This window comes from Niastella yeongjuensis (genome assembly GCF_900110245.1).
Taxonomy (GTDB): domain Bacteria; phylum Bacteroidota; class Bacteroidia; order Chitinophagales; family Chitinophagaceae; genus Niastella; species Niastella yeongjuensis.
Genome location: NZ_FOCZ01000009.1, coordinates 1 through 115343, shown reverse-complemented (window position 1 = coordinate 115343; position 115343 = coordinate 1). Strand labels below are relative to the sequence as shown.

Annotated in this window: 98 protein-coding genes and 1 pseudogene (1 of these 99 running past the window's edge); 76 read left to right on the top strand and 23 right to left on the bottom strand. The window is 44.1% G+C overall.

The genetic code is table 11. The features are described from left to right. The 3 genes in view from BMX95_RS23095 to BMX95_RS23085 are tightly spaced (at most 25 nt apart) and all read left to right on the top strand, a layout consistent with a single transcriptional unit that may run on beyond the window. A protein-coding gene (locus BMX95_RS23095) for a SusC/RagA family TonB-linked outer membrane protein (RefSeq protein WP_081197855.1) crosses the window boundary here: on the top strand, positions 1–1232 show its 3' end. Its footprint begins 2020 nt before the window's first position; only the last 1232 of its 3252 coding nucleotides appear in the window; its start codon lies off the left edge, out of view; its stop codon occupies positions 1230–1232. A 21-nt stretch (positions 1233–1253) separates the two neighbouring features. Then, positions 1254–2933 carry a SusD/RagB family nutrient-binding outer membrane lipoprotein gene (locus tag BMX95_RS23090; protein WP_081197854.1) on the top strand — a complete coding sequence of 560 codons (1680 nt, stop codon included), beginning with the start codon at positions 1254–1256 and terminating at the stop codon, positions 2931–2933. A 25-nt stretch (positions 2934–2958) separates the two neighbouring features. Then, positions 2959–3465, top strand: coding sequence for a hypothetical protein (locus BMX95_RS23085; RefSeq protein ID WP_133053855.1), 507 nt, complete (start codon positions 2959–2961; stop codon positions 3463–3465). A 156-nt stretch (positions 3466–3621) separates the two neighbouring features. On the opposite strand, the gene BMX95_RS23080 is transcribed toward BMX95_RS23085, so the two are convergent. Continuing rightward, on the bottom strand, positions 3622–4050 hold the full coding sequence (locus BMX95_RS23080) for an ankyrin repeat domain-containing protein (protein WP_165758823.1): 429 nt from the start codon (positions 4048–4050) through the stop codon (positions 3622–3624). 85 nt (positions 4051–4135) lie between these two features. On the opposite strand from BMX95_RS23080, the gene BMX95_RS23075 reads away from it, so the two are divergent. From BMX95_RS23075 to BMX95_RS23060, 4 genes are all read left to right on the top strand, one after another. After that, positions 4136–4693: a hypothetical protein gene (locus BMX95_RS23075; RefSeq protein WP_081197851.1), complete on the top strand. Its 558-nt coding sequence runs from the start codon at positions 4136–4138 to the stop codon at positions 4691–4693. An 11-nt stretch (positions 4694–4704) separates the two neighbouring features. Continuing rightward, positions 4705–5169, top strand: a complete 465-nt coding sequence (locus tag BMX95_RS23070) for a hypothetical protein (RefSeq protein WP_081197850.1) — start codon at positions 4705–4707, stop codon at positions 5167–5169. A gap of 261 nt (positions 5170–5430) precedes the next feature. Further along, positions 5431–6282, top strand: a complete 852-nt coding sequence (gene dinD / locus BMX95_RS23065) for a DNA damage-inducible protein D (protein WP_081197849.1) — start codon at positions 5431–5433, stop codon at positions 6280–6282. A 96-nt stretch (positions 6283–6378) separates the two neighbouring features. Next, positions 6379–7137: a metallophosphoesterase gene (locus tag BMX95_RS23060; RefSeq protein WP_081197848.1), complete on the top strand. Its 759-nt coding sequence runs from the start codon at positions 6379–6381 to the stop codon at positions 7135–7137. 753 nt (positions 7138–7890) lie between these two features. Here the strand turns inward: BMX95_RS23060 and BMX95_RS23055 are convergent. Together BMX95_RS23055 and BMX95_RS23050 are read right to left on the bottom strand one after the other, a co-directional pair. Then, positions 7891–8718, bottom strand: a complete 828-nt coding sequence (locus BMX95_RS23055; RefSeq protein WP_081197847.1) for a hypothetical protein — start codon at positions 8716–8718, stop codon at positions 7891–7893. 93 nt (positions 8719–8811) lie between these two features. Next, positions 8812–9411: a hypothetical protein gene (locus BMX95_RS23050; RefSeq protein WP_133053854.1), complete on the bottom strand. Its 600-nt coding sequence runs from the start codon at positions 9409–9411 to the stop codon at positions 8812–8814. A gap of 409 nt (positions 9412–9820) precedes the next feature. Between BMX95_RS23050 and BMX95_RS23045 the strand changes: the two genes are divergently transcribed. From BMX95_RS23045 to BMX95_RS23025, 5 genes are all read left to right on the top strand, one after another. Then, positions 9821–10042, top strand: coding sequence for a helix-turn-helix transcriptional regulator (locus BMX95_RS23045; protein WP_081197845.1), 222 nt, complete (start codon positions 9821–9823; stop codon positions 10040–10042). 150 nt (positions 10043–10192) lie between these two features. Then, positions 10193–10522 (top strand): nucleotide pyrophosphohydrolase, encoded by a 330-nt coding sequence (locus tag BMX95_RS23040; protein ID WP_081197844.1) that lies wholly within the window; start codon positions 10193–10195, stop codon positions 10520–10522. 2 nt (positions 10523–10524) lie between these two features. Further along, on the top strand, positions 10525–12744 hold the full coding sequence (locus BMX95_RS23035) for a DNA/RNA helicase domain-containing protein (RefSeq protein ID WP_081197843.1): 2220 nt from the start codon (positions 10525–10527) through the stop codon (positions 12742–12744). Positions 12745–13014: 270 nt separating this feature from the next. Further along, positions 13015–13929, top strand: coding sequence for a restriction endonuclease (locus BMX95_RS23030; RefSeq protein ID WP_081197842.1), 915 nt, complete (start codon positions 13015–13017; stop codon positions 13927–13929). A 94-nt stretch (positions 13930–14023) separates the two neighbouring features. Then, a complete protein-coding gene (locus tag BMX95_RS23025) occupies positions 14024–14728 on the top strand; it encodes a YiiX family permuted papain-like enzyme (RefSeq protein WP_207631501.1) in 705 nt (234 codons plus the stop codon). Between the two features lie 54 nt (positions 14729–14782). Here BMX95_RS23025 and BMX95_RS23020 read toward each other — a convergent pair whose 3' ends face one another. The 3 genes from BMX95_RS23020 to BMX95_RS23010 form a co-directional block, all read right to left on the bottom strand. After that, positions 14783–15883 carry a HigA family addiction module antitoxin gene (locus BMX95_RS23020; protein ID WP_090519580.1) on the bottom strand — a complete coding sequence of 367 codons (1101 nt, stop codon included), beginning with the start codon at positions 15881–15883 and terminating at the stop codon, positions 14783–14785. 63 nt (positions 15884–15946) lie between these two features. Further along, the gene (locus BMX95_RS23015) at positions 15947–16267 is read right to left on the bottom strand and encodes a type II toxin-antitoxin system RelE/ParE family toxin (protein ID WP_081202136.1); all 321 of its coding nucleotides are present in this window, start codon (positions 16265–16267) and stop codon (positions 15947–15949) included. 294 nt (positions 16268–16561) lie between these two features. Continuing rightward, positions 16562–18160, bottom strand: a complete 1599-nt coding sequence (locus tag BMX95_RS23010) for a glycoside hydrolase family 28 protein (RefSeq protein ID WP_081202134.1) — start codon at positions 18158–18160, stop codon at positions 16562–16564. Positions 18161–18382: 222 nt separating this feature from the next. On the opposite strand from BMX95_RS23010, the gene BMX95_RS23005 reads away from it, so the two are divergent. The 8 genes from BMX95_RS23005 (at position 18383) to BMX95_RS22970 (ending at position 27368) form a co-directional block, all read left to right on the top strand. Further along, positions 18383–19777: a 3' terminal RNA ribose 2'-O-methyltransferase Hen1 gene (locus BMX95_RS23005; protein WP_081202132.1), complete on the top strand. Its 1395-nt coding sequence runs from the start codon at positions 18383–18385 to the stop codon at positions 19775–19777. 21 nt (positions 19778–19798) lie between these two features. Continuing rightward, entirely contained in the window at positions 19799–22351 is a 2553-nt protein-coding gene (locus BMX95_RS23000) for a polynucleotide kinase-phosphatase (protein ID WP_081202141.1), read from the top strand. Positions 22352–22373: 22 nt separating this feature from the next. After that, the gene (locus tag BMX95_RS22995) at positions 22374–23366 is read left to right on the top strand and encodes an MBL fold metallo-hydrolase (protein ID WP_081202130.1); all 993 of its coding nucleotides are present in this window, start codon (positions 22374–22376) and stop codon (positions 23364–23366) included. Between the two features lie 91 nt (positions 23367–23457). After that, positions 23458–24723, top strand: a complete 1266-nt coding sequence (locus tag BMX95_RS22990; protein WP_081202129.1) for a serine hydrolase domain-containing protein — start codon at positions 23458–23460, stop codon at positions 24721–24723. Positions 24724–24846: 123 nt separating this feature from the next. Next, on the top strand, positions 24847–25347 hold the full coding sequence (locus BMX95_RS22985) for an IPT/TIG domain-containing protein (protein WP_165758996.1): 501 nt from the start codon (positions 24847–24849) through the stop codon (positions 25345–25347). A gap of 9 nt (positions 25348–25356) precedes the next feature. Continuing rightward, positions 25357–26040, top strand: coding sequence for an NHL repeat-containing protein (locus tag BMX95_RS22980; protein WP_090519578.1), 684 nt, complete (start codon positions 25357–25359; stop codon positions 26038–26040). Between the two features lie 128 nt (positions 26041–26168). After that, positions 26169–26423: an IPT/TIG domain-containing protein gene (locus tag BMX95_RS22975; protein WP_133053973.1), complete on the top strand. Its 255-nt coding sequence runs from the start codon at positions 26169–26171 to the stop codon at positions 26421–26423. Positions 26424–26564: 141 nt separating this feature from the next. After that, positions 26565–27368: a hypothetical protein gene (locus BMX95_RS22970; protein ID WP_133053972.1), complete on the top strand. Its 804-nt coding sequence runs from the start codon at positions 26565–26567 to the stop codon at positions 27366–27368. A 64-nt stretch (positions 27369–27432) separates the two neighbouring features. Here the strand turns inward: BMX95_RS22970 and BMX95_RS22965 are convergent, their stop codons facing one another. Together BMX95_RS22965 and BMX95_RS22960 are read right to left on the bottom strand one after the other, a co-directional pair. After that, a complete protein-coding gene (locus BMX95_RS22965; RefSeq protein ID WP_081202121.1) occupies positions 27433–28875 on the bottom strand; it encodes a serine hydrolase domain-containing protein in 1443 nt (480 codons plus the stop codon). Between the two features lie 136 nt (positions 28876–29011). After that, positions 29012–29623 carry a hypothetical protein gene (locus tag BMX95_RS22960; protein ID WP_081202119.1) on the bottom strand — a complete coding sequence of 204 codons (612 nt, stop codon included), beginning with the start codon at positions 29621–29623 and terminating at the stop codon, positions 29012–29014. Between the two features lie 227 nt (positions 29624–29850). Between BMX95_RS22960 and BMX95_RS22955 the strand changes: the two genes are divergently transcribed. The 3 genes from BMX95_RS22955 to BMX95_RS22945 are packed head-to-tail and all read left to right on the top strand — an operon-like array spanning position 29851 to position 32811. Further along, a complete protein-coding gene (locus BMX95_RS22955; protein ID WP_081202117.1) occupies positions 29851–30705 on the top strand; it encodes a methylated-DNA--[protein]-cysteine S-methyltransferase in 855 nt (284 codons plus the stop codon). Positions 30706–30715: 10 nt separating this feature from the next. Further along, positions 30716–31327 carry an alpha-ketoglutarate-dependent dioxygenase AlkB family protein gene (locus BMX95_RS22950; protein ID WP_081202115.1) on the top strand — a complete coding sequence of 204 codons (612 nt, stop codon included), beginning with the start codon at positions 30716–30718 and terminating at the stop codon, positions 31325–31327. 32 nt (positions 31328–31359) lie between these two features. Next, positions 31360–32811: a GDSL-type esterase/lipase family protein gene (locus BMX95_RS22945; protein WP_081202113.1), complete on the top strand. Its 1452-nt coding sequence runs from the start codon at positions 31360–31362 to the stop codon at positions 32809–32811. On the opposite strand, the gene BMX95_RS22940 is transcribed toward BMX95_RS22945, so the two are convergent. Continuing rightward, the gene (locus BMX95_RS22940; RefSeq protein WP_081202111.1) at positions 32808–33788 is read right to left on the bottom strand and encodes a GlxA family transcriptional regulator; all 981 of its coding nucleotides are present in this window, start codon (positions 33786–33788) and stop codon (positions 32808–32810) included. The two genes, BMX95_RS22945 and BMX95_RS22940, sit on opposite strands and share 4 nt — an antisense overlap. Before the next feature lie 340 nt (positions 33789–34128). Between BMX95_RS22940 and BMX95_RS22935 the strand changes: the two genes are divergently transcribed. Then, complete coding sequence (locus tag BMX95_RS22935; RefSeq protein ID WP_081202102.1) at positions 34129–34701, top strand: dihydrofolate reductase family protein; 573 nt, start codon at positions 34129–34131, stop codon at positions 34699–34701. Positions 34702–34762: 61 nt separating this feature from the next. Here BMX95_RS22935 and BMX95_RS22930 read toward each other — a convergent pair whose 3' ends face one another. From BMX95_RS22930 to BMX95_RS22920, 3 genes are all read right to left on the bottom strand, one after another. After that, on the bottom strand, positions 34763–35125 hold the full coding sequence (locus BMX95_RS22930; RefSeq protein WP_081202100.1) for a SnoaL-like domain-containing protein: 363 nt from the start codon (positions 35123–35125) through the stop codon (positions 34763–34765). Between the two features lie 34 nt (positions 35126–35159). Then, positions 35160–36011: a sigma-70 family RNA polymerase sigma factor gene (locus BMX95_RS22925; RefSeq protein WP_242673176.1), complete on the bottom strand. Its 852-nt coding sequence runs from the start codon at positions 36009–36011 to the stop codon at positions 35160–35162. Positions 36012–36211: 200 nt separating this feature from the next. After that, positions 36212–36673, bottom strand: coding sequence for a carboxymuconolactone decarboxylase family protein (locus tag BMX95_RS22920; protein WP_081202096.1), 462 nt, complete (start codon positions 36671–36673; stop codon positions 36212–36214). A 238-nt stretch (positions 36674–36911) separates the two neighbouring features. On the opposite strand from BMX95_RS22920, the gene BMX95_RS22910 reads away from it, so the two are divergent. From BMX95_RS22910 to BMX95_RS22855, 12 genes are all read left to right on the top strand, one after another. Next, a complete protein-coding gene (locus BMX95_RS22910) occupies positions 36912–37262 on the top strand; it encodes an NADH-quinone oxidoreductase subunit A (RefSeq protein WP_081202092.1) in 351 nt (116 codons plus the stop codon). 61 nt (positions 37263–37323) lie between these two features. Continuing rightward, a complete protein-coding gene (locus BMX95_RS22905; protein ID WP_081202090.1) occupies positions 37324–37890 on the top strand; it encodes an NADH-quinone oxidoreductase subunit B in 567 nt (188 codons plus the stop codon). Continuing rightward, on the top strand, positions 37887–38357 hold the full coding sequence (locus BMX95_RS22900) for an NADH-quinone oxidoreductase subunit C (RefSeq protein WP_081202088.1): 471 nt from the start codon (positions 37887–37889) through the stop codon (positions 38355–38357). The genes BMX95_RS22905 and BMX95_RS22900 overlap by 4 nt, the downstream gene beginning before the upstream one ends. Before the next feature lie 2 nt (positions 38358–38359). Beyond that, positions 38360–39532 carry an NADH-quinone oxidoreductase subunit D gene (locus BMX95_RS22895; protein WP_207631640.1) on the top strand — a complete coding sequence of 391 codons (1173 nt, stop codon included), beginning with the start codon at positions 38360–38362 and terminating at the stop codon, positions 39530–39532. Positions 39533–39604: 72 nt separating this feature from the next. Beyond that, complete coding sequence (nuoH, locus tag BMX95_RS22890) at positions 39605–40681, top strand: NADH-quinone oxidoreductase subunit NuoH (protein ID WP_081202086.1); 1077 nt, start codon at positions 39605–39607, stop codon at positions 40679–40681. Next, the gene (locus tag BMX95_RS22885; protein ID WP_081202084.1) at positions 40669–41148 is read left to right on the top strand and encodes a 4Fe-4S binding protein; all 480 of its coding nucleotides are present in this window, start codon (positions 40669–40671) and stop codon (positions 41146–41148) included. Before nuoH ends, BMX95_RS22885 begins: the two co-directional genes overlap by 13 nt. Positions 41149–41154: 6 nt before the next feature. Next, the gene (locus BMX95_RS22880; RefSeq protein ID WP_081202082.1) at positions 41155–41763 is read left to right on the top strand and encodes an NADH-quinone oxidoreductase subunit J family protein; all 609 of its coding nucleotides are present in this window, start codon (positions 41155–41157) and stop codon (positions 41761–41763) included. Then, entirely contained in the window at positions 41760–42074 is a 315-nt protein-coding gene (nuoK, locus tag BMX95_RS22875) for an NADH-quinone oxidoreductase subunit NuoK (protein WP_081202080.1), read from the top strand. Before BMX95_RS22880 ends, nuoK begins: the two co-directional genes overlap by 4 nt. A 3-nt stretch (positions 42075–42077) precedes the next feature. After that, positions 42078–43982 carry an NADH-quinone oxidoreductase subunit L gene (gene nuoL / locus BMX95_RS22870; protein ID WP_081202078.1) on the top strand — a complete coding sequence of 635 codons (1905 nt, stop codon included), beginning with the start codon at positions 42078–42080 and terminating at the stop codon, positions 43980–43982. A gap of 95 nt (positions 43983–44077) precedes the next feature. Then, complete coding sequence (locus BMX95_RS22865; RefSeq protein WP_081202076.1) at positions 44078–45538, top strand: complex I subunit 4 family protein; 1461 nt, start codon at positions 44078–44080, stop codon at positions 45536–45538. Positions 45539–45544: 6 nt separating this feature from the next. Further along, entirely contained in the window at positions 45545–46954 is a 1410-nt protein-coding gene (locus BMX95_RS22860; RefSeq protein WP_081202074.1) for an NADH-quinone oxidoreductase subunit N, read from the top strand. Between the two features lie 9 nt (positions 46955–46963). Continuing rightward, positions 46964–47350 carry a hypothetical protein gene (locus BMX95_RS22855; RefSeq protein WP_081202072.1) on the top strand — a complete coding sequence of 129 codons (387 nt, stop codon included), beginning with the start codon at positions 46964–46966 and terminating at the stop codon, positions 47348–47350. Between the two features lie 46 nt (positions 47351–47396). On the opposite strand, the gene BMX95_RS22850 is transcribed toward BMX95_RS22855, so the two are convergent. The 4 genes from BMX95_RS22850 to BMX95_RS22835 all read right to left on the bottom strand — a co-directional run bounded on the left by BMX95_RS22850 (position 47397) and on the right by BMX95_RS22835 (position 52760). Continuing rightward, positions 47397–48980, bottom strand: coding sequence for a DUF6770 family protein (locus BMX95_RS22850; RefSeq protein ID WP_081202070.1), 1584 nt, complete (start codon positions 48978–48980; stop codon positions 47397–47399). 36 nt (positions 48981–49016) lie between these two features. Next, entirely contained in the window at positions 49017–50468 is a 1452-nt protein-coding gene (locus BMX95_RS22845; RefSeq protein WP_081202068.1) for a M48 family metalloprotease, read from the bottom strand. A 157-nt stretch (positions 50469–50625) separates the two neighbouring features. Then, on the bottom strand, positions 50626–51075 hold the full coding sequence (locus BMX95_RS22840) for a hypothetical protein (protein ID WP_081202066.1): 450 nt from the start codon (positions 51073–51075) through the stop codon (positions 50626–50628). 215 nt (positions 51076–51290) lie between these two features. Then, entirely contained in the window at positions 51291–52760 is a 1470-nt protein-coding gene (locus tag BMX95_RS22835) for an aminotransferase-like domain-containing protein (RefSeq protein WP_081202064.1), read from the bottom strand. Between the two features lie 260 nt (positions 52761–53020). Between BMX95_RS22835 and BMX95_RS22830 the strand changes: the two genes are divergently transcribed. From BMX95_RS22830 to BMX95_RS22820, 3 genes are all read left to right on the top strand, one after another. Further along, complete coding sequence (locus BMX95_RS22830) at positions 53021–54079, top strand: sensor histidine kinase (RefSeq protein WP_081202062.1); 1059 nt, start codon at positions 53021–53023, stop codon at positions 54077–54079. Then, positions 54066–54743: a LytR/AlgR family response regulator transcription factor gene (locus BMX95_RS22825; RefSeq protein WP_081202060.1), complete on the top strand. Its 678-nt coding sequence runs from the start codon at positions 54066–54068 to the stop codon at positions 54741–54743. The genes BMX95_RS22830 and BMX95_RS22825 overlap by 14 nt, the downstream gene beginning before the upstream one ends. Before the next feature lie 199 nt (positions 54744–54942). Further along, positions 54943–55440, top strand: coding sequence for a hypothetical protein (locus BMX95_RS22820; protein ID WP_081202058.1), 498 nt, complete (start codon positions 54943–54945; stop codon positions 55438–55440). A 10-nt stretch (positions 55441–55450) separates the two neighbouring features. Here BMX95_RS22820 and BMX95_RS22815 read toward each other — a convergent pair whose 3' ends face one another. The 4 genes from BMX95_RS22815 to BMX95_RS22800 form a co-directional block, all read right to left on the bottom strand. Continuing rightward, a complete protein-coding gene (locus tag BMX95_RS22815; protein WP_081202056.1) occupies positions 55451–56266 on the bottom strand; it encodes a universal stress protein in 816 nt (271 codons plus the stop codon). Between the two features lie 32 nt (positions 56267–56298). Then, on the bottom strand, positions 56299–56508 hold the full coding sequence (locus tag BMX95_RS22810; RefSeq protein WP_090519577.1) for a hypothetical protein: 210 nt from the start codon (positions 56506–56508) through the stop codon (positions 56299–56301). Between the two features lie 71 nt (positions 56509–56579). Next, positions 56580–57962: a sensor histidine kinase gene (locus tag BMX95_RS22805; RefSeq protein ID WP_081202054.1), complete on the bottom strand. Its 1383-nt coding sequence runs from the start codon at positions 57960–57962 to the stop codon at positions 56580–56582. After that, entirely contained in the window at positions 57962–58657 is a 696-nt protein-coding gene (locus BMX95_RS22800; protein ID WP_081202052.1) for a response regulator transcription factor, read from the bottom strand. Before BMX95_RS22800 ends, BMX95_RS22805 begins: the two co-directional genes overlap by 1 nt. Positions 58658–58851: 194 nt before the next feature. Between BMX95_RS22800 and BMX95_RS22795 the strand changes: the two genes are divergently transcribed. The 6 genes from BMX95_RS22795 (at position 58852) to BMX95_RS22770 (ending at position 66920) form a co-directional block, all read left to right on the top strand. Beyond that, the gene (locus BMX95_RS22795; RefSeq protein ID WP_133053971.1) at positions 58852–60495 is read left to right on the top strand and encodes a tetratricopeptide repeat protein; all 1644 of its coding nucleotides are present in this window, start codon (positions 58852–58854) and stop codon (positions 60493–60495) included. Between the two features lie 1023 nt (positions 60496–61518). Then, positions 61519–61989 (top strand): RidA family protein, encoded by a 471-nt coding sequence (locus tag BMX95_RS22790; RefSeq protein ID WP_081202048.1) that lies wholly within the window; start codon positions 61519–61521, stop codon positions 61987–61989. Positions 61990–62093: 104 nt separating this feature from the next. After that, positions 62094–63311 (top strand): aminotransferase class V-fold PLP-dependent enzyme, encoded by a 1218-nt coding sequence (locus BMX95_RS22785; RefSeq protein WP_081202046.1) that lies wholly within the window; start codon positions 62094–62096, stop codon positions 63309–63311. A gap of 104 nt (positions 63312–63415) precedes the next feature. After that, a complete protein-coding gene (locus BMX95_RS22780) occupies positions 63416–64678 on the top strand; it encodes an amidohydrolase/deacetylase family metallohydrolase (RefSeq protein ID WP_081202044.1) in 1263 nt (420 codons plus the stop codon). Between the two features lie 14 nt (positions 64679–64692). Beyond that, the gene (locus BMX95_RS22775) at positions 64693–65619 is read left to right on the top strand and encodes an RraA family protein (RefSeq protein WP_090519574.1); all 927 of its coding nucleotides are present in this window, start codon (positions 64693–64695) and stop codon (positions 65617–65619) included. 161 nt (positions 65620–65780) lie between these two features. Further along, positions 65781–66920 (top strand): bile acid:sodium symporter family protein, encoded by a 1140-nt coding sequence (locus BMX95_RS22770; protein WP_081202040.1) that lies wholly within the window; start codon positions 65781–65783, stop codon positions 66918–66920. Here BMX95_RS22770 and BMX95_RS22765 read toward each other — a convergent pair. Continuing rightward, positions 66871–67251 (bottom strand): winged helix-turn-helix transcriptional regulator, encoded by a 381-nt coding sequence (locus BMX95_RS22765; protein WP_081202038.1) that lies wholly within the window; start codon positions 67249–67251, stop codon positions 66871–66873. The genes BMX95_RS22770 and BMX95_RS22765 overlap by 50 nt on opposite strands. Positions 67252–67508: 257 nt before the next feature. Here BMX95_RS22765 and BMX95_RS22760 point away from each other — a divergent pair, with 257 nt between their 5' ends. The 13 genes from BMX95_RS22760 (at position 67509) to BMX95_RS22705 (ending at position 84203) form a co-directional block, all read left to right on the top strand. Further along, the gene (locus BMX95_RS22760) at positions 67509–68210 is read left to right on the top strand and encodes a DsbA family oxidoreductase (protein ID WP_081202036.1); all 702 of its coding nucleotides are present in this window, start codon (positions 67509–67511) and stop codon (positions 68208–68210) included. Positions 68211–68354: 144 nt separating this feature from the next. Then, a complete protein-coding gene (locus tag BMX95_RS22755) occupies positions 68355–68927 on the top strand; it encodes a YceI family protein (protein ID WP_081202034.1) in 573 nt (190 codons plus the stop codon). 23 nt (positions 68928–68950) lie between these two features. After that, positions 68951–69484, top strand: coding sequence for a YceI family protein (locus BMX95_RS22750; RefSeq protein WP_081202032.1), 534 nt, complete (start codon positions 68951–68953; stop codon positions 69482–69484). A gap of 15 nt (positions 69485–69499) precedes the next feature. Continuing rightward, positions 69500–69889, top strand: coding sequence for a hypothetical protein (locus BMX95_RS22745; protein ID WP_081202030.1), 390 nt, complete (start codon positions 69500–69502; stop codon positions 69887–69889). 337 nt (positions 69890–70226) lie between these two features. Next, the gene (locus BMX95_RS22740) at positions 70227–71462 is read left to right on the top strand and encodes a Pycsar system effector family protein (protein WP_081202028.1); all 1236 of its coding nucleotides are present in this window, start codon (positions 70227–70229) and stop codon (positions 71460–71462) included. Positions 71463–71475: 13 nt separating this feature from the next. Beyond that, positions 71476–73539: a polyphosphate kinase 1 gene (ppk1, locus tag BMX95_RS22735; RefSeq protein WP_081202026.1), complete on the top strand. Its 2064-nt coding sequence runs from the start codon at positions 71476–71478 to the stop codon at positions 73537–73539. A gap of 7 nt (positions 73540–73546) precedes the next feature. Continuing rightward, entirely contained in the window at positions 73547–74413 is an 867-nt protein-coding gene (locus BMX95_RS22730; protein ID WP_081202024.1) for an SdiA-regulated family protein, read from the top strand. A 14-nt stretch (positions 74414–74427) separates the two neighbouring features. Continuing rightward, complete coding sequence (locus tag BMX95_RS22725; RefSeq protein WP_081202022.1) at positions 74428–76968, top strand: BamA/TamA family outer membrane protein; 2541 nt, start codon at positions 74428–74430, stop codon at positions 76966–76968. A gap of 173 nt (positions 76969–77141) precedes the next feature. Beyond that, positions 77142–79508: a GAF domain-containing protein gene (locus BMX95_RS22720; RefSeq protein ID WP_081202020.1), complete on the top strand. Its 2367-nt coding sequence runs from the start codon at positions 77142–77144 to the stop codon at positions 79506–79508. 62 nt (positions 79509–79570) lie between these two features. After that, on the top strand, positions 79571–80593 hold the full coding sequence (locus BMX95_RS22715) for a lipid A deacylase LpxR family protein (protein ID WP_081202018.1): 1023 nt from the start codon (positions 79571–79573) through the stop codon (positions 80591–80593). 452 nt (positions 80594–81045) lie between these two features. Continuing rightward, positions 81046–82263: an ROK family protein gene (locus tag BMX95_RS22710; RefSeq protein ID WP_081202017.1), complete on the top strand. Its 1218-nt coding sequence runs from the start codon at positions 81046–81048 to the stop codon at positions 82261–82263. 176 nt (positions 82264–82439) lie between these two features. Beyond that, positions 82440–82607, top strand: a complete 168-nt coding sequence (locus BMX95_RS35040; RefSeq protein WP_165758993.1) for a hypothetical protein — start codon at positions 82440–82442, stop codon at positions 82605–82607. A 231-nt stretch (positions 82608–82838) separates the two neighbouring features. Next, positions 82839–84203 (top strand): DNA recombination protein RmuC, encoded by a 1365-nt coding sequence (locus BMX95_RS22705; protein WP_081202015.1) that lies wholly within the window; start codon positions 82839–82841, stop codon positions 84201–84203. A 236-nt stretch (positions 84204–84439) separates the two neighbouring features. Here BMX95_RS22705 and BMX95_RS22700 read toward each other — a convergent pair whose 3' ends face one another. Then, positions 84440–85222 (bottom strand): DeoR/GlpR family DNA-binding transcription regulator, encoded by a 783-nt coding sequence (locus BMX95_RS22700; RefSeq protein ID WP_081202013.1) that lies wholly within the window; start codon positions 85220–85222, stop codon positions 84440–84442. A 436-nt stretch (positions 85223–85658) separates the two neighbouring features. Between BMX95_RS22700 and BMX95_RS22695 the strand changes: the two genes are divergently transcribed. The 10 genes from BMX95_RS22695 to BMX95_RS22650 all read left to right on the top strand — a co-directional run bounded on the left by BMX95_RS22695 (position 85659) and on the right by BMX95_RS22650 (position 100681). After that, positions 85659–88808 (top strand): SusC/RagA family TonB-linked outer membrane protein, encoded by a 3150-nt coding sequence (locus tag BMX95_RS22695; protein ID WP_242673175.1) that lies wholly within the window; start codon positions 85659–85661, stop codon positions 88806–88808. A gap of 20 nt (positions 88809–88828) precedes the next feature. Continuing rightward, positions 88829–90361: a SusD/RagB family nutrient-binding outer membrane lipoprotein gene (locus BMX95_RS22690; protein WP_081202011.1), complete on the top strand. Its 1533-nt coding sequence runs from the start codon at positions 88829–88831 to the stop codon at positions 90359–90361. 317 nt (positions 90362–90678) lie between these two features. Further along, complete coding sequence (locus BMX95_RS22685) at positions 90679–92316, top strand: alpha-L-fucosidase (RefSeq protein WP_081202010.1); 1638 nt, start codon at positions 90679–90681, stop codon at positions 92314–92316. Between the two features lie 3 nt (positions 92317–92319). Continuing rightward, complete coding sequence (locus BMX95_RS22680) at positions 92320–94617, top strand: glycoside hydrolase family 20 protein (protein WP_081202008.1); 2298 nt, start codon at positions 92320–92322, stop codon at positions 94615–94617. A 16-nt stretch (positions 94618–94633) separates the two neighbouring features. Next, a complete protein-coding gene (locus BMX95_RS22675) occupies positions 94634–95950 on the top strand; it encodes a gluconate:H+ symporter (protein ID WP_081202006.1) in 1317 nt (438 codons plus the stop codon). Positions 95951–95973: 23 nt separating this feature from the next. Then, the gene (locus BMX95_RS22670; RefSeq protein WP_081202004.1) at positions 95974–96435 is read left to right on the top strand and encodes a RidA family protein; all 462 of its coding nucleotides are present in this window, start codon (positions 95974–95976) and stop codon (positions 96433–96435) included. Positions 96436–96470: 35 nt separating this feature from the next. Next, positions 96471–97502 carry a sugar kinase gene (locus BMX95_RS22665; protein ID WP_242673174.1) on the top strand — a complete coding sequence of 344 codons (1032 nt, stop codon included), beginning with the start codon at positions 96471–96473 and terminating at the stop codon, positions 97500–97502. 187 nt (positions 97503–97689) lie between these two features. Further along, entirely contained in the window at positions 97690–98763 is a 1074-nt protein-coding gene (locus BMX95_RS22660) for a dipeptidase (RefSeq protein WP_081202002.1), read from the top strand. Positions 98764–99154: 391 nt separating this feature from the next. Continuing rightward, positions 99155–100243 carry a glycosyltransferase gene (locus BMX95_RS22655; RefSeq protein ID WP_081202000.1) on the top strand — a complete coding sequence of 363 codons (1089 nt, stop codon included), beginning with the start codon at positions 99155–99157 and terminating at the stop codon, positions 100241–100243. Positions 100244–100276: 33 nt separating this feature from the next. Continuing rightward, positions 100277–100681 carry a hypothetical protein gene (locus BMX95_RS22650; RefSeq protein ID WP_081201998.1) on the top strand — a complete coding sequence of 135 codons (405 nt, stop codon included), beginning with the start codon at positions 100277–100279 and terminating at the stop codon, positions 100679–100681. Between the two features lie 4 nt (positions 100682–100685). On the opposite strand, the gene BMX95_RS22645 is transcribed toward BMX95_RS22650, so the two are convergent. After that, positions 100686–101222: an RNA polymerase sigma factor gene (locus BMX95_RS22645; RefSeq protein ID WP_177193712.1), complete on the bottom strand. Its 537-nt coding sequence runs from the start codon at positions 101220–101222 to the stop codon at positions 100686–100688. Between the two features lie 175 nt (positions 101223–101397). Between BMX95_RS22645 and BMX95_RS22640 the strand changes: the two genes are divergently transcribed. From BMX95_RS22640 to BMX95_RS22605, 8 genes and pseudogenes are all read left to right on the top strand, one after another. Continuing rightward, positions 101398–102393, top strand: coding sequence for a FecR family protein (locus BMX95_RS22640; protein WP_081201994.1), 996 nt, complete (start codon positions 101398–101400; stop codon positions 102391–102393). 95 nt (positions 102394–102488) lie between these two features. After that, entirely contained in the window at positions 102489–106127 is a 3639-nt protein-coding gene (locus BMX95_RS22635) for a SusC/RagA family TonB-linked outer membrane protein (protein ID WP_244898121.1), read from the top strand. Positions 106128–106167: 40 nt separating this feature from the next. Continuing rightward, a complete protein-coding gene (locus BMX95_RS22630) occupies positions 106168–107748 on the top strand; it encodes a SusD/RagB family nutrient-binding outer membrane lipoprotein (RefSeq protein ID WP_218149831.1) in 1581 nt (526 codons plus the stop codon). A gap of 122 nt (positions 107749–107870) precedes the next feature. Then, positions 107871–109343: an alpha-L-fucosidase gene (locus tag BMX95_RS22625; RefSeq protein WP_081201987.1), complete on the top strand. Its 1473-nt coding sequence runs from the start codon at positions 107871–107873 to the stop codon at positions 109341–109343. Between the two features lie 36 nt (positions 109344–109379). After that, complete coding sequence (locus tag BMX95_RS22620; RefSeq protein WP_081201985.1) at positions 109380–110843, top strand: alpha-L-fucosidase; 1464 nt, start codon at positions 109380–109382, stop codon at positions 110841–110843. Between the two features lie 29 nt (positions 110844–110872). Then, positions 110873–112726: a beta-galactosidase gene (locus tag BMX95_RS22615; protein ID WP_090519571.1), complete on the top strand. Its 1854-nt coding sequence runs from the start codon at positions 110873–110875 to the stop codon at positions 112724–112726. Between the two features lie 117 nt (positions 112727–112843). Next, the gene (locus tag BMX95_RS22610; protein ID WP_081201983.1) at positions 112844–115003 is read left to right on the top strand and encodes a glycoside hydrolase family 3 N-terminal domain-containing protein; all 2160 of its coding nucleotides are present in this window, start codon (positions 112844–112846) and stop codon (positions 115001–115003) included. A 102-nt stretch (positions 115004–115105) separates the two neighbouring features. Continuing rightward, positions 115106–115343 (top strand): annotated as a pseudogene (locus tag BMX95_RS22605) (IS110 family transposase); the annotation flags it as partial.

Here is a 115343-nt window from a genome sequence, read left to right as displayed (position 1 = left end):
CGAAGTGGTTCGATTATGGAAAGGTGCGCGCTGGTTATGCCCGGGTGGGTAATGACGCTGAGCCGCATAAAGGCGAAGCTATTTTCGATTTAAATGCAGCAGGGTTTTTGAATCAGCCATTCGCCACAAGAGGAGGAGACTACTACGATACCACCCTCACACCCGAGTTCACCAGGGAGTTGGAATTAGGGGCTGATCTCCGGTTCTTCAATCAGCGGGTAGGCCTGGAAGTAACCTGGTATGATAAGAAATCGACCGATTTGATTTATGGAATTAGTCTGCCCCGAACAGCCGGTTATAGTAATTTCTATACCAACCTCGGTGAAATTCGAAATACCGGGTGGGAAATAGCGCTGGATGTTAGTCCGGTAGTGACCAGCAAGTTCCGCTGGGATATCCGCGGCATTTATACACAGAACAAAAATACGGTGCTGGCATTGAAAGAAGGGTTAACCCGAAGTTTATTGGTTACAGGTGGGTATAATTATATCGAAGCCGGAAAGCCATATGGCTATCTGCGTGGCTCACACTCGGCCCGTTCAGAGGATGGACAATTGTTGATCAGTGCCACCTCTGGCATGCCTTACCTCGACCCCAACGATGACATGGTAGGAGATCCAAATGCCGATTATAAAATGGGTATTACCAATACGGTTTCTTATAAAGGATTTACATTGAATGTACTGTTTGATATGACGAAGGGTGGTGATTTTTATTCGGAAACCATCAACAGTATGTTGGGAAGAGGCGTAACCAAGGACACCGAGAACAGGGAAAGGAATGCGGTGATCACCGGTATCTATGGAGACCCAACCCCGGTGATAGGATCAGATGGATTGAATCACTATGTTCCGTTGATGGTAAATGGCAAAACAGTACCAAATCAAACCAGGGTTACTACCAATGACCTGTTCTTTACGGCCGGTACAGGTGCCAGCTTCGCTACCAACGGCGCCTTTGAGTATGCGGTATGGGATGGAACCGTGTATCGCTTAAGAGAAATAAGCCTGGGGTATAGCCTCCCGTCAAAATGGGTGAGTGCGCTTAAATTAACCAATATTACTTTATCAGTAAATGGCCGCAACCTTTGGTACCTGGCGCCCAATGTACCTAAATACACGCACTTTGATCCGGATATCAATTCTGTAATAGGGAGTGGATCGCAAGGGGTGGAATCTGGCGGCGCGCCCAGTACAAAAAGATTTGGCGTTAACCTGAACGTAACTTTCTAATCATACCGCAATACATCAATTATGAGAAGAAAATATTTTATATACGCATGTACAGCATTACTGGTTTTGATGATTGTCGGAACCGGCTGTAAGAAATTTCTGGATGTAAATAAGAACATAAACAATCCTACGCCGTCATCGGTGACATTGTCGCTGGTATTGAGTGGGGCAGAGCGCAACATCAGCAATAATATTGCGCTGGGTTCAACCATCGGTAATACCTTGTCATTATATACCCACCAGCTTACGGGTCGTATCGCTGCAGACAGGTATAATGCAGGCTCATCCAACTGGAATGAATTGTATGGGGCCATTTCCAACCTGAATGTGATCATTAAACGGGCGCCGGCAGAAAGCCGTTTTGCATATGCAGGGGTGGCAAAAATACTAAAGGCTTATACGGTAAGCCTGCTGGTAGACATTTGGGGCGATGTGCCTTATTCGGAATACGATAGATTTGATGAAGGCATTTCACAACCTAAATCCGATAAAGGATCAGAGATCTATCCCCAATTATTGACTTTACTCGATGAAGGGATTGCCGATCTCAATAACACGGCCTTCAACCCATCAAAACCAGGTAACGACGATTACATTTATAAAGGGAATACGGCCAGATGGATAAAGGCGGCGAATACCATTAAGTTGAAACTGTATACGCAGGTAAGGTTGGTACAGGATGTTAAAACGCAGGTAGCGGCTTTACTGGCCCAGCCAGGTTCCCTCATTAATAACGAGAGTGAAAGTTTTATGATGCCTTTTGGGGCAATTGTTACTACCGATGACCGGCATCCGGCGTATGGCGACTATTCCGCCGCCCAGCGGGGTGGACAGCTATTCAGCCCCTGGTTGTATGAAATAATGAAGGGAAGAAATCCCGACGTCCTCACGGGGCTCGTAGATCCTAGATTGCCTTATTACATCTATAACCAGAAATCAGCCATAGGCGGAGTAAATGGAACACCGGAAAACTGTACAGAGTACCGCGACGGTGGTTTTATTTCAATCCTTTTTGGTTCCAATGGCCCTTGCCGGGATGGATCAAACAGTCAGACCTATTCGATGCTGGGTATTTATCCGGCAGGCGGACGGTTTAACGACAGTCTCGCCAAAAGCGTAAACTCACTCGGTCAGCAGAATGCAGGAACAGGTGCAAGGCCGCACGAGTTTATTACCTATCCGGACCGTTTATACCTGGAAGCGGAATTGATACAGGCAGGCGTAATAGCGGGTGATGCAAGAGACGTTTTCAGCAAAGCGCTGGATGCCACCTTTGCGCATGTAGACAATGTGGTAGCCAATTATGTAAAACCCGGATCGGCAGGCGAGGCACAAACCGTTCCGGCAATAGCGACATTAGCGGCTACCAAAACTTATAAGGATGGCGTACTTGCAGCCTTTGATGCCGGTAATGATAATAAGAAGATGGAATACATCATGACCGAGAAATGGATCAACCGGATTGAGAACCCTGTAGACAACTACACCGACTACCGGAGAACAAAATTTCCGGTGTTGTTTGCACCGGCGCCCGAAGGGTTAGTATCAAGTGTGACAGGTCCTGATGGAAAGGTGACACCCGTATCGAACGATAGAAAGTATCCCTGGAGTATACCTTTTAGTACCGGGGAGATTGGTTTGAACAAGAACGCACCGCCGCAAAAGGTAGCTGAAAATTATAAAGTATTCTGGCAACCATAATCGATCACTACTAATAAAAATAAACATGAAACACTTAATGATACTAATAGTCATTGTTGCCTTCATCAGCTGTTCAAAAGATGATGGTGCAATTCCCGAAAGAGTGAGCATAGAAGATGTGCCGGCTGTTACCACTAACCTGGAATCGGGAAAAACGGTTGATACGATTAGATTAAGCGGCAGTCCAGGTAACTATGAGGGAAAAGTAAAGGTAGCGTTGTATTTCAATGATGCTACTCCGCCGGCAAAAGTGGATATTGTGGTACGGAAGAATGGAGCTGCCTCCAATGTAAAATTATACAAAGCGGATGTGACCTCATTGCCGGTGAACTTTACCATAAAAGTATCGGACCTGGAAACGCTTTTTGGTGCGGCGATCAAAGCAAGTGATTCCTACGATTTTGCTCCCGATATTTATGTGAAGGATAAGAAGTATGAAGCGTTCCCGGTAACTGGCATTGGTAGTGGATCGGGAGTAACAGGGATGAGTGCAGTGGGGTTTGGTGAGTTTGTACGGTTCTATGTGAAGTGAGTATGCTGACCTGTAAGGTCCGCCATTGGGTCTTAAACAATCGGAGAGTTCATGCGGTCCTGACAGGTCAAATTTATAGAAAGTCTGAACCGGGATGGTAGTATTTTCTGATAGCTTGTAAGTGAGCCCTCGTCGAATGGCGGGGGCTCATTTTATTTAGCCAATGTAGGTAACCAGTTCGTCTATGTTAGGAATGATTGGTCTGAACAGGTCCAGCAATTCACTGAACCCCTCCTTACTAAAGGCAAATTCGTTTATTACGTCGAGTGGTTTTTGTCCTTCTTTATTTGTTTTATTCAGATCAGCGCCACTACGAAGCAGGATGTTGAAAATTTCTTGTTCCTTATCAGAGAATGTTTCCCGGCCGGTATGCGTCATTTCATCGATATAAAAGCCAACAGCCAAATGTAGGGGCGTCATTCCGCCACCGATGTCGATGTTTACATCGGCGCCGGTATCGATGAACGATTGCAGTAGGGCAGGGTCTACCTGGTCTACTGCGTATCGAATGGGGAGCATCGGCGTTTCGTAGTTGCCAAAAAGCTGTGGTTCGTTGATGGTTGCGGGATCGGGGCGATTCGACATATATTTCATTTATGGGAGTGCAAAGATAGTTAGAATACACAATGAACTTTTGTATTATTGCTTCGGAAAATAACTTTAGAGAATAATGGTTCATAAGAATTTAATAAGTCTGGAGAAAGATGAGGAAAGAGAATATTTGGATGAGTTGCTGCGCGAGTTGCAATTCGAAACGTTAAATGACGAATGGGGATATTGGCATTTTTCTTTATTGAACCTGGAGGAGGGCGAAAATCTAACGCTAAGGATTTGTAATACCTTAAGTGATATTCCTGTCTATAAGGACCCATACTGGGTTGATAACAAAACAGGAGTCAGAACATACATCCCATTTGCTGACTTAAAAAATCTTACACTGGAGGCTGTGGCAGATTTGAAAAGCGAATTTATTGAACTGGCCGACCATTGGGCTAATTATCAGGCACCCTCTTTGGGCAAGGATAAGACTTCTGAAAAATTTCACAGTTGGAAATATGAAGTAGCGGATAAAATTGTTGCCTTTTTGCAATCAAAGGAAATTAAACAAGTAGCACAGGTTTGTGGAGTAGATATCTTATATACATCAGGCACAGATGAGATCGGAGAAGATCTTTTGGTGGAAACCCAGTCAGGCGTGTATGTGATTCATTTTGGTTTTAGTGCGTAAAATTATAAAGCATGTTATCCGAAACTATTGTTGAATTATTGGATCCAAACTGGACGGAAATGGTAAGCCAAGGCACAAACGTTAAGTTTATGTTGAATGGGATCATGATTTCAGACAGCAGGGCAAAACTGGAATCGGTGCTGAACGACAAAGAGGTGAACTACAAAATATTTTATCCATTAGTGAATGAGGTAAATAAAAGGACGTATGAATGCGATGGCTATAAGTTCAATTTGGTGGATGATACGGTCGTAGGATTTGCGCTCACCTATACAGAACTTGACAGCGAGTATGTAAAGAAATGTTTAGGTGAAACTGATCAGGAAATAGCAATAACAGGAGAGGTATATAGTATGTATGACTGGCAATTGCTGGGCTACAACTGGAAGTATAACAGGTTGAATCTGGAGATTTCCATCGATAAAGAGAAGTTGATTGCGAATACATTTTATGTAGGGAAGAATGTGAGTAGCTAGGATGATTGATGGACCATTTTCCTGACGTCAGGAAAATGGTTAACACTGTTAAGTTGCCGGTTGGTGCTATGTCCTGTAGCCGATTCATCAGTTATCATGGTACCCCTGGCTTATCGGGAGCCGTCAATTCTGGACCCGTAAATTAAAAGGGACATAAAAAATTATTTGTATCAAAGGCTTTCGAATAGTACTAAAGGTTGTAAAAGTTGTTTATATAGTTTATACGCTATAAACGATTTAATAACCACAAAAGAAAGCCATATGAAACAAGATTTAATTAAGGAGCTATTTGAAAAGTTTGAAGCTGCTTGTTATAACATCGATGATGTAGAATGCTGGAGCGCCCGTGAAATGCAGACATTATTAGGTTATAACAAGTGGGAGAATTTTGAAAAGGTAATAGATAAAGCAAAAGATGCCTGTAGAAATGCAGGAGGGCAGGTTGAAGACCATTTTCCTGACGTCAGGAAAATGGTCCATATCGGTTCTGGAACAGAAAGGGGAGTGGAAGATATTGCATTGACTCGGTATGCTTGCTACCTGGTAGGTCAAAATGGTGATAGCCGGAAGCAGGAAATTGCATTTTCTCAGACCTATTTTGCTGTACAAACCCGTAGAGCTGAATTGGTGGAGCAGCGTTTATTAGAATTCGAACGGGTAAAAGCCAGGGAAAAGCTGAGCCAGACAGAAAAGCAACTGTCAGGAATTTTGTATGAGCGCGGGGTAGATGAGAAAGGTTTTGCGCTTATTCGTTCCAAAGGAGATCAGGCTTTATTTAAACTTTCAACCGTTCAATTAAAAGCAAAAATGGGCGTACCGGATAATCGGCCTGTAGCTGATTTTCTTCCAACCATAAGTATAAAAGCGAAGGATTTGGCGGCTGAAATGACAAGCTTTAATGTACAAACGAAAGATCTGAAAGGACAGGACCCTATTGAAAAAGAACATATAGACAACAATTCTGCTGTACGAACTGTGTTGCTTGAACGAGGGATCAAGCCGGAGGAATTGCCACCGGCAGAAGATGTAAAAAAAGTACAACGTAAGTTGGAAAAGGAAGAGAAAAAGATGCTGAAAGATATTAAGCAGGGAAAAGATGGTAAGAATGAATAGTGTCAGCTATTCGAAATTTTCGAATAACTCAACTATCCGGAAAAACCGGATAGTTGAGTTATCCGGATTTTCCGGAATACTCACCTAAATTTGCCCATGACAATTCAATACTGCTCTGACCTGCACCTTGAATTTCCTGCGAATAAAAAATACATGGAGCGGCACCTGCTGGAACCGGTGGGTGAAGTATTGATCCTGGCAGGTGACATACTGCCATTTGCTTTACACAATACACAATCAATATTTATAGATTTTATTGCTGATCACTTTGAGCAAGTTTACTGGATTCCCGGTAATCATGAATATTATGGTTATGATCTGGCAACAGTAGCTGATCCGTTGTTGGAAAAGCTGCGGAGCAATGTATGGCTGGTGAATAATCAGGTGATTGAATACAGGGATGTGAGTCTTATTTGTAGTACACTGTGGAGTAAGGTCGACGTGTTACATGAGTTGGACATTCAGCGAAACATTTCCGATTTTCGTGCCATAAAATGGAAAGAAGAAAATTTTACAACGCAGCGGTTTAACCAGCTGCATAACCGCTCGGTTGAATTTTTAGAAACAGCATTTAAAGAAAAAGATACCGAAAAAAACATAGTAATAACGCACCATGTACCCACCTTTTATGACTATCCTAAAAAATACCGGAAAAGTCCGCTCAATGGTGCTTTTGTAACGGAATTGCATGCCCTGATCCACGATTCAGGGGCGGATTTTTGGATCTATGGGCATCATCATTTCAACATCCCACCGTTTAAAATTGGCAATACAACCTTGCTTACCAATCAGTTAGGGTATGTGCATCATGGTGAGCATTATAAGTTTAATAAGAAGGCGGTTTTTGAGATCTAGAAACATCGGTTGATGCTATCCTGCGAAATATATCCGCTAAATGTGAAAAATCATCCCAAAAGATCTTGCAGTTACAGATGGTCGATATAGAGTAAAATCTATATCGATATAGAAGCTTCTAAAATCTCCTAAAATCCATCTTCCGGTACTTTCTTTCAAATTGACTTGCTAAAGTTTTCTATAACGCTATAGCTGATAGATGTTGGTTGCCATTGTCTGACATCGCTTCGGGTTTGGGCCGGTTTTGCTTTTGGGGTTGTTCGGAATTTGTTCGGATTCTCTCCGGGAATGTTCGGCTGTTTCCGGGGAAAACCCGAACAAATCCCGAACAAAGTTGAGATCAATCCCGGCTCAAGTCCGGCGCAGAAGCACAATGTAGTCTGACGTAATTGTGTCGGAATGGTAGTGTTATGGTAGCATTAGCGCCTGGGTATCGCCTGCGGACTGCCTGGATACTGTCTGGAATAGTACTGCCTGTAAACAATATTCAGACAATATCCAGACAATAATCAGACAACTACCAGACCACTACCCTACAGTCCGAGCGCCGTTCCGATAGCACCCTGTGCAGGAAGTTCAACGTAGTTCAGTATTCCAAATATCTTGGAACGGTTTACATTTTTAAATTGATTATAGCATTTACTGTATCATTTACAGTTTTACTGTCTTACTATATCACTTAACTGTACCAGCTTTTGTTAAGGTTTCGTTCCGGCGACACAGAATTATGATAGTAGCGCCTTTGTGTATTCCTTAATAATAGGTGTATGTCATATCGTAGTGTGAAGTATAATCCGGCATTTGAGGGTAGCTGGTGGTTGATTGTACTTTCTCCATGCGGTAGTTGTTTACAGTAAATGTCTGGTCTTCTATTTTATCAACATAGTCAGGGTTGGAACCTGTTTTCACTATGCGGGTTACTTTAGCTGGCAATTTATGTAGCTGTTGCAACTGCCACAGTACGGCAATGTTGTAAATGGTATAATTCTCCAGCAGCGCTGGATCGATGTAGTGGGCAGGCAGGAAACTAACCGGTGGTGAATAGGAGTCTATGGTATGGGTAACAACACCATTCCTGGACTGAGTGATCACCTTTTCAAGATCTCCTGCGGCGTTATAATGGTAAGTGCTGGTATTGCGCAGTTCGGTGCCCTGACCGTTGACGATCGAAAACTTTAGGGTTTGTAACTTTTTATCGCTGCTGTACAGGAACTCGAATTGAAATTGGGTATCAGAAGGATCGGCTTTTGGAACGTTCCTCATTTTGACCGGCTTTCCGTTGGTATCATATTCAAATACATTCATGTAGGAAGAGCGGCCGTCGAACAATTCGGTGAGTTGGTTGCCTGACCAGCCAAAGCCAGTAAAGCCGCCGACATTCTGATAGGTATAATCGATCTGTTTTAGGGAACTGTCGGCATTGTATACGAAGTTTCCCGCAAGGCCGTTGTTCCAGGTGATGCTTTTGATGTGGGATTGGGGTATAACTACTTCAGGCTCGTCTATTTTATCATCCTTATCGCAGGCACTTAGTAAAGTGATCAGGCTAAAAAGTAACAGGGGAAATGTGTGTTTGTTCATAATGGCTATTTACTTCTTATGACCACAAAGGTAAAATCATCGTGGCTTAGGTCATGACGTGCTTATAGCAGTTCATCCTGGTATTTCGACATTTCATACGAAGTCATGCTTCTTCGGGCTATACAATCGAATCGTTACAGCTTGCATGTGTTGGTTGCTGTACAATTGATAAGACGCTTCGATCAGGCATAGTACATGGTTGTACGTCATCCAGGCTTGCCAGGGCGTGAAACCGTTTGGGTATGCGCCATTGTAACCGACACCGGCTTCCAGGAAATCAGCTAGTTCGCGACGCACGTAATCGATGGGGCATTGTTGAAAGAAGTCGGTAAACAGGGATGATGGGTTGGCAAACTGCTGGCTCTTTTCCATGATATACAGTTTGGATACATATGTTATCAAGAGCTCATAGAATTCGCACAGAACTTTCCGCCCATTCCCATTCGAATACGGACTTTGTGTATTAATAAGCGCTACCTGCAGCCAGTTGGGTAGTAAGTCTTCGGTGAGGTCGCAAAGGGTAAGCTGGTCGAATACTTCTTTTATTACCTCAATTGGTGCGGAAGTGGTTCTTTCGATCAGTCGGGGTGGTTTGGTGAAGGGGATTTTTAATACTGCGGCTGCAAGTGCGTTTATTGGTTTGACAGGCTTTTGGCTTTCCTGCTTTGTTGATTGTCCGATTCCTTGCCTCATTATCCAGGCGGCTTCTACCAGGGCCACCAGCTTTTCGTAAAGGTATAGGTTGTTGTTACGCTCATGGTCGTCATTTGGATGACTGTTTGAGCTTAATACTGCTTTGGTGACCCATTGCCAGAGTGTTTCGCGGACGTCTTGGAGTGTGTAGGTTTGGAAGAAGTCTTCCAGGACTGAGTGCAGATTTTGGGTTTCGCCTGGTGTTAAACGAAGTGGTTCGCAGCACCAACCGGGATGATTAATGGTTTTCATGGTTGAAAAAGTATTGAATAGGTGAAGTGATATCTAGCTGGAATTGCTTTATAGCGCAAATGTATGTATTAATAATTATAATGTATGCGTTTATAGCGCAAATATTGTTGAAGAAAATACAAGTCGTTAATTTTCAGGTTATAACAATATCACGGTGATGGCTGAAAGAAAAATAAACAGGTTAAAAGTGACTTTGGCTGAAAAGGACAAAACAAACCGGTGGCTAGCCGATCAAATCGGCTATACTGAAGGCATGGTATCAAGATGGGTTTCGAATACGAAGCAACCTCCACTGGAAGTACTTTATGATATTTCGCTGTTGTTAAAGGTAGATATAAGAGACTTAATTGAGTCAAATGCGAGTGTCCTGAAAAAGTAACGTGAATCGTCGTTGTGTAAAAGGAAATGATTCATTTTAAAAAATGTTGGCATATTGTAAAATTGCTGGCAGCTTAGATAAGATTTGAGTTGCATTTTAAGATTCCCAATTTGATAATCAAGCACATTTACATATTTATAAAAGAAAATTATGAGCGACACTGAACTCATAACTGGAGAGCTTAAAAAGTTCCGGGACGATCGTGACTGGGCACAATTCCATAATCCCAAAGATCTCGCATTGGCTATTAATGTGGAAGCTGGCGAACTGTTGGAGCTGTTTTTATGGAAAGACGCTAAGGATGTGAAAATGGAAAAAGTGCAGGAGGAACTGGCTGATGTATTAGCTTATGCTTTTCTGTTGGCGGATAAATACGGACTGAACATTAAGGATATAATGATGGAAAAGATCAGGGTGAACGGTGAAAAGTACCCTGTTGATAAGTCGAAAGGAAATGCAAGGAAGTACAATGAATTATAAATATGGATGTGATTTGCGATATTCAAAAGTATAGTTTTGACAAGCACGTTAATAAGGTCTTCCATAACAATGATTTCGCACAGTCATTGTGGCCGGTTATTTATTTACTTAGGGATAATAAAGAGATGTATATTGGGGAAACAACAGATGTATACACAAGAATGGAAGCGCATCTTAAAAATGAGAAAAAAAGTAAACTAACCACCTTACATCTTATCACCTCCGATAAATTCAATAAATCTGCTACCCTGGATATAGAACATAATCTGATAAAGTATATTGCCGGGGATGGTATTTTTGAATTGTTAAATGCCAATATTGGACTTGCTAATCATAACTATTTCCAAAAAAACGGACTTTATTGGGACATATTTAAGGATATATGGAGTAAACTAAAAAATGAAGGTATCGTTAATAACTCCCTGGAGGATATCTCTAATTCTAATTTATTTAAATACTCGCCTTATAAAAGCCTCAATCCTGATCAAAGTAAAAGTTTGATCAGAATAATGAAAAGTCTTCTTGATGACGGCATTAAAACTACCCTTATTGAGGGTGGAGCTGGTACAGGTAAAACGGTATTGGCGATCTTTCTTTTTAAATTACTTAATACAGATTTTACTGATGTTAATCTGAAAGAGTTTGGAGACGATGAAACCGCGTTTGTTGAAACACTCTATGAATTGAAAAAGCGTTTCCCTCCTAATCTTAAAATGGCACTGGTAGTTCCAATGGCTTCATTCAGAGAAACATTGAAGAAGGTCTTTAGAAACGTTAAAGGATTATCGGCTAAAATGGTTGTTGGTCCAACCGAAATAGCAGATGAAACATATGATGTTATTGTAGTAGAAGAAGCACACAGGCTTCGGAGAAGAGAAAATCTGGGGTCGTATTTTAGAGATTTTGGTAAAATCAGTACCAGGCTTGGTTTTGATGAATCGACAAATACAGAGCTGGACTGGGTTATAAAACAAGGGAAAAAAGTAATATTGTTTTACGACGAATTCCAGTCCATTAAACCCTCTGACCTGGATTCAGCAGACTTTGAAAAACTAAAGAGGCAGAGCTCTACTTGCTTGGAACATTTAAAAAGTCAACTGAGAGTCAAAGGAGGTAAAGACTATGTGGATTACATTCATAAGCTTATGAATTGCTTAATTAATCCGAATGAACAAAAGTTTGAATCAAAGAAATACAGTTTTGTGTTGTTTGATTCATTAAGTGATATGGTTGATGATATAAAGCGAAAAAATGATAAGAAAGGGTTGTCGCGATTAGTAGCAGGCTATTCATGGCCATGGATTTCTAAAAAGAATAATAGTTTGTATGATATAAATGTTGACAATGTTCCTTTAAGATGGAATAGCACTATCAAGGATTGGATCAATTCCTCAAATGCAATTAATGAAGTGGGGTGTATCCATACATCTCAGGGATATGATCTTAACTATGCTGGTATTATATTCGGAAGAGAAATTTCTTATGATGAAGAAAAGAATGAGATAGTGATATTAAAGAATAATTATTATGACAGGAACGCGAAGGCGGGAATTGTTGATCCTAATAAGTTAAAGAAATATATCATTAATATATATACTACCATTTTACAAAGGGGAATCCATGGTACTTCTGTTTATGCCTGTGATCCTGCTTTGAGAAAATATCTTTCCAGGCATATTCATATGGCCAAAGTACCAGATAAAGTACATCTAACTAATTCTGATAGTCATGATGTAGGACAGCAGACTTTGTTGACAAATTCTGTTCCTCTTTTTGATCTAATGGCAGCGGCTGGTGGATTTAGCTCTAATCAAATAGTTACAGAGCCAAAAGAATGGATTAAGTTGCCTGACGACATTCGTGCAACCAAAAATATGTTTGCCTGTAAAGTTGTTGGTGAATCAATGAATAAAAAGATTCCGAGCGGTTCAACTTGCCTATTTAGAATAGATGAGGGAGGTACAAGACAAGGCAAGATTGTTCTTGTTCAACACACCAGTATACAAGATAAGGACTTCGGAAATGGCTTTACAGTAAAGGAGTATAGAAGTAAGAAATATATTGATGGAGAAGGTTGGCATCATGCCTCTATTACATTGAACCCATTGTCTTACAACAGTTCGTATCAACCAATTATTATAGAACCTGATGAATTGAATGAATTGAAAGTGATTGGGGTTTTTGAAAGGGTGTTGTATACCAGCGACTCAGAAAATTTGTGAAATAATCAAGCTACTAGCTTTTAGCGAACGGGTTAATAACAGTTGGATGCTATCTTTCTTTTTAAATAAGGCAAAGGTCGCTATCAATGGCATACTTACACGAACCGCCATAATTAAAGAACCCCGGTTGCTAACCTTATTACGGAACCTCGGCGGTTTTTTATGTATTTGAGAATTTTTGTCCAAGGAAATATGTCTAATAAATTAAGTTTAGTATAAAAAATTAGCAAGTCTATTAGTTGAAGTATTTATATAAATCCTGATATAATTATGATCCCTGACTTCCAAACCATAATGCTGCCTCTATTGAAATTTTTAGGAACTGGCCCACAATACCCTATGACAGAAGTTCTTCAAAATTTAAGTAAACATTTTGGATTATCAGAAGACGATTTGAGGGTAAGAGTGCCAAGTGGTCAACAACCCTTATTTAAAAATAGAGTTACCTGGGCAATAAGTTATTTAAAAACTGCTGGATTTATTAATTATCCGCAACGCGGTGTTTATAAGTTAACTGAAAAGGGAAAAGAGTTATTGCAAGAAAAAGTCGATAGCATAAGCATAAGTTATTTAAAGAAACTGAATGATATTAAAAAGTGGCAAAACACTAATGCTGAAGAGAATCCAGACACTTTAATCTCCTATCCAGCTAATGAAGAAGTGACTCCAGATGAATTGCTAGGGAATACTATAAAAACGTTGCATGAGAAATTAGCATTGGATCTGTTGAGTATATTAAAAGGAAAAACTGCTGCAGAATTTGAACGGTTTGTATTGATGCTATTAAATCAAATGGGTTATGGTACCTTAGAAGAGCGGTCATATGAAGTGGTGGGCAAATCCGGAGACAATGGTATTGATGGTATTATTTACCAGGATCAATTTGGACTTGACCGTGTATATGTGCAAGCCAAAAAATGGGCTGATAGTAAAGTGCAATCTAAAGATATAAGGGACTTTATAGGTGCCCTTAGTTTAAAGGGAACTAATAAGGGAGTATTCATAACTACATCTGAATTTACTCCAGATGCGTACAAGACTGCGCAGTTGAATCCTCAAAACAGGATAATCTTAATAAATGGGGTTCTTTTATCAGATTATGCAATTAAACACAATGTTGGTGTACAGATTAAAGCCCAATATGAAGTTAAGACCCTTGATAACGACTTCTTTGAGGATTTATAGAGACAAAAACATGCTAACAATATCAGCGCCTTCATCAATTACAGCTTTTCATAGCCTAATTATTACAGTATATAACCCCTAAGGAATTTCTAAAATGCAGGAAATAAGTAATCAAAAACGTCTAAAGGGTGTGATCATTGTTGGCATTATAAGCCTTTTAATGGTAAGTGCACTTTATTCGCTACAAAAGTCAGAAGAACCTGCACGCAAAACTATTAATACAAATAATAAAATAACGCTACTTGATGAAGGGAAATTTAAAAATGGTGATATCATCTTTCAAACATCCCTTTCTCAACAAAGTAAAGCAATTCAGCTGGCAACAAAATCAAAGTATTCTCATTGTGGTCTTATCTTTAAAAATGGGCAAAATTATTACGTCTTTGAAGCGGTACAGCCTGTTAAAATTACCCCTCTTGACAAATGGATTGCACGGGGGCAAGATGGTAAATATGTAGTGAAAAGACTTATAAATGCTGATCAAATTTTGACAGACACTGTTATTGAAAATATGAAACAAGTATGCAATCGGTTAAAAGGCAAAAATTATGACCTGACTTTTGAATGGTCAGATGAAAGAATTTATTGTTCAGAGTTGATTTGGAAAGTATATAAACGAGGTGCACATATTGACATTGGTAAGCTTGAAAAATTAAGCAATTTTGATTTAGATAATAAGGTTGTTAAAGGTACCATGAATAAACGTTACGGAGATAATATACCAATGAACGAAACGGTTATCTCCCCGGTAGCGATTTTCAAAAGCGATCTTCTAACCACTGTAATATCAAACTATTAGTCGGAAAACTTCAATTTTTTCGATAAGTAATTTAAAATAGAACTTAAGAATGTATCAATAAATAGTATGATCTATTTGAGCTTTTATTCTGTTGTTTAATTCAAAACTTAAACGACTTTTTATAATAGCTGGATGAATTTTCTCCTTTTTAGCTAGATAAATGATAGATTCTTCTTTGTTTTTTATGGGTGATTTGATAAACTCCTTCCAGTTTTCCGGATTAATAAGATGATCATTAGCAAAAGAATCTGCTTCATTCTCTTCTTTGTTTTGATCACTGCTTATATTATCAGATTCTAAATCTACAAATTCAGTGCTTTTGTTGTTTTGAACATGCAGATAGACATGGCCTAATTCATGAAACAGTGTATAGGCAAAATAATCAATTCTGTTATGTGATAAAGTTAATCCGATTACAGGGTTGCTTTTATTCCAATATGTATACCCATCTATTGGACATTTTTCTGGATTTTCAAGTATGATTAACTTAATACCAAACTCAGATAAAATATTTTTGGTTTTACTTACTGTGTTTTTATTTTTCCAAAATACATCTTTTAGCTTTGTAACTAAGGTGTTGACATTTTGCTTATTGAACTTTTCAACTTTTAATTTTGATGCTTCGTAGTTAACTAATTTTGTCCACGCAATCAGATTAGTACTGTCAATTGAAACAGTAGAAGATTTTCTCAATTTATAAAAAGATGCTTCCTTATCTAAATCCAATAATTGGTCAATATTATTTAAGTTGTAAATAGTCTTTATTGTATCAATATCATGGATTGGATTGCCCTTCAGGTATCCCTTTTTCTTTAAATATTTTTCAGGTATACGTTGTTGTATTTGTAGCCATTGTTCAATAGCCATTAACCTTTTTTGTACTTTTTCATTTATTCTTGCGAGGTCAAGCTCATAATTGTTTTGAAGGTTTATCCATATACTAACATCCATATTGAGAGCTTTACCAAATAGTAAAGCCATTTCTGCATTTATCCCTCTTTTTCCGTTAATGATTTCATTTAATTGAGTAGCTTGAACGCCAATTAATTCGGAAAATTCTTTTTGCTTTATTCCACGTGAGTCCAATTCATCCTTTAAAAGCTCACCTGGATGAATGGCAATTGAAGGCGTGAGATTACTGAGTTTGATAGACATATACTTTTTGCGCCCTTAAAAACTGGTTGCGCGCCCAGGAACAATGATATAGGTATATAGGTTTTATTTATAATGATTTGAAATCTCTTTAATTGCTATTAGTAACACATCAAAAGGCTCTTTATCAGAAACTATTTCTTTGAAAATTAACCTGTATTTTGAGTTAATCCTTACCGAACTATAACCAGCCCAATCACCAACCAATTTTTCGTAGTTAAGGCTATTTATCTGGTATAGTTGCTCTATTTTATTTGCACTTCGTAACCAATTAACAGCTTTTATAAATTGTTTTACCAGCTGTGGATTGGATCGAAACAATTTGTTTTTAACCTTTTTTCCTTCATAAAGATCTGCAAGCTCTTGGTCGTTAAATGTAATTTCCATGGCCGTAAATAATAAACGAATATATCCTGAAAATAGTTCACAAAATAGTGAATTAATATCACTTCAAAAATGACTTGTTTATGTGATTGTAAATCAATGATTAATTTAAAGAAGAAATTGAAGATATTGATTTGCATCAATCCGTTACAAGTAACAATTTTCATTTGGAAACCTAAGTTGTTCAAAAATTTAAAATGTTCATGATTCATGAACATCACAAAAAAATGAACAAAGGGGCCCAAAAGCAAAAACCCGCCAGTCTTCACCAGCGGGTTCCAAATATTTTTTAACCAACTACTTCCCTGCCACAACCGCACTCTTCTCCGCCCCATATCCAAACTGCACACTCCCTTCAGCAACTATATCCACCTTAATCTCTTTCGACCTATCCCCATTCACACTGTAAAACTGCGTCGGCGTATTCAGTGAACGCACCTTCACAAACGACAACCCCTGACTATTCTCAATATTTATCAACGGCGAAGTCTCTGTACACTGCAAAGCCACATTAGAAAGCGAAACGTTACTGGCCTCAATGAGATCAGCACCACGGCGCGATTTAATCACCACATCACTAAGACTAATATCCTTAATGCTCATCTCAGGCAATCCACGAATGATCATCGCGCGCGAAGCGCCATCACAGACGATGTTAGAAATATAGAATTTCCTAAACTGCGGAGTGCCCTCATTCACCGGAGGAATCTCCACTTTACCAGCCGCCAGGCTAACAGGTTTGCCGAAGTAGTACATATCGAAGGAGATGGCATCATTCACGATATTGCGCATGTTGATATTCTTGATGTAGATGTTTTCGACAATGCCACCACGACCGCGTTGGGTTTTGAAGCGGAGGCCTACATCGGTACCGATGAAGGAACAATCAGTAACAAAGATATCATGAGCGCCACCGCTCATCTCACTGCCGATGGTGAAACCGCCATGAGCTTTATAAACGATGTTATGGTGAACGTAGATGAACTGGGATGCCTTACCCACCTTACGGCCTTCCTCATCTTTGCCCGACTTGATACAGATGCCGTCATCGCCACAGTCAAGGGTGCTGTTTTTTACTTCTACATATGAGCAGGATTCTATATCCATTCCATCGCCATTCTGAGCACTGGGCTGGTTGCGGACGCGTACCCCATCGAAGGTCACGTGCTCGCAGTATAAAGTGTGTAAGTTCCAGCAAGGGGAATTTTGGAAAGTGGCGTTCTGTAATAATACTTTCTTACAATTCCGGAGCACCACCATATTAGGACGCAGGTAATCTTTTATCGCTGTATAGTCGGTTTTGGGACCTTTTTCATACTCGGCTTTCATATAAGATTCGGAAGGGTACCAGCTGCGTCCGTCAGGCGTTACAACGCCGCCTGAGGCTACGAACTTCTTCCATTCGCCTTCGGTCACTTTATCCCGCTTCACCATCCGCCAAACATCACCATTGCCATCAATAACCCCATCGCCGGTAATGGCTACATTTTCCAGGTCAGTACCGGAAATGGGCGCTTGGTTGCGCACCGTTTTCTTGCCTTCAAAATGACTTTCTATCAACGGGTATTGCGACTTATCGCCTGTAAACTGCAGTACGGCCGACCGGCTTACATACAAATTCACGTTGCTTTTTAGTACAACAGGCCCGGTGAGCCAGATACCCTGAGGTATCATCACCACGCCACCGCCTTGCTTGCTACAGGCTTCAATGGCTTTGTTGATGGACTCCGTGTTCAGGGTCATTCCGTCGGGTATGGCGCCAAATTTCGTGATGTTAAGGGTGTCCTTTTTGAAAATTGGCAGGGTTACTTTGGGCAGGTTCTTCCAGGAATACGTTTGTGCCTGGGTCATAAGAGTCATGCTGGTGGCAATCGCTAGTAATGTTATCCGGTTCATTGTTTGTTTTTATGTCTGGTTGTCGAAAAGACGCGCTGCTCCGGGGTTCCGTTGCACACGGCCCGCTAATATATTGTCATTTGTACATTAATATTAGACTAAAGAAAGGGAAGCTCCAAATTCACAATTACCCTACTTCCTGCTGCTGCCCGCTTCCATCCATAAATACCCCCTCAATGGACCGCTTATGTTTATTTATTAAATTGCTGGTGAATTGATCGTATGCTTTTGACCATTACATCTACCCATCAACCGGCTTCAGACCTGAGCTTTCTGCTGCACAAGCACCCTGATAAAGTGCATGAAGTTGAAATTTCAACAGGGAAGGCCCACGTATTTTATCCCGAAGTATCTGAAACCAGGTGCACCGTTTGTTTATTGCTCGATATCGACCCCGTTGGCCTCGTGCGCCGCAACAGCGGCCCGCGTGGTAATGACTTTGCCCTGGAGCAATATGTAAACGACCGCCCCTACGTGGCCAGCTCGTTTATGAGCGCCGCCATTGTAAAGGCTTTCTCCACCGCCATGAATGGACGTTGCAAGGATAAACCCGAACTGGTAACAGTTCCTATGCCTTTAGAGGTTGAACTGTCCGCCCTCCCGGTACGCGGCGGTGAAGCCGTCGTGAAAGAATTGTTTGAACCGCTTGGCTATACCATCCACCTGCAACGGCATCCCATAGATCCCAAATTTCCCGAATGGGGCGAAAGCCGGTATTTTACCGTCCGCTTATCCAACACCCTAACGGTTCAACAGTTATTGTCGCACCTGTATATCCTGATCCCGGTTTGCGATAACGACAAACACTACTGGATCGGCCAGCAGGAAATGGAAAAACTGCTGGAAAAAGGGATGGACTGGCTGCCCACCCACCCCGCCCGCGAATTCATTACCCTGCGGTATTTAAAACATCAACGCAGCCTCGCAAACCAGGCCATGGAAATATTGTTAAAAGACGAAGTAAGCGAGGATGATGAAGAAGAGACAGTAGAACCGGAACAGAAACTGCGAATACATGATGTGCGGTTGCAGGCCGTACGGGATGAATTGGTAAACGCCCACGCAAAAACAGTGGTTGACCTGGGCTGTGGGGAAGGCAAGCTGCTACGATTATTGTTGGCTGAAAAACAGTTTGAACGCATCTTGGGGATGGACGTAAGCTATCGCTCCCTCGAAATTGCACAAGACAAATTAAAGCTCGATAAACTATCGCCCAAACAACGGGAGCGGATTGAGCTGATACAAGGTTCCCTCACTTACCGCGATAAACGCATCGAAGGTTTTGATGCGGCGGCCCTGGTAGAAGTGATCGAACACCTGGATGAACCACGACTGGCCGCCTTGGAAAAGATCCTTTTCAAGTATGCCAAACTGGTGGACGTGATTATCACTACACCCAATGCCGAATACAACCAGCGCTTTGAAAATTTTGAACCGGGACAAATGCGTCACAACGATCACCGCTTTGAATGGTCGAGGGCCGAATTTCAACAATGGGGCAACCGCATTGCCGAACAATACAACTACAATGTGGTTTATAAACCAGTAGGGGAGGAAGACCCCGAAGTAGGCGCCCTCACGCAAATGGCGGTTTTTAAAACAAGGAATTCATTATAGGAAGTCAGCGATTTGGATCATATGGCAAATAACAACAACATACATATACCGGAATTATCATTGGTGGTGTTGATGGGTGCATCCAGCTCAGGCAAATCAACCTTTGCGCGGAAACATTTCAAACCAACGGAGATCATTTCTTCCGATCAATGCCGCGCCCTGGTTAGTGATAATGAGAACAGCCAGGAAGCATCTACCGACGCTTTTGACGTGGCTCGCTTTATTGCCGGCAAACGCCTGAAAGCCGGTTTATTAACGGTAATAGATGCCACCAACGTACAGGAGAGCGCCCGTAAAGACTGGATCCGGCTGGCCCGCGAATACCACGTACTGCCGGTAGCTATTGTGATCAACATGCCCGAGAAGTTGTGCGTACAACGTCACGAAACCCGCCCCGACCGGGATTTTGGTAAACACGTGATCCCACAACAGATCAGTCAGCTGAGAAGAAGTGTACGACACCTGAAACTGGAAGGGTTCCGGAATATTATTGAATTACGTACACCCGAAGAGGTAGATGCTATTGAAGCGATCATTCGTGATCCACTCTACAACAACAAAAAAGAGGAGCACGGTCCGTTTGATATTATTGGCGATGTTCATGGCTGTTATGATGAACTGGTTGAACTGATCCTGGAACTGGGCTATCAACATACAGAAGGAATATACAGTCACCCCGCCGGTCGTAAACTGGTTTTTGTGGGCGACCTGGTTGACCGCGGTCCAAAAACACCTGAGGTGTTAGACCTGGTAATGACCAACGTAAAAGCCGGTACCGCTTTTTGCGTTCCCGGTAACCACGACGCCAAATTAGTCAAGTGGCTGAAAGGAAAAGACGTAACCATTGCGCATGGCTTGCAGGAATCTATTGATCAGTTAAATAAAAAAACACCTGCCTTTAGAGAGGACGTAAAACAATTTCTGGATGGACTAATAAGTCATTATGTCTTTGATGGCGGCAACCTGGTAGTGGCACATGCCGGCTTACGGGAAGAAATGCATGGCAGGGGTAGCGGCGCCGTGAGGGATTTTTGTATGTATGGCGAAACCACCGGTGAAATTGACGAGTTTGGTTTACCCGTTCGCTATAACTGGGCGGCTGAATACAAGGGAAAGGCTATGGTGGTGTATGGCCATACCCCCGTACCCGAACCGCAATGGCTGAACAGAACGATCGATATAGATACCGGTTGCGTATTTGGCGGCAAGCTGACTGCCCTGCGTTATCCGGAGAAAGAACTCATGAGCGTACCATCTCAACGCGAATACGCCGTATCAAAGCGTCCCCTGCATAAAAAAGAAGGCCAGTTGTCGCTGCAACAACAACACGACGATGTGCTGGACATTGCCGATGTAACAGGCAAGCATATTGTTGAAACATCCTATGGCCATAAAATAACCATCAAAGAAGAGAACGCCATCACCGCCCTGGAGGTAATGAGCCGTTTTGCCATCAACCCCAAATGGTTGATCTACCTGCCACCAACGATGAGCCCTTCTGAAACAAGCAAACTCGATGATTACCTGGAATACCCAACAGAAGCGTTTGAATATTACCGAAGTGTGGGCGTAGAGAAAGTAGTATGTGAAGAAAAACACATGGGCTCGCGGGCAGTGGTAATAGTAGGCCGCGATGAAAATGCCATCAAGCAAACATTTGGAATAGAAAATGAAGGCATTGGCACCGTATACACCCGCACGGGCCGGCATTATTTTACCGACAAAAAAACAGAACAGGATTTTCTGTTGGAAGTAAATGATGCCCTGGAGAAATCCGGGTTCTATGACCGGTTCCAAACCAGTTGGGTTTGCCTCGATACGGAGTTGATGCCCTGGAGTGCCAAGGCACAAAGCCTGCTGGAAACCCAATACGGCTCCGTAGGCGCTGCTGCCAAACAAAGTTTACACAGCGCCGTAGCTGCCTTGCAACAAGCCACCACGCGCAATGAAGCCGTGTTCTCGCTGTTGCAGCAATACAAATTGAAACAACAGCAAACCACGCAGTTCATTGAAGCTTATTGCCGGTACTGCTGGCCAGTTCATCGCCTCACCGACTATAAGCTGGCGCCATTTCATATTCTGGCCACCGAAGGAAAAACCTGGGTGGACCAGTCGCACGAATGGCATATGGAAAACATCCAGCTGATCTGTGAAGAAGCCCCCGCCGTATTGCTTTCTACCCCATATAAGATCGTTGACCTGAACAACGAAGCCAGTATACAGGATGCCACCAACTGGTGGTTGTCGCTAACGGCAAAAGGCGGCGAAGGCATGGTAGTGAAACCTTTCGATTATATTCATACCAACAAAAAAGGACTGGTTCAACCCGCCATCAAGATCCGGGGACAGGAATACCTGCGCATTATCTATGGACCGGAATATACCACCCCTGAGAATTTGAACCGGTTAAAATCGAGAGGCCTGAGCACCAAACGCTCCCTGGCCTTACGCGAGTTTGCCCTGGGCGTGGAAGGATTGGAAAGATTTATAAAAAAAGAACCTTTGCGCCGCGTACATGAATGCGTTTTTGGCGTATTGGCATTGGAAAGTGAACCGGTTGATCCAAGGTTGTAGTTCAATTACCTAACTTAGTAACATGAAATTTTTACACCCCGCTATAAAGGAAGGCAAAAAATTTTTGAACCCGGTACCTACAAACATCGAGACCGATACCAGTATTTGGGCCGTGTTATGGAAGTACATGACCAATAAGGCGGAAACCACCCCGAAAAAAAGGTTAGGTCCTTTTGCTACGGATGTATCGAAATTTCAGCAGGCGCCGGCATCGGGGTTGCGCATAACCTGGGTAGGTCATTCGAGTTTATTGATTGAAATAGATGGCCTGCGCCTGTTAACCGATCCGGTTTGGAGCGCCCGGGCTTCGTTCTCGCAATCAATTGGGCCGAAAAGGTTTTTCCCAGCGCCCTTATCGCTGCAAAACCTGCCACCACTCGATGCCATTATCATCTCGCACGATCATTACGATCACCTCGATAAACACGTGATCCCGTTCTTCGCCAATTCCAACGTACCATTCTATTGTTCTGTAGGAGTGGGCCAGTATTTACAGGAATGGGGCATACAACAGGAAAGGATAAAAGAAATGACCTGGATGGATTCCTTCCAGATCACCCCTGGCTGTAAGCTCACAGCATTACCAGCACGCCATTTCTCCGGTCGAAAACTGACCAACCGGTTTGAAACGCTGTGGTCGTCGTTTGCGATAAAAACAGCTAACCATAACATTTACTATGGCGCCGACTCAGGCTGGTATGATGGCTTTTTTGAGATCGGGGACGCATACGGTCCATTCGATTTAACCATGCTGGAAATTGGCGCTTACAATACAAGCTGGGCCGATATACACATGGGACCTGATCATGCCACCAACGCCCACCTGGCTTTAAAAGGAAAACTGATGATGCCCATCCACTGGGGCACTTTTAACCTGGCTCTGCACCCCTGGTACGAACCCATCGAACGTATTTTGGCGCTGGCTAAAGAAAAGCAGGTTCAATTGTTTCTGCCCAAACCCGGGGAGCCAACCGAAGTTACCGGAGCTGCCTATAATTCCCATTGGTGGGTGTAAAAAGCAGTTTGTCTAAAAGGATCGAATGGTTTCCTGAAATAGTTTTAAATTCAGGGAACACTTTCGCAATGAAAGATTAAAAAAAATTGCAATGAAAAAAACGATCCTTGCCATCCTGCCTGTCCTGCTTATTGCAAGCGCTTTTCAATTATCAACTACCCATAAAAACAAACCGGCGTTTATTGTTACGCCTGATGTAAAGAACCGCATTGACGCTACCTTAAAAAGATTTACCGATTCCGGCAAAACAGCCGGCGTTTCTGCCCTCATTTTTGAAAAGGGAAAAGAAGTGTATTTCAATGCCTTTGGGTATGCAGACCGGGAAGCCAACAAACCTATGGACCGCAATACCCTGGTGCGCATTTTCTCTATGACCAAACCGGTAACGGGTGTGGCGCTAATGACGTTATACGACAAAGGCGCATTTCAGTTAGATGATCCGCTTTCGAAGTATTGTCCCGAGTTTACGGACATGAAAGTATACAAGGGTGTTGACGCCAGTGGCAACCTAATTCTGGAGCCTGCCAAACGACCTATAACCATTCGCGATATCACCCGCCACACAGCAGGGTTCGCCGGTACAGACATTCCCGCCCTCGCCGACCTGGTGAAAAAAGCCAATTATATGGCCCCGACCAATACGTTGAGTGAAATGGCTAAAAAGCTGGCCAGTCTGCCCCTGCAGTTTCATCCCGGCGACCAATGGGCATATGGTCCTTCCGTTGATGTACAGGCTTACCTGGTTGAAAAGCTATCAGGCAAACCATTCGATCAATACGTGAAGGAAACCATTTTAGATCCGCTGAAAATGACCAACACGCGTTATGTAATACCCGAGAATGATCGCGGCCGGTTTGCCGCTTTATATAACAGGAGCGACGCGGGCGTGTTAACACGCGTGCCTGATGAACAGGCCAATTCTTTCAATACAAAAGACTGGGCGCTGAAGCCTGGTGGTTTTGGCCTTACTGCTACCCTCGATGATTATATGAAGTTTGCCCAAATGCTGGTGAATAAAGGGCAACTGGGTAAAGTGCGCATACTGAAAACCGAAACAGTGAAGTTAATGTCGACCAATCATTTAAGTGATACCATTACGCAGCGCCTGTGGCTGCCCAGCAAGGGACGCGTTGGTTTTGGAATTGATTTCGCCGTGCGCACCCAGCCACCTGCCAACAAAGAAGAGAACAATGGGGTAGTAGGAGAGTTCTTCTGGGATGGCGCAGCCAGCACTGTTTTCTGGGTTGATCCAACTAACAATCTCACCGCTGTTTTATTTACGCAGCTGGTTCCCTTTGATAAAGTGAAGTTGCATAAGAGTTTCCGGGATGCAGTATACGGTGAGTTCCAACCATAGTTTCTGGGAAAAACATCATGAATAAATGAGAGAAACCTCATGTAGGCAATTTTTAGGGATGATGGCCGTTTAACCCCGGTTAACAAACCCTAATTAAACTACATACTTTTCACGATGTACCTTATGAAGTATAAGCCATTTGCTTTTATATTAGGCGGCCTCTTAGTGTTCTCCGCCTGTAGTAAAGATTCAGATTCGGATTCAAATTCAAACACAGGGCCTGCCCCGGTTGTAGACCCGATTGGTATTGGCGCTGCCAAGCCAAATGATACCCTGACGCTGAAAGGTCAAAACTTTAGCACGGGGGCCAACGGAAATGTCGTAAAGGTCAATGATGTGGCAGTCACTATTATTAGTGCCACCGCAACAGAAATTAAGATAGTGATACCCGCCACGGTTGCTCCGGGAATGTATACTATCACCATAACCGCTAATGGTAAAACCACTGAAATAGGTCAGATCGCCATCAACCCTTTAACCTATTATATGATTAAGGGGGTATTTACCAACGGTTCTGAATACCAACTGATAACTATCAATACACAAACCGGCGCTGAGTCGCTGGTGGCAAGCCTTGGTAAAGACAGGCTCAATAGTGTGATCTACTATCCGCTTGATAATTAAATTTTGGGTGTGAGCGATTCGGGCAGCGTACTAACCAGGATAAATGTAACTACCAAACAGGTAACTTCCTTCCGTCTTCCATCGAGCGAGACTAAGGGCACCTCGCAACTGGTAGTTGATAAAAGCAACAACGTGTATGGAATTACCTACGATTGGACCAGCGCCATGCAAACGCAAACCCTTGTAAAAATACAACCCAGTACCGGTGTTGTTACTCCTATTAAATCATTTGTAGAGGATGATGATTGGGTTGAACCAGTTTATTTGCCTGCTACCAATGAAATAGTTGGCTTAATGAATGATGGAAGAAGATTGTTTAAAGTAAACCTTACTACAAAAGATACGATTGGAATAAACTTACCCGGATCAGCCAGTGCCGAATACCGCGAGCTGATAGTTGATAATAATTCAAACTTATTCGCTTATAAAGCCCGTCTGAAAGGTGATGTTTCAGATGTTGCAAAATTGGTAGCGGTCAATGCTGCCACCGGCCAGGAAACAATACTGAAAGACTTACCCGTTGATGGTAAATTTCAGGACAATATTATAATTGTTCCGCAGTTAGGCGGTTTCGTTGGTTCCTGGAACCAAAGTGCTTTATACAAGATCGATGTGAATTCACCATTTGATCTCACTTCGCGTTCGCTTGGTACCGGAAACGGCAATACGTATAATTATTTTACTACGAATTAATTTATAGCAACAGAAAAGGTCCCCGTCAGCTCAGCCTGGGGACCTTTTTCTATTTAAGGAGTAATGCAATTTTTGGTAGGGATATCCGTTAGTTTCCGGTTAGCCAACCTTTAAATTTTATATTTTTTATGACGTACCTCTTAAAGAACAGGTCCCTAGCCGTTATGTTAGGCGGGCTGTTAGTTTTTTCCGCCTGTAAAAAAGATTCGGATTCAGATGCTGCCCCTGCACCAGTTGTTGACCCTGTAACTGTTACTGATGCAAAGCCTGCCGACACATTGACCCTGAAAGGCCAAAACTTCAGTGCTACTATAACCGGAAATACTGTAAAGGTCGGCGATGTGGAAGCTACTGTTGTAAGCGCCACCGCAACTGAAATTTAAATAGTAATACCTGATATACCTACAGCAGGTACCTATGTTATTACGGTAACGGTAAATGGTAAAACCACTGAAGTAGGTTCTATTGTAATTACGCCTTTAGTTTTTTATGTGGTTAAGGAAGATTGGACAAACGGTCCAAATGTGGATTACAAGATAATGACCATGAATCCCAAGGATGGCAGTGAATCGCTGGTGGCAAGTGTTGGCAAGTCCAGGATCACTAGTGTGGTATACGTTCCTGCCTCAAATGAAGTAATGGGAGTAGCCGACAATGAAAAACTGGTGAGGGTAAACGTAGCCACCAAACAAGTTACTACTGTTACGATTGCGCTTCCGCCGGTTCGGGATGTCCTTATTAGCGATCTGGTGGTTGACAAGAATAACAACCTGTACGGAATTAGAGACGATTGGAGCGGCCCGCAGCAAATACTAACACTGGTGAAGATAGATCCGGCAACAGGAAATAATACTGACGTTAAAGCATTTGTGTCAGCTGAAACCTGGTATGAACCGGTATATATTCCTGCCACTAATGAAATAGTTGGTATAACTAACAGTGGAAAAAAATTGCTAAGATTGAACCTCACTACAAAAGACACTGTTGGTGTTGACTTGCCCGGATCAACTGAGATCCCATGCCGGGAGCTGATTGTCGACAATAAGTCGAATTTATTTGCTTATAAAAATAATTTTTTTAGCATTAACAATGGCGATGTAACTGAATTAGTGAAGGTGAATGCAGTCACCGGCCAGGAAACCTTACTCAAAGTCCTGCCTGCTGGCGGTGAACAGGACGTCAACCTTTTATTTGTTCCGCAATGGAACGAGTTCATAGGCATCTGGGATCAAAGTAGTATAAACCGGATCAACGCAACCACATTCAACATCACACCTGTTACGATTAAGGCCGGCCCCTATAACTATATTGATATCATTTCTAACTAACATTAACTGAAAAGGTCCCCCTGGCTCAGCAAAGGGGGACCTTTCTTATTTATAAACTTTCTAATCATTTCTTCAACTGTTCCAGCATCCACTGGGCATGCGCATTCTTCGGATCCAGTTGTACTGCCTTTTCATAATTCTCGATCGCTTCTTTCTTCTTACCGGTCCGTTTATAGGCATCGGCCAAACTTTCAAAAGCTGTTGATGAGTTGGGATATTCCTGGGTATTCAATTCGAAAATTTTAATAGCTGCAGGCATCTTTTTCATTGACCGCAGGTCATTGCCTACATAGTTCAACTGGCTTTCATCAAATACCAGCCCCGGGCTTCTATTCGCCTTCATACCCTTATATTCATCGATGGCTTTATCTACGTTTTTGTTTTTTACTGTTTCCAAAACAAAATCATGCAATGCCCAGATATAACGATAGGGTTTTACAGGAACAGCAGGCATTAAAATATGATACGCCAGATCATTGATCTGGTTCATGGAATTGGCCAGGATCACCACGCCTGTTTTTTTAGTTCTATTCAACAGGATGATTGATTTGTAACCACCGGTAGTGCCATCTTTCCATAAGTATTCATCACCATCATTGGCTTTTTCCAGCGTCCAGCCCAGGGTTACCTGGCCTTCATTTCTTCCCTTTGAAATGTGGGGAACATGAGACAACTGCATGGCAGCGTACAGGTCAGTTTTCACCAGTCCCAGGTTAGCGGCGGCGAACGTCAGCAGGTCGTTGATATCTGACCGGATGGCGCCTGTACCCGCAATGGCCGGCATGTCCCAGTTCTTTACCGGTGCGCCATACTCGGAGTGGCCGCCTGCCAGTTTTTTTAATTGGTCGGGGTTTAAAGTAATGGTGGTGTTGGTCATGCCCAGGGGGGCGCAGATCCTTTCTTTTACCAGCGTTTCAAAAGGTTTGCCTGCAATCAGGGACAGGATATTGCCCAATAAGCCATAACCGGGGTTGGAGTATTGAAACCAGGTACCGGGCGCATAATCGAAATTGGAGCGGCTTACGTAATTGTATAACTGCTCGGTAGTATAATCGGCAAATGGGTTGTCCGGGTCTTTGGGGTCCCAGTTATCCGGCATGCGAGGCCAGCCCACCGAGTGGGAGGCTAAATGTTGCAGGGTGATTGGTTTTCCTTTTATCACCGGAACAGTTACGCTGGCGGGAAGGTATTTTGAAATGGGTTCATCGAGGTTCACCTGTTTCTTTACCGCCATATCGGCCAGTAAGAGCGAGGTAAACACCTTGGTAACAGAACCGATCTCATACATAGTATTGCCATCGGGTTTGCTTTCTTTTTTATCGTCGAAATTACCTGCCCCCACAATCTGGCGGTTGCCGGTAGCATCGATGGTTCCTACCACAATACTGGGGCACCTTTTAAGTTGAACTTCCTTGTTGATAATGGTGTAAATGTCGTCGGCAGCCAGCTGGCCAAAACCGATGCTGCAGCAAAGGATGAGTAAGAGACCGGTAAGTGTAACTTTCATGGTTTTAAACAGGATTAAAAAAGTTGTAATGGATAAACGACGACAATATACAAAAGATGTTGTTTTTCCCTAAAAAAAGGCCCCCTCCCAATGCATCGGGAGGGGGCATATTAAAATAAGATTAGAAGTACTGGTTTTATCGCCCGTTGGCCTTTAGCACCACCACGTCTTTCTGCACCTTGTCGTCGTAGGTTTTTTTGATGATGTAGTGCCAGTTGCGTTCTGCTACATCTACAAAGAAGATCTCGCCTTTTTGATGGGCCGCTACGGCGTCCTGTACTTCTTTCGGGAACATCAGTTCGCCAAAGAACCAGTCGGTATCACCCTTAGTGGTATTGCCATCCATCGTGTACTGGTCACTCAGATCGTCCCACTTGGCGCCGCCATTGGCCTTGGTTACGATCAGTTTTTTCATACTGTCTATTTGGGAAGGCGACAGGGAGCTGCCATCCAGGAAAATATAACTGGCGCGGTAAGCGATGGATTCTTTTGCTTCCACCACTTTGTAGGTAACATACCCTACGGAAAAGATATCGCCCTGTTTTTGACGTAATAACCGTTTGTCAATAAGCGATGTGTCCTTACCATAAGTGAGGCGTAAAATGGCCGGTTTAATATCCGGGTTGGCATCTACGAACTGTTGCGCCTGTTGTGCATTTCCGATCTTTTGAAACTTATCTACCAATGTTGGTTGTGCAATAGCGGCTGCTGTAAAGAGCACTAATAAAACCGACAAGCTGAATTTCATATATTATTGTTTTCTGTTGTTTTAATCACGTTCCGGGTAGCTAATAAACAAAAGCAAGGACAAGAAGTTTTGGAAGTTACTATTTTTTGCCTGATCCGGATACGGCGTTTTTAGAAATAAATTGATAATTATTTGCAAAAACTCAGCCATTTTTGTGGTTAACTGAGCAAGAAACGGGTTTTACAGCCGGCTGCGGTTACGGAGTTTTGCTGTATTAAATCGAGGTTATGGAAAAGCAACAGGAAATAAATTATAACCGGATAGCCGAAGCCATCGACTTTTACCGGCATCATTTCAAGGACCAGCCGTCGCTGGATGTGGTGGCCGAACATGTACACGTAAGCCCCTTCCATTTTCAACGGATGTTTAAAGACTGGGCCGGCGTTACCCCCAAACAATTCCTGCAATACCTGACCCTGGAACATGCCAAACAGGTATTGAAAAAGGGGACTGAAGTTACCTTGCTGGATGCGGCTTTTGAATCGGGTCTTTCCGGCACCAGCCGCCTGCACGATCTTTTTATAAAAGTAGAAGGCATGACCCCGGGCGAATACAAGAACGGGGGCGAACAACTGGCCATCAATTACAGCTTTGCCGAAAGCCCATTTGGTACCATCATAATCGCATCTACCCACAAGGGTATTTGCCATATGGCGTTTGTAGATGAGGCTGAAGAAACGGCTTTGCAGGAATTGAAGGACCAGTTCCCCAATGCAAAATACCGCCAGCTTTCGGATGTAATCCAGCAAAACGCCTTGTTCATTTTCACCCAGGACTGGAACAAACTGCATGAAATAAAACTGCATTTAAAAGGCACGCCCTTCCAGATAAAAGTATGGGAAGCCCTGCTGCGGATCCCTATGGGCGAGCTGATAACCTATTCCGGTATTGCGGGGAAACTCAACAGTCCGCAAGCCTCCCGGGCCGTAGGTTCGGCCGTAGGCAGTAACCCGGTTGCTTTTTTAATTCCCTGTCACCGGGTAATAAAAGCAAACGGCGAATTTGGCCAATACCATTGGGGACCTACCCGCAAAAACGCGATGATCGGTTGGGAGGCATCAAAACTTTCTTCAGCAATTTAAATGCAGCAGTATGGATCTGTTCAATCAGTATATAGACGAAACAATAAACTATTTACCACAGGATGGCACCGTTAACTATTATGGTAAACTATTAACCATTAAACAGGCCAACCATTATCTTGACAAGCTGTTAACCACCATTCACTGGAAAAACGACGAAGCCGTTATTTTTGGCCGGCACATCATCACCAAAAGAAAAGTGGCCTGGTACGGTAACGACAATTACGACTATACCTACTCCAACATTACCAGGCAGGCGTTAAAATGGACAAAGGAATTGCTTGCATTAAAACAGCTGGTAGAAGAAAAGACCGGCAATTCATTTAACTCCTGTTTACTGAACCTGTACCATAACGGGGAGGAAGGCATGGCCTGGCACAGCGATGATGAAAAAACACTGGGCGAGAACTCCGCCATTGCCTCTTTTAGTTTTGGGGCGGAACGCAAATTCTCGTTCAAGCATAAACAAACAAAAGAAACCATTTCCATGATGCTGGAACATGGCAGCCTGCTGGTGATGAAAGATACCACCCAAACGCATTGGCTGCATTGCCTGCCCAAATCAAAACGCATTACTACGCCCAGGGTAAACCTAACTTTCAGGACTATGATGCAGCCGTGAATTAAAAATGCCTTATTTTAGTGGGCATACATATGAAAAAGATAGCGCCCAACCATTTCCTGATCGTTGTTTTACTGTTAGTACATTCAGCCGTTATTGCCCAGAAAACCATTCGAATTGCCTGTGTAGGCAATAGTATTACGGCAGGGGCCAGGCTGGCGCACCCGGAGAAAGAAGCCTATCCCGCGCAGTTACAGCAAATGCTGGGTGGTGGATATGAAGTGATGAACTTTGGCAACAGTGGTAAAACCGTGATCAGGAATTGCGATCGCGCTTATATGTCCACACCAACTTATCAGCAGGCGTTGAAAAGCAACCCGGATATTGTTTTTATAAAACTGGGCACCAACGACAGCCGCCTGCCGTACCGCTTACAGATAGACAGTTTTGTTGCCGATTATAAAACACTGGTGCACTCCTTTCAAGATCTGTCTACACACCCACGCATTATTTTGTTATTACCGGTTACCTCTTATAAGGCAGATACCTCCCTGCAAACGGAGCAGGCTATTGCCAGATTAATTCTGCCCCGCGTCAGACAGGTGGCCTTTGAGGAAAAGCTGGAGCTGGTGGATCTGCACAGCATCACCCAGGATATGCCGGCTACCTTTCCCGATAGTTTGCATCCATCGGCCCAGGGTGCTACCATCCTGGCCAAACGTTTATACGAGGTGTTGGTTAATAAAACAGACAATTCGTTCGACATCTTCAAAAAAATAAAGGAGCCAATCACAGTTTCTTCTTACTATGGATATGAATGCGCCGATTTTACTTTCAATGGCAGAAAAGCAAAAATTGTAAAACCCCGTCGGGCTGCTGAGGGCAAACCCTGGATTTGGAATGCCCGTTTTTGGAATGTAGAACCACAAACTGAAATTGCCTTGCTGGATCGTGGTTTTCATGTAGTGTATTGCGATGTGGCTGAGTTGTTCGGAAATAAGGAAGCGATCACCACCTGGAATAAATTCTACGACATGCTGGAAAAAGCCGGTTTATCCAAAACAACCTGTTTGGAAGGCTTTAGCCGCGGCGGGATCTACGCCTACAACTGGGCAACACAAAATCCCCGTAAAATAGCCTGCGTGTATGTAGATGCTCCGGTGCTGGATGTAAAAAGCTGGCCTGGTGGTAAGTTAAGCGCTAAAGGCAGCGCACCTGAATGGGAGGCCTTTAAAAAAGATTACGGTTATACCAACGATGAACAGGCGCTTACCTTCAAGGGCAATCCCATTGACAAAGTACCGCAAATTGTACAGGGCGGTTATCCGATGTTGCATGTGGTAGGCGATGCGGATAGCCTGGTGCCGGTAAGTGAAAACACGGCCATCTTTGAAAAACAGGTATTGGCCATGAATGGCAACATCACAGTGATCCATAAACCCGGTGTGGGTCATCACCCGCATAGCCTGGCGAATCCAACCCCCATTGTCGATTTTATTTTGAAGGCTACACATAAGCAGGTGGTGTTTCCGGAAGTGCATTAAACCTCCACAGCTTCCTTATTGTATTTATTGCGGTATTCGATAGGCGATAAACCTGTGATCTTTTTGAATACAGTCCGGAAAGCTTTGACGTCGGAATAACCAACATCGTACATTACTTCGTTCACATTTTTGCGGCTGTTCTCCAGTTGTTTTTTAGCCGCTTCAATTTTTACCCGTTGTATGTATTCGATGGGGGTATTGTTGGTTGCTTTTTTAAACCGGCGAATGAAATGCCGTTTGCCGATGGCGTATTTAATGGCCAGTTCTTCTACCGAAATACGTTCGGCAACATTGCTTTCTATAAACTCCTGGGCTTGTTTTATGGGCTCGTCCTCATGTTTTTTCTGACCATTGAACATGATGAACGGTGATTGCGTTTTGCGGTCTATTTCCAGTGCATATACTTTGGCGGCCATGATGGCCATTTCACGACCGGCATGTTTTTCTATCAGGTGCAACAGCAGGTTCCAGTAGCTGGAGGCGCCGCCGCTTGAATAGATGCCCTGTTGTTCTGTTACAATGCGGCCATCAACCAGCGTTACTTCGGGGAACATTTCCCGGAATTCATTGGCGGTAAGCCAGTGGCTGCTGCATTCTTTTCCATTCAACAGTCCGGTAGAGGCCAGCAAAAATGCGCCGATGCACAAACTGGCCACTTCAGCACCCTGGTGGTATTGGTCAACGATCCAGGGCAGGAACGCTTCATTTTTTTTAATAGCTCCTTTCAGATCGCCTCCTATGGCGGGCACCAGGATCAGATCTGTTTTTTTAACGTCGCTGATCAATGCATCGGCATGAACCGTAAAGGTGCCATTGTGCAATTGCACTTCTTTGGTTAGTCCTACCAGCTGCACTTTAAAAGCCGGTTGCTTGCCCACTGAGGCCAAAAATTCGTTCACCCCGGTAAAAATAATCCGCGGGTCAACTATACTTGCCATTACCGAATCGTGCGGAATGAGAATGCTAACGTGTTTCATGTTATAGCAATAATTCGTTATGTAATTAGCTGTAAGATATAAGGGTAAGCATTAAGCAAATACAGCTCTGCGCGGCCTTCAGGCCTCCCCCGGCCCCTCCGGTGGAGGGGAGAAATACAGCCCCCCGCTTTTATTCAACCTGTTAACTTGTCAACTGGTTAACATTTCAACCCTATCTCTGCCTTCTGCTTCGCCCGCCGGAGCCTTGGCGTAGGAGGGCCCTCGATAAAGGTACTAAACAATAAAGTCGCGAACAACCCGTGAGGAAGTCATTTTCACACGCCATCAAATGCGGCAACCGTTGGTACTTTTGTAGTAACAATACCATAATCAGTGCGATATGCGAAAAGTAATTGTATCTATAAATGTGACGCTGGACGGCTTTATGGCCGGCCCTGATTGCGGGTTGGACTGGCATTTCAAAAGCTGGAACGAGGAAATGGCGCGGGCAACGGCCGAGCAACTGAGCAAGGCAGATACTATTTTATTGGGCGGCATAACTTACAGAGGCATGGCGCAATACTGGAATTCGAACCCTGTGAACCTGATACGTCCGCGTGAAGACCTCGACTTTGCCTCTATGTTGAACAGTTACCCCAAAGTGGTTTTCTCGAAAAGCATGACCACCGTCAGTTGGAACAATGCCCGGTTGGCTAAAAGGGAAATTGAAGAGGAGGTAATGGAATTAAAACGCCGCGATGGAAAAGATATGATCGTGTATGGAAGCGGGAAAATAGTAACCACCTTAACCAAACTTGGACTGGTTGATGAATTCCGCATGTGGGTGCATCCGGTGGTGATTGGATGTGGTAAACCGGTGTTTAAAGAGCTGGCCGATATGCTTGACCTGCATTTAATAAAAACAGAAATATTCAGTTCAGGTGTGGTGATCCTAAGCTATACGATTAAATAAAAAAACTGCCAGGTGAACCACCCTTTAAGGACGGCCCATCTGGCAGGTTCGTTGTACTTTTCTACATAAAGAACTGCTCTACTTCGATCTTACCATCCTTATTAACCGTGTAGGTGCAAAGCTCCGTCATGTCCCAGTGCTGTTTGTCCTTCATCGTAACATCCATGTGCATGGTGCAGGCAAATGAATTGGTGGCAACCATGGGTTCGCTCACTTCCATTTTGTTCACGGACTGAACCATGCTCTCCCATTTTTTTCCTTTCTCAATAATAGCATCGAGACCCTTTGTTTCCTTTTCGAAAGCAGCTGATGCTTGCGGTTCAATGCTTGTACAATCTTTTGCAAATAATTCTTTTTGCGCTGTTTCAAACTGACCCTGACGGCACAGTTCTACCAGGCGATTGGCAATCTGATTCGTAGTCATGGCGATTTAATTTACTATGAAGCTACTTAAAAAATCATTCCACCCCACGGCCAATTGCGGGCAATTTCGCGGGATCGAGCACATTACCGATCTGGAAAATTTTATTGGTTTCCGGTTCAATCCCAAACACCTGGCATGATTTCAAAACATCTCCCTGATAAAAAAGCAAAGCGGGCTGGTGATTGAATTCACCTGCTTCAATGGTCCAGTCTGCACCGTATTTATGAAATACAAATACAAGCAGATCGGCCACTTCCTGGTTGCCGGTGCAATGTTTTGCAAACACTTTAACTACAGTACCACCATCAGCGTAGTAGGCTATATCTTCTGTTAGTATATTTTCCAATGCTTTTACATCCCTGCTTCTGATGGCCTGCATGTACTTCTCTAATACGGCCGGCGTTACGCCTTCATTTTTCTGCACAGTAACCGGTGCATGTACCTGATCTATCTTTTGTTTGGCACGACTGAGCAGTTTCCGGGAATGTTCAACCGAAATAGAAAGTGTTTTCGATATTTCTTCATGCGAATAGGCAAAGGCTTCTTTTAAAATAAAAACAGCCCGTTCCCTGGCGTTTAACTTTTCCAGTAGTATCAGCAGCGAATACGAAACAATTTCATTCAGGTTGATGTTTGTGTCAGCTCCCTCTGTGTCTACCGGTTCAGGCAGCCAGGCATCGCCCAGTTGCAGTTTCTTTCGCTGGTTTTTGATATTGATCGATTGGTTAATAACGCTGCGGATGAGGTAATTTTTCGGATCTGCTATTTCTTCTTTGTCCGCAGCCAAAAACTTATACAATACATCCTGAATGGCGTCCTTTGCGTCTTCTGCTGTTCCTAGTATATTATACGCATAAGGGAACAGCATGTGCTGATAATCTTGCAAGAGTAATTTTTTAAGGGCTGACCTGTAAGGTCCGCCTTCGTGTCTTAAAATGTCGGGCTGTTTATGCGGTCCTGACAGGTCAGACTTATTTTACATTGACCTGTCAGAGCCTGCCCCGCCATGCGGGGTTCGATTAAACTTTTTATAATTCAAGACCCCGATGACGAACCTTACAGGTCAGCCCCTGATGTGTTATTAGATTAATTAAACATTCCTGGTTTATAACCACCGGGGATAGTTCTGAAGGCAACATTGATCCGGTTCCAGCTATTGATTGAGATAACTGCCATGGTAAGATCGGCAATTTGTGCCTTGTCAAAATGCTTGCTCAGTTCATTGAATACTTCATCACTAACATCTGTTTGAGGTATTTTAGTAACTTCTTCTGTATAAGCGAGCGCAGCTCTTTCTGCAGCAGTATAATAAGGAGTTTCTCTCCACGCAGACAATGAATACAGGCGTTGTTCTGTTTCACCTAACGCGATTGCGTCTTTCCAGTGCATATCCAGGCAATAAGCGCAGCCATTGATTTGTGAAGCCCGGGTTTTGATCAGCTCCATTAACTTATGGTCGAGTCCTGATTGTTTGAGGTACATCCCAATTTTGAATAAGCCATCCATTAAACCTTTGTTTCCGTCTGTAAATGCAATTCTTTGTTCCATTTTTATATTATTTACTGTTTAAAATTCGTGGTTCGGTAATAAAACAAAGTAGCGTACCGAAACGTGACAGGTTTGGCGGGATTTTTTTTAAATTATTGTGGGTAATTGAAAGTGAATGGCTTAAGGGGGCCGTTAAATCAGTTCCAAAATGTTGGAATTAAAATAAAAATGCTAAATTTAGAATCAGCAGCCGATTTGCATCACCTGTTTCGACGTATCGGGATTTCAAATTCGCCATATGGGACCTATCGCGCTCCTTATATTAACTATAGCTGCCATTCTGTTTTCTGCCGGCGGCATACTCGTATCAAAATTTTTGGTAAGGGGATCTGTGAATGCACAAAAGGGCCAACCCTATGAATGTGGCATACCTGCTGAAGGCTCACCCTGGAATCAGTTTAATGTTGGTTATTATTTGTTCGCCCTGTTGTTCCTGATCTTTGATGTAGAACTGATCTTCGTTTATCCCTGGGCCGTTGTTGTAAAAAAAGTTGGATGGATGGCGCTTGTTGAGATCGCCATTTTCTTTTTCATATTATTTACCGGGTTTTTGTACGCACACAAGAAAGGCGCATTAAAATGGATGTAGGCCCCCTCTAACTCCTCCGCCGGCTGGCGGAGAGGACAAGTAAGGCAAGAAAGCTATCAGTATGGAAACTAACTTAAACAAAGTAATAGAAACCGCATCCCAGGGAAATTCACCGTTTCCCGGACAGACGCATGACCTGCCCGGAGGCGGCATCCTGATCAGTTCGTTTAATGACATCATAAACTGGGCGCGTTCCAATTCTTTATGGCCGCTCACTTTTGCCACCAGTTGTTGTGGTATTGAAATGATGTCGGTGGCTTCTTCGAAATACGATTTTTCCCGCTTTGGTTTTGAAGTGGCGCGGGCTACACCCCGCCAGGCCGATGTGATCATCATCGCCGGTACCATCGTTAACAAAATGGCGCCTGTACTTAAACGCCTGTACGATCAAATGGCCGATCCCAAATATGTAATTGCCATGGGCGCCTGCGCTATCAGCGGCGGCCCGTTCTTCTATAATACCTATTCTGTAGTAAAAGGTGCCGATCACGTGATACCGGTTGATGTATACATTCCCGGTTGTCCGCCCCGGCCCGAAGCTTTGTTGCATGCATTGATCACCCTGCAACAAAAAATAAAAAGCGGATTAACACGCGAACAGATCAGGGCAGAAAAACCACAGTCATGACCAACGGGGAAATAAAACAACATATTGTAACCGTTCGACCAAATGGGGTGTTTGATGAAACCGGTGAATGGTTACAGGTACAGGTTGATATAAGTGAGTGGAAAACCTTTGCTCAATGGTTGCGCAATGATGCGCTGCAAATGGATTTTTTGTTTTGCCTTACCGGCATCGACTGGTCGGCAACAGCAACAGGTAAAACTTTACTCACCATGGTGTATCATTTCACATCTACCGTTTTCAGACACACACTCGTGGTAAAAGTAAAATTAGACCGGAACAATCCCGAAATAGAAACGGTGTCGGATATCTGGCGCACCGCAGAATTTCATGAACGCGAAGTGTTTGATCTGTTTGGGGTGAAATTTCTGCATCACCCCGATCTGCGCCGGTTGGTTCTGACCGATGATTTTGAAGGCTACCCTTTGCGGAAAGATTTTGAAGATCCTATAAATATGATCAAATTATAATCTTGTATAGAGAAACTAAGATATTAAATGTTGATAGCAAAGTTTCCCCCATTGGGGGAGATTTAGAGGGGGCTGTGGGGGCTGATGAGGGCGAACTGGTAATCAATGTGGGGCCACAGCATCCGGCAACGCATGGGGTGTTGCATTTGGTGATCACGTTACAGGGTGAAACCATTCAGAAAGTAGAGCCGCATTTAGGGTACATCCATCGCAGTATTGAGAAGATGTGTGAAAGCCTCAGCTACCGGCAATTTATATATGTAACCAGCCGCATGGATTATTTATCAGCGCATATTAACAACCATGGCTGTGCACTGTGTGTAGAGAAAGGATTGCAACTGGAAATACCACCCCGGGCCCAGGTGATCAGGGTATTGATGGATGAACTGACCCGCATTGCTTCGCATGAATTATGGTGGGGCGCTATGGCCATGGACCTCGGCGCATTCACGCCGTTTTTTTATGCCTTTCGCGAACGTGAAACCATCAATGATATAATGGAAGAAACATGCGGGGCCCGCCTCACCATGAATTATATGGTACCCGGTGGCGTGATGTATGATATCCATCCCAATTTTCAAAAACGGGTAAAAGACTTTATCCAGCTTTTCAACAACAAGATCGATGAGTATGATGACCTGGTAACCAATAATATTATTTTTCAGAACCGGACGAAAGGCGTGGGTATTTTGTCGGCAGCAGATGCCATTTCGTATGGATGTACAGGTCCGGTGGCACGGGGTAGTGGAGTGACGTGTGATATAAGGAAATTGTATCCGTATGAAGTATATGATAAAGTGGCCTTTGATGAGATCATTGAAACCGCAGGCGATAGTTATGCGCGTTACCTGGTGCGGATAAAAGAATTGAGGCAATCGGTGCGCATCATTGAGCAACTGATCGATAATATTCCCGATGGTGATTTTCAGGCAAAAACAAAAGCCGTGTTGAAATTACCCAGGGGTGAGTTTTATTCAAGGATAGAAACGGCCCGTGGGGAGTTTGGGGTATATATAGTGAGTGAAGGTGGCACTACACCCTATCGCATAAAGTTCAGGTCACCGGGTTTTTCGAATTTGTCGGCCCTGGATCACATGAGCCGGGGGAGTAAGATTGGTGACTTAATGGCTATTATGGGGACGTTAGATTTAGTGATCCCTGATATTGACAGGTGATGCCGGAAGTAAGAAGTAGGATGTAAGAAGTAAGAAATATGGCTTACATCAGTTTCTTAATAATCTATAAGTATGTTCAGTTTAGAAAATATAACTGATTCAAGTCAAAAATGGTTGTACGCTACGTTCAATTCCACCATCGCATTGGTACTCCAATGTGTTATAGTTATGTTGCTGGTGATCAGTTTGTTTGCTGTGCTGGGATTGGTGTTGGTGTTAATGGAACGGAAAGTAGCGGCCCGTATGCAAATACGTTTGGGGCCAAACCGCGTGGGACCTAAGGGCATGTTACAAACTGCTGCCGATACGTTGAAGCTGATGATGAAGGAGGGATTAACGCCCGATGGGGCTGATAAGTTCCTGTTTAACCTGGCACCCTTTGTGGTGATGATCGCTGGCATGCTTATTATGGCACCCATTGCATTTGCCAAAGGATTTCAGATCTGGGATATAAATATAGGTGTGCTGTATGTGTCAGCTGTTTCTTCTGTTTCGGTTATTGGAATTTTAATGGCCGGATGGGCCAGCAATAATAAATATTCGCTGCTGGGCGCTATGCGCAGCGGTGCCCAGATAGTCAGTTATGAATTGTCAGCAGGTTTCTCTATCGTTTCTATAGTGGTGCTGGCCGGTAGCTTACAAATGTCGGATATAATTGCCTCGCAACAAACAGGGTGGTGGTTATTTCGCGGGCATATTCCCGCCATCATCGCCTTTGTGATCTTCATCATTGCAGTAACGGCAGAAACCAACCGCGCACCGTTTGACCTGGCTGAAGCAGAATCGGAGTTGACGGCCGGTTTTCATACGGAATACTCCGGAATGAAGTTCGCGCTGTTCTTTCTGGCTGAATACATCAACATCTTTATTGTTTGTGCTATTGGTGCCACCTTGTTCCTGGGTGGCTGGATGCCTTTACACGTTGGGCATTGGAAGGGGTTTAATCATGTTATGGACTATATCCCCTCCTCGTTGTGGTTCCTGGGAAAAACATTTTTCCTGATCTTTTTGATCATGTGGTTCCGGTGGACGTTTCCCCGCCTGCGGGTTGATCAATTGCTGAGCCTGGAATGGAAATACCTGTTGCCGATTAGTATGTTCAACCTGTTATTAATAACATTAATTGCAATAATGGGATGGCATTTTTAAAACAATACATATCAGAAATATATCAGGCAGTGTCGTCGCTGCTGAAAGGGATGAAAACAACGGGCAGCTATTTTGTGCGGCCAAAAGAGATCATTACCCAGCAGTATCCCGATAACCGGGCAGATATGAAAATCCCCGAACGTTTCAGAGGGGAAGTGGTGATGACGCACGATGAGAACAACGAACACGCATGCACAGGCTGCACGGCTTGTGAACTGGCTTGTCCGAACGCTACCATCAAGATCGTTACCAAATTCGATACCACACCTGAAGGTAAAAAGAAAAAAGCACTGGACACTTTTGTGTATCACCTGGAGCTGTGCACTATGTGTAATTTATGTGTGGAGGCTTGTCCAACCAGCGCTATAAAAATGGCGCAGACGTTTGAACACAGTGTGTATGACCGCAGCCAGTTGTTGAAAAAATTAAATAAACCGGGATCAAAATTGCGGGCAGGCGTAGAATAACATTATATGAATGCATCACAGATCATATTCTATTTGATCTCAGCCTTTGTGCTGGGGACAGCAGTATTGGCGGTAACCACCCGGAAGATCTTCCGTTCTGCCATCTGGTTGCTGTTTAGCCTGGTGGGCGTGGCCGGTCTGTATTTCTGGATGCAGGTGGAATTTGTAGCGGCTGTGCAGATCATTGTATATGTAGGCGGAGTAGTGGTGCTGATCATCTTTTCTATTTTTCTTACCCATCATTCCGGTAGTGAGCTGCCAAAAACGCCGTTGAAGCAAACCATTTTCTCCATGCTGGCGGTATTATTGGGTTTTGCTTTCTCTTATAACCTTATTGCGAAGCATGGATTTCCAACAACGTCCGATAAACCGTTTGTGGTGCCGGTGTCTGCCATTGGCGAACAAATGCTCGATACCAAACAACATGGGTTTGTATTGCCGTTTGAAGTAGTGAGTATGTTGTTGCTGGCAGCCATGATCGGTTGTATTGTAATTGCCATGCGATCGATGCCCAAAGGAAAGACGATACAAAAACAGGCTTCACCAATTAATGGTAACGGAAAGACGCAAGACCTGCCTGTACCAACAAAAACCATGGAGGAAGAGACAACATGAACAGCATTCCTTTAACACATATCCTGTTTGTGAGCACGGCCTTGTTTTTTATTGGCATGTATGGCTTGTTTACCAGGCGCAACCTGATCACGATGCTTATGTCCATAGAGTTGATCCTGAATAGCGTGAACATCAATTTTGTAGCCTTTAATAAATACATGTACCCCGATAAACTCAATGGTGTCTTCTTTTCCCTGTTTATTATAACCGTTGCCGCTGCCGAAGCCGCGGTGGCTATTGCGATCATTATTAATTTATATAGGAGTCACCGGTCCATAGATGTAGAGGATACTACCGAAATGAAATACTAAAATATGGAGTACGCATCATACATAGCGTTGATCCCATTGCTGCCACTGGCAGGATTTGTAGTACTGGGTTTATTTGGACAAAAGCACTTTAGCAGGACGGCGGGTATAGTGGGAACACTCATTTTACTGGTGGCTACGGTACTGGCTTGTTATACGGCCTATCAATACTTCTTTGTAACAGGGAAAGTGAATGGTGTTTATCAAACTATCGAGCCGATAAAACTTACCTGGTTACCCTTTTCACCGGGTATGTCAATCGATATGGGCATACTGCTCGATCCTGCTTCGGTGATGATGCTGGTGGTGGTGACATTTATTTCCCTGATGGTGCATGTGTTTAGTTTGGGCTATATGAAAGGGGAGGAGCGGTTTGCAGTTTATTATGCCTTTCTAAGTTTGTTTACTTTTTCCATGCTGGGTTTGGTGTTATCTACTAATATATTCCAGCTCTATATTTTCTGGGAACTGGTGGGCGTATCGTCTTTCCTGTTGATCGGTTTTTATTATGACAGACCGGCCGCAGTAGCCGCAGCCAAAAAAGCATTTATTGTTACGCGTTTTGCCGATCTGGGTTTTTTGATTGGCATACTGATCCTCGCTTTCTATAGTGGTACGCTTGATTTTGGAGCATTGATCCAACGGTTGACAGCTACGCATTCGACGCAATTGGCGCAAATTACCGGCACTACATTCCTGGGAGTATCTCTGTTAAGCTGGGCCTTGGCACTGGTGTTTATTGGCGGGGCCGGTAAATCGGCCATGTTTCCGCTGCACATCTGGTTGCCCGATGCCATGGAAGGGCCTACCCCCGTATCGGCATTGATCCACGCGGCCACCATGGTGGTAGCGGGCGTATACCTGGTAGCCCGGTTATACCCGGTGTATTTGATTGATGGAACGATATTACAATTGATAACCTGGATAGGAGCACTCTCTGCTTTGCTGGCTGGGCTCATTGCCTGCACACAAACGGATATAAAAAGAGTACTCGCATATTCAACCATTTCACAGATCGGGTATATGTTATTTGCCCTGGGGTTAACCGGGTACACGGCATCTCTTTTTCATTTGTTTACGCATGCCTTCTTCAAATCCTTGTTATTCCTCGGGGTGGGATCCGTGATCCATTTTGTTCATACCAATGAAATGGGCAATATGGGTGGGTTGCGAAAGGAAATGCCTTTGACACATGGTACATTTCTGATTGCCTGTTTTGCCATAGCCGGTGTACCGCCATTTGCCGGGTTCTATAGTAAAGAAGAAATATTGATGACTGCCTGGGAGCATAATAAATTGATTTATTACGGGGCGCTGGTCACTTCGGGTATCACTGCCTTTTATATGTTCCGGTTGTACTTCCGTATTTTCTGGAATAAAACAAGGGTGCCCGATCATCATCACCATAGTGAAGGTACCTGGAATATGAAGTTACCTCTGGTCTTATTGGCCCTGGCGGCAGTTGGCGTTGGTTTTATTCCTTTCGCCCGGTATGTAGCAATTGATGGAGAAAAGGAAATTTCCATTCCGTTGAGTTTTTCCCTGGCTCCGGTGCTCCTGGCCCTTGCCGGCATTGCCGGGGCGTATGGACTTTATTATAAAGAGAACGAACGGCCACAAAAGCTGGAGAGAGCTTTGGGCGGGCTCTATAAAACCGTAAAGCAGAAATTCTATTTTGATGAGCTCTACCTGTTCGTCACTAAAAAGATCATTTTTAATGGCATTGCCAAACCAGCTGCCTGGATAGATAAACATGTTGTGGATGGTACTATGAACGGATTGGGTTGGATAACCACCCGCTTTTCAATTAGTATAAGAACGTTGCAATCGGGCAGAATCCAAGGTTACCTGATATACTTTTTGGGAGGAATAGTAGCATTGGCTGCAATGTGTATTTATTTGTGGAAGTAAGAGGTCCCGGTTACCAGTTCCCGGTTGCCGGAAATCCTGGAACCCTGGAACCTGGTAACAGCAAATTAAGAAACGTAAAACGCTAAGTATTACAAATGCCACTTTCAATACTAATTATATTGCCACTTCTTACTGCCATTGCGTTATTGCTTTGTAATGGATTAAAGCCGGTACGGCTGGTAGCGTTGAGCGGGTCGGTGATACAATTGATTGTTGCAGCTGGCGTGTTATTTGCCTACTGGCAGCAACGGGCTGCGGGTAATACTGCTGCTATGTTATTGGAAGAAGATCATGTTTGGTTTACGCCGCTGAATATTCATTACCATATTGGTGTGGATGGCATCTCCATCGCCATGATATTATTGACCGCATTTGTAACCGTAGCGGGCATATTGGTTTCCTGGTCAATGGAAAAGCTAAATAAGGAATTTTTCTTTCTGCTGGTGCTGTTAAGCCTGGGCGCTTATGGGTTTTTCATTTCACTCGATCTGTTTACGTTGTTCTTTTTCCTGGAGGTGGCCGTTATACCCAAGTTCCTGTTGATAGGCATTTGGGGCAGTGGTAGAAAAGAGTACAGTGCCATGAAACTGGCCCTGATGTTAATGGGGGGCAGCGCCCTTGTTTTTGTTGGACTGGCAGGTATTTATTTTAATACCCAAACGGCAGGCGGCACCCATACGTTTGACCTGTTACAAATTGCTCAATTGCCTATTCCCGGGGAAGTACAGAAGATCTTCTTTCCTTTTGCATTTATTGGCTTTGGCATTTTCACGGCTTTGTTTCCCTTTCATACCTGGGTGCCCGATGGGCACTCATCAGCCCCTACGGCTGCCTCCATGTTCCTGGCTGGTATTTCCATGAAACTCGGCGGTTATGGTTGTTTGCGGATAGCTTTATTGATGCCTGATGCTGCTCAATATTATTCATGGATCATTATACTGTTGGCAACCATTGCCATCATCTATGGTGCTTTCGCTACCATGATGCAAACCGATCTGAAATACATCAATGCCTATTCTTCCGTTAGTCATTGTGGGTTTGTGTTGCTGGGTATAGGTATGTTCACCAAAACAGCCATCATGGGCGCGGTGATGCAAATGGTGTCGCATGGATTAATGACGGCCCTTTTCTTTGCCGCTATTGGCATGTTGTACAACAGAACCCATACGCGACAGGTAGCGCAACTGGGCGGGTTATTAAAAGTGATGCCCTTTATTGCTACGGTTTTTGTTATTGCCGGTTTGTGTTCATTAGGCCTGCCAGGGCTGAGTGGATTTGCAGCTGAAGTAACCGTTTTTATGGGCGCCTGGGAAAAGGCTGATACGCTATATAGAGTAGCTACCATTCTGGCTTGTGTTTCTATTGTGGTAACTGCTGTATACATTTTAAGAGCCATGGGCAAAGTGATTATGGGGCCTTTGCAGGTAGAAGGCGGGACCGCCATTGCCTTAACCGATGCAGGCTGGAATGAAAAAGTAGCTGCAGGCCTGTTGATCATAGGCATTGTGGCTATTGGTATGGCGCCTTTTTGGTTAACTGCATTGATCAATCAATAAATAATTATGTCAACCGACTTCTTTATACTTATGAAACAGGAATTGATCATTACAGTGATCATCTTTATCCTGTTATTGCTGAAGATTGGGACCGATCTGAGCAACGAAACTTTCATGAATTTAACAAACGGGTTGCTGTTGTTGAACCTGGTGGCCGGGTTTGTGGGCAATCGCTCAGGCATGTTGTTCGATGACATGTTTTTTACAAATCCATTGATCGTACTGGAGAAAAATATCCTGAGCCTTGGTACTTTGATCGTTTCATTGCAATCGGCCGACTGGTTAAAAAAGCATGAGCATGTACCCGAGTTTTATGTGTTATTGTTGTGCACCCTGCTGGGCATGTTCTTTATGATATCGGCCGGTAATCTTTTACTGTTTTATGTGGGGTTGGAATTGTCTGGCATTCCCGTGGCAGCCCTGGCAAACTTTGATCTGGCAAAGAAGAAATCGTCAGAAGCTGCCATGAAGTTTATCATTTCATCGGCATTCGCATCGGGGTTATTATTGTTTGGGATCTCGCTGGTATATGGCGCCACTGGAACCTTAACGTTTAGTGAATTGGCTACCCATATAAACGCAGCACCCTTATTGATCTTTGCCTTTGTATTATTACTGGCCGGCTTTGGCTTTAAGATCTCTGTGGTACCCTTTCATTTGTGGACGGCCGATGTATACGAAGGCGCTCCGGTAGCTGTTACCTCCTGGTTGTCGGTTATTTCAAAGGGATCGGTCTTGTTTGTATTTGTTTCCGTTTTATATACCGTGTTCAAACCGCTGGCTTCCACCTGGTATAATATGTTGTTTGTATTATCGGTGCTCACCATTTTAACCGGCAACCTGTTTGCGATGCGGCAGAACAATTTGAAACGATTTTTAGCTTTTTCTTCCATTGCCCAGATCGGTTTTATTCTGGTAGGGATAACCGGCAGTTCGCAGCTGGCCTCTGCTTCGGTAGTGTATTTTGTGCTGGTGTATGTTTTCAGTAACCTGGCCGCTTTTGGGGTGGTGGCCCTGGTAAGCGCGGTAACGGGCCGCGAGCAGGTGAGTGATTACAAAGGATTCTATAAAACCAATCCGGTGTTATCGTGGGTGCTTACTATTGCTTTGTTTTCTTTGGCAGGTGTACCCCCAACTGCAGGTTTCTTTGGGAAGTTCTTTCTGTTGTTATCGGGCGCTGAGAAAGGTAATTACCTGTTGATCACCATTGCGGCATTGAACATGATCCTTTCGTTTTATTATTATCTGCGCATTGTGAAAGCGATCTTTATGGATACCAACGAACAACCCATAGAGCGCTTACACATACCAGTCTATCCGAGGCTGGCCATGATCATTTGTGTAACAGGTATCATTGTAACCGGTTTGGCAGGTTATGTATATGATTATATTCATTCATTAAGTATTGGATTGTAAACTTCGGGTATGGCTATTAATAAAAATCATGAGTTTGAAGACCTGAATGGCGTTAAATGCGCCATAGTGGAGAAGAACGCTTCCCAGCAACGGGTTGATTTTTTAAGACCATTACTGGAATTTAATAAATATACGGTGATAGTAGTGGCCTCGCCGCCACCAAAAGCTGCAGTACCGGCAGCAACTGCTGCTGTTACTACGGAAGCGGCTGATGAACTTCCTCCTCCGCCACCTGCTTCTTTTACTATTGGAGTAACGGATGTTACTTTCAACCCTACCAATGCCATCTTTGGCCGGTTATTGAAAACACCAGGCGGGCAGGTTGTAACGCTGGCTTACTGGCAACAAAAGGAATCAGTAAGCAGAGATGCTATACCTTACTTTGCTAAAAAATAAAAATCCCTCCCGACTGGCCGGAAGGGACTTTCTTAATCAATATCTATTAATATATAGCTTCAACAGAATAGGTCGTCCAGCCGTAGCCCGATCTGGAAACCAGCATATGACCATCTTTGGCAGGATGAACATCAGTATAGACCGCAGAATAAAGATCGCCATTGCTATGTGCGTATTTACGGACTAATTTGTTTTGAGTAGCATTGTATATAAAGATTTCATCGTAATCATCTACTACTATATAATTTGTTTTGCTATCGAAGTCGGTTGAGAAAAATATTCGCTTCCTGTCTACAATGTTATATGGGCTGTCACCTTTTAATTTTGGACCTTTGTTGCTTTCCAGAAAATCGATTGATAGACCTGATTTGGCATTTTGTTTTAATACAACAGTTTCATTTACTCTTGCTGTAACGTATCCATTGGCGGCTATAAGTAAGGGGATAAAAATTGTTGGGGCGAGTATTACTGTACTTATAGTTGAACCTGTTTTTAACTTTCTGGTAAATGTTGAACCTGTAAAGACAGTATTGCCTTCGAAATCTTTATAAGCATTTGTCAAAATGAGAAAACTTTTCTTTTCGGGAATACGGCTTTTCCGCGTAATAAATGACTGCGAGCCATCGCCCCAATATGAAAAAGATGCCTGTATATCAGTTTTAGCCGGACCATTTATGTTAACAGTAAAAACACCGCAATAAGGCCCTCGTGCCAGTTCTTTAGGGGTAGTAATACTATTGCCCTTCCGGGAATCGATGATATACCCGGCCAGGTAGGGCTTGCCGGTAACCGGGTCATTATCCATTGCAAGAACTTTTAGTGATTTGCCCTCTTTATCTTTTAATACATATTTGGGAAAACTGGAGGAATCGGCTGCCCCGTATCCAAGTAATTCGTACCCCCCTTCCTTATAGCTCACTTTCTTTTTCAACAATAAAAAAGCATTCTTTTGTGAGGTATAGAGGGAAAATGACTCCACATCTTGTTCTTTTACTGGTTTTTGCCATAATACAGAGCCCCTCGTATTCAGCGTTACCAGGTTGTTTTTTTTATCGTCGCCATAAAAGCAGGCGAAGCCCATACCAGAAACATTTTTGATCTGTACAGGAAATTTCCATTTAGCGGTGCCAATTGCTTTTGCATAGCTTGTTTGTGAATTGCAGGTGTGTTCTAACTCTAATGGAAAATTCTTTGTATTGATGGTTTTTCCACTGAGATTTAAGAACTGTAACTGAACTGCCGTTTTAGCACCTGGTATTGCCGCTTTACATTCTTTTGTACTTTTAAACTCGATACCAATAAAATTTGATTTCATATAGCCAACACAAAGAATACTATCATTAAATGAAACCTCTTTTAAATAGAGCTTTTGGTCTTTGAAATGAATAACGCCCATTTCATCCATGTTCTCATCCATGATGGCCAGCTTGTAATTGAATGAATCGGCGCTAATTTTCTCCAATTGGGTAAATACTACAAAACCCATTATTGATCCATCCTGCCTGATCTCTTCCACGTCGGAGGAAATATCTTTGGCTATTTCTTTTAAGGCTTTTGTTTGTGCTTTAGTTTGCGCCTGAACGGTGTATATGCTAAATAAGGAAAGAAATATTATAAGTGATTGTTTCATGTGTGTAATGGATTTAAAAAGGGTAGATGATTAGGGTTATTTGTTGAAGCTGTTCGCATATTCACAATACAGGCTGGTTGAGTTTTGCTTAGTAAACTCTGCAGCTGTTTTCTTGGTTGGGGCAGAATTATAGGGATCCAATGCGAGGGCATAACTCACCTTTTTAAATCCGTTTTCCGCGGGTGACATACTTTTCCAGAAAGAAGCCTCCTGCAATACTTTGCAATATTTGTCCAGTTGTTCACGCGGCATTTGTTCCAACATGGTTTGCATGGCAAAATAATCGCGGGAAATATATTCTTTTTGTTTCACGCCAATGGCTTTAAAGCGATGGAACATATTATCGAAGAAGCAGATCCTGTTAATTACATTTGTAACCATAAAGTCGTACCATTCGTCGGTATTTCCTTTGTCCTTTTCCAAAAATATGCGGTACAAACAGGCAGTCTGGTTCCAGGCGCCATTGTTATACATATTCCAGATGATCATCTTGGTGGCATTATTATGGATCTGGGGTGGAATTGCAGTAAGGGTTGCTTTATCTGACTGGCTACGGGTTTTATTATACCTTTCAATACATTCAGGATGGGTTTTTAACGAATCTTCATTGCTTGTAGAATCGCTAAAATCATAGGTCTTTGTTGATAATCCCTTTGAGCGGTTCTTTGTCCAGCTGTCTTCGAAAGGAAGGTTATAGGCGGTAAAATAATTTTTAACCGGCTGCTTTAAAGGTGTGTGATAGATGTTATCAGAACTGTCTAACCGAAGAAAAAAATCGGCATTAAAAGCAATATTACTTTTCTTCAAAAGCAGAATGGCCATTGAATCGGCATCACTTTCATGATAGCGCTGGTGTTTGCTTCTGTTGAACGAATAATTTTCCAGTACTTTTCTGATCCGCGACAATCGCTCATATTTTGAATCGAGCGCCGTTGTCAGGGATTCTTTGTATTCTTTCGAGGTCAGCCATTCTGCCCGTTGCTTCATGGCATTGTCTGGATGGTTAAGGATGTTGTGCGATAATTCATGCGCAATGGCCAGCGCCAGCTCTTCCCGCGATTGGGAGAAGGCTACCAGCCCCAGGTTGACTGCTATAATGTTATTGCCTATGGCATATGCATTCACCGACGGGCTTCTGTCGATAAACAACAATGGTTTAACCGGGATCATTGCTTTGTTAGCCTGTACTATTTGTGTAATAATACCTTCCACATAGCTGTGTACTTCTTTATCGTGCAGGAAATCATCGTCTTTGATGGCATCTGTGATAAATTTGGTCCTGTCGTTCCAGATCTCACCGTATTTTTTCTGGGTTTCCTTTTCCTTATACAGGCTGGGGCAGGCCCATGCTTTTGTCAGGGAGTCTTTCTGTTTTTGATAATACAAATGGGAAAGGTCCTGGAAGCGATACAATGACTGGGTTTGGGAAATTGCCGGCAATGAAATAGCGGCAAGTAAAGCAGTTATTAAGGGTTTTAAGCGGGGCATGGTGCGTTTTTACGATTCTTGTGTTGCGAGAAATTACTGGTTAAACGAAAAATATATTATGATTATTACTAACGATTAAGCAAAAAGGCAGAGAAGCCTGAAAGTTTCCTTTCAAACCCTTCTGCCTTTCTCAGTTAAAAACTGATTTCCTGGCTTCTTATTGCACTTTTTTATATTTTTCTTCGGTGGTCAGGTTCCCGTCATTGTCAGATTTAACGGTTATCCAGCTTTTTGCATCTTCCAGCTTGATAAAATATTCAAGTCTGGAACCGCCAGTTTCCGTCATAATGGAAACTTCTATCACGCCAAAGATGTTTTTGTTAGGGTAAGCTTCTTTTACTTTAGAACGGATCACAAAAGGCAAATTCTGCTCAAAGTAGTACCGGGTGAATTCGGTTACTTTACCATCCTTCAGGTATACAACGCGCGAACGGATACCATCGGTTACAAAGTTAACCACCCAGGCTTTGGGCATTTCATACCAATGAACATGTTCTGCTTTTGGAAAACTGGCAGAGAACACCTTAACAAGATCCTCTTCAGGATCACGGGCAAATAAACTAAAACTGAGAAGCAGGGTTGAGAAAATGATGATGAACTTTTTCATGGCTTATACTTTTTAAAACTTAATGAATCGGTCGTAAAGGTAAAAGGTATTCGGACTATTCAGGTGTCCGGTTTTTATATTGCAGGTAGTCCGGTTTAATGGGGCAACAACAAATTATTTTTGTGTTATCCCACTAGATAAACTTGAATACAAAGTTGATACAAACGCTCAACAGGAAATTGTATAAATCGGCACAAAACGAAGGATGGTAAATATTATTTTGAGTGGATGGTTTTAACCAACAGATCAACGGCCTGTTCGGCTTCTTCTTCATTCATCCAGCCAAAACCCATACGGGTTGCGTTCATTGATATAGAAGAAGTATTATGAATTAAACCATTCGAAAGAATGAGTCCTTGCGGTCTTAATTTTTCGCTGAGGGGAGGTAGTGGTACGGATTTATGGAATTTTGCCCAGATGGCCAGTCCGCCATCAGGTATTTTAAAATCAACAACGTCTGACAATGAATTCTTCAGCAAGCCACATAACAGGTCCCGGCGTTTATGATAGGCCAGCACCGCTTTTTTCATGTGGCGTTTAATATGGCCTTCTTCAAACATTTCAATCAATGCTAACTCCATAATAGGGTCGCCCTGGCAATCTACCAGCTGCCGTACGCGCGCCAGTTCTGTAATGAGGTTTTGAGGCGCTACTATGTAACCGGTACGAATCGCGGGCGCCACGGTTTTACTAAGCGTACCTATGTACACAACCATTCCTTTGGTGTCTGCACTAACCAACGGTAGTAAGGGGCTGCTTAAATAATGGAAGTCATAGTCGTAATCATCTTCAATGATAATAAAGCCATATTTCTCGGCCAGTGACAATAACTTAATCCGGCGTGCAGCCGACAAGGTTACGGTAGTTGGATAGTGGTGATGCGAGGTAATGAACAGGGCCTTTATCTTTTTACGACGGCAGATTTTTTCTATAGCGTCTACATCGATGCCATATTCGTCTACTTTCACCCGCGCCAGTTTCATGCCGGCCATCAGAAAGGTATGATCGGCATAATAATAGTTGGTATCGCCAACAACGATGGTGTCTCCTTTTGAAAATAAAACGAGCGAGAGCAGGTACAGCGCCATCTGGCTGCCCCTTGTTACCAGGATGTTCTCAAATGTTGTTTGCAAACCCCGGCTTGAATTGAGGTAATCAGACAGCACCATTCTGAATTTTTCTACACCTGCTGTTTCCACGTACGACATGAACTTTAAATAAGTGTGTCTCGATAAAACACTTTTATAAGCCCGGCCCAGTTCGTCTGAAGGAATTAGCCGCATGTCGGGGCCATCATGAAAACCATTGATGTGCCGCAGCGGCGGTACCGGGGTGCGAACAGCATAGTTTACTTTTACGTTGTAACCTGTGGCTGTAGGAAATGAATTGCGTTTTTGATTGTTTGTCAACCGCCGGGCGTTTGTTTCCGGCAGTTCCTTGCTGGTGAATGTTCCTTTTGACGGATGCATTTCAATCCAGCCTTGTGCATCCAGCTCTTCGTATGCCCTTACGATCGTTTTGCGATGTACTTCCAGGATCTCTGCCATCTGGCGGGTACCGGGTAATTTTATCCCGGGGCCAACACGGCCTTTTCTCATTTCCTGTATAACGGAATTGGCTATTTGCAGGTATACTGGTGTATCAGTTTCTTTTTGAAACTGTATGATCGTTTTCCATGGAAGCATAGTGGACTACCTGGTAGGTTTATTTCGAGGGCTAAGATAGTCCATTTTGTTATAGTTGGAAAGCCTGCAGGAAATCCCATGGCATGGTTTTTAGATCAGTGTTTATAAATTTTTACTATGCGAGACTGGCTCAGGGGATTGATCGCAGGATATGCCGCCTGGAAATGGGGTGGGGGATGCCTGGGAACCATCGTTGTTTTTCTGCTGGTTTATTGGTTGTTGCAGGGTTGTTGAGAAAGTTTGCCGACATTTAAGGTACTATGAAGCGACTGCTTTTACATAGTGCCTTCTGGCTGGTATACCTGTTACAGGATACCGTGCTGGAAATTGTTTGGGTAGGGCCCGCCTTACAGAACATTCCGGAAAACGTGCAATTCTGGATGGCATTTAAAGCCGCCATTGCTGCCTGGATACCCAAATTGATACTTACCTATTTTATTCTATATGTTGCCATCCCTGAAATTGTAAAAGGGACCAGAAAGCTGCTCTGGACCGTTTTGCAGGTAGTTGCTGCTATTATAACTACCATTGTATTATACCGCATCATTTTCGTATACTGTATTAACCCGGTTATTTATTCGGGCATGTTGAAAGACAGGCCCCTGTTTCACCTGCTAAGTATCTTGCTGGCGGTTATGGATATTGGGTTTGTGTCTGGCATTGCTATTACCTTAAAATTATTACGTATTCAACTGGCTGCCCGGGAACGGGAGAAAAATCTCATCAGGGAAAAGCTGGAAGCGGAATTGAAGTTCCTGCGTCATCAAACCAATCCGCATTTTTTATTCAATACGTTAAATAATATTTATGCGCTGGCCCGCAAACGCTCTGAACACACGGCGGAAGTAGTAATGCGGTTATCGAAATTGCTGCGTTTTATTTTGTATGAATCAAAAAGTGAACTCATTACGGTTGCCGATGAGCTTAAAATACTGGACGACTACATAGCACTGGAAAAAATGCGGTACGAACGGCTTACCATTCACTTTCAGCGGGATATCGATGACAGTGCCCAACAAATAGCACCGTTGCTGCTGTTGCCTTTTGTTGAAAATGCCTTCAAACATGGGGCCAGTGAAAGCAGGTTCGATTCATTTATCCGCATCCACGTACATTTACAACAGGGACAGCTTACCTTTAAGATAGAGAACACAAAAGAAAATCATACATCAGAGGAGATACGGGATAATATCGGGTTGCGCAATGTTCGCCGGCAACTGGAACTGATGTACCGGGATCACGATCTGCAATTGCAGAACGAACCACAAATATTCTCAGTAAAGTTGTATATAAATTTAACCAGCTATGCACAGGTATAACTGCATCATTGTTGAGGATGAACCCCTGGCGGCGGAAGTGATCATAGATTATATTGAACAGGTGCCTTTTCTGCAATGTAAAGGCATCTGCACCGATGCGTTGTATGCGATGGACCTGTTGCAAAAGGAAACCATTGACCTGATATTCCTCGATATTCACCTGCCTAAATTAAAAGGACTTGATTTTATAAAAGCGCTCAGGCAGCCGCCGCAGATCATCATCACTTCTGCCTACCCCGAATATGCATTGCAGGGATATGAATTGAATGTGGTGGATTACCTGTTAAAACCGATCGAGTTCAGCCGGTTTTTGATGGCCGTTAATAAACTGAAAGAACGGGGGAGTATGGATTCAGATAAAACGGCCCTGTTTTTTAACGTAAGCAAAAAGCGGGTAAAGGTCTATATCGATGAAATCCTTTTTATTGAAAGTTTGAAGGAATACATTCGCATTACTACAAAAGATAAATCCATTCTCACCAAATTCCAGCTGGGCCAAATAGAAGAAATGCTGGCAAAAAACGGTTTTCTCCGGATACATCGTTCTTTTCTGGTGGCAAAAAACAAGATCGATGCATTTTCTGCTACCGATGTGGAAATTAACGGAGAGCAGATACCGATAGGCAGGAGCTATAAGGATGCCGTGATTGCTTTGTTGGGATGAAAAGGAAGGGCAGAAGGCAGAGGGCAGAAAGAATACACTTCAGCGTAGAACCCGGAACTTGAAACTTTGAACTTGAAACTTTGAACTTAAAACTTTAAACTTAAAACTGTTTTCCATAGGTCGCAAGTTGTAGTTGGTTGAATAATCAACTGGACAAGGCAGTATATTCTTACATTCAACCCAAACCAACAACTGTCACATGACTGGTATTCAAACCGTTTCAAATCAACAACCGCATACGTCCAATTCTTTAGGAAAAACAATTGCCTGGATAGGGTTACTGGCAGGCAGTCTGGATATCTTATCTGCTTTTGTGCAGGCTTATCTGGTACGGGGAACCAGTCCGGTGATCGTGTTGCAATATATTGCAAGCGGTGCAGTAGGTAAGGCAGCCTTTACAGGCGGCTGGGTGATGGCGTTATTGGGTCTGTTGTTCCATTTTATTATAGCTTATAGTTTTACCACCTTATTTTTTATAATATATCCGAATATAAAGATCTTCTCCAAAAATATAGCGCTTACAGCCATTATTTATGGTATATTCATTTATATCACTATGAATATGGTAGTGTTGCGTTTTACAAAGATCCCACCTGGTACCTTTCATTTAGATAAAGCACTGATAGCAACCGCCATCCTGATCGTGGCCATCGGGCTGCCGGTTTCCTGGTTCGCCCGGAAATTTTACCGGGAGTGATGGTAAAATGCTAGTTATCGGGCGTTCTGAAAACGCACAGTACTGGTATGCGGGCATGGTTAATGATCCGTTGGGAGAAAGGGCCTATAAAAAACTGTTTGGTGGCCACATCTACCGTGGAGGAAACAACAATAAGGTCTGCTTTGGATTTATCAGCTTTGTCAAGCACTTCTTCCCCAATATTTCTTCCGTGATTGTAGCTTACTTCATACTGAAGAGAATGGTTCCAGGATTTTTTCAGTTCATTGCCTATTTCTGCCACCTGTTTTACATCCTGTTCTTTTCTGTCCGTTGAAATGCCAAACAGCTCGAAGTTGCTGTGTGGGTATATTTTTAAAACCAGGTCGTTGATGAACTGGTATTTTTTTAAAGCGCCGAGGGCAGGCCGTAAAGGAAACAGCACGGTGTTGAAGTCGTGCCAGCGTTTACCTTCCGGTACTATCAGCACCGGGCAGCTGGCATTTTTAATGGTATAATAAGAATTGGACCCAATAAAAAAGTCGCGGTGACCCGAGGCGCCGTAAGCGCCCATAACAATGAGATCTGGTTTTATTTCGAACGCCAATCGTACAATGGTAGGGGCAATAAACCCTTCTTTAAACAACACCGTGGTAGGAATGCCGTGACGTTGTTTGATGTTATCTGCAATGGCATGGCCGATCTGACTGGCATTTTTAATGGTATAGGTATCCTCAGGAAGATATCCTGCCTCGTCAATATGTAATAAAATTAAAGACGCATTATTTCTTTTTGCAATAACAATGGCTGTTTCCAGTGCATTGAACGATGCCTCGCTATAGTCTGTAGGAATAAGAATATTTGTCATTATTGAGGCAGTGTTGTAAAAACAATGAACAATTATTTTTTTCGGGGTATGGCGGCCGTTTTTGTGGTATCGATCAAGCGGGACAGTTCAATAACCACTCCTCTTAATGAATCGTTTTGCAATATCAGTTCCCTGTTCTCCCATTTATAATCAATGGTTTGTTTGAAAAGGAAACTGCTTGCAACTACCAGGATCATAATAAACGCGAGCAGAAATCTGTATACTGATCGTTTTATTTTCATTGCGCCAACTCTTTCGCAGGCAATTTATTACCTGGTAATAAAGGTGCAATTAATTATAAGTTAGAAGTTTATTAGAATTTGGCGGTGGGGACTGTGATCTCAAATTCAGTGCCCTGGCCGGGGGTGGAAGCAACCGTGATATTGCCCTTATGCAGTTTTATAATGCGGTAGGCGAGTGACAGGCCGAGGCCGAATCCGCTTTGGTGAGCGGTATTATTTACACGGTAAAATGGCTGGAAAATGTATTTCAGTTCCGGTTCGGGAATGCCTGTCCCTTTATCCGTAATGGAAATGGTAATGGTTTCCTCTTCTGCCTGCAGCTTTATTATGGCTTTATGGTCATCCGAGTATTTACAGGCATTGGCAACTATGTTTTTGATGGCTGTAGACAACAACTCGGCATTACCAAAGACAATTAATTTCTGTTCTTCAGCCGGCATATCGTTAAACGATAGGATAACCAGGTAGTCAGGATTGCTTTTCTTCATCTCTGCCGGCAATCCCATTAATATTTCATCCATGCGTACGGGCAGGATGTTCAATCCGCCCGCGTCGCCCGAAGCTTGCGCAAACTCAAGCAGGGTTTGGGTGAGTTTGCTCAGGTGACGTACGTCCTGGTAAACCGATTCCATTACTACCCGGTATTGTTGCGCCTCGCGGTTCTTCTGCAGGGATACTTCCAGCTGGCTGCTGATAGCCGTTAAGGGGGTAGACAATTCATGCGAGGCATTGGAAACAAAACGGCGCTGGGTCTCGAAGCTGTCCTGCAACCGGTTCAGCAGCTGGTTAAGGGTTTCCGACAAATAGTGCCATTCATCTCTTACCGTAGAATTGGTGCTGATGCGGCGCGCAAAATTCCGGGCAGAAATTTCATTGATGTCATCGGCTATTTGCTTAATGGGCTGTAATAACCGGTCGGAAAAGAAATACCCGCCAACAAACGCGATGATGATCCCCGCCAGAAAGCTGAACCATAAAATATTCGATAAGGTCCTGATATTGGCTTTTCCATCCTTATCATACGCAGCTGTGATCACCACAATGCGTGTAGTGGCATTGGTATAGTGATAGGCTACCACTTCCTTGTTGCCGATTTTGAAAAAGATGGTGCCTTTTACCCGGGCATCGTCCAGAATGGACGTATCTATTGCCAGGGTATCGGTAGGAGCATCGCTGTAGCTGTATATTTTATTGTTGCGGTAATCGTATGCCTGAAAAGTTTGGTCTTTTAGATTGTTGGAAGTGGAAGAATCAATTTTGCGTATAAGGTTCCGGTCAAACACCTGCGGCTGTTTCAATAACCGGGCAATGGTGATAGCGCGGTTGGTTAACCGCGTTTTAATATTATTGGTGCGTGCAGTATATGAAAAATAGTAAGCAGTTGCGCATACTGTGGCCAGGATCACAAATACAATAAGACAGAATAACAGTGTTATGCGCAGTTTAACGGGCATCAGCGTTCGTTTTCCTTTAAGATATACCCCATGCCAACGTGTGTTTGTATCAGTTTACGTTCGTACGGCTTATCTATTTTATTGCGAAGATAACTTATGTAAACATCAATGATATTGGTATTGGTGTCAAAATCAATATCCCATACATTTACAGCAATGGACGCTCTCGATACAACTTTGTTCTTGTTCCGCAACAGGTATTCCAGTAATTGAAATTCTTTGGCGGTAAGGTTAATGATGTCGTTGCCCCGGCGCACTTCCTTGCTGTCGAGGTTCATACTAAGATCAGCTGCTTTTAATAAATTACCCACCGGCACATTCTGGTTCATGGTACGCTTCAACAATACCCTGATCTTTACCAGCAGTTCCTTGAATTCAAAGGGTTTCACAATGTAATCATCGGTGCCGGCATCATAACCCTCCATCTTATCGTTCAGGGTGCTTAGAGAGGTAAGCATTATGATGGGGATATGCGTGTTGCGGGACCTTATGATCTTGGCCAGTTCGTACCCATTTATGCCCGGCAAATTGATATCCAGGATCACCAGGTTAAAATCATGCATAAAGAATAACCGTTCCCCTATTTTACCGTCATAAGCTACTTCTACATGGTACCCATTTTCTGAAAGGCCCACATTTAGTGTGTCGGCAATCTTTTGTTCGTCTTCAACGACCAGTATTTTCGTTTCTTCCATAACCTATTATAGCTGTGTGCAACGGCACCCAACGTGCAATCTAAGTTACAAATTCAAAAATTATCAATTATTACCGCAGAAAATTGGCAGGAAGGCCGGGTTCTAATCCACTTCTAATTTGGCATTAAGGATAACCTAATTTACCTGAAATAAGTTTGGCAAATAAGTTCAAAAAAGGTCTTAAAGAAATGCTGATGAAAAAAGGATTAATACTGTTACTGGGTGTTATAACCTCACTCGTTGCCGTATCGCAAAACATTCAGGATGCCAAAAAGTACATTTATTATGAACGGAATAAAAGTGCTGAAGATCTGCTGCAACAGATTGTAAAAGCCGAACCCGCCAATGCGGAGGTCTGGTACTTGTTGTCAAAGGCTTATTTAAGTTCAGACAATCCTGCACCGCTCCGGAATATACTTTCCCAGGCTCCTGCTTCACTGAAGAGCGAGCCTTATTTTCAGGTTGCTTATGGCAGTTACCTGTTGAATAATGGGAATAAAGACAGCGCCAAATACTATTTTGACCAGGCACTGGATAAAACCCGGGAAAAAAACGCTGATATTTTATCAGCCATCGCCAATGCTCATATAACTGCCAAAACCGGCGACGCCGGTTATGCTGTGGAGCTTCTCAACAAAGCCGTAAACCGGGAAAAGAAAGATCCGGCCCTTTTTACTATGTTAGGCGATGCCCAGCGCAAACTGGGCAATGGCTCCGATGCGTATAAAACTTACTCTTTAGCGCTTGATAAAGATGGCAGGTATGCAGCAGCCCTGTATCGCATGGGAAAAATATTTGTTTCGCAGAAGAACCCCGAAATGTACCTGAAATATTTTAACCAGGCGCTGGAAGCTGATAGCAGTTATGCACCTGCCGTGTACGAACTGTATTACCACTATTATTTCACCGAGCCGCAAAAGGCAATGGATTATTTTAAACAGTATGTTGCCAAAAGCGATCCCAGTAAAACGAATGACGTCTTGTATACCGACTTGTTGTACCTGAATAAACAATACCAGGACGCCATCGGCAATGCGCAGCAACTGCTTGGACGAAACAACAATGCCGATTCAATGCCCCGCCTGTATAAATTAATGGCCTATAGCTACCTGGGTTTGAAAGATTCTGCCAATGCCATGACCAGCATGAACCGGTATTTTTCAAAAGAAGCAGATACCAATAAGGTGGCAAAAGATTATGAAGTAATGGCGGATCTGTATGCCGGCGTTGAGGGGAAACAGGATTCTGCAATTGCCTATTATCTGAAAACAGTAGAAATGGCAAAAGAGCAGCCCGACAAATTCCATTTTTACAGAAAGCTGTCAGATCTATATAAAGACCAGAAAGATTATTTGAACCAGGCAAAATGGCTGGGCATGTTTTATAAAGACAATCCAAAAGCAAGCAATATCGATCTGTTCAATTGGGGTATTGCCAATTTCAAAGCAGAGGCTTATGATCAGGCCGATACGGTGTTTGGGACTTATATTCAAAAGTATCCCGATCAGGCATTTGGTTATTATTGGCGGGCACGCGTAAATTCATTGAGTGATTCAACCATGGAAAAGGGAGCCGCTATTCCCTGGTATAACCAGTTGATCTCCATGATTGAAACAGACACTACCAATAAAACGAACAAAAAATGGCTGGTAGAAGCTTATGGTTATCTCGCTGCCTATCAAACCAATCAGGTAAAAGATTATAAAGCGGCGACTGAAAATTTGAAAAAGATCTTGGCCATAGAACCGGGAAATAAGGATGCACAACAGTACATCATTGTTCTCGGGAAAAAGATATCTGCTGATAATAACAACAGCACAACAGGAACTACCAAATAAGTTGGGAATGATTGGGTAACTCCTGTTGCAAACGCTCTTTTTCTACAGGTCATAGGTGAGTTGTTTGCCAGTTGGCAGATGGCTCACCATTTTTATTTTAAGAATACACTTGTAGTGTAATTGTTGCTTTACATACAATTTGATTTAGATTATTTTTTCAAGGGCAATTTAAAATAGAACGTTTGCTCAATCGTCATTTGCTATAAGAATTATAGTGCGTATGTAAAATCCTTAATAAAAACACTTAATTTTTTTCGAGTATTAACGTAACAATAATTTTTTGTTTCAATAATTATTTTAAATTTGACTACTCAATTACATTAACCCCTCGTTCCTGTTCCATTTTAAACCTGCTTTTCCTTCAACCAGAGATACATACGTACAGATTCCCCCCCGATCCATACAACATTTATTAGATAATAATTAGCCCCGCCCTAATTCGTATAACCTGGATAGTTAGCTGCAAATGAACTTGTGGCCTTCACCTTATCTGCCCATACATCATCAGATTTAACCAATTTGTAAACGGTGGTCCACGCTAATGAACGTGAGTACCTGAAAATATTATTTTATATAAGGCATAGAACCTATGAGAACGCCAAAAATATAATAGTAGTAGCATTGTGCATCCCGTATTGGTTAAGGTCAGCTTTATAATCTGTAAGACCCTTATCTATAGTCATAACAATTGAAATGACTAAGAAGATAAACCACAGCTGAACTTATTATATGAAAAACCAAACCCCGGCGGTTCCGTCGGGGTTTTATTTTTCCCACAGATCCTGGAAGTTGAATTAGTTAAAAAATGTATGTGATTTAGGGACTGGCGTTGCAAAATTTGCGTGATTTTTAAATTCGACCAGGCTAAAAAATGCTAAAATGTAGCCAATATGGACTTGTATTGTGCTTTTATTGCAAATAATTTGCATTATTTTTTGCAGATTTGGTAGATAGGGCTAAATTAGTGGAAGTAATTCTAAGTAAGTCTTTCACCATCATTAACGCTTAAAAAGAGAATTGCACATGATAACTGAACGCAGAAATGCATTGAAAAAATTGTTTGCCTCCGTTGCCGGAACTATAGGATTGGGATTATTTGCAAAAGCCGAAACTACCTCCGGCAAATCCAATGAAAAAGAAGTGTTTAATGTTGTAACAGACGACCAGGATGTGCCGCTTTTCGCAAGCGCCACCAAATACAATGGATTGGTATACATCGCAGGCATAGGCGCGCATTTTGCGGGCGATGTCAAGGCCCATGCCGATCACGTGTTGAAAGAAATGGAGAAACAATTACAGGCAGCCGGTTCCTCCATGGAAAAGGTATTGAAAGTGAATGTGTATCTGGATGATATCAAGGATTGGAAGGACATGAATGAAGTGTATAAGGGCCGCTTTGGTAAAAAGCCACCGGTTCGTACTACCGTGGCCGTTGCCAAAGGCGGTGTGCCTGGTGATTCTTTAGTTGAAATGGATTGCATCGCCTATGTTTAGTTGGTGGCTTATTAACAGGCATACTGACCCAATCGAACAGATTCCATCATCATTGCTCCGTCCGGTCCCCACCAGCGGGCGGGCAGTAACCACAAATCATCTGTATGCAACGGAGAGAATTGATCAAATTGTTTTCACTGATCCCCTATGCAGGCAGCGTTTCCCTTATTCCCTGGGGAACAGCCGCCGCCGCACCCGCGAATGCTGAAAAACGAAATCTATTTAAAGAACTGGGTATTCGCACCTTTATAAATGCTGCGGGCACCTTTACTGCCATGACCGGTTCGCTAATGCATGATTATGTACTGGAAGCCTACCAAACCGGCGCTACTGAATTTTGCATGCTCGATGAGCTGCAGGATAAAGTAGGAGAGAAGATTGCCGCATTGGTGCACTCCGAAGCGGCAGTGGTTACCTCCGGCGCCTTTTCTGGCATGACCCTGGGCCTGGCTGGTATTTTAACCGGAATGGACCAGCATAAAGTAGAACAACTGCCACACCTGGATGGAACAGGTATGAAGTCGGAAGTGATCATTCAAAAAGCACATGAAATAGTATATAACCATGCTTTGAAGAATACAGGCTGTAAAATAATTTATGTGGAAACTGCTGCAGAAGTGGAACAGGCCATCAACGAGAAAACAGCCTTGTTACACTTTTTAAATATAGAAGCCGATAAAGGCAAAATAAAACATGAGGAATGGGTAGCCATCGGCAAAAAACACAATATTCCCACCTCTATTGATATCGCTGCTGATGTGCCACCGGTCTCAAACCTGTGGAAGTTCAACGATATGGGATTTAGTTTCGTGGTGATCTCTGGTGGTAAAGCAATACGCGGTCCGCAAAGTGCCGGATTATTGATGGGAAAGAAAGAGATCATTGCAGCGGCCCGATTGCACATGCCGCCCCGCGGTTTTAATATTGGCCGTGGTTTTAAGGTAAATAAAGAAGAAGTGTTAGGCATGTATGTAGCCCTTGACAGATACATTAAAGAAGATCACAATAAAGAATGGAAAGCGTGGGAAGCAGCCACTGCGGTAATTGACAATGCTGCCAAATCTGTTAGCGGCGTAACTACCAGTATCACCGTGCCGGCATTAGGTAATGTAACGCCCACTTTACAGATAGCATGGGACGCGGGAAAAGTGAAGTTGTCAGGTAAAGACCTGCAGGAAAAATTACGCAGTGGCGCTCCTTCTATTGAGATCGGTGGAGTAAAAGATAACGGCATCACGGTTACTGTTTGGATGTTGAAACCTGGCCAGGAGAAAATTGTGGCTGGCAGGATCAAAGAAGAATTGATAAAGGCAGTTGGTTAAATTAGTTATAGGAAAGGCGATGATTTGACAACCCGGCCAACCCCTGTTGGATACGCCCGCAGGGGCGCTGGGACATTATTAACTGCTTATCAAACTCCAAACCAATGGGCAAACCGAGTATTTTACTTGCTCTCTTAACGATTGTATGGCATATCTCCACAGCACAGAACTATGCTATAGTTATAAAAGGCGGACATGTAATCGATGCAAAGAATAATATAAATGAAGTGATGGATGTTGCCGTGAATGACGGCAAAATAGTTCGGGTGGCAAAAAATATTGATGAGTCAAAAGCAACGCAGGTTGTTAATGCAAAAGGGCTATATGTAACTCCCGGCCTTATCGATGCGCATGTACATGTTTTTTATGGAACCGATTCCGAACGTGCTTACAGCAATGGCCCCCTGGCCGTAATCCCCGATGCTTTTACTTTCAGAAATGGCGTAACTACTGTGGTAGACGCCGGCAGCTCAGGCTGGCGAAACTTTCCCCTCTTTAAAAAACAGGTGATCGACTTATCCCAAACCCGGGTGCTCGCCTTTTTAAATATCGTAGGCGAAGGCATGCGGGGTGGAGTATACGAACAGGATACCCAGGACATGGATGGTAAGCTCACAGGTATGACGGTCAAACGATTTCATGATTATATCGTTGGCATTAAAGTAGCGCATTATGTAGGTAGTGAGTGGACGGCTGTTGATGAAGCAGTGAAAGCGGGCACCATGGCCGGTACGCCGGTAATGATCGATTTTGGCGGCAGCAATCCGCCGTTATCTATCGAGGACTTGTTTATGAAACATTTGCGGCCCGGCGATATTTTCACCCATTGCTTTGGCCAGTTGCGTGATCGTGAGCCAGTGGTAGATGTGAATACGCAAAAAGTGAAACCCTTTGTACTGGAAGCAAGAAAAAAAGGAATTGTATTTGATGTGGGGTATGGTTCCATCAGCTTTGCCTTCTCACAGGCTATACCTGCTATAAAAAACGGGTTCTACCCCAACTCCATCAGCACCGATATTCATACCAATAGCATGAACGCTGCCATGAAAGACCTGTTGAATGTAATGTCGAAACTCATGAGTGTGGGTATGAGCCTGCAAAGTGTAATACAGGCTGTTACCTGGAACCCGGCACAGGAAATAAAACATGAAGAACTGGGGCATTTGTCTGAAGGCGCCGTTGCTGATATAGCTATCCTGGGTATGCGCGCCGGTAAATTCGGGTATTTCGATTATACAGGATATAAAGTGGAAGGAACGCAAAAGCTGGAGTGCGAAATGACTATCAGGGGCGGAAAAATTGTATATGACCTCGATGGACTTGCAGCGCCCATTACAACTATAAAACCGGGCGGCGGCAGCCATTAAAATAGTAACTGATCATGAAACGGATTTTTATTATAACGATTGTTTGGCTGGCAGGTATGGTTACAAAAAGTGTGAAGGCACAAACGATTCCACGCGATGAACTCATTTTTCTAACGGCTGAATGGAAAGGCGAGCGGTTTTCCGATGGCCGGCCAAAGATCCCGGATGACCTTATTCGCCGCGCCCGTAATATTGCCATCGAAGATGCCTGGACGATCCTGAACAACGAAGGTTATACCTGTCAGTATGAAGGCAACTGGAAAACGGTGCACACTGATACGCCGGTAGTAGGCCGGGCTTTAACGGCTTGTTTTATGCCCAGTCGTCCGGATGTGGAGAAGAATATAAAAGAAAGGGGAAAGAAGGATGGCCGCGTGGGGAATACCAACAGCTGGCCCATTGATATGCTAACAAAAGGTGATGTGTATGTCGCTGATGGCTTTGGGAAAATTTCTGGTGGAACATTAATTGGGAGTAACCTGGGTAATGCCATTTACAGCAAATCGGGTAATGGTGTTGTTTTTGACGCCGCCGCCCGCGACCTGGAAGGCCTGTCGGAAATAAAAGGTTTCAATGCGTATGTACGTGACTGGGACCCGTCTTACCTGAAAGAAGAAGTACTGATGGGGTTGAATTCGCCCATTCGAATTGGGCATGCCATGGTAATGCCGGGCGATCTGGTGATTGCCAAAAAGGGCGGGGTGTTGTTTATTCCGGCCCACCTGGCCGAAACGGTGATCGTGACCGCGGAGTTTATTACGCTGAAAGACAAATTTGGCATCAGTATGCTAAAAGCTGGTAAATACACGCCCGGGCAAATTGATAACCAGTGGACAGATAAAATAAAACAGGATTTTCTGGACTGGTTACAAAAGAACCCCGGCGAGATCCCCATGACCCGCACCCAGCTGGATGAATATATGAAGAAACGAACGTGGTAAGCGTAATGGGCTAATGAGCCAACAGGCTGATGTGCTAACATCGGGCCTGGCTTATTGCTTAAAGCTAACAGCTTACAGCTGTTCATGCAACCTCTGGCTTTTAAAAAACATCTTTCACCATTGAAAATTGACTTTTGACCATCCACATTTCACGACGAACCATGACAAAGATTGCCCTGCCAATCGCTGCTATATGTTTAATAGCCTTTATTGTTTTCAGTGTAATTGATAGCACCGCATTTGCAGGCCCCTGGCTGATCGCCTTTTTTCTAAGTTTATCCATCGGTTTCAGGGCATATGCCGCATTGAAAGGATTTTCTTTTACCCTGTTGATCTTTGCCGCAGTTACAACCGCTTTATATTATCCACAATACTTCTCCACCTGGCATGGAATAAAACTGGCGTCGTTTTTTACGCCTTTGTTACAGATCATCATGTTTGGAATGGGCACCGAAATGGGGCTTAAAGACTTTGCCGGTGTAATAAAAATGCCCAAAGCTGTGCTGATTGGTTTATGCGGACACTTCACTTTTATGCCGCTGGCCGGTTATACGCTGGCCCGCCTGTTTAACTTTCCCCCCGAAATTGCAGCCGGGGTTGTATTGATTGGCAGTATGCCTTGTGGTATGGCCTCCAATGTAATGTCGTACCTGGCCAATGCTAATTTAGCATTGTCGGTAACCCTAACGGCCATTGCTACTCTGCTGTCCCCCTTTTTAACACCCATGTGGATGAAAATACTGGGCGGGCAATTTATTAAGGTAGACGCATTGGCCATGATGTGGGAGATCGTCAAGATTGTGGTAATACCCATTGGAGCTGGTTTGCTGTTCAACAGGTTCTTTAAAGGAAAGGTCGGCTGGCTCGATAAGATCATGCCACTGATCTCGATGTTTGGCATCGCATTCATAATTGTGATCATTGTGGCGGCTGGTCGTAATAATTTGATCCTGATCGGTCCGGCATTGATTATATGTGCCCTTATTCACAATACCACCGGCTATCTGTTTGGTTTCTGGATAGGAAAACTATTTGGCCTGCCTGAACGCGATGCACGTACGATCGCTATTGAAGTAGGGATGCAAAACGGTGGACTGGCATCGGGTTTGGCAAAAGCAATGGGCAAGGCTGCTACATTAGGATTGGCGCCTGCAGTCTTTGGGCCGTTGATGAATGTAACAGGGTCTATACTGGCATCTTACTGGCACAGAAATCCACCGGTTGATAAAGAGGTTGACAGGGTTGATGAGGTTAACCGAATCCAACCCTATGAGCATACTTCTCCCTATTCTTCAAAATAGCTTCCATATGTTGCTCTGCCCACAACGCCAATTGCTCAATATGCGGCAATAAACTTCTGCCCAGATCAGTCAATTCATACTCTACCCTTGGCGGGATCTCAGGATATAAGGTCCGGGAGATCAGTCCGTCGGCTTCCAGCGACCGCAAGGTCACCGTCAGCATCTTTTGGGAAATATCGCCTATCTGCTGGTTCAACTCATTAAACCGCTGCTTTCCAACATGCCCTAAGGTGGAAATGATCAGGATGCTCCACTTGTCGCCGAAGCGGTCCAGGATCTGGCGGATCGAACAATTTAAATGTTCTGATTTTTTTTCATTACAATTTTTCATGTCTAAACATTGATAATCAGTGTCACTTCCCTTCGTGTTAGTTACTTACATACAGGTAACTATTTTGTTGGTATTAACTTACTTATTAACTTTGACTCTCCAAAAGAGAGTAAGGCTCCTTTAGGATGCAAGTTAAAATAAAAAACTAAGTATCACAAGTTCTGGTAAAGTTGACCCAACCAAATTTTTTATAAGTAGCTAATGATAAGCTGCTTATGTTGACGTACAGAACGAAGGGTGCTTAAAAGGAATAAATTATGAAAGTAGAAATCTGGTCAGATGTGATGTGCCCGTTTTGCTATATCGGCAAACGGCGTTTTGAAAATGCGCTGCAGGAACTGCCTTTTAAAGACGAAATAGAAGTTGAATGGAAAAGTTTTCAGCTCAACCCCGACCTGGAATACCAGCCTGGTCGTAAAATAGACGAATACCTGGCTGAACGCAAAGGTTTTTCAATAGAAAAGGCCAAAGAGTTGAATAATTACGTAACCGAGATGGCCGCCCAGGAAGGGTTGACATATGATTTTGAAAAAGCCGTGGTGGCCAATTCATTCGATGCGCACCGTTTTGCGCACCTGGCGAAAAAACAGGGTAAAGGCGATGCGGCGGAAGAAAGCCTGTTCAAGGCCTATTTTACAGAAGGAAAGAATATTTCAGACTACGACACGTTGGTGCAATTGGGAACAGCTATCGGTTTAGACAGTACAGCTGTAAAACAGGCGCTGGAAAACGAAGACTATACCAAAGAAGTGTATAAGGACATTGCCGAAGCCGATGCAATAGGTGTACGTGGTGTGCCGTTTTTTGTGATAGATCGCAAATATGCCGTATCAGGCGCCCAGGCGAAAGACGTATTCACACAAGCGCTGGAGCGTTCTTATTCGGAATGGAAAAAAGATAATACAAAATTCACTACCATAGATGGAGAAGTTTGTTCTCCGGATGGAGATTGCAAATAAGATTAATATATTTGCGCCCCCCTAAACGCTTACTGAAGCGATTGCCCCTCACATTTAGCCATATGTAATTTTTCCAAACGGAAAATTTGGAAAGGTTATAGGCATGCTATTATCAATACATTAAATACTCAAACAAATAGAAACATGAAAAAAGCAACTATCATCGCAGCGTTATTGATTTCATCTGCAGCAACAACGTTTGCACAAACCTGGTCTGTAGACAAAGCACACTCAAGAATTGGTTTTAACTTCACTCACCTGCAAGTAGCGGAACTGGGTGGAACTTTCAACAGCATCGATGGCAAGATCACTTCAGCAAAGCCTGATTTTTCTGATGGAGCGGTTGAATTTTCTGCTGATATCAACAGCATCAATACCGATAACGAGCAACGTGACAAACACCTGCAAACTGCTGATTTCTTCGATGCTGAAAAATTCCCTAAGCTGACTTTCAAAAGCACTTCATGGAAAAAAGTGGCCGACAAGAAATACAAAGTAACTGGTGACCTCACCCTGCATGGTGTTACAAAACCAGTTGTACTGGATGTTGTACTGGGCGGAACCGGTGTTCACCCACAAACTAAAAAACCAATCGCTGGTTTCAAGATCACTGGTACAATCAAACGTACAGATTTCGGCATTGCTCCAGCTTTACCTTCTGTAATGGTAAGCGACAATGTTAATCTGTCTGCAAACGCTGAATTCGCACAAGACTAATTAGTTTCAATAAGATTTAGAATATGAAGAAGCTGATCTTTTCTATGGCAACACTGCTGGTTATTACAGCAGTGTTCGCCTTCAGTGTAGCTCAAAAATGGGCTATTGCTGATAAATACAGTATCAAATTTTCGAGCAGCGAAGTAGCCGGGATCTTTAAAACTTTTTCCGGAAACATAGATTTTGATGAGCAAAATCCAGCCAGCTCAAAATTTGATGTAACCATTGATGTAAACTCTATTAATACAGGTAACGGCTTACAAAACAAACACGCCAAAGGCGAAGAATGGTTTGATGCCGCCAAGTACCCTGCTATTAAATACACTTCTAAAAAGATTGTAAAGGCAGGTACAGGTTACCAGGTAACAGGCGACCTGTCCATAAAGGGCGTATCTAAAGAGTACACCATCCCCTTTACCTTTAAAAAAGCCGGTGCCGGCGCCACCTTCAATGGCAGTTTTACTGTTAACCGTTCAGATTTCAAAATCGGTAAACCCGGTGGTGAAGTAGGCGAACAGATAAAAATTGACGTAGCTGTTCCGGTTACAAAGGGCTAATAAACCACAAATAGTATGTTTAAAAGATTATTATTACTGGGGTTAATTTCGGGGGTGTTGGCCGCTGTGGCATCGTTGATCTATCAAAAAGTATATTTTACTACAAATGAGATCGATTTTACCGGGACTATAAAACCCGTTACCGTTTTTCTTATTTGTATACTGGGCGGCTTACTGGCATCTACCGGTTATGGAATACTAACCAAATGGCTGCCCCGTTATGGCGAGATCATATTCAATCTCGTTTTAACGATCGTAAGCTTTGTGACAATTCTTGGTCCCATTGCCTATAAATTTCCACTGGAATTTGAAAGTCCCGAATTTTTCCCGGGGTTGGCCATCCCCATGCACTTCTTTCCCGCATTGGGCTGGTACACGTTGAAACCCCTGTTTATAAAGAAATAAGCGCAACGCTTAAACGGGCTGTTGATGTAAGCCTGCAAAGGCGAGGGCCGGAAGTTTTTTTGGACGAATATAGATTCAGCATGGAGCTAAAAAAACGGATGATAGTTGTATGCTTCCGGCCATTTTTTCTCCCCCATGGGATATTAATATAGATTAATACTGCTCAGGCGTCCCGATTCCATCGGGGCGCTTTTTTTGTGTTGAACCGCTTCCGGTGCGTACTTAATGATAAATGCCCCTACCTTTGGCTATACAGACATAATTCTCAATAGCTGTACAAATAGCTTTGGCTGATTATATTTGTTAAATACTTGTAGACAGTAAAAGAATCTCTCATATGAATTACTACACGTTACTGGATGAAATAAAACAATACGTAACCGCCTTCTTTCAGACCCATGCAAATGATAAATTAATTTATCATAACCTGGGGCATACCGAAAATGTAGTGAATGCAGCTATTGAGATTGCCAATCACTACCGGTTGAGCGACCTGGATTATTTTGTTGTGGTAACGGCTGCCTGGTTTCATGACATCGGTTACTATACCGATCCCACGCGGCATGAGGAAAAAGGTGCAGAAGAAGCGGCGGCTTTTTTGAAAAGACAGGGCATTGATGAAACCACTATTCAAACCGTAGCCAATTGTATACGGGCTACCAAATTGCCCCAAAACCCTACAACCCTGCTGGAAAAAATAGTGGCCGATGCCGACCTGTTTCATTTGGGCACCTCCCGGTTTACGGACACTAATAAGGCCATGCGAAAAGAGTTCATCGAATTACATAATATCGACATCAGTAAGGAAGAATGGCGTATAAAAACCATTCGCCTGCTTGAGTCTCATCACTATCATACCGACTACGCCCAGTTGCTGCTGAACGATGCCAAGGCGAAACACCTGGAAAAGCTGAAAGAAAAGCTGGTAGAAAAGAATCCGGAATTAAAGAATCAGGTGGCGCCCATTCAGACGCCGGGCATAAAACCAAAATTAAAGCCCCTGATCTCCGACGATGATGGTATCAGTAAGGCAAAACAAAAAAACCGGCCCGAGCGGGGGATCGAGACCATGTTCCGCATCACTTCCGGTAACCACCAGCGGCTCAGTGATATGGCCGACAGCAAGGCGCATATTATGATCTCGGTGAATTCAATTATCATTTCGGTACTGCTTAGTGTATTGTTGAAGAACCTGGAACAATTTCCCCAATACACGGTACCGGCCATGTTGCTATTAGCCGTTAGCCTGGTTACCATTGTATTTGCCATCCTGGCTACCCGGCCCAATATTCCCAAGGGTACTTTCACGCAAACAGACATCAATGAAAAACAGGTGAACCTGTTGTTTTTCGGGAATTTCTTTAAAATGAGCATGGAAGACTATACCTCGGGTATGTTACAGATGATGGATGACCGCGACTTTTTATACCGCAGTCTTATCAAAGACGTGTATTCACAAGGTGTGGTACTGGGTACCAAATACCAGCGCTTACGCATTTCCTATAATGTGTTCATGTACGGATTAATTGTTTCAGTGATCGCTTTTTCCATTGCCGCCATACTAACTACTTGAAACCGGTAATAGCATGCAATCTGAATTTTTCGATAGAGACCTTAGCTGGCTCGCATTTAATGGAAGAGTTCTGGAAGAAGCAGGAAGTGAAAACGTTCCCTTGCTGGAACGCATCAAATTCCTATCTATCTATTCCTCTAACCTCGACGAATTTTACCGGGTACGCATGCCCGCTGTATTGGCCCTGGAAAAATTACAGGCAAAAGGGGATGAAGAAATAACCGAACACGTTAAAACGGATGTACTGCTGCAGATCATAGAGATCATTAACCAGCAGCAGGAGCGGTTCGGAGCTATTTTCACCACGGAGATTTTACCCCTGCTGAAAGAGAAGGGCATTCATTTATTATACAATGAGCCCATTCCGGCCAGTATAAAAGAGGAAGTATCGGATTATTTCTATACACAGGTAATGGCCTTTTTGCAACCAGTGTACCTGTCTGTCTCGGGCGTTAAGTTCTTTCCCGAAAATAACAAACTCTACCTGCTGGTTGTGATAGAAGGTGAGCGGGGATTTGATGAGCTGGTGATCATCAATATTCCATCCGATAACCTGCCGCGGTTCTACCCGGTAAAAAGAGGAGATGAACAATACGTTGTTATTCTGGATGATATTATAAAAGATAATCTTTCAGCCATTTTCAAACATACCGTTATAAAAGGGTGTTATAGTTTCAAAATTACCCGCGATGCCGAACTGGAAGTGGAAGATGATTATACAGGCGATATTGCCCGTAAAATTGAAGAACAGTTAACCAAACGGGATTTTGGATTAGCTACCCGTTTGCTGCATGAGCCCGGCATTCAACACGAACACCTGCGATTACTAACGTTGGCCCTGAAGCTGCAACATGCCATGATGGTACAGGGCGGCCATTATCACAATCTGAAAGACCTCGGTTCTTTCCCCGCGAAAGAAGCAGCCATGAGTTATGAGCGCTGGCCTGCTATTGCCGTAAAGGTAAGCGAGGGCTTCGTGTCTTTATTTGAAGAAGTAGAAAACAAAGATATTATACTGCATCCGCCATTCCAGTCGTACGACATGGTATTGCGTTTTTTTAATGAGGCGGCTGTTGACCCGGCCGTTACGGAAATATACGTGACCCTGTATCGTATTGCCAGCGATTCGCGTATTGGCAATGCGCTGGTAAGTGCGGCGAAGAATGGCAAAAAGGTATCGGTACTGGTAGAGTTAAAAGCCCGGTTCGATGAAGCCAATAACATTCGCTGGGCCAAAAGAATGAAGGCAGCCGGAGTAAAGATCATTTACAGCGCCGCCTCATTGAAAGTACATGCCAAGATAGCATTGGTAAAACGCAAAAAGGAAAACCGCATTTCGTATGTGGGCCTGCTGGCAACAGGCAACATGAATGAAAGTACTGCACGCTTTTATACCGATCATATCCTGTTTACCGCGCATCCGGAGATCCTGCGTGAAATGGAATTGTTGTTCATCTTCCTGGGGCACCGGAAAAAAGCCGGTAATCCCGGTCTTGTTACATTCAACCAGATCCTGGTAGCGCAGTTCAACCTGCAGCAACGTTTTCTGCAATTAATTGACCGGGAAATTGAAAATGCCCGCGCGGGAAAGGACGCAGCCCTCACCATCAAGATGAACAACCTGGAAGAAAAGGTTTTGATTAAAAAGTTGTATGAAGCCTCACAGGCCGGGGTGAAGATCCGGATGATCGTGCGGAGCATTTGTTGTTTAAAACCCGGGGTGCCCGGTTTAAGCGAAAATATTACGGTAACCCGGATTGTTGACAGGTACCTGGAGCATGGTAGGATCTTTGTGTTTCACAATAACGGCGAACCCGAACTATACATGGGGTCGGCCGACTGGATGAACCGGAATATCTACCGCCGAATAGAAGTTTGTTTTCCGGTGTACGATGAAGACATTAAAAAGCAGGTGTTGAAAATCCTTCAGCTGCAATTGCAGGACAATGGGCAGGCTGTTCAAATTGATCAGCAGCTCAACAATATCCCGTTACCAAAAGAAGGCACCCTGCTGTACTCGCAACAGGCTATTTATAATTATCTGTCAGGCCTTGCTTCGCCGAACAGGCTTAAATAAATTGATTATGCAAATAAAAAAGATAATACCGGTTGTGTTAATGGTGGTAAGCAGTATTGTATTATCAACCGCCTGCTCGCAAAAGCGGAAATTTGATGGGCCTAAAGGGTATAACATCAATACGCCGCAGAAGATCGTTATGCCTACCAGTTTGCAGGAGATCTCCGGCATTGCCTTTTATAAAGCCACCCCTGATACGGTTTATGCCGAGCAGGATGAAGATGGCAAGGTGTTTTTTCTGAAGCCGGGTGATCACCATGCAACGGCCTTTAAATTCGGTAAACATGGCGATTATGAAGATATTGCCATCAGCAACAATTTTGTTATCATGTTGCGCAGCAATGGCACCCTGTTCACATTCCCATTTGCTGACCTTCGTCAGGAAGAATCGCAGCATGTGGTGGAATGGAAAGACCTGTTGCCAAAAGGAGAATATGAAGGCATGTATGCCGATGAGGTCAGCGGGTTGATCTATATTATTTGCAAGAACTGTCCGGATGAAAATGACAGGAGAATTGCAAAAGGATATATATTGCAGCTTAATAATCAGGGACAGCTCAGTCAACATGGTGACTTTGCAGTAAATGTGAAGGATATTGACAAGATCATTGGTGAGAGAAAATTCGAATTTCGTCCATCCGCCCTTGGGCAAAACCCCCGTACTAAAGAGTGGTACATCATTTCATCAATAGGCAAATTATTGGTGATTACCGATAGCAACTGGAAAGTGACAGCGGTATATAAATTAAATCCAGCCCTGTACATTCAACCGGAAGGAATAGCTTTTGATAAAAACAGCAATCTGTATATATCCAATGAAGGCGGAGATCTGCATTCTGGAAATATTTTAAAAACTGTTTGGACTGGAAAATAAACCTGGGTTAGCCTATGTTAAAGAGAAATTTACATTTCGTATTACTTATTGTATTAACTGCGCAGCTTGCAAAAGCACAATCAGACAGCACTATTGTAAAAGCACATCCTTCCTACGATAGTGTTACCAGAATGCATCGGCGGTTATTTGGAGAGAATTTCCGTAAGGAATGGGCAACGCCGGTAAAGATGCCGGTGATCAGGCTGTCGGAAAAAGAGCTGATTCCCATACAACGGGGTGGCGGGCACCAAACCCATAGCTTGCGGTTGAAGGATGCCAGTGGAAAAGAGTGGGTACTGCGCAGTATTGAAAAATACCCGGAGATCTTATTGCCTGTAGCGTTCCGCGAAACCTTCGCCGCCGACTGGGTGCGTGACGCCATGAGCGCCCAGCATCCATATGCTCCGTTAATAGTGCCTGAGTTATCAAAGGCTGAACATATTCCGCATACCAATCCCATTATAGGTTTTGTAGCGCCCGATAAGAACCTGGGCGAATACGAAAAGGAGTTTGCCAACACCATGTGTATGCTGGAAGAAAGAGAGCCGTATGGCAACTCAGACAATACACTCAAAATGCTGGAACGCGTAACCGAGGACAACGATAACATTGTCGATACCGCTGAACTCTTCAAGGCCCGGATGCTGGATTTGTTCCTGGGTGATTGGGACCGGCACGAAGACCAGTGGCGGTGGCTGGATGAACAAAAAGGAAGCGGGCGAAAATACCTGGCCATTCCCCGCGACCGCGACCAGGCCCTTTACCGCAATGAAGGCTTTTTTCCCAAACTGGCATCCCGCAATTGGCTGGCTCCCTTCCTGCGCGGTTTCAAAGGCGATATCAAACGCGGCAATTTCTTTTTCTTCAATGGCCGCAAACTCAACTCCCGTTTTTTAATACAGTTGAACCATGATCAATGGATGAAGCTCACCAATGAATTTGTAGCCCAGCTTACAGACGATGTGCTGGAAAAAGCATTGAGCCATTTACCACAGGAGATGTATGTAATACGGCATGATGATTTGTTGAAAAAGATGAAAGAACGCCGGGGCAACATGACGAAGGCCATGGAAGATTACTATTATTTTTTAAGCCGCATTGTCGATATCCAGGTGTCAGATAAAAATGAACTGGTTGAAGTAACCAATGGTCCTGACAATGGAATGCTGGTCGAAATTCATAAGCTGTCGAAAAAAGGTAAAGTAGAAGATCAACTGTTTTCACGAAATTTTGTTAAATCAGAAACAAAAGAGCTACGGTTTTTTATTGGTAAAGGGAACGATAGTGTATTGGTGAACAACACCAATAAGAAAATAAAACTGCGTATCGTGGGCAGTGAGGGTGATAAAGCATATCATGTGGAACAATCAGGAAAGAATATATGTGTATATGCAAGAGAAACAGGCGCTGAGTTCACTGGTAAAACAGGATATATTAAAAAGCATTTGTCCAACGACACGGCTAACACTTCATTTATCCCTACCAATCCCTATACGATTATAAAACCCTTAATAGCGGTAGGATACAACCTGGATGACGGATTCTTGTTGGGCGCAGGGGTAAAAGGATTTTTCCCCGGGTTTAAAAAATTACCATTTGGAAGTATTCAAACACTTACGGTTGCCCATTCATTTTCAACAAAGGCCTATCGCATCCGGTACAGGGGCGAATGGTTGAAGGCTATTGGAAGAAAAGCAGATATTACCATGCAGGCTAATATCTTCTCACCTAACAATACCACCAACTTTTTTGGGCGGGGAAATGAAACAGAGTTTATAAAAGAAGGCGATTTTAAAAGGTATTACCGTACCCGGTACAACCTGTATCAATTAAATCCATCCGTGCGCTGGCATGTAAACAGGTTTACAACCCTTAGTGTGGGGCCGTCTGTTCAGTTCTATCATTCTGACAGTGCTGATAACGACAAGCGGTTTATCAACAACGTATCGCAGATCAATTCATATGACAGCAATACGGTGCACCAGGATAAATCCCATGCCGGCCTGGTCCTGAGCTGGGTGCGCGAAAAACGCGACAACCTGATACTAACCACCAATGGGCATTATATAAGCGTGGTGGCAGAAGGGTATGGCGGGTTGAATAACGTTTCGAAGTCATATGTGATGATAACCCCCGAGATCGGGTTCTTTAAAAATCTAAGCAAAAGATCAACGATAGTAATAGCCGAACGGCTAGGTGGTGCTGTTACTTTCGGTAAGTCAACTTTTTATCAATCAGCATTTTTAGGCGGACATGAAAACCTGCTGGGTTTCCGCCAGTATCGTTTTGCTGGTGAACAAATGCTGTACAACAATCTTGAGTTTCGTATAAAGCTGGCAAACTTTGCCAGTTACATTTTACCCGGGCAGTTTGGCATGACGGGCTTCTACGATGTAGGCCGGGTTTGGGTAAAAAATGAATCGTCAAACGTATGGCATCAGGGAGTAGGCGGCGGATTTTACTTTGCGCCTGCGCAAATGGCAGTTTTTCAGGTGCTGGCTGGTTATTCAAACGAAGGCTGGTATCCCTATATAAGAATGGGTTTCAGGTTCTAAAAACGTTATTAGCCTGATATTTTGCCGGATTTACCGATTAAAGAAGTGACAAACGGACTGATTTTCAGTTATGGCATTCTATTGGAATAAGGTACAGGCTGGGCCTGCCTCATTCGCCGCCTGAAATGACTGCTAAAAAAGAGATATGCCTGTAGCAATAAATGGCTTTGTGTATGCAAACTTTGACGATCAATATTAACGAGAAATTTACGCTGACTAATCTAGACACGGCTTTTTCCTTACGTCCATTCATCAACTTTTTAAAAAAGAGCCTCAAACACGACTCCTCTTTAAAAGATAAACTCACCGCGTTCCTGCTGGAAAAGCTGGAACAGTTTCCTGAACTGGAAGGCGATGTGGCGATAGATAACCTGGATAAATACAAGGATGTGCTGGAACTGATCTTTGTAAGCATGTCGAATGTTACCGAAGATGAAACCCGATTGCCCTGGGCGCTGGGTATGCCGTTGCGGCCGCACTTTGTTTACGGAACCAGTGCGTTTTACAAGCTGATGGTTGATACCAGGAACAGCAAACTTAAAAAGGCGGTTACAGAGGGTGGCGAACAAATGATGCACCAGCGCAACCTTCGGATAGCATATACCTTCATTTTGGAACGCATTTACAATTTCTCGCCCTTTCATAAAAACGAAATGATCCACTCGTTTGTGGATGAAGAAACCGGGTTGCTGCGACATTTAAAAATAAACATCGATACCCGGTTTATAGACGTTATCCCTATTGGCGAAGTGCCCGATCTGAATGCTATTACAGCAGTAGGTCATATCGATGAAGACAATGGGTTTGAAAAGCTGGAAAAGGTATTGCCGTTGAGCCTGTTTAAATTCAGGGGCATGTCGGTAGTGACAATAAGCGATGAAACAGCCAAGATTGCGGTAGAAACCATCAAGAATACGATTGTTGACCTTCACCGGCAGGAAGAAGATGCCTGTCACTACAACATAACAAAGTCATTGAAAACCCTGGTGCAAAACGATGCCATCGATTTCAATGTAACTCCGCTGTTCCGCATAAATGATAAACTGGTGCTGCCACACATGCATGAGTTGAGAAGTGTGATGATGGGTGACAATGCGGAGTGTGAAGATGGAGCGGCCCGCAGCGCTTACCAGGCATTTGCAGAGCAATATATCCGAAATCCACGTCCGTTAATTTATAAAACCATTTCTACTAAAGAAGCAAAACTCTACCCATTTTTATCAACCTGTACAAGAACCGGTATCCAGTCGTTCATTGTATTACCACTTTACTATAATAACAACCTGGCCGGTATGCTGGAGATCTATACCAAAAAGCCAGGTCTCCTCGATGAAAAAATACTAGCTCTACTGGAGCCTGCCTATCCAGTATTGGCGCAGCTGGTACAGCTTTCCATCGACGATTTCGATACGGCTATCGATGGCGTGATAAGAGAGAAATTCACCTCCTTACAACCTGCGGTGCAATGGAAATTCAATGAAGCAGCCTGGAATTACCTGCAGGAAGTAGAATATAATGGCAAAGGCAAAATAGAAACGGTTGGTTTTGACGGTGTGTATCCGTTGTATGGCGCCGTTGACATTCGCAACTCAACCATAGAACGCAACCGGGCGCAGTTGAGCGATCTGCAACACCAGTTCGCTATTCTGCTCGAAACCCTGCAGGAGGTTAAAAAACATTATACCCTGGCATTGACCGATGAGATGATCTATAAATGCCGGAAATGGAAAAATACCCTGGATGATTCATTGACGCCCCACAGCGAAGTGAAGTTGACGGATTTCCTGGAGAAAGAAGCAGTTTCGTTCCTGAAACATTTCAAACTCACCCATCCCGGATCTGCCAGCATCGTTGAAAAGTACTTTGCAGCCATTGAAGAAATGACCGGCAGCGCCTGGACGAACAGACGCCAGCTGGAAGAGTCGATGCAATCGGTGAACAGCGCCGTAAATAATTACCTCGACCTGATGAAGGATGAATTGCAGCAATCATATCCCTGTTATTTTGAACGCTTCAGGACCGATGGGGTAGAATATGATATTTACATTGGGCAATCCATAGCGCCACAGAAACCATTCGATATACTGTATTTAAAGAATCTGCGGCTGTGGCAGATCTCGTCAATGGCGGCCATTGCAAAGATCACGCATGAAATGCTGCCTAAGTTGTCGAAACCCTTACAAACCACCCAGCTTATTTTCATCCATAGCAATACCATCGATATCAGTTTCCGCAACGATGAACGGCGGTTCGATGCCGAGGGCGGCTACAACATTCGCTACCAGGTTATCAAGAAGCGGATCGACAAAGTGCATGTGGCCGATACCAATGAGCGGTTGACCCAGCCCGGGAAGATTGCCCTGGTATATTTTAACCGTCGCGATGCCGATGAATATATTCAACACATTCAATACTTGCAGGAGCAGGGCATTTTGTTGAACGACCTCGAATTCCTTGACCTGGAAGAATTGCAGGGAGTAGCCGGATTAAAAGCATTGCGCGTAGGTATTAACCTGGAATACGATCTGGAAACTGCTTAATGACCGCTCTTTCCAACAAGCTTAATATGAATTGCCGCAAAAACACAGTAAATTAGATCACTATGGAGCGCGGGCAATTCATTATCCTGTTATGTTTGGGAATTTACATAACAGGAACAGCTTATGGACAACAGCAGGATACATATCGCCACCTGTTCAGGGCGTATGAGGACAATGATCTGTTTAACGTGGTTGGAGGAATAAGTGACCGGGGGTATACCAACGGTACCAGGGCCGACTACTTCTATCTAAATAATAAACCAGCCCGCTTTTTCCTGCACCGTATTATGCCAAAAGCCGGCGACAGCAGTATAAACACCTATGGCTTCAGCATCATGCAGGTGATGATCACTCCTAAAAATATTCTCCGAAGAATTCCTGAAAAAAACGACTTCCCTTATTCCGGCGCTTTGTTTGCAACCCACTCGTTACACGCCACCAATGCCCAAAAGAAATACAGCTGGCAAAGCGAATTAATGCTGGGAGTACTGGGGCCGCCATCGCTGGCGCAGCAAACACAGGTAGCCATGCATCACCTGGTTGGCTATTTCAAACCCAATGGCTGGGATTATCAGTTAAAAACCGATCTCTTACTGAACGTGAGCGTGGCCGCAGAAAAGCAACTGGCCCACATTAATAAAGCATTGGACCTGATTGGTGGGGCGCAGGCATTTACCGGCACTGCACTCAATGGATTGTCTGCCTGGAGCACGCTGCGCTTTGGAAAAATGGAACCTTATTTCAATGGTTTTTTATCGCGGTATTCAACGCCGGCCCAAAGCCATAACCGGCAACAACTCTATTTTCTCATTCGCCCTGCTGTTGAATATACGCTTAGCAATGCCTTTATTGGCGGCGGCATTTTCAACCGCCGTAACCGCGTAATACCGGGCCCCGATCCCAATAGCGATGAACCCGACAAGGGTGATATGGTACGGGAGCGGGTAGTAGCACGCTGCGATTATGGCGTGGTAGCCTCTTCAGGCCGCATTGGCCTTTCCTACACACTTACTTCTATGACGCCCATGGTAAAGGGCGCTGGTTCCCAGGAAACCAGTAATATCTCCTTCTATCTCGCCTGGTAATTCAATAAAAGACAAATTTTTAAAAAGGCTCTCCCGATACATCCGGAGAGCTTTTTTGTGTCTTTTGTTACCCTGATTGGATTAAATGGATGGAACTATTCTTCATTATATATTCATTGTAACAACATTATTTCTCCATTCATTCTCCATTGCCTAATGGAAGATGAATGGAGGATGAATGGAAGATCAATGGAGGATGAATGGAAGATCAATGAAAAATCAAGCTTTTAGAAGAGAACCTAACGAGGTTCCAACCAGGCAGGTTAACGTGGGGAGGTCCGTAAATTCTGATCTGAGGTTGTCCTGTACCAGGATCAATTGCCAAAAATTATTATTTGATATTCAATAAGGTAAGCAGCATTCAATAAAATATTTAATAACTTTTATAAAATAATTAAAAAGATATTTTAACTTAATATTACATTTGGTAAAAGAACCTGTTATAGCTGCGCATGGAAAGAAACTTATTGTATAAAAGAAGGATCGTTAAGCATCTATACTTTAGCAATATGCTTTCGTGTGCCGATTTGAGTGACAAGATCCACAAAAGTATTCCGCTTACCACAAAAATGCTGGGTAAGCTGATGGAAGAAGGGATGGTGACGGAAACAGGATATGCCGCATCAACCGGCGGACGCCGGCCCGTGATGTATTCCTTAAAAGAGCATGTAATGTATGTAGTGTCGGTAGCCATGGACCAGCTGGTTACACAAATAGCTATCCTCGACATGCAGAACAGGAATGTAAGCAGTGTTGAACTGTTTGAATTGCCTCTGACGAAAAACCCGGATGCACCGACTGCACTGGCAGACAAGATCAATGAGGTCATTAGCCGGTCGGGCATTCCGAAAAGTAAGATCGCTGGAATAGGCATTGGAATGCCTGGCTTTGTTAATTCAGTAAAAGGGATCAACTACACCTTCCTGGAAACAGAAGGCGTCACCATCAGCCAGTACATTTCAGCCAAAGTAAAACTACCTGTATTCATCGATAACGACTCGCGGCTCATTGCATTGGCAGAATTGAAATTTGGAGCGGCCCGGCAGCGAAAGAATGCATTGGTAATAAATGTAGGCTGGGGTGTGGGGTTAGGAATGATCCTGGAAGGTGAGCTATTCAGAGGGCATGATGGCTTTGCCGGTGAATTTAGCCACATCCCGCTTTTTTTGAACAACAAATTATGCAGCTGCGGTAAAAGCGGTTGCCTGGAAACGGAAACCTCCCTGTTAGTAGTGATCGAAAAGGCGGGTAATGGCTTGAAAAGTGGAAAGCTGTCGATGTTAAAGGAAGAAGACCTATCGGCAGACGACCCTGAGAAAGCCTTTTTAAATATAGTGACTGCCGCAAGCCGGGGCGACAAGTTTGCGGTAGAGATTTTGTCTGAAGCCGGTTACAACATTGGTCGCGGCGTTGCCATCCTGATCCATTTATTAAACCCCGAAGTAGTGATCCTGAGCGGACGTGGGTCAATGGCAGGCAAGATCTGGCAGGCGCCTATACAACAGGCATTGAATGAGCATTGTATTCCCGTGTTATCAGAGCATACAGAAATAGAAGTGTCCGCATTAGGATACAATGCAGAACTCACAGGTGCAGCCGCCCTCGTTATGGACAACTATGAACGAGACGAAGTAAGAAACCTCACCCATGAAATAAACCGGATGTATTGATCTTATCCGGATCCTTTTTTAATCTTATCCCAATCCCCCTTTACAGTATAGCCACGTACACGGTATAGCCAACCGAATAAGACTGTTAAAAAGCCGAAGGGTTTTGCTTTTGCAAAATTCCGGGTTACGCTACCATAAAGTCTGAACTCTTTTATTGACAATCAAACCAAACTGCTATGACGAATGCAACACTTCGACTATTGCTGATCGTACTGTCATGTACCTGGGCCATTGCCGGTACTGCACAGGAGAAAAAAACGATCACGGGCGTAGTTAAGGATAGTGCCGGAAACGCGCTGCCTGGTGTATCCATTAATGAAAAAGTACTTCAATTGCTACTGTAACCGACATGAACGGTTCGTTTCGCATCCCGGTCTCTACAACAAAACCGGTACTTGTATTTTCCTCCATTGGGTTTAACAAAAAAGAAGTGGTGGTGGGCGACCACGAAAGTTTTTTGGGACGTTAAATAAGTTTATATTAAGTGTTGAGAGTTCCGCCCCGATATTCCTATCGGGGCTTTTTTATTTGTATTAAGTTTCAATTGCTTAAATTGACCCATCAATACCATTAACATGGAGATTATTATTGTTACGCTGCTGATTGTGCTTTTGCTGGTGGCCATTGTTACCATGATATTTGCCTGGCGGGCCACGGCTGCCAAAAACAATACCGGCTGGATGGCTGTGAAATATAAAATGGAAAACCTGTTTACCGACATTGCACGTATTGAAACAACTGTTAAACAGGAGATGGTGACCAACCGCCAGGAAACCGGTGATAATACCCAACGCATACGGACAGAGTTAGCTGCCTCCTTAAAAAACTTTGGGGAGTTGATCAACCAGACAATGGCCAGCGCCACTACGGTTCAAAAAGATAATTTCTTTGCACTGTTAAGTAAACAGAGCGAACAGAATAATGCCACCACTGCCCGGTTAGATCAAATGCGCGAAACGCTGGAAAAGAAAATGGCAGAACTGCAAACCGGTAATGAACGCAAGCTGGATGAAATGCGGGCCACGGTTGATGAAAAATTGCAAAAGACACTGGAAGCCCGCCTTGGTGAATCGTTTAAACTGGTAAGTGACAGGCTGGAAGCGGTGCATAAAGGATTAGGTGATATGCAGCAACTGGCAACTGGTGTGGGTGATCTGAAACGCGTGCTTACCAACGTGAAGGCAAGAGGTGTGCTGGGCGAATACCAGTTGGAAAGCATCCTGGAACAAATACTTACCATTGATCAATATGGGCGTAACGTAAAAACAAAAGAAGGTTCCAATGCCCTGGTGGAGTTTGCGGTAAAATTACCCGGGCGTGGCGATAAAGATAAACCAACGTGGCTGCCGGTAGATTCAAAATTCCCGAAAGAGGATTTTGAGGCATTGCTCGATGCCTATGATAAAGCATTGCCCGAGCTGGTGGAAGAATACCGCAAGAGTTTTGTAAAAGGCATCAGGAAATGTGCGCTGGATATCAGCAGCAAGTATGTTGATCCGCCAAATACAACAGACTTTGCCATTCTATTTTTACCATTTGAAAGTTTGTATGCTGAAGTGTTGCGTACGCCCGGATTGTTTGAAAGCATTCAGCGTGAATATAAGATCATTATAACCGGCCCTACCACCTTATCGGCGTTGCTCAATAGTTTGCAAATGGGTTTCAGAACGCTGGCAATCGAAAAGCGGTCGGGCGAAGTATGGCAATTGCTGGGCGCTGTAAAAACCGAGTTTGGCAATTTTGGCGGTATACTTGAAAAAACACAAAAGAAATTGCAGGAAGCCAGTAATGTAATAGAGCAGGCGGGTGTAAGATCGCGGGCTATTGAAAAGAAATTGCGGGCGGTGCAGGAACTGCCAAAAGAGGATGCTGTTGCATTGATAGGAAAATCAAATCCGTTAAATATAGAAGAGGAGCATGACCGGGGCAGTGAGGAGTAGTCAAAATGTAAAGCCGGATATTGCAATTCTCCGGCTTTACGATTTAGAAAATCTTAACAACTGTTGCTCCTCGAGACATGTAGGGTTACTACACTAGATTATTAACAGCTCGCAATATACGCTAAAATGGCAGTCGCCTACTACTTACCGATAATGGGGTAGAAAAAATAATTTTCTACGCTTACATTTACTAAAGTAAGCATCGTTGTTTTAAGACAGATTGTTTCGTAAAACTCCTATAAGAGGGTGAGATTTTTGGCTTTGTATGCCTGCAGGTCAGGGCTGTCAGGTGGCAGTTCTGTAATTAAATAATCGATCTCGTTTACATCGGCAATTTTCATTTGCATTACCGAGTTCATTTTTTCAGAAATGGTCAACACGGCAACTTTATCAGCGGCATTGATCATGGCTTTTTTAACCTGGATGGTTTCCCAGTCAGAATCGGTGAGGCCGCTGTTGGTATCAATGGCATTTATGCCCAGTACGCACAAATCGGCTTTAATATTACTGAGGTATTGAAAAACTTCGCCGCTTACGGTCATTTGGCTGTAAGTAGAAATTTGTCCGCCGATCATGATGGTTTTGATCATTGGTTTATCGAGCAGTTCAACCGCCGTGAGCACATTCACTGTAATGAAGGTGGCACGTAAAGTTGGCGGGATCTTTTTTATAAATTCTCTGATGGTGGTGCCGCCGCCGATCAGCACAATCATATCTTCTTTTAATAACTGCAGGGTTTTATCGGCAATGATCCCCTTATTTTGTTGCGAATAGGTTTGCGATTCATGGCCAATGTGGTAGGCCGAAGACATTACCCCGCCTTTTATTCTTATCACCTGGCCTTCTTCGGCCAGTTCATTTACATCACGCCGGATGGTGTCTTCCGAAACGTCTATCAGTTTTACCAGATCGGTAAACATTAAACGGGTATGGATATTCACCTGTTTGGTGATCAGTTTCTTTCTTTCCTTTTTTTGCAAGGCAACCGGCGCCGGCGTATTTGAGTTATTGTTTGCCATAATCTATTAACACATTAATGAGATTGGGTACGTCTTCAATTGACAAAATTCAAACTTTTAGCACGAAATAAGTAAGCTTATTCAAGGGTTGCAACATTTTATTTTTCGAAAACGATTACATCCTTCAAAAATCGATATACCCGCTATTTCTGCAATCTTTGCAATAATATTAATAGTGCAAATATTTTGCAAAGATAATCAGGTGCATTTGTACTGTCAAATATTTTCTTTGAACTTTCTATTTTAGGCTGATTTACAACTGATTGAGTAATTTTGTGCAGTTTTGGTTGCCAAGCCATTACAAAATACCGCTATTTAAGTATTTGCAGAATTAATTCTATTGATTGCAAATAATTTGCAGTTTGTATTCTTTTTGTTATTAAATTGTAACAGAATTCGCAACGTAACCAAACATTTCTACTCAATCAAAAAGCTTATGAAACGAGTCCAAACAATTGCTTCGGGCAGCCTGCTGCTGTGTTTCCATCTGCTGATTTCGCTTACAGGTATGTCGCAAACTGCCCTTTTACGAGGAGTAGTTAAAAGTGAAGCTGACCAAACAGGCATCCCTAATGCCACCGTAACCCTCACTTCGGGTAGAAGTGCTACCTCCACTACCACAGATATTAAGGGAAATTTCACTATGACCATTCCCGCCAGCCTTCAGTCTTCCACATTTCAATTAACTGTTACCTCGGTAGGCTATGAAAAAAAGCTGATCACCATTGAACCGGGGCAGGCTACCGTAACCGTTTCTTTAAAAACGGGTAGTGGCGATATGCTCGATAATGTGGTGGTAACCGCATTAGGTGTGAAAAAAGATCGTAAAGCCGTTGCCTATGCTGTTTCGGAAGTAAAAGGAAGCGAATTCACCCAGGCCCGTGAAAATAACATTGCGAATGCCCTGTCTGGTAAAATTGCCGGTGTAAATGCGGCCGGTTTGTCGACCGGACCAGGCGGTTCAAGCCGCGTTACCATCCGTGGTAATGGTTCTATGATCGGCGACAACCAGCCCTTGTATGTGATCAATGGAATGCCGCTCGATAATACCGTACCCGGTGGCGCTCCCACACCAAGCGGCATCACCAGCAACGTGGATAAGGGCGATGGCATCGCCGGCATCAACCCCGACGATATTGAATCCATCACTGTGTTGAAGGGCGGTACCGCTGCAGCCCTGTACGGCTCACGTGCCAGTAACGGTGTAATTCTTATCACTACAAAAAAAGGCCGCGCACAACGCGGTATCGGGGTTGACTACAATTCCACCTTTACCATGGACAACGTAGCCGTTATTCCCGATTTTCAATATGAATATGGCCAGGGGCTCGATGGGGTTATGCCTACCACTTTATTAGATGCGCAGGCTTCGGGAAGAAAATCATGGGGTGCCCCCATCGACGGTTCTACCAGTTATGTGGGCGTAGATGGACAAACCCATCCCTATGTTGCCCAGAAAAAGAACCTGCAGAACTTTTATCAAACCGGTACCACATTCACCAACAGCCTGGCCTTTTCCGGTGGTGGCGATAATTTCAACTACCGCTTCTCAGCCGCTGATCTCAACAGCAAAGGCATTCTGCCTGGTACCACGTATAAACGAAAAACCTTCAACGTAGCCCTGAATGGAAAAATAGGTTCTAAAATAAATATTGAAGCACTGGCCCAATACAACCTGGAACAGGGACATAACCGTACCGGTGCGGGCGATGCATTGGGTAACCCCAACTGGACGCCACTTGAAATTGCCAATACGGCCGATGTGCGTTGGATAAATCCTGGTTATGACTCGGCAGGTAATGAAACCATCTGGAACGATGCAGCCATTGCCTCAAACGGTTACTTTGTGATCAACAAATGGAAAGAAGACGATGTAAAGAACCGCTTTATTGGTCAGGCGTCTATTTCTTATGAGGTCATTAAAAACCTGATAGTAAAAGGTACTGTAAGCCGTGATTTTTATAATTACAATTATACAAACATACTGCCGTCCGGTGCATTGTATACGCCACTGGGCGAATATGTGGGATTGAAATCAGACCTGTCTGAAACAAACAGTATGTTGAATGTTAATTACCGCACCCGGTTTGCCCAAAACTTTGGGTTAAGCGCTATGGTAGGGGCCAACTCCCGCAAATTTGAGAACAAGGAGCAGAACATTACCGGCAAAAATTACATCATTCCATATTTCTATAGTGTCTCTAACCTGGGTTCTTCCGCTGTTACCCCGGTTACACAGCGTTCTACCACCAATTCGGTTTTTGTTTCTGCCGACTTTGATTATAAGAACCTGTTCTTCCTGACCTTTACCGCACGTGAAGACTGGTTCTCTACCTTAAGTCCAATGAACAACCATATCTTTTACCCAAGTGTAGGTAGCAGTTTGATCCTGTCAGATGCATTTGAAATGCCAACCTGGATCACCCTGGCCAAATTACGTGGCAGCTGGGCGCAAGTGGGTGGTGGCGCTCCTGATCCGTATGCCATCAATCTTACATACAGCAACGTACCCAGTGCCGGCCAGCCGTTGTTGAACGTAACACAGGATGTAAACAAACAGAACTATATCTCCAATCCAAACCTGAAACCTTATACCTCTACCACCTACGAAGGCGGTTTTGAATTACAAACATTCAACAACCGGTTAGGGCTCGACTTTACTTATTACAATCGTCAAACTACCAACGACATTGTAAAAACAACGATCTCCGGTACTTCTGGTTATAATTCCGTGATCATGAACGTAGGGGAGTTAAGGAACAGGGGCGTTGAAATATTGCTGACCGGCCGGCCCATTAGCCGCGCCAATCTGGCCTGGAATGTAAGCTACAATTTTGCATATAACGAAAGCAAGGTAGTGGAACTGGCACCCGGGTTAACCTCTGTTCAAATAGCCAATTCCGTTGGTAACTGGGCCTTTTTACAACACATCAAAGGTCAGCCGTATGGAACCATTGTTGGTACTACCATGAAAAGAGATGCGCAGGGCAATGTGATCTTCAACAGGGGCAATCACCTGCCGGTAATGAGCGACCTGATGCCGTTGGGCAACAGCGTAGCACCTTATACCATGGGTATTACCAATGAGTTCAAGTATCATAACTGGGGATTGAATGTTTTGATCGATGGAAAATTCGGCAACAAGATCTTCTCCGTTTTCGAAGTGTATGCAACCCGTATGGGTAAGTTAAAGAGCACCCTGCCTGGTCGTGATAAAGGCCTGGAGTTAAAAGGTGTTGACCAAAACGGAGCACCGTACGATACCACCATTACCCAGGCTGGCGGTGTATTGCGCAACTATTACGATAACTATAAAGTGTATTCAGACCTGTTTTTGCACGATGGCAGTTTTATCAAATTGCGTCAGGTAATTCTCTCTTATAACATCCCGGTAAAGAAAATAAAACTGGCGAAGATCCAGGCGGCCAGCATCTCCTTTGTGGCCCGCAACCTGTTCATCCTGTACAGGGATACCAAAAACTTCGATCCTGAACAAAGCTTTACCAACAGCAATGCGCAGGGTTTTGAATCAATCGGGTTGCCGCGTACCAGATCGTATGGCCTGAACCTGAACATTAAATTATAATTACCAAACAGACTAGCAATATGAAAAATATAATAAAATATGCAGGTGGTTTACTGGGGTTGGTGGGTATGGTGTCACTGCAATCGTGCGACAAGAATTTCGAGAGCACAAATACCAATCCGGAAGCTACAGCTAAAGTGTATCCTCAATATGTGTTTACAAAAGCCGAGTACGACGGTACTACCAATATGCTGAACTTTTTGTTGGGTACCATGCAGTATACCACCAGTTATAATGATGTGGCAGGCTTTGGTTCAAAGTATAATGCAGCTCAGATCTCACAAACGTACCAGGCGTTTAACGACGGGTATCCCAAAGAGATCAATGAGCTGAGTATTGTGATCAAGTCAGTAAAAAATGAGTCGCCGCTGGTCAACCTGTATGCAGAAGCAAGGATCTGGCGGGTATATTGTTTCAGCCGGCTTACCGATCTGTATGGCGATCTTCCTTACTTTAAGGCAGGATTGGGTTTTGATTCTTTGCTTTTCAAACCGGCGTATGATCCGCAAAGTGCTATTTATGCGGATATGTTGGCAGAATTGGAGGCCGCGGCAAAAAGCCTCGATGCGTCTAATAAAGTAACGTTTGGAGCATCGGACCTGATCTATAATGGTGATACGGATAAATGGAAGAAATTCGCGTATTCCCTGATGTTGCGCCTGGGTATGCGCATGACAAAAGTAGATGCGAACGCAGCCAAAACCTGGGTTACCAAAGCTATTGCCGGTGGTGTGATCACAGCTGATGTGGATATTGCCAAAATGAGTTACCTGGCTTCCGGTCAGGATATCAATAAAAACCCATTGGCGTTGAACCTGTGGAACAGCGATTACATTGCCCAGGATGGCAGCAAGAATACAGAGGGTGGCAAATACCAGGATGTATTCATTTCTTATATGAAAAATACCAACGATCCGCGGTTGCCGGTGATGTCGGTAGTATGGAATAACGGTGTGCCCGATAACACGCCTACTTTGCAAAAAGGTATGCCGGCTACATTGGCCAATGCCAAGCCTGCCAATTTTGTTACCTATTCAGAGCCCAATCCTAAAACATTGTTGTTGATGAATTCCCCGCGCCTGGTGTTTACAGCGGCTGAATCCTATTTTCTTTTAACGGAAGCTGCTCTGAGAGGTTGGTATACAGGCCCCACAGCCAGTTCCCTGTATCAAAAGGGAATTGAGGCGGCTATGCGGCAATGGGCGCTTATTGGTGGCACGGCAGGTACTATTGACGCGGCTGCCATCAACACCTATGTAACGGCCAATCCGCTCAATCTCGGCGGTTCTTTCGACGATCAAATGAAACAGATCTATACGCAATTCTGGGTAAGCATTTTTCCTGATGCCCAGGAAGTGTTTGCCAGCTTTCGCCGTACGGGTTACCCCGCTTTAATACCCAATAACTATGCGGGCAATGCAACAGGCGGTAAATTCTTTAGAAGAATGTTGTATCCAACCACAGAGCAAACCCTTAATGCCGACTCCTATGCAGACGCGATAGCGCGGCAGGGAGCGAATGATCTATTAACTCATATTTGGTGGGATAAGTAGGAGGAAATAGTTAACCAGTTGACCAGTTGACCAGTTGACGGGTTAACAAGTTGGGTTGATAGAGTTGATGAAATTGATAATACAAGTAGGTTTTAAGTGTAACAAGGAGGGCAGAAGGCAGAGGGCAGAGGGCAGAAAAATATGGAGGATATAAGATCGTAAAGTCTTTGCAAAGTGCGCGAAGCCACTCACCACTGACCACTCACCACTCACGATATTAAAGAGTTCTCGTACACATTACAAGTAGGTTTTAAGTGTAACAAGGAGGGCATTTCTATGCCCTCTTTTACTGAGTATTCAAAAAAGAAAGGAATTGCATGAAAAGATTGATCGTTGTTTTAGTTTGTATAGTACAGGGTTTAATGGCATGGGCACAACATGATGTGGTGAAAGATGGCGAAGCCAGTGAGTATAACCTTAATAAACCGGAACGGGAAGAATGGCTGCGCCAGGCACCGGGTGGGCTGTTTATTCATTTTAGTGTAGATGCGCAGCTGGGTATTGTGATCAGTCATTCTCTGGTAGGCGCCTCTGATGATTATGTAAACCGGTATTTTAACGAGCTGCCAAAAACATTTAATCCGTCGAAGTTTAATCCGGAAGAAATAGCTACGCTGGCCAAACTGGCTGGCATGAAATACATTATGTTTACCACCAAACACCATTCGGGGTTTTGTATGTGGGATACGAAGACAACCGGGTTCAATATCATGAATACGCCGTACCATAAGGACCTGTTGAAAGAATTTGTTGACGCTACCCGCAAGGCAGGGCTGCAGGTTGGTTTTTATTTTTCACCGGAGGATTTTAATTTTCTGCATACGCATAATATGCTCATCAGTCGTGATAACGTAGTAATGAGCGAGGCAGTAAAAAAGGAGTTTGATGAATTCACCCGGGCGCAATGTGAAGAACTGATGACCAATTATGGAAAGATCGATTTGTTGTTTATCGATGGCGAACCGAAAGAAGTGGTGAAAGCTACCTGTTGGAAATTACAACCAGATATTCTGATAACAAGAGGGGCATTAAAAACAACCGAACAGATGTTACCCGGTGTAACCATTCAAAAACCCTGGTTGTCGTGCATTACTATTGGTACTGCCTGGCAGTTTCAACCTACCAATGAAAGATACAAATCCGGCACTACGCTGATTGAATTACTGATTGAAGCAAGAAGTAAAGGCGGCTCGTTGTTATTGAATACCGGTCCTAAACCCAATGGAGAACTGGCCGGGGAGCAGGAAGACAGGTTGCGGGAGCTGGCAGCCTGGTATTTTATAAACTGGGAGGCTGTTGACAATGTATATCCCTGGGTTATCAGCCGGGAAAAGAACATCTGGTTCACAACAACAGCCAACAAACAAACGCTGTATGCCCTGGTTACCGGTTTACCGGGCTGGGTAGAAGGGGAGCAAAAAAGTTTTACGCTCCATTCGGTAAAAGCAACAGCAAATACGACAATCAGTGTGTTGGGACAAAACGGTATCATTCAGGAATACAAGCCAGGAAAAAAGGTGGCTCCGTCTTTTCGGCAAACAGATACGGGGCTGGTAGTATCGGCTTTTCGTACCCAGCGTATTTACGACGATCATAAATGGCCCAACCCGGTAGTTATTAAAATTGAAAATATACAGCCAGCCATTGAATCCGTACAGGTGGTAACGTTAGACGCCCGTTCATCCGCATCAGCCATGGTATTGTCGGGTAAAGTACTAAACTTTAAACCTGCCACACCCATGAAGGCGTTGTTCTATTATCGGCCCTATCATGGACAGATCGAAGACCTGTATACCGGCCCGTGGATAAAATCGGCCACCGTGCCCATCGATAAAAATGGCAGTTTTTCCGGCACGGTCAGTGGCTTGAAGAAGGGACAACAGTATGAGTATAAAGCGGTGGCGGAATACAGCGGTATTGAATTGGAAGGCGATAAAAAATTGTGGCATCCCTAAACTATGAATTGTATACGTACATACCTGCTGACGATCCTGTTAATGATTGCCATGCCCTTGTCGATGCTGGCACAGGCAGGCAGCCAGTCATTACCCGCCCTGATCCCTTTACCAGTAACAATAACCCCATCAACAGAAGTATTCATCATAAATGCCACCACAAAAGTTGTGGTAGCAGATGGAGCATTGAACAAAATTGCCAGTTTGTTAAACGGCTATGTACTGGCCTATGGCGGCAAACTTTTGACGAAAGTTACTGCGGTCCCTGGCAGTAACTTTATTTCACTGGCTATCGATTCCACCGCCATACCCCATAAAGAAGGGTACCTGCTTCGTATCGATAAAAAAGCCATCCGTTGTATTGGCCATGATGCCAGTGGGGTGTTGTACGGATTGCAAACCTTGCGACAGTTATGGCAAGCCGGAAAAGGCAGTCTACAGGTTCCGGGTTATACCATTAACGACTATCCGCGTTTTGCGTATAGGGGAATGGCGCTGGATGTAAGCAGGCATCTGTTCCCGGTTTCGTTTGTAAAGAAGTACATCGATCTGTTAGCTCTATACAAGTTCAATACCTTTCACTGGCACCTGACCGATGACCAGGGCTGGCGGATTGAAATAAAGAAATATCCCCGATTGCAATCGGTGGCTGCCTGGCGTAAGGAAACCCTTATCGGTCATAAAAAAGAATGGCCCCATCGTTTCGATGGAAAGCGTTATGGCGGGTTCTATACACAGCAGCAGATAAAAGAAGTGGTGCAATATGCGGCTGACAGAAAAATAACCATCATCCCTGAAATTGAAATGCCCGGCCATGCCTCCGCCGCATTGGCAGCATACCCGGCATTGGGCTGCACGGGCGGACCGTATGCAACAGCTACGTACTGGGGCGTATTTGATGATGTGTATTGCGCAGGCAACGATAGTACGTTTGTGTTTTTACAAAATGTGCTGGATGAAGTAATGGCACTGTTCCCATCCCCCTATTTACATATTGGCGGTGATGAATGCCCCAAAACAAGATGGAAAGTTTGTGCAAAATGCCAGCAGCGGGAACAAGCATTGCACTTAACCGATGAACATGCGCTGCAGAGCTATTTCATTCAGCGGATGGAGCAATACGTTAACAGCAAAGGCCGGCAGATCATTGGCTGGGATGAAATACTGGAAGGCGGTTTAGCGCCCAATGCCACGGTAATGAGCTGGCGGGGCGAAGCCGGCGGCAAGACTGCTGTTGCACAACATCACCCCGTAATTATGACGCCGGAAACGAATTGTTATTTTGATTATTACCAATCGTTATATAATGAAGAACCACTGGCTGCAGGCGGTTTTACGCCTTTGCAAAAAGTGTATGGTTATGAACCGTTGTCTGAAAGTACAGATGAAGCATCCACAAAATATTTAACAGGTGTGGAAGGGCAGGCGTGGAGCGAGTATTATACAAGTGAGGCGCTGGCTGCCTATATGATCTTCCCGCGTGCATTGGCCCTGGCTGAACTGGCCTGGACGCCGAAACCACAACGCAATTATGATAGTTTCCTGAAGCGGTTACGTGGAGAAGGGGCGTTGCTAACACATGAAAAAATTAATTATGACGCACATTTTGATGACATCAGTTTTACGGCGGTACCCCTGCAAAACAATGTTTTGCAGATAAATTTGCAAACTGCTGCGCCTGGCAGCGAGATCAGGTTTACAAGGGATAATACCGTGCCTACTATACAAAGTGCATTATATACCAGCGCAATAGAAATTACAAACACTTGTACAGTAAAGGCATTGCTCTTTAACAGGCAACAGCAGCCTACAGGCCGGTTGTTCCAGCAATCGTTTCGGGTACATAAAGCAGTAGGCGCTGCCGTACATTTGCAAAACAAGCCCATCGACCGGTTCAACCCCGGTAATACAACCCTCGTAAATGGCTTGTTTGGCGGCAATCGATATAACGACAATCAATGGCTGGGTTTTAGTGGCAATGATCTGCAGGCAGTGATCGATTTGGGTAGGGCTCAAACAGTACAACGACTGGCGCTGGAAGTATTGAATTATCACTGGCAACGAATGTGGGCGCCGGTTACGCTGCAGTTGCTGGCATCTATAGACGGGACCCATTACAAGGAATTGTACCGGCAGGATTCATTTCCTGTCAATGGCATCAACAAGCTGGAGGTTCCGGTAACTCCGGTTCGGGCGCAATACATAAAAGTGATCGGCACCAACAAAGGCGAGATCCCTGCGGGTGAATACGGCGCAGGCGGCAATGCCCTGTTGCTGATCGATGAAATTGTGGTTGAATAATAAATAATAGAAAGAAATGTCCATACTAATCGTATTGCTTTGCATTGTTATACTGATCCTGCTGATAACGTGGGGAAAGCTGAATGCTTTTCTGGCATTTTTGATCATCTCCATTCTGGCGGGTTTGTTATTGAAACTGCCTGCTGAAAAAATTATGTCGGCAGTGCAGCAGGGCATCGGCGATACATTGGGTTCACTGGTAAGTATCATTTGTTTGGGCGCTATGTTAGGAAAACTGGTAGCAGAAAGCGGTGCCGCCCAAAAAATTGCTACTGTATTGATGGATGCATTTGGCGCCCGCTATCTGCAATGGGCATTGATGATCACCGGTTTTATCATTGGCATCCCCTTGTTTTATGGAGTGGGATTTGTGTTGATGGTGCCGTTGATCTTTTCTGTTGTATACCAGTATAAATTACCCGCGGTATATATTGGCCTGCCTATGTTGGCGGCCTTATCGGTAACGCATGGTTTTCTACCCCCGCATCCTTCACCCACTGCACTGGTAACGCAATTCGGGGCCAGTATGGGCATTACGTTGTTGTATGGATTGTTGATTGCCATTCCTGCCATTATCATTGCCGGTCCCTTGTTTTCAAGAATGGTGAAGCACGTAAAATCAGCGCCGTTGGAATTGTTTAAACCACAGGCCACCGATAAAACCCAGTTGCCGGGAACTGCCAATAGCTTTATAACTTCCTTGTTGCCGGTGTTCCTGCTAACCGCTACTACTGTGTTGAGTTATTTCTCCCGTAATAATCCTTCCATAAAAGGCGTGGTAACCCTGATCAGCGAACCCGGATTGATCATGCTGATTTCAGTATTAGTGGCTGCCTTCACGTTGGGTATCAGTGGTGGCCGGTCAATGAAATCGGTGATGGCGGTCTATGGTGATGCGGTTAAGGATGTGGGTATGATTTTGTTGATCATTGCCGGATCAGGTGCCTTGAAACAGGTGTTAACAGATAGCGGGGTGAGCAAACAAATAGCCTCGGCATTGGAAACCTGGCCCGTACACCCATTGGTACTGGCCTGGTGTATGGCGGGCATTATTCGCATTTGCGTGGGCTCAGCAACCGTAGCAGGATTAACCACGGCCGGTATTATTGCGCCGCTGTTGGCCAATTCATCGGTGAATGCCAACCTGATGGTATTATCGGTAGGAGCCGGCAGTTTACTGTTTTCGCATGTAAACGATGCCGGGTTCTGGCTTTTTAAAGAATATTTCAACCTGAGCATAAAAGACACCTTAAAGACCTGGTCGGTCATGGAAACAATTGTGGCTGTAACCGGACTGGTTGGTGTAATGATCCTGAATTCCATTGTAGCATAATATAAATATCAAACACTGAACACATGAACGCAGAAGAAAGATTCTTAAACCTGGGATTGAAATTACCTCCTGCTCCCACACCATTGGGAGTATACAAACCTTATCTTATCGATGGTAAATATCTGTATTTATCTGGCCATGGGCCTGTGCGGGAAGATAAGACCCTCATTATTGGTAGAATAGGAAGCGAGCTGAATATTGAAGAGGGTAAGCTCGCAGCCCGGCAGGTTGGCCTTACTATGTTGTCAACGATCTGTACGCATATTGGCAGTCTCGATAAAATAAAACGGGTGATCAAAGTACTGGGAATGGTGAATTGTACCACTGATTTTGAACGGCATCCCTATGTCATCAATGGATGCAGTGAATTGTTTGCCTCGGTTTGGGGCGAAGAAAACGGCATCGGCGTTCGCAGCGCCGTAGGCTTCGGTTCCTTACCGGATAATATTCCGGTGGAGATAGAAGCGATATTTGAATTGTTTTGAGTGTGAGTTTTTCGTTATACTTGTTGAAATGATGAATGATGATGACACCCAGTCCTGTTCAGTTAACCGCATTTGGTGAATTTATGATGCGGTTGCACAGCGCCGGATCGCAACGTTTTTTACAGACCCAGGAGTACAAAGCATACTATGCAGGAGCGGAAGCCAATGCCTGTGTGTTGTTGTCGCGCCTGGGTGTTACTACCAGGTATGTTACCCGTGTTCCGCAAAATGATTTGGCATTGGCTGGCCTTCAGCAATTGCAAAGTCATGGCGTAGCTACCGACCATGTTGTATATGGTGGTGACAAGCTGGGCCTTTATTTTACGGAGCCGGGCAATCATATCCGCCCCACGCGGGTAATCTATGACCGGGCTGGTTCGTCCTATGCCGCGCTGCAACCGGGAATGATCGATTGGAAAAAATCGCTTCACGATTCGAAATATTTTCATTGGTCGGGCGTAGCACCTGCCGTGTCACAAAGTGCAGCCGATGTGTGTGCCGAAGCGTTGGCTGTAGCCAAACAGCATGGTGTCATCATCTCAGCCGATTTCAATTACCGCAGTACATTATGGAAATATGGAAAGAAGGCTGCCGACATTATGCCGGCATTATTGCAACCCAGTGAAGTAGTAGTGGCCGATCTGGATTCCGCTGCTGTGTATTATGGCATCGATACCGATGCACATGCTTCATTGGAAGACCGGTTCAAACAATGCAGCGAAGCCTTACAAAAACAATTGCCGGATATGAAAACGCTGGGTATGAGTTTTCGTAAAACGGATGGGCCGGTGCATATTTATTCCAGTGCGCTGATGCACAACAGGCAGTATTATTTTTCTACTGCTTACCGGTTGCCATTTATCACTGATCAAATTGGTACAGGCGACGCTTTCACCGCCGGTATATTATATGGATTGATGAATGGGTTGGAACCGCAGGACATAATTGAATTTGCCACCGCCTGTGGTGCATTGAAACAAAGCATTCATGGCGACTGGGCGATCATTTCTAAACCAGAGGTTGAGCAATTTATACAGACCGGATCATCAGGAAGAATTATTCGATAATAGAAAAGAAGTCTCCGGTTACCGGTCACCGGTTTCCGGGCCTCCATTCCGAAACTCGCTATATTGCCACAGCATTCTTCAGGTTTGCCGCGAACCCGGTAACCGGCAACCGGAAACTGGCCACCTGTTCCTTTAAAACTTGTAACTGGCACTGATATTTCGAAAGCCAAACTAAAGTACTAAGAACATGTTTACAATAGACGCGCACCTTGACTTAAGTATGAATGCCATGGAATGGAACCGCGATCTGCGGCAACCGGTTATGGACATTCGCAAACGGGAAACCGGATTAACTGATAAACCTGACAGAGCGAAAGGCACCGTAGCCTTACCTGAATTACGCCAGGGAAATATTGGACTGGTAGTAGCCACACAAATTGCCCGTTATATAGAGCCAGGCAGCTGGTTGCCCGGTTGGCATTCACCAGAACAAGCCTGGGCGCAAACCCAGGGACAACTGGCCTGGTACAAAGCCATGGAAGCCGCGGGAGAAATGGTGATGATAAAAAATAAAACCGATCTCGAAAATCATTTGGCGCTGTGGTTAAATGGCCAGCCCAACGATAATAAACCAATCGGCTATATCCTGAGCCTGGAAGGGGCCGATTCCCTGGTTACAATAAAACACCTTGAGAAAGCACAGGCCTATGGACTACGGGCGGTTGGTCCGGCCCACTACGGCCCCGGCCGCTATGCCAATGGTACTGATGCAACCGGTGGATTAAATGCCATGGGCAAAGAACTGGTAAAAGAAATGGACCGGTTAAACATGATCCTCGACGCCACCCATTTGTGCGATGATGCCTTTTGGGATGCGCTGGGTATTTTTAAGGGGCCTGTATGGGCCAGCCATAACAATTGCCGGGCGCTGGTTGATCACAACCGCCAGTTCAGCGATGACATGATCAGGGCGTTGATAGAAAGAGGCGCCGTAATTGGCGGGGCGCTCGATGCCTGGATGATGGTGCCCAACTGGGTGCGGCAGCAATCAACCCCCGAAGGCATGCACTGCAACCTCGAAAAAATGCTCGATCACCTGGACCATATCTGCCAACTGGCTGGTAATGCACGCCATGTGGGGCTTGGTACCGACCTCGATGGCGCTTTTGGCAAAGAACAATCGCCTTACGACCTGGAAACCATTGCCGATTTGCAAAAGATCCCCGCTTTATTAACCAAACGTGGTTATGCACCTGCAGATATTGAAGCCGTTATGCATGGTAACTGGTTACGTTTTCTGCGGAAGGCATGGGACAATTAACGGCCAAAAACCGGTTATCAGACCCGGCATTGGGAAACAATCCTAAAATCGGGCAATCTGTATAAAATACTAACTGCTTATGTATAAGGGGCTTATTTAAAGATCTGCTCCCATCTCCGCTTTTAAGGGAAGTTTTATGAACAATAGGCATAAAAATGGCTTATAGCAGCATGGCTGTCATTGCTGCGGTCCTTGCATACAACATCAATACCCCTTCCGTCCAACCTTTCGCCTTTGGTCTGTAGTAGATATAATGTCACTCAATACATCAGGAATTGTAAAAATATTTAACAACCCAACGGTTGTGTATTAAGCAACCGTACAATAAATGACTTATAACAACCATGGGCAATTTTACTATATAGAAATTTATTGATATATAGCATTAGTTATGAAGATCGTACATGTAGTAGAACCTTTTGCTTCTGGTATAGCGACATTTGTTCAGTCGATTGTACAAAACCTGCGCGATGACTATCATATAATCATCCATGGTGAACGGGAATATGTGATGCGTTCAAACGAGATCATCAAATATTTTCCCGAAGAAAATGTGCAATTTATCAGGTGGCGATCGGCACAAAGAAGTATAAGTGTGGTAAAAGATACCGTGGCATTGGTAGAATTGTGCAAATTATTGCAGCGCCTGAAAGCACAGAAGATGGTGGATGCAGTACACCTGCATTCCTCTAAAAGCGGTTTTTTGGGCCGGCTGGCGTGCAGGCTTATGAACATTCCCAATGTGATCTATACGCCCAATGGGGCGCCATTCCTGTTGAGCAATATGAACACAGTTAACTTATTGTATAAACTCTTTGAAAAACTGGGTTCCGCATTTGGGGGAAAGGTCGTTTGTAGTTCCCGGTCGGAACAGGCGGCTTATCGGAAACTGGGCATCAATGCATTGAATATCAATAATGGAATTGCTGTCGACACCAGCCATTACACCCCGGGTAAAGTACCGGCAGCATCTGGCAAATTCCGTATTGTCACCAGTGCGCGCATTGTTCAACAAAAGAACCCTGCCTTGTTTAATACCATTGCCACCCATTTTAAGGATTTTGAGCAGTTTGAATTTATCTGGGTAGGTGATGGGGAAGACCGCGCCGTACTTACCGCGCCCAATATTACCATAACAGGCTGGTTGCCCCAGTCCCAGGCAATGGAGCTGATCAACAATTCACACTTATATTTATCCACTTCCCAATACGAAGGACTGTCTTTTTCCGTTCTCGAAGCATTGTCATTGCGTAAAACGGTGTTGTTAAAGAATTGCATTGGCAACCGGGATATTGTAAAAAAGGGATTGAACGGGGACCTGTTTTCCAACGCGCAGGAAGCCATAGTGAAGATCTTTCAGTATTACAACAACCCGGCTATGTTACGGATCATGGGCGAGTATTCCGGCTGGCTTTGCCATAATGAGTTTAATGTGGATACCACTTGTTTGGGGTACCGGAATTTGTATCAGCGTGTTTAATTAATAACGTATAATAAGCATAAATAAAAAAACATGGATATTTCTGTAAACGGATTGATGGAAAGGAGCGAGGGGGCAAAGAACGGCACTAACGGGCATGCAGTAAGCGATCCGGCATCTAAACAGATCAATGAGAAACTGGAGCAGATCACCAAATACCTGCTACAGGAAAATGAAAATAAACAACAGGTAATAAAAGAACAGCGGCTTGAAATAGAAAAACTGAATAACGAGATCAACGAGAAGGCTGCCATAGTGGCCGAACTGAAAGAACAGTTGAGCCAAAGCGCACAGCATACAGAAGGCCATCGCCAGCTGATCAATAAATTATTGAACGATATTGAACATTTTCAAAGTGATATTGAGTGGTATAAACGCACCTATGAGCGCAGGAGCATTTGGGGGGTGTTGAAAGATAAATTAACCAAAAGGAATTAATTGATCAAAAGAACAGGAAGGCAGAAAGCGTGGTCAGCAGTTTTTTTAATGATTTAATAGATTGGTACAACAGGTTACGGGCAGCCTGATAATTGATGTTCATGATCTCACTCACTTCTTCATAATTCAGTTCCTGGTAAAACTTCAGGTAAATGATCTCCTTCTGGCGGTTCGAAAGCTGACCAAGCGCCTGCAGCACCCGGGCGGTTTTTTCCGCATCCTGTTCGCGCCCAACGAGAAGGGTCTCATGGCTTAATTCAAACAACACATCACTGTGGTTTTCGTTAAAAGGATCGGCCATTTTTCGTTGATGAGCGCGGTACAATTTGTATTTAAGCGATTTGAATAAGTAAGCTTTTACCGATTGTACCTGGGTTTGACTTTTATGCTGCCACAATTCTGTGAATAACTCCTGGATGCAATCTTCCAGTATGTCGCGATTGCCGTTGAATTTATTGCCATATTGAACCAGCGGTTCATAATAACGTCGGAACAACAAAGCAAATGAATGGTGATCACCCTGTTGATAGGCCTCCCACAATGATATATCAGGCTGGTTGGAAATCAATTTGTTATGCTATCGATAGGTTTTTGAATTTGAAACGGAAACAAATGTGAATTTAGGATTTGTTTTATATGAAAATGGCAAAAAAGATTAAAAATATGGTTACAAAAAGTGATTTTGCCATACTATTTTTAGAAGCGAAACCTACTATATGGATGCACCAATCAATTCTATTGAAGACCTTATAAGTGAAGAAAGCTTTTTGGCGTGGTATTACAAAACCGATCCGCAAGCGGTGGAGCGTTGGAACAATCGCATTGCTAACGACCCTATACAAAAAAAATTGGTTGATGAGGCGGTTCTGTTACTGCAACAAATTACCATAAAAGAAGAACGCGTTGATGCACAACGGTTGCAAATTGCTGAAGAAAGATTAACAAAAGCGACAAATCCTGCTGATTACAATCAGGCCGCAACACCTGTTGTTACCATGCGTTCGCGCCGTACAAAATGGTGGGCCGCAGCTGCAATTATTTTCTTAACTTCAATAGGAGTTTGGCAATACATCCGCACTACTGGTAAACTTGTTATGCAAACCGCCTTCGGGGAAACCCGGCAGGAAGTTTTACCCGATGGATCCCAGGTTATGTTAAACGCCAATACTTCCCTCAACTACCGCAAATGGAAAGAAGGGGCAGATAGAGAAGTCTGGGTAAACGGTGAAGCCTTTTTCCATGTTAAAAAAACAGCTCAGAAAACAAAATTTATTGTGCATACCGGCCACTTTGATGTGGTTGTTACCGGAACCCAGTTCAATGTTATAAACCGTAATTCCAGGAACAATGTATTGTTAACGGAAGGAAGTGTAACCATACAGGGTGAAGGACAGGAAGTTCACCTGCAACCAGGTGAATTTGTTGAGTTTAATAATACTGGAATTCAGAAAAAAGACGTTAACAATGCACCGGTGCTGGCCTGGACCGAACACAAATTTATTTTTGAGAAAACTCCTATGAAAGAGGTCGCTGATCTGGTAGCGGATTTGTATGGGATAAAAGTTACGCTGGCTAATGAGGCCGCGGCAACAGACTCCCTTTCTGGCATTATACCCAACGACAACCTCGATGAGTTTGTACAACTATTGACGTTGTTTAAGTATGATGTAGAAAAATCGGACAAAGAAATTCTGATTAGGAAAAGACAATAGAACCAAGACCAGGCAGGTTTATTTTTTAAGATCTGCGTATGAGGAAAAGAGGCTCTGAAAGAATCTTTCGGGGGTGTTTTTTCGCGGTTTCAATATTGCTTGCCAGCGGTGTTCTTGCGAAGCCTCCCCGACAGACTTTACATGCAGGCGTATTAACCCTGGCAACAGATACTACTATTGCCCGCGAACCCCTTTTTGCCATACTGAAACAATTGAATCAATCAAAAGGGATCTACTTCCTCTTTTCCGAAAAATCATTTGGCGATGTACTTGTAAAACCGGTTTTCAATAAAGACCGGCCGGTTGAAGAAATACTGGAAGACCTGCTGCTGTTTACCGGTTTAAATTATAAAAAGGTAAACGATAAAACCTTTGTCATTATCGCCGCTCCGGAAAATACACCCGTTCATCAATCAAAAACAACCACTACTGAAGATAAACCTCTCACAGAAAAGAAAACGCAAATAGTTAGAGGCCGGGTTACCAATGAAGAAGGAAAGCCATTGGCCAATGTAAGTGTAGGGGTAAAAGGCACTACGCTCGGCACTACTACCAATGGGAAAGGCGAGTTTAGTATAGAAGGGAACAAGGGAGCCGTAGTAGAGCTATCCAGTGTGGGGTATGAAAAGAAAGAGATCCGTCTTAATAATTCCGGCACTATCATCTATCTCAATGCGCAATTGTCAGTTTTGGAAAATATGATGAACGAAGTGGTGGTAACGGCCCTTGGGGTAAATAAATATTCGCGGTCGTTGGGATATTCGATAAGCACAGTAACAGCCGAGAATCTTTCTGCAGCGGGTAATACCAATTTCGCTTCTGCATTGTATGGCCGTTCACCCGGCGTGATGATCAAAACGGCGCCCGGGGGTGCCACCAGTGCCGTTCAGGTGCAGATCCGTGGCGTGAACTCCTTAAATTTCAATGCGCAGCCACTGTATGTGGTTGATGGCATAATCATTCGAAACACCAATGAAAAAGGCATTACCGGCATCAACAATGGCGGTTATTGGACCGACCCGCGTATTCGCGGCAATGGCATCCTCGATATCAACATTGCCGATATAGATAACCTTTCCATTTTAAAAGGGGCCAGTGCAACCGCCTTATATGGGTCCGAAGCCGCTGCGGGTGTGGTAGTGATCACTACCAAAAAAGGAACACCCAGGAAACGGCTAGGGGTTGCTGTCAACTATACCAACACGTTGGAACAGGCGGCCTTTCTGCCAAAATACCAGTATGAATATGGTCCTGGTTCCGACAGGGCCACCAACCTCTCTGAAGGCGCCACAGAAGATGGCTGGGTTCCCGTTGATACCGATGGCGATGGCATAAACGATAACAAACGGCCCAACTTTACAGCCTATGCGCAATTCGGCCCCAGGTTCGATGGAAGCCTGGTGCCCTGGTGGGATGGGGAAATGCGCCCCTATGTAGCGCATGAAAAGAATTATAAACAATTGTATCGCCTGGGCTTTAATTCCATTTTGAATACTTCGATCACCAACGCGAATGATAAATTTTCTTACCGTTTATCATACACCCGCAATGATTATAAGGGCATACAACAGGGGGGCGATCTGCAACGCAATACCGTTCACCTGAACAGTAATTACAAGATCAGCGATAAACTGAATATTGATGTAATTGCCAACTATTTAAACAGCAAGGTGCATAACCGCCCTTACCAGTTAACAAGGATCATTGCGGCTTATGCCGGTTTTTTCAGCCGTGCAGAAGATATGTCGATTGTATTTGACAAGTACAAAACCAGTGAAGGTTACAAGTGGGTGCCCTGGAATCAGTCGCAACGAAATCCCGTGGAAGCACTGCGCTATAATGTAAAGAGCGAAATGCTTGATTTTTTATGGATGCAATTAAAGAACAGTGAAGATGAGTACCAGGACCGGTTGCTGAATAGTGTAACCCTGAATTATGAGTTGAGCAAGGAATTGAAGTTCAGGGCTCGTTTTGGCAATGATTTCACCAGCCTGAAAACAGAAACCCGTTTGTACAGCGAATATCCCTCCACTTTCAATACCGCTGCGGCAAGTACAGGCCAGTATAAAATTGCCAGTGGGCGGTACTCCATCCTGTATGGTGATGGGTTGCTTACCTGGTCAAAAAAATTATCCGGTAAATGGAACCTCTCCCTGACGGGCGGGTTTCAGTCGCGTAAGGAAACGTACAACGATCAGTCAGCTGAAACCACCGATGGTTTGCTGGAAGAGAACTGGTTTAGCCTGGAGAATTCTTACCATCCTGTTAAAACGGCCTCCGACAGAAGCGCCGTGCTCAAGTATGCCTTTCTTGGCTTTTTTAATCTTTCTTACAAAAATTATTTGTATTTCGAGGGAACGGCCCGTAAGGAGTATTCATCCACTTTACCCCCGGGCAACAACAGTTATTTTTATCCTTCCCTCAATACCGCATTTGTTTTTAATGAAGCGCTTAATTTGCCGGCCTGGGTCTCGTTCGCTAAAGTGCGTACTTCCATTGGCGTGGTAGGAAATGCGCCACCGGCCTATACCTCACCGGTTAACTACACGCAACAGAACCTGGCAACCATGCAGGGAACGGTGGCGGCCCTGAATGCACAAATGAATGCGGGGAACAACAACATCAGGCCAGAGAATAAATATGAGCTGGAAACAGGTTTAGAAACCATGCTGTTCAGAAATCGGCTGGGGTTCGATGTTACCTGGTACAGCAGCCGCACCATTAACCAGATAGTACAACTGAGCGTGCCTTCCAGTGCAGGCGCTCAAACCAAACTGGTCAATGCAGGGGAACTGCGAAGCAATGGATTGGAAACAAGGATCCAGGGAACGCCAATCCTTGGTAAAAAATTTAAGTGGACAACCCAGTTGACCATGTCGAGGTCCCGGTCGAAAGTGAGCAAACTGGCTTCGGGGGTAAATAACATTACCTTTTATGAAGCCGAACAAAATGGGCTGAGGATAGTAGCCGAACAAAATGAAACCATTGGCAATATTTATGTTTATCCGCGCTTAAAAGATAATAACGGGAATTATATAATCGGGTCGAATGGGTTGTATACCATCGATAATCACCGGTACGAAAAAGTAGGCAATGTAATGCCCAGGCTAACCGGCGGCTGGTTTAACAATGTGAGCTGGAAACAATTTTCGTTCGATTGTGCGGTGGATTATCGCATGGGTGGTAAACTGGTATCGCCGCCTTTGAAATATAACATCGGTGCCGGGATGTATAAAAGCACGCTGGAATACCGGGATGAAGCGCATGGCGGGTTGCCTTATTACATTAGTCCCAATGGTCAAAAAATATTGTTGCCCAGCCATAACTCAAAAGTGTCGAACGCAGGCGAGGTATATCACGATGGTGTTATATTGCCTGGCGTAACGGTGACCGGGCAGCAAAATACGCAGATCATCGATGCCGCCTATTATTATATGAACACGTTCATCTGGGGGGCTTCCTCGGTCAATGAAAGTGCTGTTGTAGATAATAGTTATATAAAATTGCGCGAACTGATCCTGGGATATTCTTTACCAGCTAAGTTAACGGGCAAAATGCATTTCAATAATATCCGTGTTTCACTGATAGGCAGAAATCTGTTTTATTTCTACCGTACGTTGAAGAATATCGATCCGGAAGCAACCATTGGTTCCAACTGGATCAGGCAAAGTGTGGATGAGGGCTCTATGGCGGCAACACGAAGCATGGGCTTTTCTGTAAACTTTGATTTTTAAACAAACAATGACAAAGCAGGTAAAATATATATTCTCTTTAATGTTGTTATTTGCAGTGGCTATAAGTAGTTGCGGCAAAAAGCTGGCTGAGCTGTATAATGACCCTGATCAAACCGTGCAGCCCTCCATAGAGAAGTTCTTTACCGAAATACTGAACAACAACCGGGTACGACCTTCTTACTGGAATGTGCGCACGTTTATTGCCATGCATACCGGCATTTACACACAATCATTAGGATATTTAAATTATACTACCGCCTATCAACAAAATGCGGGTTATACCCAGGACCGGTGGAATGATTTTTACCGGCCGAGTAATTCAATAGATGGTGGTGATGGGGGTATTATGGCACATTACCGGTTAATAGAATCCCTGTATGAATCCATGCAGGACGCCGGGCAAAAGGCCAATGCCGCTGTGTTTTACATGGCTGCTAAAATAGTGATGTACGACCAGGCTTCACAAATAGTTGACATGTGGGGCGATATTCCCTTCTCAGAAGCAGGATATGTAAATACTACCGGCAGCGTGTCGCCACCAGGGTTCGATAATGCGGCCAGTATTTACGATGCCATGCTGGATGGATTGAAAAACGCAGCTTTATATTTTTCCAGCGCGCAGGTTTCTCCAGCTACGCAAAACTTGTTTAACAAACAGGATATTTTGTTGAATGGTCAATTCGATAAATGGCAACGGTATGCCAATGCCATCCGGTTGCGTTTGCTGATGCGGATCTCTTTTGTGAATGAAGCAAAAGCCAAGACCGAGGTGTTGAACATGATCAACAATCCTTCCTTGTATCCATTGGTAGATGGCGCCATGAATTATGCGCCGTCGCAAACGGATATTTTGTTACAACCGCTGACGAACTATATAGATGATCTGCACAATGCCCTTACGGAAGTATTCAATTATATGGCGCCGGATTATATGTTGAACACGGTGATGAACCCCAGCAACGATCCGCGCATCCCGGTACTGTTCGATAAATATGGGCGTACAGATGGAGACCGGTTCATTCGAAATATTGGTTACCAGGCTATGCCGGCCAATGATAATGCCGAGAATCAACAGGTAAACCTGGGCCGTTATGCCATCCTGGATTCCGCTACTTTTTTATTCAACACCAAATTGCCTGGCATTGTGATCACGGCGGCTGAAGTGAATTTTTTAAAAGCAGAAGCCTGGGAACGATGGGGTGGGGGCGATGCGCGGGCCGCGTATGAAACAGCCATCCGGCAGTCTATCGCATTTTACTATTATCTGAACAGCCTGAATACCGTTACCCGAATGCCCTTGCCGCCACCGGCTGAAGCCGACATTGCCAGTTTTTTACAAAGCATGCCTATAGAATATACGGGTACCACCAATGAAAAACTATCGAAGATCTGGATCCAGAAATGGCTTCATTTCGGGTTTCTGCAATCGGTGCAGGGGTGGGCAGAATATCGAAGAACAAAGCAACCCGTATTACAATTTTATCCATCTACCCTACCGGGATATGAAACACCTCCTTCCCGGCTGGTATACCCTGCCAGTGAAACATCATATAATACAAACTATGCATCCGTACGGAATAAGGATGTGCGTACAGGCAAAATATTCTGGGATGTAAAATAATAGCCAGGGAACTTTTTAAAATCCGTTAAGTATCGTTGAAAATTTGACTTCAGCACTTAGATTTGACCGCTGCCATTGGGCAATGGTTACAGATTATTAAAATTTAAACCAGCATCCCCATTATGTTCATCAGTTCGCTATCTATAAAACGATTGGTTTCGCGGGCACTTATCCTTTCTTTTTTTGTACTCCCGACAATTATAACGCAGGCACAGGAACAGGGCGTACACCCGCAATCAACACAATACGAGTGGCCTGCCGATCCGGCGGTAAGAGAAAAGCTGGAACACTGGCGCGACCAGAAATTCGGTATGATCATTCACTGGGGTTTGTATGCAGTGCCCGGCATGATTGAATCATGGGAACTGTGTTCAGAAGACTGGATCAGCCGCGACACCAACAGCGACTATGGTGAATTTAAAAAATGGTACTGGGGGCTGAAGAAAGATTTCAATCCCACGCAATTTAATCCCGACCAATGGGCACAGGCCGCTAAAGATGCCGGAATGCGGTATCTGGTATTCACTACCAAACACCACGATGGTTTTTGTATGTTCGATACAAAGCAAACCGATTTCAAGATCACCAATGGCCCCTTTGCCAACAACCCGAAAGCCAATGTGGCCAAATATGTGTTTGATGCCTTCCGCCGGAAGGGGCTGATGATAGGGGCGTATTTTTCAAAACCCGACTGGCATTGTCCTTACTACTGGTGGCCCATGTATGCCACACCAGATCGCAATAACAATTACGATATCCGCAAACATCCCAGTCGCTGGGCCCAGTTTAAACAATATACGTATAATCAGATCAGCGAGCTGATGCATGATTACGGTTCCATGGATATCCTTTGGCTCGATGGGGGCTGGGTACGTCCCCTGGAAACGGTAACCGAAGAAGTGAAGGGATGGGGCGCTGCCATCCCGGCCTGGAGCCAGGATATAGACATGCCGGCCATTGCTGCTATGGCCCGACAGGCACAACCGGGTTTGCTGATCGTTGACAGAACCGTGCATGGTCCTTATGAAAATTACCAGACGCCGGAGCAACGCGTGCCCGATAAACAACTTGATCACCCGTGGGAAAGTTGCATCACGCTGGGCAATGCGTGGGGATATGTGCCCAATGATCAATTGAAAACATCGGCAAAAGTCATTCACCAGCTAATTGAAGTAGTGGCAAAAGGCGGCAGTTTGTTATTGGGCGTTGGCCCATCGCCGCAAGGCACGTTGCCTGAACCGGTGGTACAGCGTCTAGCGGAGATCGGCAGCTGGTTGAAAATAAATGGCGAGGCTATCTATAATACCCGTCCTATTCAGGGCTATCAAAGTGGCAATGTGTATTTCGTGCAATCGAATCACAGCAAATCGGTGTATGCCCTCGCATTGCTCGATGAAAACGGTCCGGTGCCTGCGACCATTGAATGGGATGTCAATACACCGGCGCCAGGTTCCAAAATTAAATTACTGTCAACCGGCGCACCGGTTAAGTACACGGTGAAGAATGAGAAGGTAATAATCTCGGTGCCATCCGCTGTTCAAAAAGCAAAAGGCAATCCGGCACTGGCATTTGAATTTATTGTGGCAGCTGATTAATGACAAAATACATACATTAAATATAATCAGGAGCAAATGACATTCAGGAACGGTTTTATTACGATCGCCATAGGAGCTATGGTGTCACTTGGCTTTTTAGCGCCGCATCGCAAAAAAGTAGATCCGCCCGCGCCGGTAGGCCCGGTGCCTACTGCCAACCAGCTGGCCTGGCAACAAATGGAGACCAATGCCTTTGTACACTTTACCATTAATACTTTTACAGATCGCGAATGGGGCCTTGGCAACGAAAGCGAAAAACTATTCAACCCACAGGGCACCGATGCCATGCAATGGGCACGGGTATTGAAAGAAGCGGGTTTCAAACAAATGATCCTTACCTGTAAACACCACGATGGGTTTTGTTTGTGGCCAACCCAATACACCGAACATTCTATAAAGAACAGTCCGTATAAAAACGGCAAAGGCGACATTGTAAAAGAAGCTTCCGATGCCTGTAAAAAATATGGGTTGAAGTTTGGTATTTATATGTCACCCTGGGACCGGAACCGGGCCGATTATGGGAAGCCGGAATACGTTACTTACTATCGTAACCAGTTAAAGGAATTGTTCACCAACTACGGACCGGTTACCGAAATGTGGTTCGATGGCGCCAATGGCGGCGATGGTTATTATGGCGGAGCCAATGAAAAAAGAAAGATCGATGGCCGCACTTATTACGACTGGCCAACCACATTAGCCATGGTGCGCCAAATACAACCCAATGTTATTTTCTTTAGCGATGCCGGTCCTGGCGCACGGTGGGTAGGGAATGAAAGAGGTGAAGCAGGCGAAACCAACTGGAATACCATTACCCCCGATACATTATATGCCGGAAAAGCCGGCGTTGAAAAATTATTGAACGAAGGTTCTGAAGATGGTACTGCCTGGATACCGGCTGAAGTGGATGTATCCATCAGACCGGGCTGGTTCTATCATAAGAAAGAAGATTCCCTGGTAAAAACGCCTGAGCAGCTTTTTGATATTTATCTCACTTCGGTGGGCCGTGGTTCGGTGTTGTTGTTGAATGTGCCGCCCGATCAGCAGGGTATTTTCAATGAAAAGGATGTAAAAGCGCTCTACGGTTTCCGCAATTTGTTGAACCGCGAGTTGGGTAAAAACAAAGCACTGGGCGCAATGGCAACTGCTACCAATTACCGGGGTAAGGAAGGGGCGTATGCACCCGCTAATGCAATAGATAACAATCCGGATACTTATTGGGCAACAGATGATGAGGCGACTTCCGCTTCGCTGGAAATAAATACCGGTAAGTTGCAAACCATCAAATACGTGCTGTTGCAGGAATACATCAAGCTGGGACAACGGGTAAAATCATTTACCGTAGAAGTGCAGAATAATGATGGCTGGCAGCAGGTAGCAGCAGGTACTACCATCGGATACAAACGCATATTGAAACTCTCACCTGTGAAAGGCGGCAAGGTTCGGATCAATATTACGGCATCAAAAGCCTGTCCGGTTATTTCCAATGTAGCCATTTACTAATAACAAGTACAATCAATAGAAATAATAGTATGGGCATAAGTAAAAGATTGCTGGGTAGTTTACTGGGCATCTTGTTCACAGGCACTGTTATAGCGCAGGGGAATCATACGTTCGAAATAAAGGATGGACAGTTTATCTACGATAACAAACCGGTTCAAATACATTCGGGTGAAATGCATTATGCCCGTGTACCGGCGCCCTATTGGCGGCACCGGTTGAAAATGATAAAGGCAATGGGGTTGAACACGGTGGCCACCTATGTGTTCTGGAATTACCACAACCCATCACCGGGTGTATGGGATTTCACCACCGGCAGTCATAACATCAGGGAGTTTCTGCGCATTGCCAAAGAAGAAGGGATGTTTGTTATTCTGCGGCCCGGTCCATATGCCTGTGCCGAATGGGAGTTTGGCGGATACCCCTGGTGGTTGCTGAAAGACACCAGCCTGGTGGTAAGGGCTTACAACCAGTCGTTTTTAGATTCCTGCAAAACATACATCAACAAACTGGCTGAGCAGGTAAAAGACCAGTTGGTAAGCAATGGCGGGCCCATTATTATGGTACAGGTGGAAAATGAATTTGGTACTTATGTGTCGCAGCGAAAAGACATTCCAATCGCGGAGCATCGCCGGTATAACGAAGCTATCCATCAATTGCTTCTTCATTCAGGATTAACCGGTCCCTTCTTTACATCAGATGGAAGCGGATTGTTCGATGGCGGCTCTTTACCGGGGGTATTGCCAGCTGCCAATGGTGAAGGCAATGTAGAAAACCTGAAAAAGGAAGTGAATAAATACCATAACAACCAGGGACCTTACATGGTAGCGGAATATTATCCCGGCTGGTTACACCATTGGACGGAACCTTTCCCTAATATTCCCATCAAACGGGTTACGGAGCAAATAGAGAAGTATCTGACAAATGAGGTGAACTTCAACGTATACATGGTGCATGGCGGTACCAACTTTGCATTTACTTCCGGCGCCAATTACGATAAGGACCACGACATACAACCCGACCTCACCAGTTACGACTACGATGCGCCTATTACCGAACCGGGCTGGGCATCGTCCAAATACCTGGCCGTGCGGGAACTGATGAAAAAATATGTAAAATATCCCGTGCCTGATATTCCTGCCCAGATACCGGTGATCACCCTGCCGCCTATACAATTGAACAGGTCGATGGACCTATTTGACTGGAAAAAGACGATTCGTCCGGTAGTGGCAGATACTCCAATGAACTTTGAGGCATTGAACCAGGGGCACGGATATGTGCTGTATAGCAAGCAATTTACACAGGCGGTGCAGGGTACTTTACAGGTAAACGGGTTGCGGGATTTTGCCGTGGTATATGTAAATGGAAAAAAAGCAGCGGTACTGAATCGGGTGAAAAAAACGTATTCAGCTACTGTAGATATTCCGGCCAATGGCACACTGGATATTTTGGTAGAGAATATGGGCCGTATCAATTATGGCAGTGAAATAGTACATAACAACAAAGGCATTATTTCACCGGTGCAGATCAATGATCAACCAATCACCGGTAACTGGAACATGTACAAACTGCCATTCACCCAACAGCCTGTTGTACATTCAGGCAAGCAAAAGGAAGGAAAGGCAGCGTTGTACAGCGGTACGTTTACCGTAACCAAACCGGGTGATGTATTTTTAGATATGCACAGCTGGGGCAAAGGCATCATCTTTGTGAACGGGCATAACCTGGGCCGCTACTGGCAGGTTGGTCCGCAGCAAACGTTGTACTTACCCGGCTGCTGGCTAAAAACCGGAGCGAATAGTATAGTAGTATTTGAACAATTGAACGATAGTATAGAGCCTGTGATACCTACTGTAGCGAAGCCCATATTGACGGAGCTGAAATAGTTAATTAGTTATTAAGTTATGGGGTTCGTAAGTTCCAGGTTGATGAGATCAACTAAGAAACTCAATAACCTACGAACCTAATAACCTGGAATTTTAACCAATCTAACATCTTCCATCATGAATAAAAGCATTTTATTTCTACTAAGCTGCTTCATTGTAATACATGCATCGGCACAAACCAATGCGGTTTTCCGAAATAGCCAACAACCCATGGAAACCCGGGTAAATGATCTGCTGCATCAATTGACCCTGCCCGAAAAGATTTCCCTGTTGGGGTATCGCAGCAAGGAAGTAGAACGGCTGGGCATTCCTGCTTATAACTGGTGGAACGAAGCATTACATGGTGTGGCCAGGGCAGGGGTAGCTACTGTTTTTCCACAAGCCATTGGTATGGCAGCTACTTTTAACGATGACCTGTTATTACAGGCAGCCAATGTTATCTCCACAGAAGCCCGGGCCAAATATAACCTGTCCCTGGCACAAGGCCGGCATTTACAATATATGGGCCTCACTTTCTGGTCGCCCAATATCAATATCTTTCGCGATCCGCGCTGGGGGCGCGGACAGGAAACTTATGGGGAAGATCCTTTCCTCACGGCACACATGGGCACCGCGTTTGTAAAAGGATTGCAAGGCAACGACCCCCGTTATTTAAAAGCCTCGGCCTGCGCCAAACACTTTGCTGTACACAGCGGGCCAGAGAACGGCCGCCATACCTTTAACGCCATCGTTGATGAAAAAGACCTCCGCGAAACTTATCTCTATGCCTTTCATGCGCTGGTTGATGCCGGTGTGGAATCTGTGATGTGCGCTTACAACCGCGTGAATGATCAGCCTTGTTGCAGCGGCAACTATTTGCTGAACAATATCCTAAGAAATGAATGGAAATTCAAAGGACATGTAGTGACCGATTGCGGCGCACTCGATGATATCTTTATGCGGCATAAAGTAATGCCTTCTGGCGTGGAAGTAGCTGCCGCTGCGATCAAAGCCGGGGTGAACCTGGATTGTTCAAACGTTTTACAAAACGACGTAGCGAAAGCCGTAGAACAAAAACTGCTGACCGAAAAAGACATCGACAGCTCGCTGGCACATCTGCTGCGCACGCAGATAAAACTGGGTTTTTATGACGATCCAACCGCCAATCCCTTTCATTCTTATGGCGCGGACAGTGTGGCCAATGCTGCCCATTCAGCCCTTGCCCGGGCCATGGCACAGCAAAGCATGGTGTTGTTGAAAAACGATAACCGGCTATTACCGTTGGATAAAAAGAAATATCCTGCCATCATGGTGCTGGGCAGCAATGCTGCCTCTATGGACGCCCTGCTGGGTAACTATCATGGCGTAAGCAATCGCGCGGTTAGTTTTGTGGAAGGTATTACCAATGCTGTAGATGCCGGTACCCGCGTAGAATACGACCAGGGCAGCGATTATAACGATACAACCCACTTCGGCGGGATCTGGGCTGCGGGCAATGCCGACATTACCGTAGCTGTAATAGGATTAACGCCGGTGTATGAAGGGGAGGAAGGGGATGCCTTCCTGGCCGCAAAAGGTGGCGACAAACCCGACATGAATTTACCGGCTGCACACATTGCTTTTATGAAAGCCCTGCGCAAAGCAAATAAGAAACCCATTATAGCTGTAATAACCGGTGGCAGTGCGGTTGATATCTCTGCTATTGAGCCCTATGCCGATGCCATCCTGCTGGCCTGGTATCCCGGTGAGCAGGGCGGTAATGCGTTGGCAGATCTCCTGTTTGGAAAAGTATCACCAGCTGGCCGCTTACCCGTAACTTTTTATCAGTCATTTGCCGATGTACCGGCTTACGACAATTACGCCATGAAGGGAAGAACATATCGCTACTTCAGTGGCAAAGTACAGTATCCTTTCGGTTATGGATTAAGTTATACCTCCTTTGCTTATGAGTGGCAGAAAATGCCCGCAAACATCCGCACAGCCAACGACAGCGTTTCATTTTCTATAAAAGTGAAGAACACCGGCAGCATGGATGGTGATGAAGTAGTACAGGTATATGTTGAATATCCGGCGGTAGACCGCATGCCGCTGAAAGAACTGAAAGCCTTTAAACGGGTACATGTAAAAGCCGGCGGTGAGGAAACCGTGCAATTGACCATCCCCGCAGCCGATCTGCAGAAATGGGACCTGGCCACCAACAGCTGGAAATTATATCCCGGCTCGTATAATTTATTTGCCGGTGGTAATTCAACGGACAAGAAGATTGTAGCTGCAATTAAAGCTGGTGGGAAGAAGTAAAGGACAATAGTCTTTATGTAAAAGGGTTTCGGAGCAGCAGCAGTCCGAAAATCGGCTGCAAAGAAGAACTTTGCTGATTACAAAACATAAAAATTAAATTTTATGAAACAGCAAACTTCAGCCGCTTCCGAAACCCAAACCAAAGGTAGAAACATAATCGATTATATCGGTAAAACGATTTGTGTAGGGATCGATGTGCATCAAAAGGACTACCAGGTAGCCAAGGTGTATAAAGGGATCTGTCTTGGTAATCATCGTATGGCAGCTGATAGTGACGCATTAATTAAACATTTGCGCAGTCATTATAGTGGGGCTGATTTTAAATGTGTATATGAGAGTT

What these genes read in the sequence shown, in the direction of transcription:
- BMX95_RS23090 (WP_081197854.1), top strand. Translation starts at nt 1,254, where the DNA reads ATGAGAAGAAAATATTTTATATACGCATGTACAGCATTACTGGTTTTG.
- BMX95_RS23085 (WP_133053855.1), top strand. Translation starts at nt 2,959, where the DNA reads ATGAAACACTTAATGATACTAATAGTCATTGTTGCCTTCATCAGCTGT.
- BMX95_RS23080 (WP_165758823.1), bottom strand. Translation starts at nt 4,050, where the DNA reads ATGTCGAATCGCCCCGATCCCGCAACCATCAACGAACCACAGCTTTTT.
- BMX95_RS23075 (WP_081197851.1), top strand. Translation starts at nt 4,136, where the DNA reads ATGGTTCATAAGAATTTAATAAGTCTGGAGAAAGATGAGGAAAGAGAA.
- BMX95_RS23070 (WP_081197850.1), top strand. Translation starts at nt 4,705, where the DNA reads ATGTTATCCGAAACTATTGTTGAATTATTGGATCCAAACTGGACGGAA.
- dinD (WP_081197849.1), top strand. Translation starts at nt 5,431, where the DNA reads ATGAAACAAGATTTAATTAAGGAGCTATTTGAAAAGTTTGAAGCTGCT.
- BMX95_RS23060 (WP_081197848.1), top strand. Translation starts at nt 6,379, where the DNA reads ATGACAATTCAATACTGCTCTGACCTGCACCTTGAATTTCCTGCGAAT.
- BMX95_RS23055 (WP_081197847.1), bottom strand. Translation starts at nt 8,718, where the DNA reads ATGAACAAACACACATTTCCCCTGTTACTTTTTAGCCTGATCACTTTA.
- BMX95_RS23050 (WP_133053854.1), bottom strand. Translation starts at nt 9,411, where the DNA reads ATGAGGCAAGGAATCGGACAATCAACAAAGCAGGAAAGCCAAAAGCCT.
- BMX95_RS23045 (WP_081197845.1), top strand. Translation starts at nt 9,821, where the DNA reads ATGGCTGAAAGAAAAATAAACAGGTTAAAAGTGACTTTGGCTGAAAAG.
- BMX95_RS23040 (WP_081197844.1), top strand. Translation starts at nt 10,193, where the DNA reads ATGAGCGACACTGAACTCATAACTGGAGAGCTTAAAAAGTTCCGGGAC.
- BMX95_RS23035 (WP_081197843.1), top strand. Translation starts at nt 10,525, where the DNA reads ATGGATGTGATTTGCGATATTCAAAAGTATAGTTTTGACAAGCACGTT.
- BMX95_RS23030 (WP_081197842.1), top strand. Translation starts at nt 13,015, where the DNA reads ATGATCCCTGACTTCCAAACCATAATGCTGCCTCTATTGAAATTTTTA.
- BMX95_RS23025 (WP_207631501.1), top strand. Translation starts at nt 14,024, where the DNA reads ATGCAGGAAATAAGTAATCAAAAACGTCTAAAGGGTGTGATCATTGTT.
- BMX95_RS23020 (WP_090519580.1), bottom strand. Translation starts at nt 15,883, where the DNA reads ATGTCTATCAAACTCAGTAATCTCACGCCTTCAATTGCCATTCATCCA.
- BMX95_RS23015 (WP_081202136.1), bottom strand. Translation starts at nt 16,267, where the DNA reads ATGGAAATTACATTTAACGACCAAGAGCTTGCAGATCTTTATGAAGGA.
- BMX95_RS23010 (WP_081202134.1), bottom strand. Translation starts at nt 18,160, where the DNA reads ATGAACCGGATAACATTACTAGCGATTGCCACCAGCATGACTCTTATG.
- BMX95_RS23005 (WP_081202132.1), top strand. Translation starts at nt 18,383, where the DNA reads ATGCTTTTGACCATTACATCTACCCATCAACCGGCTTCAGACCTGAGC.
- BMX95_RS23000 (WP_081202141.1), top strand. Translation starts at nt 19,799, where the DNA reads ATGGCAAATAACAACAACATACATATACCGGAATTATCATTGGTGGTG.
- BMX95_RS22995 (WP_081202130.1), top strand. Translation starts at nt 22,374, where the DNA reads ATGAAATTTTTACACCCCGCTATAAAGGAAGGCAAAAAATTTTTGAAC.
- BMX95_RS22990 (WP_081202129.1), top strand. Translation starts at nt 23,458, where the DNA reads ATGAAAAAAACGATCCTTGCCATCCTGCCTGTCCTGCTTATTGCAAGC.
- BMX95_RS22985 (WP_165758996.1), top strand. Translation starts at nt 24,847, where the DNA reads ATGAAGTATAAGCCATTTGCTTTTATATTAGGCGGCCTCTTAGTGTTC.
- BMX95_RS22975 (WP_133053973.1), top strand. Translation starts at nt 26,169, where the DNA reads ATGACGTACCTCTTAAAGAACAGGTCCCTAGCCGTTATGTTAGGCGGG.
- BMX95_RS22965 (WP_081202121.1), bottom strand. Translation starts at nt 28,875, where the DNA reads ATGAAAGTTACACTTACCGGTCTCTTACTCATCCTTTGCTGCAGCATC.
- BMX95_RS22960 (WP_081202119.1), bottom strand. Translation starts at nt 29,623, where the DNA reads ATGAAATTCAGCTTGTCGGTTTTATTAGTGCTCTTTACAGCAGCCGCT.
- BMX95_RS22955 (WP_081202117.1), top strand. Translation starts at nt 29,851, where the DNA reads ATGGAAAAGCAACAGGAAATAAATTATAACCGGATAGCCGAAGCCATC.
- BMX95_RS22950 (WP_081202115.1), top strand. Translation starts at nt 30,716, where the DNA reads ATGGATCTGTTCAATCAGTATATAGACGAAACAATAAACTATTTACCA.
- BMX95_RS22945 (WP_081202113.1), top strand. Translation starts at nt 31,360, where the DNA reads ATGAAAAAGATAGCGCCCAACCATTTCCTGATCGTTGTTTTACTGTTA.
- BMX95_RS22940 (WP_081202111.1), bottom strand. Translation starts at nt 33,788, where the DNA reads ATGAAACACGTTAGCATTCTCATTCCGCACGATTCGGTAATGGCAAGT.
- BMX95_RS22935 (WP_081202102.1), top strand. Translation starts at nt 34,129, where the DNA reads ATGCGAAAAGTAATTGTATCTATAAATGTGACGCTGGACGGCTTTATG.
- BMX95_RS22930 (WP_081202100.1), bottom strand. Translation starts at nt 35,125, where the DNA reads ATGACTACGAATCAGATTGCCAATCGCCTGGTAGAACTGTGCCGTCAG.
- BMX95_RS22920 (WP_081202096.1), bottom strand. Translation starts at nt 36,673, where the DNA reads ATGGAACAAAGAATTGCATTTACAGACGGAAACAAAGGTTTAATGGAT.
- BMX95_RS22910 (WP_081202092.1), top strand. Translation starts at nt 36,912, where the DNA reads ATGGGACCTATCGCGCTCCTTATATTAACTATAGCTGCCATTCTGTTT.
- BMX95_RS22905 (WP_081202090.1), top strand. Translation starts at nt 37,324, where the DNA reads ATGGAAACTAACTTAAACAAAGTAATAGAAACCGCATCCCAGGGAAAT.
- BMX95_RS22900 (WP_081202088.1), top strand. Translation starts at nt 37,887, where the DNA reads ATGACCAACGGGGAAATAAAACAACATATTGTAACCGTTCGACCAAAT.
- nuoH (WP_081202086.1), top strand. Translation starts at nt 39,605, where the DNA reads ATGTTCAGTTTAGAAAATATAACTGATTCAAGTCAAAAATGGTTGTAC.
- BMX95_RS22885 (WP_081202084.1), top strand. Translation starts at nt 40,669, where the DNA reads ATGGCATTTTTAAAACAATACATATCAGAAATATATCAGGCAGTGTCG.
- BMX95_RS22880 (WP_081202082.1), top strand. Translation starts at nt 41,155, where the DNA reads ATGAATGCATCACAGATCATATTCTATTTGATCTCAGCCTTTGTGCTG.
- nuoK (WP_081202080.1), top strand. Translation starts at nt 41,760, where the DNA reads ATGAACAGCATTCCTTTAACACATATCCTGTTTGTGAGCACGGCCTTG.
- nuoL (WP_081202078.1), top strand. Translation starts at nt 42,078, where the DNA reads ATGGAGTACGCATCATACATAGCGTTGATCCCATTGCTGCCACTGGCA.
- BMX95_RS22865 (WP_081202076.1), top strand. Translation starts at nt 44,078, where the DNA reads ATGCCACTTTCAATACTAATTATATTGCCACTTCTTACTGCCATTGCG.
- BMX95_RS22860 (WP_081202074.1), top strand. Translation starts at nt 45,545, where the DNA reads ATGTCAACCGACTTCTTTATACTTATGAAACAGGAATTGATCATTACA.
- BMX95_RS22855 (WP_081202072.1), top strand. Translation starts at nt 46,964, where the DNA reads ATGGCTATTAATAAAAATCATGAGTTTGAAGACCTGAATGGCGTTAAA.
- BMX95_RS22850 (WP_081202070.1), bottom strand. Translation starts at nt 48,980, where the DNA reads ATGAAACAATCACTTATAATATTTCTTTCCTTATTTAGCATATACACC.
- BMX95_RS22845 (WP_081202068.1), bottom strand. Translation starts at nt 50,468, where the DNA reads ATGCCCCGCTTAAAACCCTTAATAACTGCTTTACTTGCCGCTATTTCA.
- BMX95_RS22840 (WP_081202066.1), bottom strand. Translation starts at nt 51,075, where the DNA reads ATGAAAAAGTTCATCATCATTTTCTCAACCCTGCTTCTCAGTTTTAGT.
- BMX95_RS22835 (WP_081202064.1), bottom strand. Translation starts at nt 52,760, where the DNA reads ATGCTTCCATGGAAAACGATCATACAGTTTCAAAAAGAAACTGATACA.
- BMX95_RS22830 (WP_081202062.1), top strand. Translation starts at nt 53,021, where the DNA reads ATGAAGCGACTGCTTTTACATAGTGCCTTCTGGCTGGTATACCTGTTA.
- BMX95_RS22825 (WP_081202060.1), top strand. Translation starts at nt 54,066, where the DNA reads ATGCACAGGTATAACTGCATCATTGTTGAGGATGAACCCCTGGCGGCG.
- BMX95_RS22820 (WP_081202058.1), top strand. Translation starts at nt 54,943, where the DNA reads ATGACTGGTATTCAAACCGTTTCAAATCAACAACCGCATACGTCCAAT.
- BMX95_RS22815 (WP_081202056.1), bottom strand. Translation starts at nt 56,266, where the DNA reads ATGACAAATATTCTTATTCCTACAGACTATAGCGAGGCATCGTTCAAT.
- BMX95_RS22810 (WP_090519577.1), bottom strand. Translation starts at nt 56,508, where the DNA reads ATGAAAATAAAACGATCAGTATACAGATTTCTGCTCGCGTTTATTATG.
- BMX95_RS22805 (WP_081202054.1), bottom strand. Translation starts at nt 57,962, where the DNA reads ATGCCCGTTAAACTGCGCATAACACTGTTATTCTGTCTTATTGTATTT.
- BMX95_RS22800 (WP_081202052.1), bottom strand. Translation starts at nt 58,657, where the DNA reads ATGGAAGAAACGAAAATACTGGTCGTTGAAGACGAACAAAAGATTGCC.
- BMX95_RS22795 (WP_133053971.1), top strand. Translation starts at nt 58,852, where the DNA reads ATGAAAAAAGGATTAATACTGTTACTGGGTGTTATAACCTCACTCGTT.
- BMX95_RS22790 (WP_081202048.1), top strand. Translation starts at nt 61,519, where the DNA reads ATGATAACTGAACGCAGAAATGCATTGAAAAAATTGTTTGCCTCCGTT.
- BMX95_RS22785 (WP_081202046.1), top strand. Translation starts at nt 62,094, where the DNA reads ATGCAACGGAGAGAATTGATCAAATTGTTTTCACTGATCCCCTATGCA.
- BMX95_RS22780 (WP_081202044.1), top strand. Translation starts at nt 63,416, where the DNA reads ATGGGCAAACCGAGTATTTTACTTGCTCTCTTAACGATTGTATGGCAT.
- BMX95_RS22775 (WP_090519574.1), top strand. Translation starts at nt 64,693, where the DNA reads ATGAAACGGATTTTTATTATAACGATTGTTTGGCTGGCAGGTATGGTT.
- BMX95_RS22770 (WP_081202040.1), top strand. Translation starts at nt 65,781, where the DNA reads ATGACAAAGATTGCCCTGCCAATCGCTGCTATATGTTTAATAGCCTTT.
- BMX95_RS22765 (WP_081202038.1), bottom strand. Translation starts at nt 67,251, where the DNA reads ATGAAAAATTGTAATGAAAAAAAATCAGAACATTTAAATTGTTCGATC.
- BMX95_RS22760 (WP_081202036.1), top strand. Translation starts at nt 67,509, where the DNA reads ATGAAAGTAGAAATCTGGTCAGATGTGATGTGCCCGTTTTGCTATATC.
- BMX95_RS22755 (WP_081202034.1), top strand. Translation starts at nt 68,355, where the DNA reads ATGAAAAAAGCAACTATCATCGCAGCGTTATTGATTTCATCTGCAGCA.
- BMX95_RS22750 (WP_081202032.1), top strand. Translation starts at nt 68,951, where the DNA reads ATGAAGAAGCTGATCTTTTCTATGGCAACACTGCTGGTTATTACAGCA.
- BMX95_RS22745 (WP_081202030.1), top strand. Translation starts at nt 69,500, where the DNA reads ATGTTTAAAAGATTATTATTACTGGGGTTAATTTCGGGGGTGTTGGCC.
- BMX95_RS22740 (WP_081202028.1), top strand. Translation starts at nt 70,227, where the DNA reads ATGAATTACTACACGTTACTGGATGAAATAAAACAATACGTAACCGCC.
- ppk1 (WP_081202026.1), top strand. Translation starts at nt 71,476, where the DNA reads ATGCAATCTGAATTTTTCGATAGAGACCTTAGCTGGCTCGCATTTAAT.
- BMX95_RS22730 (WP_081202024.1), top strand. Translation starts at nt 73,547, where the DNA reads ATGCAAATAAAAAAGATAATACCGGTTGTGTTAATGGTGGTAAGCAGT.
- BMX95_RS22725 (WP_081202022.1), top strand. Translation starts at nt 74,428, where the DNA reads ATGTTAAAGAGAAATTTACATTTCGTATTACTTATTGTATTAACTGCG.
- BMX95_RS22720 (WP_081202020.1), top strand. Translation starts at nt 77,142, where the DNA reads ATGCAAACTTTGACGATCAATATTAACGAGAAATTTACGCTGACTAAT.
- BMX95_RS22715 (WP_081202018.1), top strand. Translation starts at nt 79,571, where the DNA reads ATGGAGCGCGGGCAATTCATTATCCTGTTATGTTTGGGAATTTACATA.
- BMX95_RS22710 (WP_081202017.1), top strand. Translation starts at nt 81,046, where the DNA reads ATGGAAAGAAACTTATTGTATAAAAGAAGGATCGTTAAGCATCTATAC.
- BMX95_RS35040 (WP_165758993.1), top strand. Translation starts at nt 82,440, where the DNA reads ATGACGAATGCAACACTTCGACTATTGCTGATCGTACTGTCATGTACC.
- BMX95_RS22705 (WP_081202015.1), top strand. Translation starts at nt 82,839, where the DNA reads ATGGAGATTATTATTGTTACGCTGCTGATTGTGCTTTTGCTGGTGGCC.
- BMX95_RS22700 (WP_081202013.1), bottom strand. Translation starts at nt 85,222, where the DNA reads ATGGCAAACAATAACTCAAATACGCCGGCGCCGGTTGCCTTGCAAAAA.
- BMX95_RS22695 (WP_242673175.1), top strand. Translation starts at nt 85,659, where the DNA reads ATGAAACGAGTCCAAACAATTGCTTCGGGCAGCCTGCTGCTGTGTTTC.
- BMX95_RS22690 (WP_081202011.1), top strand. Translation starts at nt 88,829, where the DNA reads ATGAAAAATATAATAAAATATGCAGGTGGTTTACTGGGGTTGGTGGGT.
- BMX95_RS22685 (WP_081202010.1), top strand. Translation starts at nt 90,679, where the DNA reads ATGAAAAGATTGATCGTTGTTTTAGTTTGTATAGTACAGGGTTTAATG.
- BMX95_RS22680 (WP_081202008.1), top strand. Translation starts at nt 92,320, where the DNA reads ATGAATTGTATACGTACATACCTGCTGACGATCCTGTTAATGATTGCC.
- BMX95_RS22675 (WP_081202006.1), top strand. Translation starts at nt 94,634, where the DNA reads ATGTCCATACTAATCGTATTGCTTTGCATTGTTATACTGATCCTGCTG.
- BMX95_RS22670 (WP_081202004.1), top strand. Translation starts at nt 95,974, where the DNA reads ATGAACGCAGAAGAAAGATTCTTAAACCTGGGATTGAAATTACCTCCT.
- BMX95_RS22665 (WP_242673174.1), top strand. Translation starts at nt 96,471, where the DNA reads ATGATGATGACACCCAGTCCTGTTCAGTTAACCGCATTTGGTGAATTT.
- BMX95_RS22660 (WP_081202002.1), top strand. Translation starts at nt 97,690, where the DNA reads ATGTTTACAATAGACGCGCACCTTGACTTAAGTATGAATGCCATGGAA.
- BMX95_RS22655 (WP_081202000.1), top strand. Translation starts at nt 99,155, where the DNA reads ATGAAGATCGTACATGTAGTAGAACCTTTTGCTTCTGGTATAGCGACA.
- BMX95_RS22650 (WP_081201998.1), top strand. Translation starts at nt 100,277, where the DNA reads ATGGATATTTCTGTAAACGGATTGATGGAAAGGAGCGAGGGGGCAAAG.
- BMX95_RS22640 (WP_081201994.1), top strand. Translation starts at nt 101,398, where the DNA reads ATGGATGCACCAATCAATTCTATTGAAGACCTTATAAGTGAAGAAAGC.
- BMX95_RS22630 (WP_218149831.1), top strand. Translation starts at nt 106,168, where the DNA reads ATGTTGTTATTTGCAGTGGCTATAAGTAGTTGCGGCAAAAAGCTGGCT.
- BMX95_RS22625 (WP_081201987.1), top strand. Translation starts at nt 107,871, where the DNA reads ATGTTCATCAGTTCGCTATCTATAAAACGATTGGTTTCGCGGGCACTT.
- BMX95_RS22620 (WP_081201985.1), top strand. Translation starts at nt 109,380, where the DNA reads ATGACATTCAGGAACGGTTTTATTACGATCGCCATAGGAGCTATGGTG.
- BMX95_RS22615 (WP_090519571.1), top strand. Translation starts at nt 110,873, where the DNA reads ATGGGCATAAGTAAAAGATTGCTGGGTAGTTTACTGGGCATCTTGTTC.
- BMX95_RS22610 (WP_081201983.1), top strand. Translation starts at nt 112,844, where the DNA reads ATGAATAAAAGCATTTTATTTCTACTAAGCTGCTTCATTGTAATACAT.